119 protein-coding genes and 6 pseudogenes (2 of these 125 only partly in view) are annotated in these 111,400 nt (G+C 68.4%); 68 read left to right on the top strand and 57 right to left on the bottom strand.

Going from position 1 to position 111,400, the window contains the following annotated elements:
* The 7 genes from DI005_RS07675 to DI005_RS07645 all read right to left on the bottom strand — a co-directional run.
* A protein-coding gene (locus tag DI005_RS07675) for a type II secretion system F family protein (RefSeq protein WP_112277132.1) crosses the window boundary here: on the bottom strand, window positions 1-349 show its 5' portion. 545 nt of this gene lie to the left of the window's left edge; only the first 349 of its 894 coding nucleotides appear in the window; the start codon lies at window positions 347-349; the stop codon falls past the left edge of the window.
* Window positions 346-1,269, bottom strand: a complete 924-nt coding sequence (locus tag DI005_RS07670) for a type II secretion system F family protein (protein WP_110341582.1) — start codon at window positions 1,267-1,269, stop codon at window positions 346-348. Before DI005_RS07670 ends, DI005_RS07675 begins: the two co-directional genes overlap by 4 nt.
* Complete coding sequence (locus DI005_RS07665) at window positions 1,266-2,714, bottom strand: CpaF family protein (protein WP_110341331.1); 1,449 nt, start codon at window positions 2,712-2,714, stop codon at window positions 1,266-1,268. Before DI005_RS07665 ends, DI005_RS07670 begins: the two co-directional genes overlap by 4 nt.
* The gene (locus DI005_RS07660) at window positions 2,711-3,550 is read right to left on the bottom strand and encodes a chromosome partitioning protein (protein WP_110341329.1); all 840 of its coding nucleotides are present in this window, start codon (window positions 3,548-3,550) and stop codon (window positions 2,711-2,713) included. Before DI005_RS07660 ends, DI005_RS07665 begins: the two co-directional genes overlap by 4 nt.
* The gene (locus DI005_RS07655; protein WP_112277131.1) at window positions 3,550-4,263 is read right to left on the bottom strand and encodes an SAF domain-containing protein; all 714 of its coding nucleotides are present in this window, start codon (window positions 4,261-4,263) and stop codon (window positions 3,550-3,552) included. The genes DI005_RS07660 and DI005_RS07655 overlap by 1 nt, the downstream gene beginning before the upstream one ends.
* Window positions 4,264-4,382: 119 nt before the next feature.
* Window positions 4,383-5,384, bottom strand: coding sequence for a hypothetical protein (locus tag DI005_RS07650; protein WP_199542615.1), 1,002 nt, complete (start codon window positions 5,382-5,384; stop codon window positions 4,383-4,385).
* Window positions 5,385-5,419: 35 nt separating this feature from the next.
* On the bottom strand, window positions 5,420-5,776 hold the full coding sequence (locus tag DI005_RS07645) for a hypothetical protein (RefSeq protein WP_233520032.1): 357 nt from the start codon (window positions 5,774-5,776) through the stop codon (window positions 5,420-5,422).
* Between the two features lie 517 nt (window positions 5,777-6,293).
* Between DI005_RS07645 and DI005_RS07640 the strand changes: the two genes are divergently transcribed.
* Window positions 6,294-6,938 carry a prepilin peptidase gene (locus tag DI005_RS07640; RefSeq protein WP_110341324.1) on the top strand — a complete coding sequence of 215 codons (645 nt, stop codon included), beginning with the start codon at window positions 6,294-6,296 and terminating at the stop codon, window positions 6,936-6,938.
* 66 nt (window positions 6,939-7,004) lie between these two features.
* On the opposite strand, the gene DI005_RS07635 is transcribed toward DI005_RS07640, so the two are convergent.
* From DI005_RS07635 to DI005_RS39445, 3 genes and pseudogenes are all read right to left on the bottom strand, one after another.
* On the bottom strand, window positions 7,005-7,487 hold the full coding sequence (locus DI005_RS07635) for an NUDIX hydrolase (RefSeq protein WP_110341322.1): 483 nt from the start codon (window positions 7,485-7,487) through the stop codon (window positions 7,005-7,007).
* Window positions 7,484-8,437 carry a hypothetical protein gene (locus tag DI005_RS07630; RefSeq protein ID WP_233520040.1) on the bottom strand — a complete coding sequence of 318 codons (954 nt, stop codon included), beginning with the start codon at window positions 8,435-8,437 and terminating at the stop codon, window positions 7,484-7,486. Before DI005_RS07630 ends, DI005_RS07635 begins: the two co-directional genes overlap by 4 nt.
* A 78-nt stretch (window positions 8,438-8,515) precedes the next feature.
* A pseudogene (locus DI005_RS39445) lies at window positions 8,516-8,695 on the bottom strand (helix-turn-helix transcriptional regulator); the annotation flags it as partial.
* Window positions 8,696-9,700: 1,005 nt separating this feature from the next.
* On the opposite strand from DI005_RS39445, the gene DI005_RS37900 reads away from it, so the two are divergent.
* The 12 genes from DI005_RS37900 to DI005_RS07570 all read left to right on the top strand — a co-directional run bounded on the left by DI005_RS37900 (window position 9,701) and on the right by DI005_RS07570 (window position 18,560).
* Window positions 9,701-9,952: a hypothetical protein gene (locus DI005_RS37900; RefSeq protein WP_146240081.1), complete on the top strand. Its 252-nt coding sequence runs from the start codon at window positions 9,701-9,703 to the stop codon at window positions 9,950-9,952.
* 215 nt (window positions 9,953-10,167) lie between these two features.
* On the top strand, window positions 10,168-10,656 hold the full coding sequence (locus DI005_RS07620) for a hypothetical protein (protein WP_110341316.1): 489 nt from the start codon (window positions 10,168-10,170) through the stop codon (window positions 10,654-10,656).
* 2 nt (window positions 10,657-10,658) lie between these two features.
* Entirely contained in the window at window positions 10,659-11,363 is a 705-nt protein-coding gene (gene queC / locus DI005_RS07615; RefSeq protein ID WP_110341314.1) for a 7-cyano-7-deazaguanine synthase QueC, read from the top strand.
* A 207-nt stretch (window positions 11,364-11,570) separates the two neighbouring features.
* On the top strand, window positions 11,571-12,344 hold the full coding sequence (locus tag DI005_RS07610) for a reverse transcriptase domain-containing protein (protein ID WP_233520031.1): 774 nt from the start codon (window positions 11,571-11,573) through the stop codon (window positions 12,342-12,344).
* Between the two features lie 5 nt (window positions 12,345-12,349).
* Window positions 12,350-12,907, top strand: a complete 558-nt coding sequence (locus DI005_RS07605; RefSeq protein WP_110341310.1) for an SUMF1/EgtB/PvdO family nonheme iron enzyme — start codon at window positions 12,350-12,352, stop codon at window positions 12,905-12,907.
* On the top strand, window positions 12,904-13,365 hold the full coding sequence (locus DI005_RS07600; protein WP_110341308.1) for a DUF6884 domain-containing protein: 462 nt from the start codon (window positions 12,904-12,906) through the stop codon (window positions 13,363-13,365). The genes DI005_RS07605 and DI005_RS07600 overlap by 4 nt, the downstream gene beginning before the upstream one ends.
* Entirely contained in the window at window positions 13,362-14,411 is a 1,050-nt protein-coding gene (locus DI005_RS07595; protein ID WP_110341306.1) for a glycosyltransferase, read from the top strand. Before DI005_RS07600 ends, DI005_RS07595 begins: the two co-directional genes overlap by 4 nt.
* On the top strand, window positions 14,408-15,385 hold the full coding sequence (locus tag DI005_RS07590) for a radical SAM protein (protein ID WP_233520030.1): 978 nt from the start codon (window positions 14,408-14,410) through the stop codon (window positions 15,383-15,385). The genes DI005_RS07595 and DI005_RS07590 overlap by 4 nt, the downstream gene beginning before the upstream one ends.
* Window positions 15,382-15,945, top strand: a complete 564-nt coding sequence (locus DI005_RS07585; protein WP_110341302.1) for a phosphoribosyltransferase — start codon at window positions 15,382-15,384, stop codon at window positions 15,943-15,945. The genes DI005_RS07590 and DI005_RS07585 overlap by 4 nt, the downstream gene beginning before the upstream one ends.
* Window positions 15,938-17,077 carry a glycosyltransferase family 4 protein gene (locus tag DI005_RS07580; RefSeq protein WP_110341300.1) on the top strand — a complete coding sequence of 380 codons (1,140 nt, stop codon included), beginning with the start codon at window positions 15,938-15,940 and terminating at the stop codon, window positions 17,075-17,077. The genes DI005_RS07585 and DI005_RS07580 overlap by 8 nt, the downstream gene beginning before the upstream one ends.
* Window positions 17,077-17,931, top strand: coding sequence for a 5'-3' exonuclease H3TH domain-containing protein (locus DI005_RS07575; protein WP_110341298.1), 855 nt, complete (start codon window positions 17,077-17,079; stop codon window positions 17,929-17,931). The genes DI005_RS07580 and DI005_RS07575 overlap by 1 nt, the downstream gene beginning before the upstream one ends.
* Window positions 17,925-18,560, top strand: a complete 636-nt coding sequence (locus tag DI005_RS07570) for a PIG-L deacetylase family protein (RefSeq protein WP_233520029.1) — start codon at window positions 17,925-17,927, stop codon at window positions 18,558-18,560. Before DI005_RS07575 ends, DI005_RS07570 begins: the two co-directional genes overlap by 7 nt.
* Window positions 18,561-18,612: 52 nt before the next feature.
* Here DI005_RS07570 and DI005_RS07565 read toward each other — a convergent pair whose 3' ends face one another.
* From DI005_RS07565 to DI005_RS07535, 8 genes and pseudogenes are all read right to left on the bottom strand, one after another.
* Window positions 18,613-19,431: a phosphotransferase gene (locus DI005_RS07565; protein ID WP_168214097.1), complete on the bottom strand. Its 819-nt coding sequence runs from the start codon at window positions 19,429-19,431 to the stop codon at window positions 18,613-18,615.
* A gap of 107 nt (window positions 19,432-19,538) precedes the next feature.
* Entirely contained in the window at window positions 19,539-20,351 is an 813-nt protein-coding gene (locus tag DI005_RS07560) for a phosphotransferase enzyme family protein (RefSeq protein WP_233520028.1), read from the bottom strand.
* Between the two features lie 88 nt (window positions 20,352-20,439).
* Window positions 20,440-21,315 carry a hypothetical protein gene (locus DI005_RS07555; protein WP_233520039.1) on the bottom strand — a complete coding sequence of 292 codons (876 nt, stop codon included), beginning with the start codon at window positions 21,313-21,315 and terminating at the stop codon, window positions 20,440-20,442.
* Between the two features lie 258 nt (window positions 21,316-21,573).
* Window positions 21,574-21,756 (bottom strand): annotated as a pseudogene (locus tag DI005_RS39440) (helix-turn-helix domain-containing protein); the annotation flags it as partial.
* Between the two features lie 80 nt (window positions 21,757-21,836).
* Complete coding sequence (locus DI005_RS07550) at window positions 21,837-22,196, bottom strand: hypothetical protein (protein WP_110341576.1); 360 nt, start codon at window positions 22,194-22,196, stop codon at window positions 21,837-21,839.
* A 14-nt stretch (window positions 22,197-22,210) separates the two neighbouring features.
* Window positions 22,211-23,542 carry a helix-turn-helix transcriptional regulator gene (locus DI005_RS07545; RefSeq protein WP_233520027.1) on the bottom strand — a complete coding sequence of 444 codons (1,332 nt, stop codon included), beginning with the start codon at window positions 23,540-23,542 and terminating at the stop codon, window positions 22,211-22,213.
* Between the two features lie 466 nt (window positions 23,543-24,008).
* Complete coding sequence (locus DI005_RS07540) at window positions 24,009-24,737, bottom strand: GntR family transcriptional regulator (protein WP_110341290.1); 729 nt, start codon at window positions 24,735-24,737, stop codon at window positions 24,009-24,011.
* 30 nt (window positions 24,738-24,767) lie between these two features.
* The gene (locus tag DI005_RS07535) at window positions 24,768-25,301 is read right to left on the bottom strand and encodes a GntR family transcriptional regulator (RefSeq protein WP_110341288.1); all 534 of its coding nucleotides are present in this window, start codon (window positions 25,299-25,301) and stop codon (window positions 24,768-24,770) included.
* Window positions 25,302-25,575: 274 nt separating this feature from the next.
* Here DI005_RS07535 and DI005_RS07530 point away from each other — a divergent pair, with 274 nt between their 5' ends.
* The 9 genes from DI005_RS07530 to DI005_RS07490 all read left to right on the top strand — a co-directional run bounded on the left by DI005_RS07530 (window position 25,576) and on the right by DI005_RS07490 (window position 32,753).
* Window positions 25,576-26,265, top strand: a complete 690-nt coding sequence (locus DI005_RS07530; RefSeq protein ID WP_110341286.1) for a 6-carboxytetrahydropterin synthase — start codon at window positions 25,576-25,578, stop codon at window positions 26,263-26,265.
* Window positions 26,241-26,966: a 7-carboxy-7-deazaguanine synthase QueE gene (locus tag DI005_RS07525; protein WP_369973563.1), complete on the top strand. Its 726-nt coding sequence runs from the start codon at window positions 26,241-26,243 to the stop codon at window positions 26,964-26,966. The genes DI005_RS07530 and DI005_RS07525 overlap by 25 nt, the downstream gene beginning before the upstream one ends.
* A gap of 157 nt (window positions 26,967-27,123) precedes the next feature.
* Complete coding sequence (folE, locus tag DI005_RS07520) at window positions 27,124-27,750, top strand: GTP cyclohydrolase I (protein ID WP_199542610.1); 627 nt, start codon at window positions 27,124-27,126, stop codon at window positions 27,748-27,750.
* Window positions 27,750-28,565, top strand: coding sequence for a hypothetical protein (locus tag DI005_RS07515; RefSeq protein ID WP_110341284.1), 816 nt, complete (start codon window positions 27,750-27,752; stop codon window positions 28,563-28,565). The genes folE and DI005_RS07515 overlap by 1 nt, the downstream gene beginning before the upstream one ends.
* Window positions 28,565-29,632, top strand: coding sequence for a hypothetical protein (locus tag DI005_RS07510; protein WP_199542608.1), 1,068 nt, complete (start codon window positions 28,565-28,567; stop codon window positions 29,630-29,632). The genes DI005_RS07515 and DI005_RS07510 overlap by 1 nt, the downstream gene beginning before the upstream one ends.
* Before the next feature lie 4 nt (window positions 29,633-29,636).
* A complete protein-coding gene (locus DI005_RS07505; protein WP_199542606.1) occupies window positions 29,637-30,347 on the top strand; it encodes an AAA family ATPase in 711 nt (236 codons plus the stop codon).
* 31 nt (window positions 30,348-30,378) lie between these two features.
* A complete protein-coding gene (locus tag DI005_RS07500) occupies window positions 30,379-31,299 on the top strand; it encodes a DUF2797 domain-containing protein (RefSeq protein WP_098085328.1) in 921 nt (306 codons plus the stop codon).
* 66 nt (window positions 31,300-31,365) lie between these two features.
* The gene (locus DI005_RS07495; RefSeq protein ID WP_098085325.1) at window positions 31,366-32,205 is read left to right on the top strand and encodes a trans-aconitate 2-methyltransferase; all 840 of its coding nucleotides are present in this window, start codon (window positions 31,366-31,368) and stop codon (window positions 32,203-32,205) included.
* Window positions 32,202-32,753: an NUDIX hydrolase gene (locus tag DI005_RS07490; RefSeq protein WP_098085322.1), complete on the top strand. Its 552-nt coding sequence runs from the start codon at window positions 32,202-32,204 to the stop codon at window positions 32,751-32,753. Before DI005_RS07495 ends, DI005_RS07490 begins: the two co-directional genes overlap by 4 nt.
* Window positions 32,754-32,773: 20 nt before the next feature.
* On the opposite strand, the gene DI005_RS07485 is transcribed toward DI005_RS07490, so the two are convergent.
* Complete coding sequence (locus tag DI005_RS07485) at window positions 32,774-33,289, bottom strand: NUDIX domain-containing protein (RefSeq protein ID WP_269467510.1); 516 nt, start codon at window positions 33,287-33,289, stop codon at window positions 32,774-32,776.
* 398 nt (window positions 33,290-33,687) lie between these two features.
* Between DI005_RS07485 and DI005_RS07480 the strand changes: the two genes are divergently transcribed.
* Window positions 33,688-34,287: a methyltransferase domain-containing protein gene (locus DI005_RS07480; RefSeq protein WP_098085319.1), complete on the top strand. Its 600-nt coding sequence runs from the start codon at window positions 33,688-33,690 to the stop codon at window positions 34,285-34,287.
* Window positions 34,288-34,357: 70 nt separating this feature from the next.
* Here the strand turns inward: DI005_RS07480 and DI005_RS07475 are convergent, their stop codons facing one another.
* The 9 genes from DI005_RS07475 to DI005_RS07435 form a co-directional block, all read right to left on the bottom strand.
* The gene (locus tag DI005_RS07475; protein ID WP_199542603.1) at window positions 34,358-35,389 is read right to left on the bottom strand and encodes a S1C family serine protease; all 1,032 of its coding nucleotides are present in this window, start codon (window positions 35,387-35,389) and stop codon (window positions 34,358-34,360) included.
* Window positions 35,386-36,339 carry a M48 family metalloprotease gene (locus DI005_RS07470; protein WP_098085316.1) on the bottom strand — a complete coding sequence of 318 codons (954 nt, stop codon included), beginning with the start codon at window positions 36,337-36,339 and terminating at the stop codon, window positions 35,386-35,388. The genes DI005_RS07475 and DI005_RS07470 overlap by 4 nt, the downstream gene beginning before the upstream one ends.
* Window positions 36,340-36,375: 36 nt before the next feature.
* Window positions 36,376-39,045 carry an ATP-dependent chaperone ClpB gene (gene clpB / locus DI005_RS07465; RefSeq protein WP_098085313.1) on the bottom strand — a complete coding sequence of 890 codons (2,670 nt, stop codon included), beginning with the start codon at window positions 39,043-39,045 and terminating at the stop codon, window positions 36,376-36,378.
* A 3-nt stretch (window positions 39,046-39,048) separates the two neighbouring features.
* On the bottom strand, window positions 39,049-39,375 hold the full coding sequence (locus DI005_RS07460; RefSeq protein ID WP_216642006.1) for a chaperone modulator CbpM: 327 nt from the start codon (window positions 39,373-39,375) through the stop codon (window positions 39,049-39,051).
* Window positions 39,376-39,401: 26 nt separating this feature from the next.
* The gene (locus tag DI005_RS07455; protein WP_098085307.1) at window positions 39,402-40,394 is read right to left on the bottom strand and encodes a DnaJ C-terminal domain-containing protein; all 993 of its coding nucleotides are present in this window, start codon (window positions 40,392-40,394) and stop codon (window positions 39,402-39,404) included.
* A 6-nt stretch (window positions 40,395-40,400) separates the two neighbouring features.
* On the bottom strand, window positions 40,401-41,051 hold the full coding sequence (locus DI005_RS07450) for a nucleotide exchange factor GrpE (protein WP_098085305.1): 651 nt from the start codon (window positions 41,049-41,051) through the stop codon (window positions 40,401-40,403).
* 14 nt (window positions 41,052-41,065) lie between these two features.
* A complete protein-coding gene (gene dnaK / locus DI005_RS07445; protein WP_098085302.1) occupies window positions 41,066-42,949 on the bottom strand; it encodes a molecular chaperone DnaK in 1,884 nt (627 codons plus the stop codon).
* A 23-nt stretch (window positions 42,950-42,972) separates the two neighbouring features.
* A complete protein-coding gene (locus tag DI005_RS07440) occupies window positions 42,973-43,446 on the bottom strand; it encodes a general stress protein (RefSeq protein WP_110341276.1) in 474 nt (157 codons plus the stop codon).
* A 205-nt stretch (window positions 43,447-43,651) separates the two neighbouring features.
* Complete coding sequence (locus tag DI005_RS07435) at window positions 43,652-44,290, bottom strand: STAS domain-containing protein (RefSeq protein ID WP_158559783.1); 639 nt, start codon at window positions 44,288-44,290, stop codon at window positions 43,652-43,654.
* 266 nt (window positions 44,291-44,556) lie between these two features.
* Here DI005_RS07435 and DI005_RS07430 point away from each other — a divergent pair, with 266 nt between their 5' ends.
* Entirely contained in the window at window positions 44,557-45,012 is a 456-nt protein-coding gene (locus DI005_RS07430; protein ID WP_110341272.1) for an Hsp20/alpha crystallin family protein, read from the top strand.
* Between the two features lie 104 nt (window positions 45,013-45,116).
* On the opposite strand, the gene DI005_RS07425 is transcribed toward DI005_RS07430, so the two are convergent.
* Complete coding sequence (locus DI005_RS07425) at window positions 45,117-45,938, bottom strand: GAF and ANTAR domain-containing protein (protein ID WP_110341270.1); 822 nt, start codon at window positions 45,936-45,938, stop codon at window positions 45,117-45,119.
* A 457-nt stretch (window positions 45,939-46,395) separates the two neighbouring features.
* Here DI005_RS07425 and DI005_RS39660 point away from each other — a divergent pair, with 457 nt between their 5' ends.
* The 4 genes from DI005_RS39660 (at window position 46,396) to DI005_RS07405 (ending at window position 48,918) form a co-directional block, all read left to right on the top strand.
* On the top strand, window positions 46,396-47,451 hold the full coding sequence (locus tag DI005_RS39660) for an STAS domain-containing protein (protein ID WP_110341268.1): 1,056 nt from the start codon (window positions 46,396-46,398) through the stop codon (window positions 47,449-47,451).
* A complete protein-coding gene (locus DI005_RS07415; RefSeq protein ID WP_369973562.1) occupies window positions 47,339-47,821 on the top strand; it encodes an ATP-binding protein in 483 nt (160 codons plus the stop codon). The genes DI005_RS39660 and DI005_RS07415 overlap by 113 nt, the downstream gene beginning before the upstream one ends.
* Window positions 47,818-48,207, top strand: coding sequence for an STAS domain-containing protein (locus tag DI005_RS07410; RefSeq protein ID WP_158559782.1), 390 nt, complete (start codon window positions 47,818-47,820; stop codon window positions 48,205-48,207). The genes DI005_RS07415 and DI005_RS07410 overlap by 4 nt, the downstream gene beginning before the upstream one ends.
* Window positions 48,208-48,396: 189 nt before the next feature.
* On the top strand, window positions 48,397-48,918 hold the full coding sequence (locus DI005_RS07405) for a hypothetical protein (RefSeq protein WP_098085288.1): 522 nt from the start codon (window positions 48,397-48,399) through the stop codon (window positions 48,916-48,918).
* A gap of 57 nt (window positions 48,919-48,975) precedes the next feature.
* On the opposite strand, the gene DI005_RS07400 is transcribed toward DI005_RS07405, so the two are convergent.
* Window positions 48,976-49,302, bottom strand: coding sequence for a MerR family transcriptional regulator (locus tag DI005_RS07400; RefSeq protein ID WP_098087040.1), 327 nt, complete (start codon window positions 49,300-49,302; stop codon window positions 48,976-48,978).
* 158 nt (window positions 49,303-49,460) lie between these two features.
* Between DI005_RS07400 and DI005_RS07395 the strand changes: the two genes are divergently transcribed.
* From DI005_RS07395 to DI005_RS07335, 13 genes are all read left to right on the top strand, one after another.
* On the top strand, window positions 49,461-49,856 hold the full coding sequence (locus DI005_RS07395) for a hypothetical protein (RefSeq protein WP_143271349.1): 396 nt from the start codon (window positions 49,461-49,463) through the stop codon (window positions 49,854-49,856).
* A 392-nt stretch (window positions 49,857-50,248) separates the two neighbouring features.
* The gene (locus tag DI005_RS07390; protein ID WP_098085284.1) at window positions 50,249-50,680 is read left to right on the top strand and encodes an Hsp20/alpha crystallin family protein; all 432 of its coding nucleotides are present in this window, start codon (window positions 50,249-50,251) and stop codon (window positions 50,678-50,680) included.
* 100 nt (window positions 50,681-50,780) lie between these two features.
* A complete protein-coding gene (locus DI005_RS07385) occupies window positions 50,781-51,185 on the top strand; it encodes a hypothetical protein (protein ID WP_098085281.1) in 405 nt (134 codons plus the stop codon).
* Between the two features lie 2 nt (window positions 51,186-51,187).
* Entirely contained in the window at window positions 51,188-51,382 is a 195-nt protein-coding gene (locus DI005_RS07380) for a hypothetical protein (protein WP_098085278.1), read from the top strand.
* Between the two features lie 19 nt (window positions 51,383-51,401).
* Window positions 51,402-51,836, top strand: coding sequence for a hypothetical protein (locus tag DI005_RS07375; RefSeq protein WP_146770616.1), 435 nt, complete (start codon window positions 51,402-51,404; stop codon window positions 51,834-51,836).
* A gap of 14 nt (window positions 51,837-51,850) precedes the next feature.
* A complete protein-coding gene (locus DI005_RS07370) occupies window positions 51,851-52,180 on the top strand; it encodes a J domain-containing protein (protein WP_098087039.1) in 330 nt (109 codons plus the stop codon).
* 209 nt (window positions 52,181-52,389) lie between these two features.
* Window positions 52,390-53,118 carry a GAF and ANTAR domain-containing protein gene (locus DI005_RS07365; protein WP_098085274.1) on the top strand — a complete coding sequence of 243 codons (729 nt, stop codon included), beginning with the start codon at window positions 52,390-52,392 and terminating at the stop codon, window positions 53,116-53,118.
* 568 nt (window positions 53,119-53,686) lie between these two features.
* A complete protein-coding gene (locus DI005_RS07360; protein WP_098085272.1) occupies window positions 53,687-54,136 on the top strand; it encodes an Hsp20/alpha crystallin family protein in 450 nt (149 codons plus the stop codon).
* Between the two features lie 266 nt (window positions 54,137-54,402).
* The gene (locus tag DI005_RS07355) at window positions 54,403-54,615 is read left to right on the top strand and encodes a DUF2905 domain-containing protein (RefSeq protein ID WP_098087038.1); all 213 of its coding nucleotides are present in this window, start codon (window positions 54,403-54,405) and stop codon (window positions 54,613-54,615) included.
* Window positions 54,616-54,670: 55 nt separating this feature from the next.
* Window positions 54,671-55,447, top strand: coding sequence for a redoxin domain-containing protein (locus tag DI005_RS07350; protein ID WP_098085268.1), 777 nt, complete (start codon window positions 54,671-54,673; stop codon window positions 55,445-55,447).
* A 21-nt stretch (window positions 55,448-55,468) separates the two neighbouring features.
* Window positions 55,469-55,777 (top strand): glutaredoxin, encoded by a 309-nt coding sequence (locus tag DI005_RS07345; RefSeq protein ID WP_098085266.1) that lies wholly within the window; start codon window positions 55,469-55,471, stop codon window positions 55,775-55,777.
* Window positions 55,747-56,223: a thioredoxin gene (trxA, locus tag DI005_RS07340; protein WP_098085263.1), complete on the top strand. Its 477-nt coding sequence runs from the start codon at window positions 55,747-55,749 to the stop codon at window positions 56,221-56,223. The genes DI005_RS07345 and trxA overlap by 31 nt, the downstream gene beginning before the upstream one ends.
* Window positions 56,220-56,591, top strand: a complete 372-nt coding sequence (locus tag DI005_RS07335; protein WP_098085261.1) for a nuclear transport factor 2 family protein — start codon at window positions 56,220-56,222, stop codon at window positions 56,589-56,591. Before trxA ends, DI005_RS07335 begins: the two co-directional genes overlap by 4 nt.
* Before the next feature lie 79 nt (window positions 56,592-56,670).
* Here the strand turns inward: DI005_RS07335 and DI005_RS07330 are convergent, their stop codons facing one another.
* Window positions 56,671-56,985: a DUF2267 domain-containing protein gene (locus tag DI005_RS07330; protein ID WP_009151846.1), complete on the bottom strand. Its 315-nt coding sequence runs from the start codon at window positions 56,983-56,985 to the stop codon at window positions 56,671-56,673.
* A 99-nt stretch (window positions 56,986-57,084) separates the two neighbouring features.
* On the opposite strand from DI005_RS07330, the gene DI005_RS07325 reads away from it, so the two are divergent.
* The 3 genes from DI005_RS07325 (at window position 57,085) to DI005_RS07315 (ending at window position 61,527) form a co-directional block, all read left to right on the top strand.
* Entirely contained in the window at window positions 57,085-57,690 is a 606-nt protein-coding gene (locus DI005_RS07325; RefSeq protein ID WP_098085258.1) for a hypothetical protein, read from the top strand.
* A gap of 160 nt (window positions 57,691-57,850) precedes the next feature.
* Window positions 57,851-60,574 (top strand): restriction endonuclease, encoded by a 2,724-nt coding sequence (locus DI005_RS07320; protein WP_098085255.1) that lies wholly within the window; start codon window positions 57,851-57,853, stop codon window positions 60,572-60,574.
* Between the two features lie 308 nt (window positions 60,575-60,882).
* The gene (locus tag DI005_RS07315) at window positions 60,883-61,527 is read left to right on the top strand and encodes an HAD family hydrolase (RefSeq protein WP_110341264.1); all 645 of its coding nucleotides are present in this window, start codon (window positions 60,883-60,885) and stop codon (window positions 61,525-61,527) included.
* A gap of 18 nt (window positions 61,528-61,545) precedes the next feature.
* Here the strand turns inward: DI005_RS07315 and DI005_RS07310 are convergent, their stop codons facing one another.
* On the bottom strand, window positions 61,546-62,814 hold the full coding sequence (locus DI005_RS07310; RefSeq protein WP_110341262.1) for a helix-turn-helix transcriptional regulator: 1,269 nt from the start codon (window positions 62,812-62,814) through the stop codon (window positions 61,546-61,548).
* 442 nt (window positions 62,815-63,256) lie between these two features.
* On the opposite strand from DI005_RS07310, the gene DI005_RS07305 reads away from it, so the two are divergent.
* The 4 genes from DI005_RS07305 (at window position 63,257) to DI005_RS07290 (ending at window position 65,519) form a co-directional block, all read left to right on the top strand.
* The gene (locus DI005_RS07305) at window positions 63,257-63,814 is read left to right on the top strand and encodes a 6-carboxytetrahydropterin synthase (RefSeq protein ID WP_112276357.1); all 558 of its coding nucleotides are present in this window, start codon (window positions 63,257-63,259) and stop codon (window positions 63,812-63,814) included.
* Window positions 63,811-64,263 (top strand): NUDIX domain-containing protein, encoded by a 453-nt coding sequence (locus tag DI005_RS07300; protein WP_098085249.1) that lies wholly within the window; start codon window positions 63,811-63,813, stop codon window positions 64,261-64,263. Before DI005_RS07305 ends, DI005_RS07300 begins: the two co-directional genes overlap by 4 nt.
* 73 nt (window positions 64,264-64,336) lie before the next feature.
* On the top strand, window positions 64,337-65,215 hold the full coding sequence (locus tag DI005_RS07295; protein ID WP_098085246.1) for an inositol monophosphatase family protein: 879 nt from the start codon (window positions 64,337-64,339) through the stop codon (window positions 65,213-65,215).
* Between the two features lie 25 nt (window positions 65,216-65,240).
* Entirely contained in the window at window positions 65,241-65,519 is a 279-nt protein-coding gene (locus tag DI005_RS07290; protein WP_127516253.1) for a hypothetical protein, read from the top strand.
* Between the two features lie 1,419 nt (window positions 65,520-66,938).
* On the opposite strand, the gene DI005_RS07285 is transcribed toward DI005_RS07290, so the two are convergent.
* The 5 genes and pseudogenes from DI005_RS07285 to DI005_RS07265 all read right to left on the bottom strand — a co-directional run bounded on the left by DI005_RS07285 (window position 66,939) and on the right by DI005_RS07265 (window position 72,166).
* Entirely contained in the window at window positions 66,939-67,913 is a 975-nt protein-coding gene (locus DI005_RS07285; protein WP_098085241.1) for a hypothetical protein, read from the bottom strand.
* Between the two features lie 587 nt (window positions 67,914-68,500).
* Window positions 68,501-68,900 (bottom strand): annotated as a pseudogene (locus DI005_RS07280) (RNA polymerase-binding protein RbpA).
* 66 nt (window positions 68,901-68,966) lie between these two features.
* Window positions 68,967-69,188, bottom strand: a complete 222-nt coding sequence (locus DI005_RS07275; RefSeq protein WP_112276355.1) for a helix-turn-helix domain-containing protein — start codon at window positions 69,186-69,188, stop codon at window positions 68,967-68,969.
* 21 nt (window positions 69,189-69,209) lie between these two features.
* Window positions 69,210-71,333: a hypothetical protein gene (locus DI005_RS07270; RefSeq protein ID WP_112276353.1), complete on the bottom strand. Its 2,124-nt coding sequence runs from the start codon at window positions 71,331-71,333 to the stop codon at window positions 69,210-69,212.
* Window positions 71,330-72,166 carry an SAM-dependent methyltransferase gene (locus DI005_RS07265; RefSeq protein WP_098085232.1) on the bottom strand — a complete coding sequence of 279 codons (837 nt, stop codon included), beginning with the start codon at window positions 72,164-72,166 and terminating at the stop codon, window positions 71,330-71,332. Before DI005_RS07265 ends, DI005_RS07270 begins: the two co-directional genes overlap by 4 nt.
* Window positions 72,167-72,490: 324 nt before the next feature.
* On the opposite strand from DI005_RS07265, the gene DI005_RS07260 reads away from it, so the two are divergent.
* Complete coding sequence (locus tag DI005_RS07260; RefSeq protein ID WP_127516251.1) at window positions 72,491-73,363, top strand: hypothetical protein; 873 nt, start codon at window positions 72,491-72,493, stop codon at window positions 73,361-73,363.
* 17 nt (window positions 73,364-73,380) lie between these two features.
* Window positions 73,381-74,148, top strand: coding sequence for a hypothetical protein (locus DI005_RS07255; protein WP_098085227.1), 768 nt, complete (start codon window positions 73,381-73,383; stop codon window positions 74,146-74,148).
* An 18-nt stretch (window positions 74,149-74,166) separates the two neighbouring features.
* On the opposite strand, the gene DI005_RS07250 is transcribed toward DI005_RS07255, so the two are convergent.
* On the bottom strand, window positions 74,167-75,435 hold the full coding sequence (locus tag DI005_RS07250; RefSeq protein WP_233520025.1) for a sigma-70 family RNA polymerase sigma factor: 1,269 nt from the start codon (window positions 75,433-75,435) through the stop codon (window positions 74,167-74,169).
* Window positions 75,436-75,917: 482 nt separating this feature from the next.
* Between DI005_RS07250 and DI005_RS07245 the strand changes: the two genes are divergently transcribed.
* Complete coding sequence (locus DI005_RS07245) at window positions 75,918-76,235, top strand: hypothetical protein (RefSeq protein WP_216641980.1); 318 nt, start codon at window positions 75,918-75,920, stop codon at window positions 76,233-76,235.
* Between the two features lie 60 nt (window positions 76,236-76,295).
* Window positions 76,296-78,926: a DEAD/DEAH box helicase family protein gene (locus DI005_RS07240; protein WP_098085224.1), complete on the top strand. Its 2,631-nt coding sequence runs from the start codon at window positions 76,296-76,298 to the stop codon at window positions 78,924-78,926.
* Window positions 78,927-78,943: 17 nt separating this feature from the next.
* On the opposite strand, the gene DI005_RS07235 is transcribed toward DI005_RS07240, so the two are convergent.
* The 3 genes from DI005_RS07235 to DI005_RS07225 form a co-directional block, all read right to left on the bottom strand.
* Window positions 78,944-80,032 (bottom strand): hypothetical protein, encoded by a 1,089-nt coding sequence (locus tag DI005_RS07235; protein WP_098085221.1) that lies wholly within the window; start codon window positions 80,030-80,032, stop codon window positions 78,944-78,946.
* A 116-nt stretch (window positions 80,033-80,148) separates the two neighbouring features.
* Window positions 80,149-80,880 (bottom strand): hypothetical protein, encoded by a 732-nt coding sequence (locus tag DI005_RS38505; RefSeq protein WP_237339200.1) that lies wholly within the window; start codon window positions 80,878-80,880, stop codon window positions 80,149-80,151.
* Between the two features lie 71 nt (window positions 80,881-80,951).
* A complete protein-coding gene (locus DI005_RS07225; protein WP_216641978.1) occupies window positions 80,952-81,413 on the bottom strand; it encodes a hypothetical protein in 462 nt (153 codons plus the stop codon).
* Window positions 81,414-81,594: 181 nt separating this feature from the next.
* On the opposite strand from DI005_RS07225, the gene DI005_RS07220 reads away from it, so the two are divergent.
* Window positions 81,595-81,774 carry a hypothetical protein gene (locus tag DI005_RS07220; RefSeq protein ID WP_147263828.1) on the top strand — a complete coding sequence of 60 codons (180 nt, stop codon included), beginning with the start codon at window positions 81,595-81,597 and terminating at the stop codon, window positions 81,772-81,774.
* Window positions 81,775-81,881: 107 nt separating this feature from the next.
* On the opposite strand, the gene DI005_RS07215 is transcribed toward DI005_RS07220, so the two are convergent.
* Window positions 81,882-82,868, bottom strand: coding sequence for an AraC family transcriptional regulator (locus DI005_RS07215; protein ID WP_112271398.1), 987 nt, complete (start codon window positions 82,866-82,868; stop codon window positions 81,882-81,884).
* A gap of 164 nt (window positions 82,869-83,032) precedes the next feature.
* On the opposite strand from DI005_RS07215, the gene DI005_RS07210 reads away from it, so the two are divergent.
* Entirely contained in the window at window positions 83,033-83,833 is an 801-nt protein-coding gene (locus DI005_RS07210; RefSeq protein WP_113641625.1) for an NAD(P)H-dependent oxidoreductase, read from the top strand.
* A 437-nt stretch (window positions 83,834-84,270) separates the two neighbouring features.
* Window positions 84,271-84,480, top strand: a complete 210-nt coding sequence (locus DI005_RS38890) for a hypothetical protein (protein ID WP_112271402.1) — start codon at window positions 84,271-84,273, stop codon at window positions 84,478-84,480.
* Window positions 84,481-84,770: 290 nt separating this feature from the next.
* On the opposite strand, the gene DI005_RS07200 is transcribed toward DI005_RS38890, so the two are convergent.
* Complete coding sequence (locus DI005_RS07200) at window positions 84,771-85,592, bottom strand: ABC transporter substrate-binding protein (protein WP_233520036.1); 822 nt, start codon at window positions 85,590-85,592, stop codon at window positions 84,771-84,773.
* Window position 85,593: 1 nt separating this feature from the next.
* On the opposite strand from DI005_RS07200, the gene DI005_RS38885 reads away from it, so the two are divergent.
* Window positions 85,594-85,803 (top strand): hypothetical protein, encoded by a 210-nt coding sequence (locus DI005_RS38885; protein WP_233520038.1) that lies wholly within the window; start codon window positions 85,594-85,596, stop codon window positions 85,801-85,803.
* A gap of 4 nt (window positions 85,804-85,807) precedes the next feature.
* Here the strand turns inward: DI005_RS38885 and DI005_RS07195 are convergent, their stop codons facing one another.
* From DI005_RS07195 to DI005_RS07180, 4 genes are all read right to left on the bottom strand, one after another.
* Window positions 85,808-86,641, bottom strand: coding sequence for an ABC transporter ATP-binding protein (locus DI005_RS07195; protein WP_113641624.1), 834 nt, complete (start codon window positions 86,639-86,641; stop codon window positions 85,808-85,810).
* Window positions 86,638-87,669 (bottom strand): iron ABC transporter permease, encoded by a 1,032-nt coding sequence (locus DI005_RS07190; RefSeq protein ID WP_233520024.1) that lies wholly within the window; start codon window positions 87,667-87,669, stop codon window positions 86,638-86,640. The genes DI005_RS07195 and DI005_RS07190 overlap by 4 nt, the downstream gene beginning before the upstream one ends.
* A gap of 146 nt (window positions 87,670-87,815) precedes the next feature.
* The gene (locus DI005_RS07185) at window positions 87,816-89,588 is read right to left on the bottom strand and encodes a prolyl oligopeptidase family serine peptidase (protein ID WP_113641623.1); all 1,773 of its coding nucleotides are present in this window, start codon (window positions 89,586-89,588) and stop codon (window positions 87,816-87,818) included.
* A gap of 3 nt (window positions 89,589-89,591) precedes the next feature.
* Window positions 89,592-90,830: a hypothetical protein gene (locus DI005_RS07180; RefSeq protein WP_199542600.1), complete on the bottom strand. Its 1,239-nt coding sequence runs from the start codon at window positions 90,828-90,830 to the stop codon at window positions 89,592-89,594.
* Window positions 90,831-90,909: 79 nt separating this feature from the next.
* Between DI005_RS07180 and amiA the strand changes: the two genes are divergently transcribed.
* The 7 genes from amiA (at window position 90,910) to DI005_RS07150 (ending at window position 98,926) form a co-directional block, all read left to right on the top strand.
* Window positions 90,910-91,008, top strand: a complete 99-nt coding sequence (amiA, locus tag DI005_RS39435; protein ID WP_245960170.1) for a streptamidine family RiPP — start codon at window positions 90,910-90,912, stop codon at window positions 91,006-91,008.
* Window positions 91,009-91,082: 74 nt separating this feature from the next.
* On the top strand, window positions 91,083-91,955 hold the full coding sequence (locus DI005_RS07175; protein WP_113641621.1) for a hypothetical protein: 873 nt from the start codon (window positions 91,083-91,085) through the stop codon (window positions 91,953-91,955).
* Window positions 91,956-91,990: 35 nt separating this feature from the next.
* The gene (locus tag DI005_RS07170; RefSeq protein ID WP_199542597.1) at window positions 91,991-92,944 is read left to right on the top strand and encodes a CocE/NonD family hydrolase; all 954 of its coding nucleotides are present in this window, start codon (window positions 91,991-91,993) and stop codon (window positions 92,942-92,944) included.
* A 74-nt stretch (window positions 92,945-93,018) separates the two neighbouring features.
* Window positions 93,019-94,380: a YcaO-like family protein gene (locus tag DI005_RS07165; RefSeq protein ID WP_233520023.1), complete on the top strand. Its 1,362-nt coding sequence runs from the start codon at window positions 93,019-93,021 to the stop codon at window positions 94,378-94,380.
* Window positions 94,381-94,554: 174 nt separating this feature from the next.
* Window positions 94,555-95,502 (top strand): hypothetical protein, encoded by a 948-nt coding sequence (locus DI005_RS07160; RefSeq protein WP_113641618.1) that lies wholly within the window; start codon window positions 94,555-94,557, stop codon window positions 95,500-95,502.
* The gene (locus DI005_RS07155) at window positions 95,499-97,154 is read left to right on the top strand and encodes an ABC transporter ATP-binding protein/permease (RefSeq protein WP_113641617.1); all 1,656 of its coding nucleotides are present in this window, start codon (window positions 95,499-95,501) and stop codon (window positions 97,152-97,154) included. The genes DI005_RS07160 and DI005_RS07155 overlap by 4 nt, the downstream gene beginning before the upstream one ends.
* Window positions 97,151-98,926 (top strand): ABC transporter ATP-binding protein, encoded by a 1,776-nt coding sequence (locus DI005_RS07150; protein WP_113641616.1) that lies wholly within the window; start codon window positions 97,151-97,153, stop codon window positions 98,924-98,926. The genes DI005_RS07155 and DI005_RS07150 overlap by 4 nt, the downstream gene beginning before the upstream one ends.
* Here DI005_RS07150 and DI005_RS07145 read toward each other — a convergent pair.
* The 6 genes and pseudogenes from DI005_RS07145 to DI005_RS07120 all read right to left on the bottom strand — a co-directional run.
* A complete protein-coding gene (locus DI005_RS07145; RefSeq protein ID WP_112271415.1) occupies window positions 98,903-99,988 on the bottom strand; it encodes an ABC transporter ATP-binding protein in 1,086 nt (361 codons plus the stop codon). The genes DI005_RS07150 and DI005_RS07145 overlap by 24 nt on opposite strands.
* Before the next feature lie 87 nt (window positions 99,989-100,075).
* Window positions 100,076-100,612, bottom strand: coding sequence for a hypothetical protein (locus DI005_RS07140; protein ID WP_112271417.1), 537 nt, complete (start codon window positions 100,610-100,612; stop codon window positions 100,076-100,078).
* On the bottom strand, window positions 100,609-101,217 hold the full coding sequence (locus tag DI005_RS07135; RefSeq protein ID WP_113641615.1) for a hypothetical protein: 609 nt from the start codon (window positions 101,215-101,217) through the stop codon (window positions 100,609-100,611). The genes DI005_RS07140 and DI005_RS07135 overlap by 4 nt, the downstream gene beginning before the upstream one ends.
* Before the next feature lie 54 nt (window positions 101,218-101,271).
* Entirely contained in the window at window positions 101,272-102,033 is a 762-nt protein-coding gene (locus DI005_RS07130; RefSeq protein ID WP_113641614.1) for an SDR family NAD(P)-dependent oxidoreductase, read from the bottom strand.
* 56 nt (window positions 102,034-102,089) lie between these two features.
* On the bottom strand, window positions 102,090-102,890 hold the full coding sequence (locus tag DI005_RS07125) for an enoyl-CoA hydratase/isomerase family protein (protein ID WP_113641613.1): 801 nt from the start codon (window positions 102,888-102,890) through the stop codon (window positions 102,090-102,092).
* A gap of 50 nt (window positions 102,891-102,940) precedes the next feature.
* Window positions 102,941-103,525, bottom strand: a pseudogene (locus tag DI005_RS07120) (enoyl-CoA hydratase-related protein); the annotation flags it as partial.
* An 8-nt stretch (window positions 103,526-103,533) separates the two neighbouring features.
* On the opposite strand from DI005_RS07120, the pseudogene DI005_RS39655 reads away from it, so the two are divergent.
* The 3 genes and pseudogenes from DI005_RS39655 to DI005_RS07110 form a co-directional block, all read left to right on the top strand.
* Window positions 103,534-103,671, top strand: a pseudogene (locus DI005_RS39655) (hypothetical protein); the annotation flags it as partial.
* 24 nt (window positions 103,672-103,695) lie between these two features.
* Window positions 103,696-104,127, top strand: coding sequence for a hypothetical protein (locus DI005_RS38875; RefSeq protein WP_369973564.1), 432 nt, complete (start codon window positions 103,696-103,698; stop codon window positions 104,125-104,127).
* Window positions 104,124-104,450, top strand: a complete 327-nt coding sequence (locus DI005_RS07110; RefSeq protein ID WP_112271428.1) for a hypothetical protein — start codon at window positions 104,124-104,126, stop codon at window positions 104,448-104,450. The genes DI005_RS38875 and DI005_RS07110 overlap by 4 nt, the downstream gene beginning before the upstream one ends.
* Window positions 104,451-105,285: 835 nt before the next feature.
* On the opposite strand, the gene DI005_RS07105 is transcribed toward DI005_RS07110, so the two are convergent.
* From DI005_RS07105 to DI005_RS07095, 3 genes are read right to left on the bottom strand one after another with little or no spacing between them, the layout of a single operon-like run.
* The gene (locus DI005_RS07105) at window positions 105,286-106,662 is read right to left on the bottom strand and encodes an FAD-binding oxidoreductase (protein ID WP_113641610.1); all 1,377 of its coding nucleotides are present in this window, start codon (window positions 106,660-106,662) and stop codon (window positions 105,286-105,288) included.
* Window positions 106,659-107,993 (bottom strand): MFS transporter, encoded by a 1,335-nt coding sequence (locus tag DI005_RS07100; protein WP_233520022.1) that lies wholly within the window; start codon window positions 107,991-107,993, stop codon window positions 106,659-106,661. The genes DI005_RS07105 and DI005_RS07100 overlap by 4 nt, the downstream gene beginning before the upstream one ends.
* A 33-nt stretch (window positions 107,994-108,026) precedes the next feature.
* Entirely contained in the window at window positions 108,027-109,460 is a 1,434-nt protein-coding gene (locus DI005_RS07095; RefSeq protein ID WP_158559780.1) for a sulfatase-like hydrolase/transferase, read from the bottom strand.
* A gap of 96 nt (window positions 109,461-109,556) precedes the next feature.
* On the opposite strand from DI005_RS07095, the gene DI005_RS07090 reads away from it, so the two are divergent.
* Together DI005_RS07090 and DI005_RS07085 are read left to right on the top strand one after the other, a co-directional pair.
* The gene (locus DI005_RS07090; protein ID WP_112271433.1) at window positions 109,557-110,438 is read left to right on the top strand and encodes a LysR family transcriptional regulator; all 882 of its coding nucleotides are present in this window, start codon (window positions 109,557-109,559) and stop codon (window positions 110,436-110,438) included.
* Window positions 110,439-110,488: 50 nt separating this feature from the next.
* Window positions 110,489-110,689 (top strand): lipopolysaccharide assembly protein LapA domain-containing protein, encoded by a 201-nt coding sequence (locus tag DI005_RS07085; protein WP_228713813.1) that lies wholly within the window; start codon window positions 110,489-110,491, stop codon window positions 110,687-110,689.
* Between the two features lie 263 nt (window positions 110,690-110,952).
* Here the strand turns inward: DI005_RS07085 and DI005_RS07080 are convergent.
* A pseudogene (locus DI005_RS07080) lies at window positions 110,953-111,400 on the bottom strand (GNAT family N-acetyltransferase) (it continues 156 nt past the right edge of the window).

The following is a 111,400-nucleotide window of genomic DNA, read 5'->3' as shown; positions in this document are numbered from 1 at the left end:
CAACGTCGGCTACGACGAGCAGCAGTTGCATCAGGATCGGCAGCAACAGCCCGGTCAGCGCCAGCGTGGCCTTCTCGGCCAGGTGGTGCTCGATGCTCTTGCCGGTGACCGCGAGGTCGTTGCGCAGCTTGCGGTTGGGCAACCCGAGTGCGGCCAACGGCTTGATGAACGGCCGGCCCACGCGCAACGCCCAGCCGTCGGAGTCCGCGGTGAGGATCGGTGGCGGCGCGGGCGTCGCGTGCAACCGGTCGACCAGAGCGCGCAGCGGCGGCCTCGGCGGGAACACGTAGATCACGAGCGCCCACAAGCCGACGCCGAGCCCGGCGCCCCACAACAACGCGCTGATCATGACGACGCCCCCTTCCCGGTGAGCAAGTCATCGACGTCCACGTCGGCGTCGTGGGGCCGGATCGTGGCCAGCTCCGTGAGGAAGCGCTCCGGCTCACGCATCCGCGCAATCCTTGCCAGCCAAGCAAAAGCTGCCGCGAACAGCGCGCCGACGAACAGCAACATGATTTGCCCGAACGCGGAGTCGTAGGGGGCGAGGTAGCCGCGGTTGAGCAGCACCAGCCCGATCGCGAAGGACAGCGTGGTGATCACGATGACGCGCACGCTGGTCCGGGTACGGGCGCGGCCGGCCTCGACGCGCATCCGCATGGACGCCTGCTCGCGTGCCTCGCTGGCGAGTTCGCCGAGCAGGTCGGCCAGCTGCCGGGCCTGGTGCTCCGCGGCCAGCACGAGCGCGGAGATCACCAGGTCCGCGGTGGGGTCGCGCAGCTGGTCGGCGAGGTGGCGCAGCGACGGTGCGAGGCGTTCGCCGCGCTCCAGCCGGACGGCGAGCTCGGTGATCTCCTCGCGGATCGCCTCGGGGCAGGCCGGGGCGGTGGCGAGGATGGCCTGTTCCAGACCGGCCGCGGCCACCAGGGTGTCGCGCAGCATCTCGGTCCACCCGGCGATCGCCTCGATGCGTTCGAGGTGGCGCTTGTGGTCGACGTTCGAGCCGAGGATTCGCGGCAGGCCGACGACGGCGAGCGCGGTCAGGATGGCGGCGACCACCCAGCCGGTGACCGCGCCGACGGCCAAGCCGGCGAGCACGGCCACGACGAGCCAGCCAACCCGCTTGCGGTCATGCCGGGCGGCCAGCCAGGCGCTCAGCCGCGACGGCGTCGCCGGACGGGCGGGTCGGCCGCGCAGTCCGGCGGCGATGAGCAGGACACCGACGGCCACACCGGCACCGAGTAGGCCGAACAGGGCGGCGGTCGTGGTCATGGCGTCCACCACCCTTCGCGCCGCTCGAACAGGTCCGGGTCGTAGCCGGCCTCGACGAGCAGGCCGACGGTGTCGGTGCGCAGCGGCGCGCCCGGTACGGCGCGCAGGTCCGGGCCGGGGCGCCAGACCTCGTTGCTGATGATCTGTGCGCCGTCGGCGCCGACGACTTCCCGGATCGAGGACACCACGCGCTTGCTCGGGTCGTCGCGGGGCTTTTCCAGGTGCACCACGAAGTGCAGCGCCGCGGCGACGAGCAGGTTGGTCGCTTCCATCGGCAACCGCTCGGGGCCTTGCACGGCGTAGGCAGCCAGCTTGGTGAACGCACCCTGACTGCTGGAGGAGTGCAGGGTGCCCATGCTGCCGTCGTTGCCCATGGACATCGCGTTGGTCAGCGGGATGACCTCCGGGCCGCGAACCTCGCCGACGATGACCCGGTCCGGGCTCATCCGAAGGGACTGCCACACCAGGTCCGACAGCGAGATCTCGCCCTGCCCTTCGATGTTCGGTTCGCGGGCCTGCAGCGCCACCACATCCGGGTGCGCCTCGGCGTCCTCGCCGAGGCCGAGCTCGAAGACGTCCTCGATGGTGATCAGCCGCTCCCACGACGGGATGGCCGAGGCCAGGCCGCGCAGCAGGGTGGTCTTGCCGATCGCCGTGCCGCCGGTGACCAGGACGTTGCGCTTGGCCCGCACCAGGGCCTTCAGGAAGCTCTCCAGCGCGACGTCGATGGTGCCGTTCTCGCGCAGCTCGGCCAGCGTGACCTTGGCGAACCGGTGCCGGCGGATCGACACCGACGGGCGCGCGGTGACCGCCATGACCGCCGAGACACGCTCGCCACCGGGCAGCTGGAAGTTCACGATCGGGCTGCCGCGGTCGAAGCGGCGCTCCTCCACCCCGGAGCGGGTCGCCAGGTCGCGGATGAGGTCGATCAGCTCGGTGTCCGAGCCGACCACCGGGGGCAACCGCTTGCGGCGGCCGTCGGCGTACTTGACGAAGACACGGTCGCCGTTGATGTTGATGTTCTCGATGTCGGTGTCGGCCAGCAGCGGTTCCAGACCGGCCAGGCCGAAGACCTCGTCGAGGACCTGGCGGATCAGGCGCTGCTCGACCTCGGGCGCCACGAGCATCCCGCCGGTGGCGGAGTTGCGCAGCTCGGCTTGGGCGTGCGCCTCGGCCGCGTCGGTCAGGATCGCCTCGGCCAGCCGGCGGCGTGCTGGGGCGTCCATCGGCGGGCGGCCGGCAGTCTCATCAGCCCGGATGCGCCTGCTGAGTTGGGTGGACAACTCCTCGCGCAGGTGCTGCCGCAGCCGTTCCACCGCGGCGGCTTCCCCGGCGGGCCGGTGTGGCAGATCCGCCGGTCCAGGCGTGTGCTGGGCAGCCAGGTTCGGGCCGGCGCCGTTGGTCGACGCCGCCAGGCGCGGATCACCGACGTCAGGCCGCGTCATGGCGTCGCCCCGTTACGGGTTTGCGGCCCGAGCGGTTGCAGCGCCGCACCCGAGACCGGCTCACCCGGAACTGCCAGCCGCAGGTGCGGGGCACGGGCGCCGTTGCCGGTCGGCTGGTGCCCGTGCGCATAAAGGTTGAGCGCGATCCTGGCGGCAGCCCGCCCCAGCGCGGACTTGTCGGGCCCACGTCGGCCGGTGCCCTGGCCACCGAGCACCGCGGCGCCCTTGTCGTCGCGCGGCACGCGACCCATCACCGGGATGCGCAGCGCCTGGGAGACCTCCGCGGTCGGGTAGCCGTCGCCGACCAGGACGAAGCACGGGCGTCGTGACCACTGTTGGGCGGCCTGCAGCTTGAGCGCGACGTGCGCGAGCTCGTCGTCATGTGGGCGGGCGACCAGCAGCATCGCGTCCGCGCTGCGGATGATCGGGAAAGCGGGTGAGTCCGGATCGACCCGGCCGCAGTCGGCGATGACCGTGGTCTCCGGCTGGTCTGTGGCCCGACGCAGCGGCGAGGACGGGCCCGAGGCCAGCACCGTCAGGGCGGCGCGAGCTTGTTCGGCACCGACCGGGCCGAGCACCACCCGCAGGCCACCGGGGAGACGCTGCGTGTGCTGGACGAGCAGATTCGGATCGGCACCGCTGCGGCCTCGTGCCGCCGCGGCCAAGCTGACCAGACCCGGTGTGTCGGGCAACCGGAAGCGGGCCATCAGGTCACCGCCGGCAGGGTCGACCTCGACCACGATCGGGTTCTCCTGGCCCGGCCAACGGGCCCCGAGCGCGGTCGCCAGGGTGGTCACACCCGGCGACCCTTTCAGCGAGCAGACGGCGATGAGCATCAGCGGCCTCCTCCCGCGATCGCGACCAGACTGAGTTGCCCCGCCGGAGCCGAGGCCAATGCGCGAGCGTCCGATTCGGACAGTTGCAGCGACACCACCGTGGTCTGCTCGGTCTCGCGCGTGGCAATGCTCGTCACCACCGCGGTCCACGACGACGTCTGCCCGGAACCGGTCGACGTTCCGGTCGTTGTGCCCTGCCCTGGAGTCGTGAGCACCGCGACGGTGGTACCCGGCGACAGGTCGGGCGGGAACTGTCCCGGCTTCAGCCCCACCGCAGCGATTGCCTTGCCCTGCAACGGAATCTGCGGTGCGCCGAGCACCGAACGGGTCACCAGCGAGCCAGCGGGCAGGCTGAACGCAACCGGCTGACCCACCACTGTGGACGCAGCCGATGCGGGCATCACGTCCATGCCGGAGTCCGCGGCCATGCTAACCTGCTTGAGATCCTGCGCCGTCAGAACTTGGCCCACGGCAACAGGACGGGCCAGTGCGAGCACACTTTCCCGGTCACCCAGCTGTATTCCGGCGAACACACCGCCGGCCGCGCACACCAGGACCAGCAGAACACCGAGCAACAGGTAGGGCACGCTGCGTCGCCGGCCGCTGCCGCTCAAACGCGAAGGAGTCTTGCCGTCACGACCGGCCCACGCGTTCGGCGACGCCGGTTTCTGCGCCGTCGTGTCCGTGCTGGTCGAACCTGCGGTAGTGGTCACCACCGACCTCCTTCAGGCATGACGCCATCGCGACGCGTCGACTCGGGTGTTCGACGTGCCTTGTTCGCAACAGGGTGTTTCGTTGTGCACGCCCGCCCTCATGAGGCGGGAGGCTTCGCTCAGCCGGTCGCGATTCCCTGGCTCTCCGCCACGCGGAACGCCACCGAGGCCGAGGTCGTCATGTTCGGGAACGTGCCGCCCTGGCCCGCGCCCGACCACGTCACGGTCCAATTCACCGTGGCGGTCACCGGGAACGCGTCCGCGCGCTGCCCGGCTGAAGACGTCTTGTAGGTGTAGCCGCAATCCGGCGAGGCGCTCTTCGGATCACCACCGGCAGGGAACGGCGAGCCAGGGCCGGTACAGGTCACCGAGCCGCCATCACCCATCGACCACGTCACCGAGGTCGGCCTCGCGACCGCAGTCACCGACACGCCCGGCACCGACGCGGTGGCCGAAACGTCACCCCAACTGCTGCGGTCCAGCCACAACCACGTCGGCAGGCTGACCAACTGGTCGCCAGCCGGGTTCGCCTTGATCTTCGGAGTAGGAAGCCGCAGCTGGTTCCGCGCCTGCGCCGCGAGCTCAGCCGGCGACGGCAACGGCACCGGGCCGGGCTGGCCGTCCGTGATCCACACCGGCGGCCGGTACAGCGCATCCGCGAAGCCGGGCCCGGTGCACTTGTAGACGTACCAAGCGCCGGACGGCGGTTGGGCCTGCGCGAACCGCGGCTGCGCGACCGCGAACTGCGCGGTGGCCGGCGCGCTCTGCGGCCGGTACACCGCGGGCACCGCGGTGACCGCACCCGACTTGGGCGGCACGTGGAAGGCCGCCGGCTGCGCGCCTCCCGGTGGCGGGCCCTGATAGTCACTGCGTTCATAGCCGCACTGGGCCAGATTGTTGTTGCCGCCGATGATCGTGTCGCCGTTGGCGTTGGCCTGCCCCGTGCCGGGATTGGTCTGGCCAGGGTTGCTGGGCTTGCCGTTTCCGTTGCCCTGGTTTCCGGTTCCAGGCCGAGGGTTCTTGCCTGCGCCGAGCTCGCAACCAGGGTTGGGGTACTGGCTGCAGTCGGTGAATCCCCAGCCGCCGTCCGCGAACGCGGGTACCGCGGTCGCCACGAGCACGGCCGCAGACAGGCCGGCAACGACTCCTAAACGTTTCAACACGAGCCCACCGCCTCTACTGCGAAGCGGGTGACCCTCCACGTGCCGTCCTGCTGCTTCTTGACTTCCGCGGTGATCGAGCGTCGCCCGCCCGGTGTGTCGTTGACCAACTGGCCGTTCTTGTACTTCAGCCAGCCGCTGTCATCTCCGCAGTCCGAGATCATGACCGTGGTCGGGTTGTCCGGCGGATCCACCTTGGACACCTGGGGGTTCGTCTTCGGCTCGCCCTTCGTCACGACACCGTTGAGATGGTCCGTGTACAGGCTGCGGTTGATCACCCCGAGCGCGTCGCCGGTCGCGTACTTCGCGAGCTCAGGCGACTGCCAGTCGGCGGTTTCACCGGCCTTGGCCATCTGCCGCCACATGCCCGTGTAGGCAGCCGTCGCCTGCTGACGTGCCGTGTCCGCCGGAGAAGCCGACGACGGCGGAGCGCTGGTCGTCGATGGCGGCGTTGCCGCCCCAGTCGTGCCCCCAGGCGTCGAAGACGAGTTCGAACTACAGGCCGCGAACGTCAGCGCCGCGAGTCCAACTACTGCCAGTCCCACCCTGCGCCGGCCGTTGCGGCCGTGTACGTTGCCCCCGACCACGTGCACCCCCTCGGATCTGCGAAAATTCCTTTCGATCTAGTGTGGTACTCCTCACGTCTACCTGGCGCCCCCTAGGAGACCGCAATGTCCCTATGAAGGGACACAAGTGTCGGAACAGCAAAAACAGGGCAAAATTCACCCGAATGGGCTAATGACAGCGTGTCCAAATGGCGCTGAGTAGTAGGTTCGCTACACCGGAAGGCCGTAATCAGGGGGCTACAGGGGGTAGATCGTTGGCAAACTCCGTCACTCGTGCGAACCGGCGAGCGGCACGAGATCCACGGTGACGCCGGTCAGCATCGCCGGCTGGGGCCTGGTCGGGCTCGCACTTGCCAGCGTCCTGCGTATGGCCGTCCAACGGAGCTCGATCCTCCCAGCGAAGGGCGAGCGGCTGGCGCCACCAACCCTGCTGGAAGTGGTCACCGCCGCCCTGTTCTCGGTCCTCGCCTGGCGCATCGGCGCGGAACCTGACCTGTTCGCCTACTCCTGGCTTGCCGCTGCCGGTGTTCTGCTCGCCGCGGTGGACTGGAACTCCCGCACGCTGCCCACCAAGCTGATCTGGCCCAGCGGAATCATCCTGGCCGCGCTGTTCAGCCTGGCCGCCGTCCTCAACCGCGACGCGTACCCGCTCATCCGCTCCGCGGCCGGCATGCTCGCGCTCCTCGCGTTCTACGGAGCGCTCTATTTCCTTCAGCCTGGCCAACTCGGCGGAGGAGACCTCCGGCTCGGTGCCCTTCTGGGCCTTGCCCTCGGGTGGGCTGGCTGGTCGACGGTTCTGGGCGGCACGCTGTTCGGATGGTTCAGCGCTGCCGTCGCTCTGCTCGTGCTGCGTATCGCTCGGCGATCGGAGCCTGGCCGTGACGTGCCGCTAGGTCCGTTCCTGATCATCGGTGCCTTCGCCGCCTTGCTCATCCAACCGACGAATTGACGTCGTCCACGGTCGGTCTGTCGACCGCCTCTTGGCAACGCCTCTCCCGCGCTGGAGCCGGGCGTGTCACTCGGAATAGTCTGTGGCGCCTGTGGCGAGGGCATCGTGAGCACGGGCCAGTCGTTGCGCCATGTCGGGCCGCAGCATGGCCTTCGCCTCGGCAAGTTCGACGAACGCGAAGTCGCTGATCTCTGGATCGGAGATGCTGATGGTCTCCACCTGCGTGGCAGACAGCGTGCCTCCGTCGAAGATGAACACCAATTGGTCGTCCCACGGCCCGTGAGGTCCGATCCAGTCCAGAACGAGGACGCGGCCAGCGACCACGGTGAGCCCGAGTTCCTCGGTCAGCTCGCGCTCGCCTGCTGCCCTCGGCGGTTCATTGCTTTCCGCCATACCGCCAGGCAGGTCCCAATTCTCCTTGTAGGTCGGATTTACCACCAGGATGCGTCCGGCTTCGTCACGGATCAGCAGGTCGGCGGCCACACGCTTGCGTGCCTGCTTGGCGTTCCCTTCCGCCAGGTAGGCGAAGCGTGCCTCGTCGTCGGTCATACCGGCCACGACGAGACCGCGCCGTTGTGTTCACCCGAGGTGGCGGATAGGCCGGCCAACGCGGCGAGAAACGACGAGACCTGCCTCGACCGCGGCGCGAGGCTGAGCACGCCGCCGAGGGCACGGAGCTGGTGGACAACCCTGGCTGAGCTCAATGAGACGGTCGTGCTGCAAGCTTCGTGGCCGATCGCCGCTGCCTCGTCAACCCGGCCCGCATGCACCAGAACGTTGGCCAGGGTGAGCTGGGCAAAGGTCCGGCTTCGGACCCGATCGCCTGACCGCAGTCGGATGACCTCGCGGGCACGGCGCTCGGCTTCATCGAGTTCCGCCAGTTGCAGGAAGCACAGCGCGGCTTCGCTTGCGAGTGACGCTTCGTCGAACGCGGCGATCCATTGGGCGGGTTGCTCCGCCGTCGCTTCGTCCAGGATGCTCTCGGCGTCCTCCAACGCCTTACTGCACCCGGCGCGGTCACCGATGAGGGCGAGACCACGGGCGCGCATTGTGTGCAGTCGGGCGACGAGACGCGAGGTGCCGTAGGCAGCTGTGGCTTGCCCGAGCCCTTCGACGGCGATGCGGACAGCGTCGTGGGGCTGCCGCAACTCGATGGCCAGATGCGCCATCGAGGCGCAGCTGTTCGCTGCCAGAGCCCGGTCGTCTCCTGCCATTGCCAACCGGAAAGCGCGATCGAAGTACCTTCGCGCGTTTGCGTCGTTCCCGCTGTCATGTGCCATCCATCCGGCAATCTCGGTGACTGACGCGGCGGCTGCGAACAACCGAGGAACCGACACTCCGTGGGAGGGTGACATCAACTGCGGCCCGATCTGCTGCGTTAGGTAGTGCGCAACTGACGGATACAGTGCGCCCCCACCGATTCGGCGGTCGGCGATTTGCAGATCTTGAGCTGTCGTGAAGATGCTGTCGACGACTTCCGCGCCGTCGAGATCGCTCAACCGCGCCGCGTCTCCCGGAGCAACTGCCGAAGCGAGTGCGCGGTCCGGGGCGCTTCCACCCAGCATTGCGGCCAGGCTGGCAGGTGTCAGCTGAAGAGCCTTCGCCAGGGTAGGCCGCATCCACGGCTGAGGTGATTGGACGCCGCGCTCCCAGCGGGCAACCGTAGATCGGTCGACCCCCATCTCTTGTGCGAGCGTCTCCTGTGTGTATCCCAGGGCTTCGCGACGTTCCGCGAGGCTTTGTCGCCGCACAGCCATACCGTCTCCGTCCGCACCGATAGCCCCAGGATCGTCCCGCTGCCGTTTGCCCAGGTCAAGCCCGGGCTTACCTAGCGAGGCCATTGCACCCTAGTCGATCTTCATTGCCCGCGGAGCACCGCGCGATGACCACTGGTCGACCACCCAAAAGGGGCGCCAACTATCACAGGCCGCCCTGTGGTGTCTCGCATTTCTGCGGCCAGTACCCAGAGTATTGCGCGGTTTCACCCGTTCGGCACAACCACGCCCGATCGAGATTTCCGCAGGTCACGACACCTGCCGCCCCGTGCACGCCCCATCGCCGCCGCGCTCGCGCTCTGGTTCGTGTCGGGCGGCGGACGTTTAGCTGCATTGGCGGGTTCGCAGCGGTCCTACCAGCACCGTTGCTGTTAGAGCCCACCGTTCGCCCGGCTTCGCCGAGCGAACGACTAAACGCTCGACGCTATGGGAGTAGCAGAAGTTCGGGACATAAGTAAATCGGGACTCGCTGAGTATCGGAGTAGATGATGAAACTCTCCCAGCGATTCGCGGAGCTTTCGGTTCCGCGATGCCCACAAACAAAGCTCGCTGTGCCGCGTTTCCTCGTGCAGCCGGTGTGGGTACGGAGTTGGGCCACCGCACGAGGCGGTGACGCACGATGAACGACCGCGGACCTTGGGCGGTGACGTGCCGCGATGTCGCCGGCCGCCCTCGGAGCCTGACGGTGCTCGTGCGCGGCTCGGAGGTCGTAGTGGTGGCGCCTGCGGGTGAGGCCGCCTCGCTCGACGCTGCCGAGGCCGAGCAGTTCCGCTCCGCCTTCACCAAGGCCAAGGAGGTGGCCGCCACCCCGGCCCCCGGTGGACTTGGCGCCTCCGAGGGAACCGGCACGGCGAGCACGGTGAAGCAGTACAGCGGCGGTCATCCCCCAGCCGTCGTGGGGCGCCCTGCTTCACCGCCATGTCGCGGCGGAATCACGACCCCGATACCTGGTTCCGCTGCGATCCCCGCCCTGCGAGGTGAGATTGCATGATCCCGCTGGCCCCGGTGATCACCGCGGTCGCCGCCGTGGTGTTGGTCAGTTGCCTGCTGTGCCGCGCCTTCCGGCAGCGCCGCCGTTCCGATGTGACTTCTACTGGCAGGCACCGACTTGCCAAGTTGCCGCCCGTTGGAAGGCACTGGCGCGAACCGCACCAACATCCGTCGCCGGTACTCGTGCACGCGCTGAAGACCGTTGGCACACACGGCCTGGGTTTCATTCGAGAAAGCGAAGCCGTATGAGGTGGCCGACATCAAGGCGTCGCGTTCACTCGGCACTTCCCAGGCAGTTCCGAGCATTGCCTGACGTTGCCTGACCTGAACTGCCTCGCGCCGCCTGTCGTCCAGCGCGATCTCGCGCGGTGTCACCACCGCCTCCTCGATCACGGCGGAGCTGGAGTTTTCCCGTTGAGGCGCTCTGGCTCCGCCGCACCATCCCTTGCATTAAGGAGCACACCATGTCCACCGCCACAGCAGCTGACGTTCAGCAGCGTGAAGCGGCTCACGAAAGTTCGCAGTCGAAGTACACCAAGTTTCTCAGCTGGCCGACCACCATCGAGCCGTCGACCGGCGAAGTCCGGCTGCGTCTGGGTGACACCGTGGACGCGCTGGTCATGCGGGCCGGGCTCGGTGGCCAGGTAAACCATCAACTCGTCCAGGCGATTCTCACGGCCCCGGTCATCGTCGTGCCCGGCATTCCAGGCACAAAGCCCGACGACTGGATCTTCCTGACCCAGCCACGTACGCGCATGCGGGAGTCCACCATCGCCGACCTGATGTCCATACAGGTCGGTTGGTATGAGTCCGATACGACGATCCCGTTGCCCGCCTTCGGTTGCACTGAAGGTGGGCTGCGCTGGCTGGCGTGGCCCGAGGCCGGCCTGGAGTTGCCGACCTGGGGAGTCGTCGTCGGTGCTGTCCGGCGCACCTTGTCGCGGGCATGGTGAGCATGTCGACTACCCAGGCCGAGCACAGGCACCCCGAACACGTCGTCGTGATCGCCTCCGGCGGACTGGATTCGACGGTCCTGGCCTACTGGCTGGCGGCCCGACACTCCCGCCTGACGCTGCTGTCGTTCGACTACGGACAGCGGCATCGCATCGAACTCGATCACGCCGCCGAGATCGCGCGGCTGCTCGACAGTCCACATCGCATCATCGATTTGACCAGCCTTGGCACGTTGTTGACCGGATGCGCGCTGACTGACACCTCTGTGGCGGTACCGGACGGGCACTACACCGATGAGTCGATGGCGGCCACGGTGGTGCCCAACCGCAACGCGATCATGCTCGACATCGCCGTCTCGGTCGCGACCTCCGTCCGCGCCGACGCGGTGGCGTTCGGCGCACACGCCGGAGACCACGCCATCTACCCCGACTGCAGGCCCGAATTCGTCGAGCGGTTCGCCCGCAGCGTGCAGGCCGCCAACGAGGGCCTACTCGTGCCGGACTTCCAGGTGCTCGCACCTTTCCTGACGTTGTCCAAGACCGACGTCGTACGAGTCGGGGAAGCACTGGAGGTGCCGTTCGCGCGAACGTGGTCGTGTTACCGCGGTCAAGACGTCCACTGCGGCACTTGCGGAACCTGTACGGAACGGCGGGAAGCCTTCCGTGGCAACGACATCATCGACCCCACCGTGTACCGGGCCGCGTAGAGGGGCGTGACGACCGTGGACGTAGACGCCTCCGGGGCCGGGCCTGAGCGGGGCCGTCTTTCCTCGGGTCACAGCTCGCGCGTGTTGGGTTGCGAGCCTGACGTCAGTGACCGGGGGAGCGTGCCTGCCGCCCAAGCAGCGCCGACGCTAGCGCACCGCTGTGCCGCGCCGCCACCCCGCGGCCCGCAAGCGCACTCGCTGATGCCGATGCTGGATGAGAAGCACCTGCGAACGGCCTTGAGGCAGTGCGGTCGGCGCACCTCGGCGCCCGGCGTGGACCGGATGACCCTGGCGGAGTTGCGTCGGCGCTCCGGCGAACTGCTGCCTCGGCTGGCAGACCAACTGGCCGATGGCACCTGGCGACCAGGACCGCTGCGGGAGGTGCGGTTCCCGACCTACACGGGTAAATCGATGGTGGTCTGCGTCCCCACGCTGCTCGACCGGCTCGTACACCGCGCACTGCGCAACGCCATCGAACCGATCCTCGAAGCCCGTGTGCTGCGCGACTGGGTGTCGGGTTACCGACCTCGCCGCAACCGCATCACCGCGCTGCGGGCCGCCGCGGCCCACGCCGAGGCCGGTTTCCGCGCAGTGGCTGACGTGGACGTGGCCTCGGTGTCCGAGGGCGTCACAGTCGACCAGGTCGTGGACTGGTGTGCCCACCACGTCCATGACGGCACCTTCCTCGGCCGTATGCGCACCGCGTTGACCGCGATGCCGTATCCAATCGCTGCTGGGTCGGGACTCGCACCGATGCTGATCAACCTGCGGCTGTCGAGGCCGGATGCGCTGCTGGACGGATTGCGGGTGGTGCGGTTCGCCGACAACTACGCGGTCTTCTCCGCCGATGAGGCAGGAGCACGAGACGCCTTCGCGGTCATCAATGCCGCGCTCGCCGAGTTCGGGCTCCGTCCCAACGAGTCCAAGAGCCGAGTGCGGCTACGCGCGAACGTCGAAGACCTCTTTCTGATCGGGGGCTGACTGAGGTGAACGTCGAGTGGATCGAGGTGCCCGGTGGGACTTGCGCGTTCGGCGATGACGCCCGACCTGCCGAGATCGGCACCTTGCTGTGGACACGCACCCCGATCACCTACGCCCAACTGAGCGGCGGACGCACCAGTACACGCAGCCTGCACCCGGTCACCGGCCTCAAACACGACCAGGCCGTTCAGGTCGCGCACGCTCTGGGCGGCAGGCTGCCGACCTCGGCGGAATGGGAGTGGATGGCGGCCGGGCCCACGGGCCGACATTGGCCATGGGGCGATCAGGAGTGGACTCCGGAGCTGGCGAACCTGAATGGCTCAGGGCTGGACGCCACGAGTCCGGTCGACACCCACCCCGCCGGCGCGACCCCTGAAGGGCTGTTGGACGTAGCGGGCAACGTGTGGGAGTGGACCGCTCGCTCGACGATGGGCAACGGGGCGGTCCTGCGTGGCGGGTCCTACGCCTCGCTTCCGCTGTACGCGCGGTCAACGTTCCTCAACGCCGCGCCCGCCGAGCTGGCCTCGGAGGGCATCGGGCTTCGGGTGGTGCGCCGACCATGACGTTCGCCGCCGCCATCGAGCCTGAGCAGGGCCTGGTCATCGTCTCTTGCAGCCGCGAGAAGCTCGTTACCACCGATCCGACTCCGGCGCTGGAGCTGTACCAGGGCGCGCTGGTGCCTCACTTGCGCGAACACCTGGCCCCCAACTACCAGGTGCGGATCAGGATCCTGTCCGCGGAACACGGCCTGCTGCACCCCGAGGACCTGGTCGGCACGTACGACCACAAGCTTCGTAGCCGCGGCGAGGCCGAAGCCCTCCGGGCTCGGGTGACCTCGCGCCTCGCCAACGACCTGCGTGGCAAGACGCTGCGGCAGGTGCTCGTGGTGTTGGAGCCGCTCTACGTGATCGCCGCCGAATGCCTGTTCGATCACGTTCCGCCGCTGGAGTTGGCGGTGTTGCCGGAACCGACCGATTGGTTGGGCGCAAGGCGAGTGCTGTCCCGTTGGGGCTGGCTATGATCGACAACTCCGTACCGCTGCGGGAGGAGTTGCTGCGGCACGGCAACAACCACAGCTCCAGCACTCATGCTTGGGAGGCTCTCGCCGACGGGATCGGCTGGCACCAGCCCACTCCGTCGGACTGTTGGCTGGCGCGCTCGCGCACCGTCTCGGTGGTCATCCCCGCCCACGAGGTCGGTTACAGCCTGCCCACCGTGCTCGACGCTCTGGACGCCCAGCATCGCCAGGACGAGTTCGAGGTCATCGTCGTCGACGATGCCAGTGCTGACGACACCGCCCAGGTCGCCGCGCGGCACCGGGTGGTCGACCGGTTGGTGCGGCTGCCGGAGCGGATGGGCGCGGCCACCGCCCGCAATGTCGGTACCGCGCTCGCCCGAGGTCAGACGGTGCTCTACCTCGACGGCGACATGGTGGTTCCCCCACACGTGCTCACCGACATCGCTGCTCGCGCCACCGATACCAGCGTGCTGGTCGGGTTCCGCCACAACCTGCGCCACGAGGTCCACTCCCACGACGCGGCCATCCTGGCGCGCATCCCGAATCTCGCGGCCGATCACCGGGTCGTGTGGCGGCCACCGCCGAACACCACGCTGCCCTACAGCGGGATCACGCTGCCCGAGCCGCTCGACGGCCGCCCGCTCGACGACACCCACGACTTCATCGACCTCGGGTACGGGCAGTCCTACTACGACTGGGACCTGCCCCGCATGGTCGTCACCGCGCTGGTCGCCGTACCGCGCGCCGCCGTGCTGGACGTCGGCGGGTTCGACGCGGAGTTCGGCCGCCTTGGGTGGGGCATGGAGGACACCTACCTCGGCGCCTGCCTGATCGCCGCCGGGCTGCTGGTCATCCCGCTGCGCCAGGTCGTCGGCTTTCACCTCGATCCACCCGACGCAGCCGAGCAGTGGCAACACAAGCTCGCCGGCTGGCCGCGCACCCTCGCCCGCTACCGCGATCTGCTGGAGCTGCCCGCTCCGCGAGGACGCTCCGAAACCTTCATCGCCGCCATGTCCGAGCTGCTCACCCACTGCGAGGTACGCCCATGACTACGACAACGACGACCATCGGACGTGCCTCGGGGCGCCGGATGGTCGGCTGCGGCACGCGCGGCGGCAGCGGTGTCGCCTACGACCCGCTCACCGGCATGACCCACCGAACCGGCCAGCCGATCCTCACCGGACGCACCGCCCTGGCCCACGAGAGCATCACCGCACTACCGGAAGTCCACCCCGGCGAACTGGGCGACGTAATGCCGGTGAGCGTGTGCTGGTCGCCCATCGTGCGCTGCAACCTGGCCTGCCCGCAGTGCCTGGACGACAAGACCGTCGCGGAGCTCGGCCGCGGCGAACGTGCCGACGTCGCGGCCAGGATCGCTTCTTCCGGGGTGCTCGGCGTGGACGTCTCCGGCGGCGAACCGCTGTTGATCCGCGACCTGCCCACCCTGCTCGATGTGCTGGTCGACGGCGGCTGCGCGGTCAGCGTCACCACCAACGGCACCCACCTGCCTCGCCGCGCCGAAGCCCTCGCCCGCCGGGTCGACGCGATCCGGGTCAGCCTCGACGGCCCCAACCCCGAGCGTCACGATCGCTGGCGCGGCGAGGGCAGCTTCGCCAAGGCCGTCTCCGGCATCCGCGCCGCCCTCGCCCATGGCATCCCGACCCAGATCCAAGCCGTGCTCATGCGCTCCACCGCCGCCGGACTACCCGCGCTGGTCGAGCTGGCCGACCGGCTCGGCGTCCACGGCCTGACCGTCCTGCAGTACCTGCCCTTCGGCGAAGGCGCGTCGCTCGCCACCGCCGAACAAGTGCCGGACGAGGAGGCCCACGACCTGATCGGCGCGCTCGGCACGCCCCCGGTCCCGGTGCGATTGCGCACCCGCGCCGACGCCGCCGGGTTCACCGTCGTGCGCGCCGACGGGCAGGTCTGGCGCAACACGCCGGATACCACCGCCATCGCCGCCCTGCACCCGCTGACCGGGCCGGTCAGCCTGGCCGTGACCGGACGGGACGGTTCGGCATGACCCGCACCGCACTGCGCGTGTTCGAGCACCAGCGCATCTGGCGGGTCACCCCCGAGGCCCTGAGCGACGCCTGCCTGCTGCTGTTCGCCGCCATCAGCCGCGACCACCCGAAGGTCGACCACGTCATCGGTATCGCCAACGGCGGCGTCGCCCCCGCCCGCATCCTCGCCGGCCGCCTCGGTGCGAAACCCCGAACCGTGCAGGCCCAGCACAACGCCGACGACGGCCTGTACCGCCAGGCCACCGGCAAGGTCACCGTGGACGTCGACGCCTTTCGCCGGAGCATCGGCCGCAGCAAGCTCCACGGCGCCATCCTCGTTGTCGACGACATCTGCGGCAGCGGCGCCACTCTGCACAAAGTCCGCAACGTCCTCACCCCGGTCCTCGCGCCGGACGCTCACGTGATCACCGCGACGTTGTGCTTGAACACCGGGGCCGAGACCTGCCCGGACTACTCGGTGTGGACGGTGTCGGACTGGGTCAGCTTTCCCTGGGAGAAACGCCCCGCCCAGCCGACCACCGACATACCCATCCCCGCGCAGGTGACCAGCCATGCCTGACGCCACCAAGCCGGTCACCGTCGCATTCGTTCTGGCTTCCTACGCCCCCGACGCGCCGGCCGGGATGGAACGCGCGACCGCCGCCCTCGCCCGCGGACTGCGCCAGCTCGGACACCGGGCCCTGATCATCACCGCAATCGAGCCCGACTCGACCGAGGACGAGGTCGACGAGGACCTGGTCGTGCTCGGCTCGGTCGGGGTCACCTTCCCTGCCAGCGACGACGAACTGCGCGAGGCAATCAGCACCCACGGCCAAGACAAAATCATCGCCGCTGACCTCCGCGCTCTCTACCGCCGCCATCACGTGGACATCGCCGTGTACGTCGACGCCTTGTGGGGACTCGGACGCCTCGCCCCAGCTTGCGACGGAGTGCGCACAGTGCTGGCGATGCACGTCGTCGGCCACGACCAGGACCTCGTACCGGCCTTGGAACGCACCGACCTGGTGATCGTGCCGTCGACCACGGTCCTCGGCCATGCCCACGACCGGGACTACGACAGCACCTGCTGGCAGATCGTGCCCAACGCCCTGCTCGGCAACCACAGCGCACCCGATGCCAGCCAGCGCGAGGCGCTGCGGCGGAGCGGGCCAGTGCGGGTGCTGGCCCGGCTCGGGCCGGAGAAGAACGTCCGCGCTCTGCTCGACGCCGGCCGCCTCGTCGACCGCGGCGTCGAGGTCGTCCTCGCCGAGGCCGGGTTCGAGCACGCCGCCGGCGCACAGGCCGCCGAGTATCGTCGCTGCGCCCACTCGGCCGCCTACCTGTTCAGGGGCAGCGTCCGCGACGACGGCCTGCCCTGGGACCAGGTCCAGCCGTGGCTCGCCAACGCCGCCGTGGTCATCGTGCCCTCGACCAAGGAGACCTTCGGCCTCGTCGCCTTGGAGGCCATGAGCGTCGGCACCCCGGTCGTCGCCTTCGACGTGGACAACCTGCCCACCCTCATTGGCACCGGGGAAGGAGCGGGCGGGATCGTGGTGCCTCGCGCCCACGGCGAGTTCGGGCTGTGGGGTGCCGCCGAAGTCCTCCTCGACGATCCGGTACGCTACGCAGCGCTATCACGGGCTGCGTACTACCGCTCGCGGGACTATCTGCCCACCACAGTCGCCCATGACTTCCTCAAGGCGGTGCGGTGATGAATGACGTCCCTCTTCTGCTGGTCGACGGCCACAACCTGCTCTGGCGCGGAGCCTTCGGCTTCCCGGCCGCGATCTTCTCCCGCGACAAGACACGCGAGCTGACTGCCGAGTTCGCCTTCTTCGCACTACTGCGCGTAGCGATCCGCGAGGAGTTCACCTCCCCGCCGGAGGTGATCGTGGTGTTCGACGGCCAGAACGGCGCGGCCGAACGTCAAGCCACCGACAGCGACTACAAGGCGAACCGCGTCCTCGACGAAGCCGCACTCAAACCCATCCGCGCCATCCCACACGTCCAGGAAGCGCTGACCGCCTACGAGCTGGCCTGGATCGAGATCGACACGGCCGAGGCCGACGACGTGATCGCATCCCTCGTCGCTCGCGTCCGCCGCGACGACCCCGAGCGCCGAGTGTGGATCATGTCCGGCGACCGTGACTTCTACCAGCTCATCGACGAGCACGTCCGGGTGGTCAACACCGCCATGAAGCGAGGCCGCCGCCACATCGAGCCCGGCACTGTGTTCGACCGCTACCAGGTTCAGCCGACCCAGTGGGCGGACTTCCGGGCCCTCACGGGCGACCCGGCGGACAACATCCCCGGCGTGCGCGGGGTCGGCGCGGGCACTGCAGCCAAGCTTCTGGCCGGTGGCCTCACTCTCGACCAGCTGGCCGACGCGGGACGGCTCATCGGCACCAAGGGCAAGGCCGTCCTCGAAGCCTGGGACCAGGTCCTCGGCTGGCGCGACCTGATCAGAATGCGCACCGACGTCACCCTGCCCCTGCTACCCGCCGGCCGCAGCAGCCGGAGCCTGCCCAAGCCTGCCGACGTCATCGACAAGCTCGGGCTGTGGTGATTCCACTGGTCGCGTTCATCCCGCCCGCCTCGGTGTTGACCGTGATGGCCCATCCCGACGACGCCGAACTCTGGGCCGGCGGCACTCTCGCCCTCTGCGTCGCCGCCGGGGCCGACGTCACCATCGCCGTCCCACGTCACCCCGAGCCCCGCGCCAGCGAGGCCGCCGCCGGGGCCGCCGCACTCGGCGCCGGGCTTCATCAGATCAACCAGGCCACCGCGGGGACCGTGCGCGAGCTGCTGCTGGATACAGGCCCCGAGGTTGTCCTCACCCACCCGGTGCGCGATGTACACCCTGACCACCGGCGCATCGCCGAAGCAGTGTTGGAAGCCCTTCCCGAGGTCGTCATCGCCACGGGACACCCCCGCCGGGTCTACACCACCGACACCTACAACAGCCTCACCCTCGACGGCCCCGTTCCCGCGCACACCACCGTCGACATCACGACTACCTGGGTCACCAAGCAACGCGCCCTGGCCGCACACGCGTCCCAGCCCATCACCGAGCACTTCGGACCAATGGCCGAGATCCTGGCCCGGCTGTGGGGCGCACGCATCGGCGTCGACCACGCCGAGAACTTCGTCCCGCTTCCTGTCCTCGGACGTCTTCCCGCCGCGCTGACCCTGTGACGCCGTCGGACGATGGTGTCAGTCTGCACGTAAGGACGCCCTCGCTTAGAAACTACGAGAACAGCGCGCACACACGATCGAGTTGGGCGAGGAACTCGGGCTCACGTTCGTCGCGTCGTCGCCAGAGGACGGCCAGCCATCGCAGGGCGATTGTGCGTCGGGCGGCAGCGAACCTTGACCGGTTCTGCCGGTTCACGCCGAAGTCGTCCTCTAGGGTCCGCCAGGTGCTGTCGGGAACTTGCCGAGCGCTGATGTGCTCGATGTGGTCTGCAGCGTCCACCGCCCGATCGCTCCAGCCGCTGAACTCGAAGTCGACGACGTGGAGCCCTTCGTTCTCAGACAGCCAGTTCAGCAAGTTGGCGTCGCCGCGCGAGAACACGGCTGGCGTGGGGCGACGCAAAAGGCCGACATCCCCGCTAGCCTCCCAGCGGTCGAGCAAGGTCCGCATTTTCCCTGTATGTGCGTCGTCGGCGGCGGCCAACTGCTGTGGCCAGATGTCGGTCAACCGCGCGATGTAGTGGGTGATCGAATCGACTCGTGGCCAGGAGGCCAACGGCTCAGCCATCGGCAGTGCTTGCATGGCTCCGGTGGCGGCGGCAATCCACGGCAGCACCAGCTCGGGATTCGTCAGCTCGGGTATCGGTCGGCCGGGAACGAAGCTCATGCCGAGTGCGGGTTGGTCTGGATGATCGTCCCGCCATAGTGGCTGCGGAGCGAGACCAAGTCCAGCAACATGGTTCAATCCGTGCCATTCCCGAGCCACGCGGTTCTTGTCGGTCTTGCGGTAGAGCTTCAGGCAGACTTCGCCCCATTGGAAGACATCGCTGTTGCGACCGCCGCTCAAGGGGCACAGCCGCCACTCGTGGAGCACGGCTTCGAGTGGCAGCTGTCGACCGCGCGCCGCTCGGAGGTCGGCCAAGAGTTTGTGAGGCACGACGCGGCTGGCGGCCGAGAGTGATGTCAACGTGTACTCCGGTCTCAGAAGGCGGACCACGACCACGGCCGTTCGATCTCGCCTCTCAGGCACGCCACCCGATGGCGTACCTGTTCCGCGGCTTCTGGGCTGGTTGTGGCTTTGCCGAGGACGAAGGCAGTCCACCGGAGTTCTCTGATCGTCGCCAGGGTGCGGTAGCCGGGCCAGGCGGTCATGTCGTAATCGCCGTAAGCGTCCACAAAAGCCTGGTAGTCCACCTCCGTGATCCGGGCGAAGTCGGTGTAATCGACCGCCAAGGAGACCAGGTCCCACTCAGGAGGCCCGATCCCGACATGGTCGAGATCCAGCAGCACGGGGGCGCCGCCTGCCCTGGGGACAACAACGTTGCCCTGCCAGGCATCGCCATGGATGACGCGCCGAGGCAGTTCCGGAACCAGCACCAAGTACTCACTGTGCAGCTGCCCTGCGAGATCTCGAAGCCAGGCCCGGTCATCCTCGGGCAGGATGGTTCCGCCGTCGATTGACTCGCGTAGCCCTTCGAAGGGGTCAACAACGGGGAACGAAGGCGATTCCGGCACCTCTAGGGCGTGAAGGCGCCCCAGTACCGCGCCGAGTTCGGCCGGCGTGGCGTGGCGGTGGTCAGGAAGCTGTACCCACCATGTGACGGGCCGATTCCCAACAACCGTGGGCTGGTCGATGTCGTCGACGGCACGCACGACGGGGATCCCGGCATCAGCCAGCCAACGCGACGCCTGGATTTGACGGGCGGCCACGAGCTGCGAGCCCGGAGGGCCCACACGAGCGACGACCCTACCGGCCACCTGGTAGATGACGTTCGTACCGTCGCGGATCAACATCGCTTCCGCGGTTGATACGCCGGCCTTCCTGCCCGCTGCCGTTAGCACGTCACGTGGATCTCGCGACAGGACCAAGTTCGTGTCCACATCAGACATTGGTCATGGCCGATGTCGCGAAGTCCGAGAGCTCGGCCACTTCTGGTATTGACAGGTGAGGTTCACACGCTCGTACCAGTTTGGACAGTTCCTCGCTCATCCGCCGCGAGTGCAACATCGGCGCATCGGCGATGGCTTGCCGTCCAATGTCGACGGCCTCCCACGGGTCGCCGATCGTCATGTTCAAAGTCGCCAACCGCGTCCTGGAGAATGCCCGTGAGCGAGGGTAAGCGTCGCTGTGCAAGCGGATCGCCGTTTCGAGGCGTCCGGCGGCGTCACCCGGCCGCTTGTCGGTCATAGCGAGTGGAGTGAGTGCTCGCGCGCTGCTGCCCGCATGTTCAGCCTCGTCGTAGTAGATCAGCCAGGGCGGGTCCGTCTCCGCTTGACGCCCGACGAAATGCTCGTCGGCGCGGTCGACCTCAGCTCGCGCTTCGTCGTGGCGGCCCAGCATCGCCAGCAATCGAGCGCGGACGACGCCGATCATCGCCCTCGCGGTGGCGGTCAGCCGGTCAGCCCGGACTTGGGCGAACTCGATCAACGACAGGGCGTCGTCCAAGTTGCCCAAATAGATGGCTTGGCGCGCCATGTCGGCGAGCGTCGCGGCGCGTAGTTCCCACGACCCGCCCTGTTCTGCGCACCATAGGCCGAAACGGAAGCATCGTGCTGCGGCGTCCTGGTTTCCGACGTCGAACGCTGAGAAGGCCACAACCCCCGCCAGGTTCCCGACGGCCTCGAACATCCCTGCTTCGACGCTGGTGCCGGCCTGAGAGCTCAGCAGGCGGCTGGCCCACCGCAGGTGGGCGAGTCCTGCCTCACCGGCCATGCCGCCGCCGTAGAGGTTCTCGCTGGCGGCCAGCGTGCGCGTCATCAGCCTTACCTGCTCGACCTCGGCCCACCCGACACGCCGAGGAGGCTGCACGTCCAAGGTCAACGGCTTGAGGAACTCGGCTGGGCTGGCTCCCACGTCAACATGTGCAGTCGGGTCGTATCCGGCCACGCCAGTGGAAGCGGAGCCTGGCAGCGCCAGGGAGGTTCCGTGGGATTGCCCTGGGACTTCTTGTCCGGTGCTCAACTGTGACGGACTTGTCGGGGCGTCAGCCGAGACCGGTCCGAGCAGGGCGTCCAATTCATCGAGGGAAACATCAAGCGCTGTCGCGATGCGGGGCCTGCGCCATGGCTGAGGAGTCAGGGCACCGCGCTCCCACCGGCCAACGGTCGAGAACTCCACACCGACGGCAGCAGCGAGGCTCTCCTGGGTGAAGCCCATCGCCTCGCGTCGAGCTGCGAACGCTTCACGCCTGTTTCCCACGCGTTTACCTCACTCCACCCGCTCACACGTCCGCTACGCCTGGGCTTAAAGACGATGCTTGCCTTGCCCCGGCATAGGGGTTACACGTCCTGTTCGATGCGCTCGAAGATGTCGATGTCCGTCGCCCTCTGCCAGTCCGGCAAGTCGTCCCAGTCCGCGACGTAGGACGCCTTCGGCTCGGGGAAGTGCTTGAAGATCTGGCCAATCCAGCACAGCGCGACGAAACGGCCTTTCTGGTCTCGGGTGAGCTTGGCGGTGGCGCCATCGGTAGCCTTGATGAAGGCGAAGACCTGGTCGTATACAGCGGTCGCGGCGTCGCGCTCCCAGTCCGGGGTCTGGTCCCACGGCGTGATGTATCCGGGCTTGGGCTCGCCGGGGTAGTGCTTGGTGACTCCAGCGATCCACGCCTCGCGGAACACGCGGCCTCGGTCATCCTGCATCCTGTTGTCCTCCATCAAGCGGCATGGCTGCCGATAAGGCTGTTGATCTCAGCATCGAGTTGTTGGATCTGCTGGTTGGTGAGCAAGGGTGCCAAGTGCGGCTGTAGGCCACGCAGCTTGCGCACGACGACTCCAGAGCCCGTCTGGCGAGCGGTGGCCAGGACGGCGGAGGCGTAGTTGACGATCTGGTCGGGATCGCGCCGGTGCACGCCGATCATCGCCAGATCAGTGAGGACGCCTGCTTTTCGCCGAGCGGTCAGGTTGCCGGCCAGTGCGTCGGTCAAAGCGGCCTCGGCGAGATCAGGGCGACCAAGGGTGACGTAACAGGTGCCGCGTTCCTCGGCGAGACGGGAGCCGTCGAACCGGAGCCAGCCGCCGTTGTGCACCGGCTCCTGCAGGTGCTGGACCTCGGCGGCGGTGTCGAGTGCACGCTGACAGGCATCGAGGTCTCCGAGTCCGGCAAAAGTCTCGGCCTGTACGACGGCGATCCAATGCCGAGTCGAGAGACCGGGGTTGCCGCGGCGGGCCAGGTCTGCAGCCAGTTCCAGGATCGGGGCGGCTTCGTTGAACCGGCGTTCGTAGACGGCGATGAAGGCGTGTCTGGTCAGCGCGCAGGCCCAGAGGTCAGGGGTATTGGCTTCTTTGCTCGCTGTCGCGGCGAGGGTGTAGCAGTGGGCGGCGTCGGTGTAGCGATCACCGTCGAAGAAGATCTCGCCCGCCAACTGGAAGAGATCGGCGGACAACTCGCAGAGTCGCTGCCGGGTAGCCGGTGACTGTGGTCGACGCAAGCCTTCGGACAGTACGTCGAGCTGGGCGCGGACCAGGGGAAGTACCTGGCTCTTGGTCGATGCGAAGGCATATACACGCCACAGATGGCTGTTGAGCTGCTCAAACTCAGCGACTGCCGTCGAGTCCACGGCACCAGTTCGAGCCGCCGCAGCGAGCCTTTCCGCGTCGCAGACAGCCGACTCGGCCGCTGGCAACGCCAGCAAGGCGCCGGTCATGCTGAACAGGCGTAGCAGGTCGCGACGGTTCATGTCGTCTGTCTCCGCGAGGTCTGGCTGAACAGGGAGGACATCCGCTCCCGCGATCTGGGCTAGGGCGACGGCCGAGGTGCCGTTCGGCCCGGACGGTGTCGGTGCGAGCAACGTGCCCAGCTCTTCGAGGGTGAGACCGAGTGCCTTCGCGATGCGGGGCCGCCGGTACGGCTGCGGCGTCAGATCACCGCGTTCCCACCGGCCGACGGTGGAGAACTCCACACCGACGGCTGCTGCGAGGCTCTCCTGGGTGTAGCCCATCAGCTCACGCCGCGCGGCGAACGCCTCTCGCCGGTCGCCCATGAACATCACCTCGCTCCGTCGGTCCAATGCCACGATAACCAGCTACCGGTCAAGCCTGATCACCCGCTCGGCGAGCAGCACCCGTTCGGACTACTGCCGTAAAAATGGCGTTTGCGCAGGTCAAGTCGGGTGCCGCCTCATTGCCGCCTCATTGGCGCCGCGTCTCCGCTCTGGCCGTCGTTGATCATCCCCACTTGACTGGGGTCGCTGCGGTCTGGGCGAGTTTCCGTCTTCGGCGGCAGCCCGAGTACCTAGAAGCACGTTCACCAGAACGCACCGCTGGGGATGCCGGGCGACGAGACCACCCTCCACGTCTATGGGGAGTTCCCGTTCCCGCGGACGTGCTGGCGGGGACGCTCGACGCACCGCATTGAGGTCTCGGACCAAGTCGTAATTCGAGGGCGTGACCGATGAGGAGATCGTCACCAATGCAGTTGTCGTGTCTGAAATCGAAACCCTTGGCATCGTGGCTCTAGCCCAACTCGGTCTCTACGGTCTGGCGGTACAACAGCTCATACAGGTGTGCGCCCTTGATGAGGACCGAGGCTTCGACGGGGCGCTCGTTGTCGCTGTAGATGACACGCAACTGCCGGATCACCGGCGTCCCATCTGGAAGGTCCAGTGTCTCGGCTTCCTCCACCGTCGGGGATCGTGCCGAAATCCGGTCGACGAAGGTCCGCTGAGGAAACCCGAGGTCGGCGAGGGCTTGGGGCGCGCCGCCGCGGATCTTCGCGGCCTTGGCCAGGCTGCTGTTGTCGGCGATCTCGGAGGGGTAGTAGGACGCGGACAACTCCACGGGCTGGTCGTCGTGGAGGAGGATTCTGGTGCGGAGGATCGCGGTAGCGCCCGGCGTCAGCTGCAATCCGGCGACGATGTCCGCCGGTGGAACGACGTTGTCGACCTTGAGCAACTGGTAGCGGAACCGGCCTGGTTCGGGCGTGATGTAGGCGGAGGCGTCGATGACGAACGGCTGCCGGTCGCGGACGTAGACGCCTTTGCCGACACGGCTGTCGAGGAAGCCTTCGTCCTTCAGGGCCTTCAGCGCGTGCTGGATGGTGGCGTTCGCTGCGCCGTACCGCTCCACGAGTTGCGCGGTGGACGGCAGTTGCGTACCAGGGCTCAGCTCGCCACGCATGATGAGATCGCGCAGTTCCGCTGCGATTTGCTGGTGCCGGGGCCGGCTGTCACGGGCGCGAGGCAAAGTCGGCTCCTGGAGACGTCGTTAGAGCGATCATGGCGTCAGCTCGTATCGCAGCCGTCGTCCGTCGGCCACCATCGTCATCAGGCTGGCTTCGACAGGCCGTTCGTCTCCGGTGAGGAGCACACGGGCGAGCAGCAGCACGCAGGACGGGTCGTTCAGTTCCAGCGTGGTCCGTTCGTGCGGCGTGGCAAGCCGCGCGCTGACGTCTTCACGTACGCGGCGTGGCCGATGTCCGAGGTCAGCCAGGAGAGCGACGGCTCCGCCAGGGATCTTGCGGGGCTCGGCCAGCCGGGTGCCCCGAGCGATGTTCACCGGGTAGTACGAGTCGACGAGCTCGACTGGGTGGTCGTTGAACAGCATGAGGCGGCGCCGCACGACCACCGGCTCGCCTGCAGCCAGGCCGAGCATGTCCGCCACCATCGCGGAGGCGGACACCTCCTCCACACCCAGCAGCTTCTGGGTTCCCGTACCTCCGTGCTCTGCCGCCTCGGCGCTCCAGGCGTCGCCGCGGTGGCCGCTCACGTACGGCATCGACACGCTCGTCCACGGGCCGGCATCGGTCATCGCTCGCCCTCCTTGCGTCTCCTGGTGGGGGGTGCTCCCACCGTTGACCTTAGTCGTAAGGCAGCAAGGCTGCCCTCGACAGCGAGACCTCAACCTTATTACCTTTCTGATATCGCAGTAAGGTTCACCGGTAGCGAAGGTACTACAGATCGTCACGGCTCGGTTCGGCCCCCGGACTTTCCGTCGCTGCGTCGTTCGTGCCGGTACGAGCAGTTCCGCCGCCAGCGCACATCGGTCCGAGTGCTGTTCGGCATGACCGACGAAGGAGGGCTACATGAAGGCCGCTGAGGAGAAGTGTGTGGCGGACGGCCAGATCACCATCTCGCAGTCGTTCGGTTTCAGCGCCAGCCATGAGCTGAGACTGTTGCCGGCCAGTCACAAGTGCAGCCGCAACCACGGCCACAACTACACGGTGACCGCATCGGCGCTCGTGCACAATGACGGCCCCGGTGACCTGACGCCTCTTGGGGACTATCTGGCCGCGACGTTTGACCACCGATTGCTCAACGAGCAGGTCACCTTCCACCCGACGAGCGAGCTTCTCGCTTCTCACCTTGCCGAGTGGTTCCGGGACAACGTTGAGTCCGCGGTGCCGATCACGCTCGTCGCGATGGTTGTTTCGGAGACCGCGACCACGTCGGCACGCTGTGACGGTGTCACCGGCGAGGTCACGATCTCGAAGACCTTCAAGACCGGCCACGGTGACGTCACGCTGGTGCTGGGGGCGGACGGGCTGGACGAGGTTGGGTTCATCACCGATTTCGGCGACCTGAAGCCGTTCGGGGCTTACCTCCAGGCCCCTGCCGCCGACGCGGGGCTACGTGCCGCCGGCCCTGCGCTGGTCGCCCACCTGGCTGGCTGGTTCGTCGACAACGTCGAGCCGGAGATCCGCGGTCGACTCGTATCCGTACGGGTCGACTCGGGGACCACCACTGGCCTGTGGGAACGAGGCGATGCCTCGTGAACACGCTGACCTTGGCTCCCGAACGGGTAGAGGGTTCTGCAATTCTCACGGAGAAGTTCGAGTCGTTCCAGGGCGAAGGCCCCTGGACAGGGCAGCGCTGCGTGTTCGTCAGATTCTCCCGCTGTAACCTCCGGTGCGGCTACTGCGACACCCCGGAGAGCTGGGACTGGAGCAGGTACAACCCGGTCGAGGTCAGCGACCGAGTCCCCGTCGCCGAGCTGGTGTCGTGGGTGCGCGAGCGCGGCGTGGACATGATGGTGATCACCGGCGGGGAGCCGATGTTGCAGCAGCCCGCCATGACCGCCCTCGCCCGCGGCCTGGCCGACATCCGGGTGCAGGTCGAAACCAACGGCACGGTCGCACCCACACCGGAACTCACCTCCTTGGTCGATCTCTGGGTGGTGAGTCCGAAACTCGCGAACTCTGGCATGACCTACTCCACCCGCATCAAGCCCGAAGCCCTCTCGGCGTTGGTCGCGACAGACCGCGCAGTGTTCAAGTTCGTTGTCACCGAGCCCGACCGCGACCTCGACGAGATCGCCCAGCTCGTCGAGGAACACCACCTGGCTCCGGTGTGGGTGATGCCGGAAGGCACCACCCAGGAGAAGGTTCTGGCCGGCATGGACGCGCTCTACGGCCGGGCCACTGAACGCGGATGGAACGTCTCCACCCGCCTGCACATCCTGACCGGAGCGCGGTGACACCGACTCCCAGACCGAGCACTGGATCGCGGTGCTCGCGGTCACTGTCGCTGCGCCCGGCATGTCGTCCCCGCACCTGCGGGCCGTGGCGCTATCAGGAGCCGCCGCCGCTGACGTCCTTGACCCATTCACCACTCCCGGAAGCGAGGCGAAGTCCGTGACCAACACCCTCGACAGGCTTGCTCCCAGCGAAAGCCAGGACCTGGTGTCGCCGGGCCCGGTCGACACTGAGCGCGTTGCCGATCTTGTCGGCCAGCTCCTCGCCGCGATCGGCGAGGACCCTGGACGGGAGGGTCTGTCGGACACGCCGGCCAGGGTCGCCGCGTGGTGGCGCGGGTTCTTCTCCCCGGAGCCGTCGGCCGCCCCGACCTGCTTCCCCGAGCAACATCTGAGCGGCCAGTTGGTGGTGATCGGCGGCATGAGCGTCTGGTCGCTGTGTGAGCACCACCTGCTACCCATGAACCTGGACGTCGCCATCGGTTACGTACCGGACGGCGAAGTAATGGGCCTGTCGAAGTTCGGTCGAATCGCACAGCAATACGCGGGCCGCCTTCAGGTGCAGGAGCGCTTCACCCGGCAGGTAGCCGACGAGATCGCCGTCGTGATCGGCAGTACCGACGTGGCCGTCGCGGTTCGTGGCACGCATCTGTGCATGAGCGCGCGGGGCGTGCGGATGGAGGCAGCTCGTACCACCACACTGCAGGCCCGCGGCCGATTCGAGAGTGATCCTGTGCTCTCCCAACAGTTCCTCGCCCTCGCCACGGACAGGTGGAGGGTCGCCTGATGGCCAAGAGCATCGCCTTCTCCGCGATCGCCCCGCCCGACTACCTGAACGTCTTCGTCGCGCAGGAGCCCGCCAGCGTCCACCACGTGGCGGCCCAGCGTGTTCTGACCGACGCTGCCTACCGCGCGTTCTTCCACCGCGAGGCGCAGCGGGGTGCGGAGATCATTGTCGACAACGGGGTCTTCGATCTCGGCCACGCCCTGCCGGCCGCCGACCTGATCGCGGCGGCCCACATCGTGGACGCCCGCGAGATCATCCTCCCGGACGTCATGCGCGACGGGCTCGCCACCATCAAGGCCAGCGACGAAGCCGCTCGCGAGATCCTCGACCTCAGCGACGAGTTCCGCCTGTGCGTCGTGCTGCACGCGGCAGACGATCAAGAGTGGCTGCGCTGCTACGACTACTTCGCTTCCAACGAATACGTCGGAGCGATCGCGCTGCCCGCATCACGACGTCCCGCGCCCGAAGACCAGCTCTGCCGCACCCGCTGGGCGGCCACCCGGTACCTGGAAGACCACGGCATGGTCGAGGACCGGATCGTCTATCGGCTGCTCGGCCTCGGCCGCACCGGGCACCTGGAACTCGTCGAACAGCGCGAGCACGAATGGATCGCCTCGGTCGACGGCGCCGCCCCGGTCATCCTCGGCGCGATGGGCATCGAGATGCTGCCCGACGGTCCCTACGAGAAACCCCCGACCCCTCGAATCGAGAATCTGGGTCGGATCCCCGAAGAGCGGTTCGACTTGATCCGGCGGAACATCGCCGTCGTCCGCGAAGCGGCGGGTAGTAGCGTGCGGATCCCGGAGGCGGCCTGATGAGCCTCCTCGCCAACACAATCCCGACCGCGGGAGCCAGCTCGGCGTTGCAGACGTCCCCCATCGCGGTGGACGGGCACACGATGGCCCCGGACCGCCTTCTGCGCTACCTACAGATCAAGGTCCACCACCTCATCCAGGACCACGACTGGGACAGCATCCACGTCGTCGGCGGCTACGACCGCGAAGCCGTGATCTCCACGCACGAGAAGACCGGCAAGCTGTTCAACTTCGAGCGCCCCACCGCCGAGGTCCACGGCCGTGACCTCATCGTCAAGGCGTTCCCCGGTGCCGACTACGTCCACCACTACGCCCTGATCATCGCCACGTACCTGTCCATGACAGGAAAACCGGCCGACACGGTCACCTACGAGTTGCCCGACCCGATGTTGTCCCGCGAGGCGGTGGCGAAGCTCGGCCTCGAACTCGATGGCGACCTCGTGATCGTCGGCTGGGGCCTGGCGCACCTCGCTCCTGCCGACGGAGCGTGGACCTACGGGCACGGCTACGCCTGGCAACGCGCTCAGATCCACGGCCGACGAGTGGTCTACCTCGGGTTCCTCCACAGCATCTGGGGCGACGTCGCCGGACGCGTGGTCACGCGCCTGGCCGAGCTCGGTGCCCGCGACGTCGTCTACGTCGGCAAAGTCGGTGCGCTGAACCCCGACATCGAGCCCAACACGCGGCTGGCTACCGGAAACACAAGCCTCGTCGGCGGCAGCCTCGTGGCGTGGCCTGACTTCTTCGGCGACTTCGCCACCGCCCAACCAGGCGTGCACACCGGCATCCACGTCACGTCACCCTCGATCCTGCTGGAGAACAGGGACTGGCTGACCGAGCACGCCGAGCACGCATTCGTCGATCCCGAGATCGGCCCTATGGGAGTTGCAGCACGCGACGCCGGGATCGATTTCGGCTACCTGCATGTCATTTCCAACAACCTTGCTCGCCACTACCCCGCGGACTTGTCCAACGAGCGTCACAGCGACGTTGTCCGGCGGCGCACCGTCCTAATTAGACAGATTCAAGACATCGTCGCCAACCGACTGGCCGCCCGGCCGATCTGATCCCTTGGAGCGCACCAACATGACGAACGCAGCACCACTTTTCAACCCTGCGCGCGGGCGCGAGATCACGGTCGTCGGCATCGACGGCGCGGGCAAGTCCACCCTCGCCACCCGCCTGCACCAAGCGCTCAACGAGGCCGGCCACGAAACGATCCTGATCGGCAAGCACAGCACCGAAGTCCCGATGGACGCCGAGTTGTCCGCCTACGTCGACAGGCTCAACGCATTGGTCTATCGCCGCGACGCGCGCGTCGCCCAGGCGTGCGGCGATCACTACTGGCTGCTGGCGCTGGCCGCCTGGTACACCCTCCAGGACAAACTCGTCATCCAGCCCGCCCTCGCCGCCGGAACCCACGTGATCCTCGACAACGCCCACCACAAGATCCTCGCTCGCTACGCGGTGAATCCCGACGTCTCCACCAGCCTGGCCGAGCAGGTCTTCGCCCACCTCACCGAACCCGACCTGGTGTTCTTCCTGCGCATCAGCGCCCGCGACGCGCTCGCCCGCAAGGGCGAATTCAGCTCCCTGGAAACCGGCCACTCCGGCGGCGCGGACGAGGACTTCATCCGCTACCAGGACACCGTTCTCGCGAAGCTGCGCGAGCACGAGCAGCGCGGCGGATGGCTGTCGATGGACGTGACCGACATGGACCGCGACGCGGTCTTCAAGACCGCTGCCGAAGCGCTCGCCGACCGCCTCCAGCTCGCCATCTGACCCCGCCAACAGTCATCACGAGGAACGCACCATGCCAGCGACCCGACCAACCGGCGGCGAGTACGTGTGCCACGGCATCACCTGGGCGACAGGAAATCCCCGGCTGCTGCTGGCCCCGCTGCCCGACGGGCCGCTGGTCTACGCCGAGATCATGAACCAGCGACTCGGTTTTGCGGTCGGTACCGGCCGGTGGTGCACCGGCCGGTACCAGTTCGCCGACACGGTGCGCGTCGAGGCCCTCGCGTGTCCCGACCGCGCGCCGACCGAGCAGGGCGACCAGTGCGCTCGGTGCTTGCGCCAGGACGAGTTCCGCTTCGCCCACCAGTTCCACCAGGACGGCAACGTCCCCGCGGCCCTGCGCCAGTACATGGACCAGCCGCACTGGCTCTACCTCGCCACCTTCGCCGACGGCGCCACCAAGGTCGGCACTGCAGCCGAACCACGCAGGCAATCCCGCCTCGACGAACAAGGCGCCCTGATCGCGACCTATCTGACCAAGAGCGCCGACGGCCGCGCCGTACGCCACCTCGAAGACGCCATCACCCGCGGCCTGCAGGTGCCCCAGACCATCCGGGCCTCGACCAAGCTCAAGGCGCTGGCCAATCTGACCGACCTGTCCACCGCGAGCGCGACCCACGACCGTCACGTCTCCCGCGCCGCGGACGCGCTCGCAGCGATGAACACTCCGGCAATGCTGGAGACGTGGACTCCTCCTGCCGAAGGCGACCGAATGCGCGTCGCCGACGGCGTACGGATGCTGTACCCACACGATCTGCGCGACGGTGAGCACGGCTTCACCGTCGTCTCGTGCGTCGGCACCCAGGTGCTGGCCGCCCTGGACGGTGACGACGAAGTGGACTACGTGCTCGACCTCGGCACCCTCAAGGGTCGCCGCATCACGCTCGGCCCGTTCACCTCGCCCGCCGCCGCCTTCCAGAACTCCCTCTTCTAACCGACCCCGGCTCGTCGCGTCCGTCCGCAACGAGCCTGGCCTGCGCCCTGAAGCGAGGTACCCGCGATGGCACCACTGGACGCCCTTCTCGGCTGGGACGAGGACACCACTGCCGAGGCGTACGCCGCCTTCACCCGTGCCTTCCCCATGTATTCGGCCACCAGCCGGGACCTTGCTCGCCGCGCCGATCTCACCGACAGCCGGCTGGTGGTCGACCTCTGCGGCGGAGCCGGCGCGACCGCGGAGGCAATCCTCGAACTCGTGCCGATCGACGCCCAGGTCGTCTCCCTGGACAACGCCGCTGCCATGCAGCGCGTTGGCCGACGCACCCTGGCCGACCCACGCCTGAGCTGGGTCACCGCACCAGCCGAAGATCTGGTCGGCCACGTTCCCGGCGCGGCAGACGCGGTGGTGTGCAACTCCGCGATCTGGAAGACCGACGTGCCACAGGTGTTCGCCGCCGTCCACCAGGTCCTACGACCCGGCGGCCGGTTCGTGTTCAACGTCGGCGGCGGCTTTGCCGGCGTCCGCCACCCCGACGAGACCAATGTGCGCACCGGCCCCTCGCTGAACACCTTGATCCGTCAGGTCGCGGCCCGTGACCACGGCTACGCCCCGCCTCCAGCCGCCGAGCCAGCTCCGAAGCTGCCACTGGACACGATTGCCGACCACCTGTCGGTCGCCGGACTGACCGTGCTCGACACCGAGGTCGTCGCCCAGCGCAGCACGATGGCCGAGAAGAAGGCGTGGTTGTCGATTCCGGTCTTCGCTCGACCCGACGGGGACTTCACCCACGCTCAGCGGATGGACATCCTCGACAAGGCGTACTCGCTGACCACGCCCGACACGCCTACCGTGACGAGCTGGCTCGTGGTTGTCGCACAGCGACCCAGGGAACTACGTTGACCGCCCCGCCACCGACCAGTAGCCACGGCAGCAGGATCAAGTACTGCGACCACGCGGCCGTCGGCGTGCTCATCTCCTCACCGGACGGGCTGCTGGTCTTCGAACGCGCGAGGCCCCCTGCGGGGATCGCGCCGGTCGCTGGTCATGTCGACCAGCACGGAGGCCCCGAGCAAGCCGCCCGCATTGAGGTCGCCGAGGAAGTCGGCCTGACCGTCACCTCACTTCACCTGCTGCTGACCGCATGGCGGCCCAACCACTGCCGCCGACCGACCAGCGACCGCGTGGGCCATCAGTGGTGGATCTATCGGGCCCAGACCTCTGGCCCGATCCGACCCTCTGCCCAAGAGGTGCGCGCACCCCGATGGCTGCACCAAGACCAGCTCCAGCAGCACGCGCACCGCACCGCGGCCTACGCCGAAGGGCAGCTGAGCGAGGAGCAGTTCACCGCGAAGCCCGGCTTGGAGCCGGTGTGGGTTCGATTCCTGCACGAGCTCCAACTGGTGACGCTGCCCGACGACATCCTGAGTCTGATCGACAAGGTCCTCTGACCGTGCACCGGCGACGGGTCTCAGCGCGCCCCCACCACGTTCCCCGCTGCCAATCGGCGTACGTACGCGCGGATACGTTCGCGGTCCTCGGGGAACACGCTCTCCCACGTCTCGTCCAGGTCAACCCACCTCGATGGCTGCCCAGTCTCCCCGCCGAGCGGCACGTCGCGGTCGACGACGGCGCCGTAGGACAGGCTCAGCGTCGGCGCCCAGTCGGCGCGGAAGGAGCGGACAGCCACCGCGGCCGGCATAGGCAGCAGCTCGCCCGCTACGCCGGCCTCCTCCACGAGTTCACGAGCTGCGGCTGCCCGCGGCGTCTCGCCTGGCTCGACCTTGCCGCCAGGCGGCACCCATCCGCGCACGCGGTGCCGTACCAGCAAGACGTGGCTGTACGTCGGGTCGGTGACCCAGACCTCGGCCGCGAGCGGCTTCAGCAGCGACTGGTGGGCGTGGAGCCACGTCTGGGCGTCATCGAACTCCATCGCGGCAAGGCGAGCGTCCGCGACCGCCGCTTCCACGGTCAACTGGTCAATCACCTGACCCAGCCTAAGCCGACGTCGCAGCCGACCCGGACATTGCAGGGGGACAAGGCCCGCCGTGTCCTGGCCTGTGAAGGAACGACCCGGAGGTTGGATGCCCCGAATGGTGGAATCGTCAGCGACGAGTCGCGATATTCATGCAGGTCAAGCTTGGTGACGCCTCAACCGCGCCTCCACGGCACTGCCCGAACGCGCTTGATGACATGGCCCATTCGCAGTTGACTACCTCGGGCTGCGCCGAGAGGGAGGTGCTGCCTTAGCGGCGCGCTCTGTCGAGAGCATTTCTGCCCGAACAACCCAGGGTGTCCGCCCTGTCTCATATCTGGATGCGTCGTAACCGGGCCATGCTGACCATGGCCGTCCACATAGTTGATCGTTGAACTAGAAGGGAAGCGATGGGCACCGATACCACCACCGTGTCGCCGGGGTCGCTGCGCGCGGAGATGGTCGCCAAGGTCCGCAAGTCGGGATACGCGCAGCTCAGTGAGGTCGCGCGGGTCCTGCTGGACACACCACGTCATGAGTTCGTGCCCGACGCCCCACTGGCCACTGCCTACGACCCGTGGCAGGCGGTGATCACCCACCGGTTCCAGGATGGCCGGTCGTTGTCCTGCGCGTCGGCGCCGTGGCTGGTCGCGGCGATGCTCGACCAGCTTCACGTCCAACCCGGCAACCGCATCCTGGAAATCGGCGCGGGAACTGGCTACAACGCCTGCCTGCTTGCCCAGTTGACCGGCCGCGCGGACCTGGTGACCACGATCGACATCGACCCGGACGTCACCGCGAAAGCCAAGCGGGCCCTGACCGCCACCGGCTACGGCGACGTGCATGTGATCACCGGCGATGGTGGGCTCGGCTATCCCGACCACGCCCCGTACGACCGCATGATCGCCACCGTCTCGCCGTGGGACATTCCCGCGCAGTGGTGGCAACAGCTCGCGCCCGGAGGACGGCTGGTCGCCCCGCTGCGCTTCCCTGTCAAGTCAGCGTGTTGAACCGTTTCGTCGGGCGGTGGTGGCGTTCCCAGCCGCCGCTCGGACCGATTAACGTGGGTGCTGAGGGTGCTCAGCCGGTGCGCGAGCCGATGGTCAGGGTGACGGATTGGGATGTGTCTGCGCGGATGAGGGTGGCCGGCACCTTCTGTCCTGGCTGGGTGTGTCGGAGGGCAGCCAGGAGGTCCTCGACGCTGCGGATTGGTGTGCCGGCGAATTCGGTGATGACGTCGCCGGTGCGGATGCCGCTGGCGGCGGCGGGACCGCTTTGGTCGATGCCGAGGACGAGTGCGCCGTGGTCGGTGTGTACGCCGAGTTTTTGTTGGATGTCGGGGGTGAGCCGGCCGAGTGAGATCCCGAGGTAGGGGTGGGTCGCGGTGCCCTTGGTGAGCAGCTGGTCGGCGATGTCGGTGACGGTGGCTGAGGGGATGGCGAACCCGAGAGACACCGCCCCTGCGGCGGGTGGGATGTATGCCTCGTTGATGCCCACGACCCGGCCTTGCGTGTCGAGCAGTGCACCGCCGGAGTTGCCGGGGGAGATCGAGGCGTCGGTTTGAATGAGGTCCACAAGGGACTGGGTTTGGCCGGCGGATCCGGGGATCTCGCGGTGCAGCCCGGAGATGATGCCGGCGGTGACCGAGTTCTCGAAGCCCAGGGGGCTGCCGATGGCCAGGGCTCGTTCACCGGGCCGGGGCAGGTCGTTGCGGTACTGCGGCACGGGCAGGTTCTTGCGGTCGGTGCGCACGACGGCGAGGTCGGTGATGGTGTCGGTGGCCAGGACGGTGCCGGGTGAGCGGGCGCCGTCGGCGTAGGCGATGGTGACCTCTCGCTGGGTTCCCACGACGTGCTGGTTGGTGACCACGACGTCCGGGCGCAGGACGACCCCGCTGCCCAGGTCCTGGCCTGCCTGGACGGTGACCACGCTGGGGCTGACCCGGTCGACCACGTCGGCGTACCCGGCCCCTGGCCCCGCGGGGGCCGGGGTGGTGGTGGCGTTCGGCTGGGCGGGATTGCTCGATCCGGTCGTGCAGGCTGACAGCGCAATGGCCGCCGCCGCGACTGCACCGCAGATCCGCGCCGTTCGAGGGCTAACTGTGCTGTTCATCGCGCGAGGCTCCTCATCGTGGGGGCCAGTGCACCCGCCCAACTCGACCGGGGCGCGGGGCGCGCTGGACCCGACGGGCCGGCCGCTACCTGGCTGGCTAGCTGCCGCAGGCGGCGGATGCGCTCGGCGGTCGGCGGGTGGGTGCTGAACAGCGCCGCCACCCCGTCGTCGCTGAGCGGGTGAGCGATCATGAGGTGGGCGTAGGCGGCGTGTGGAGCGTCGGCGGGCAGCGGCAGCCGCCGTGTCCACTGGTCGATCTTCTGCAGGGCGCTTGCTAGAGCGAGCGGGTCGCCGGAGAGATCCGCGCCGTCGACATCGGCTTGGTATTCGCGGCTGCGGCTGATGGCGAGCTGGATCAGCCCGGCCGCGACGGGGGCGAGGATCAGCATCAGCAGCGCGGCCACCGGGTGGGGTCCGTCGTCGTCCTCGGTGGACGAGCCGATGGGCAGGAACAGGGCGAGGTTGGCCAGGCTGGTGAGGATCCCGGCCAGGGCGGCGGCGACGCTGGAGGTGAGGATGTCCCGGTTGTACACGTGGGACAGTTCGTGGCCCAGGACCGCGCGCAGCTCGCGTGGGGTGAGCAGACGCAGGATGCCGTCGGTAACGCAGACCGCGGCGTGGCGGGGACTGCGGCCGGTGGCGAACGCGTTGGGCTGGGCGATGGGGCTGACATACAGCCGCGGCATCGGCTGGCCGGCACTGGTGGCCAGCTCGCGCACCATCGCATGCAGCTCGGGTGCCTGCGCTTCGTTGACCGGGCGGGCGGCCATGGCGTGCAACGCGATCGTGTCGGAGTAGAAGTAGGCGGCCCCGTTCATCACCAGCGACAGCACGGTGGCCACGATGAGTCCGGTGCTGCCGCCGAGCGCGTAGCCGATGGTGAGGATGAGCGCGGTGAGCACACCGAGCAGCAGCGCGGTCTTGAGCGCGTTGGTGTAGCGCCGCACCATGAGGATTCACCTCCCGTTGTCGTCTGGTGTTGTGGGTTATGACCCGGTGCCGGCGGCTACTCGGTCGGCCGGGTCCTGGCTCGGGCCGGTGTTGGGGTTGTCGAAGCTGACCGTCAGCCCACCGTCGGATAGTCCGATGTGGATGGTGGCGCCGTCGTGCACGTCGCCGCCGAGCAGGGCGCGGCCGATGCGGGTTTCGACCTCGCGGGCGATGAACCGGCGCAGCGGTCGGGCGCCGTAGACCGGATCGAACCCTTGCTGGGCGATGAAATGCCGCGCCGGGTCGGACAGATGGAGGGTCATCCGGCGTTCGGCGAGCCGGCCGCGCAGCTCGTCGGTCATCAGCTCGACGATGCGCTCGATCTCGGCCTCGGTCAGCGGTTTGAACAGCACGATGTCGTCGATCCGGTTGAGGAACTCGGGCCGGAAGTGCCCGCGCAACGCCGCCATCACCCGCTCCCGCGCCTCCGGTTTGATCTCCCCGCCCGCCGTCGCGCCCTCCAGCAGATATTCCGAGCCGATGTTGGAGGTCATGATGATGACCGTGTTGCGGAAGTCGACGGTGCGGCCCTGGGCGTCGGTGAGCCGGCCGTCGTCGAGGACCTGCAGCAGCGTGTTGAACACGTCGGTGTGGGCCTTCTCGATCTCGTCGAACAACACGACCGAGTACGGCTTGCGGCGCACCGCTTCGGTGAGCTGGCCGCCCTCCTCGTAGCCGACGTAGCCGGGTGGGGCGCCGACCAGGCGGGAGACGGTGTGGCGTTCCTGGTACTCGCTCATGTCCAGGCGCACCATGTTGTCGGCGGTGTCGAATAGCGCCGCTGCAAGGGTTTTGGCGAGTTCGGTCTTGCCGACGCCGGTGGGGCCGAGGAAGACGAACGACCCGATCGGGCGGCGCGGGTCCTTGATGCCGGACCGGGCGCGGATGATCGCGTCCGCGACCAGTTGCACGGCCTCGTCCTGGCCGACCACTCGCTGGTGCAGGATTTCGTCCAGCCGCAAGAGTTTGTCGCGTTCGCCTTCTTGCAGGCGGGACACGGGGATGCCTGTCCAGCGCGACACGATCGCCGCGATTTCGTCCGCGGTGACGACTTCACGCAACAACCGCTGCCTGCCCTGCTTGGCCGTCAGCTGCTGTTCCTCGGCGTCCAGGCGGCGTTCCAGCTCGGGCAGCCTGCCGTGACGCAGTTCGGCGGCACGGTTGAGGTCGTAGTCGCGTTCGGCCAGCTCGGCGTCATGGCGCACCTGGTCGATCTCCTGCCGCAGCGACTGCACCTTGCGCAGCGCGGCACGTTCGGCCTCCCACTGCGCCCGCATGGCGTCGGCTTCGGCGCGCAGGTCGGCCAACTCCTTGCGCAACTCCGTGAGCCGGGACTGGCTGGCCGGGTCGGTTTCCTTCGCCAGCGCCGCTTCCTCGATCTCCAGGCGCATCACCCGCCGGGTCAGCTCGTCGAGTTCGGCCGGCATCGAGTCGATTTCGGTGCGCAGCATCGCGCAAGCCTCGTCGACCAGGTCGATGGCCTTGTCCGGCAGGAACCGGTCGGAAATGTAGCGGTGGCTCAAGGTCACGGCGGCGACCAGGGCGCTGTCCTGGATCTTCACGCCGTGGAAGATCTCCAGCCGCTCCCGCAACCCACGCAGGATCGAGATCGCGTCGGCCTCGTCCGGTTCGTCCACGAGCACGGGCTGGAAGCGGCGTTCCAGGGCGGCGTCTTTCTCGATGTGCTTGCGGTACTCGTCGACCGTGGTGGCGCCGATCATGTGCAGCTCGCCGCGGGCCAGCATCGGTTTGAGCATGTTCCCGGCGTCCATCGCCCCTTCCGCGGCGCCGGCACCGACGACGGTGTGCAGTTCGTCGACGAACAGCAGGATCCGGCCCTCGGCGGCTTTCACCTCGTTGAGCACGGCCTTGAGCCGCTCCTCGAACTCGCCGCGGTACTTCGCGCCGGCGACCAGAGAGCCCATGTCGAGGGCGAAGACGGTCTTGTCGCGCAACCCTTCGGGCACGTCGCCGCGGTGGATGCGTTGCGCGAGGCCCTCGACGATGGCGGTCTTGCCGACGCCGGGGTCGCCGATGAGGACCGGGTTGTTCTTGGTCTTGCGGGACAGGATCTGCACCACGCGGCGGATCTCAGCATCACGCCCGATGACCGGGTCGAGCTTGCCTGCGGCGGCGTCGGCGACGAGGTCGCGGCCGTACTTGTCCAGCGCTTCGTAGGCGACCTCGGGCATCGCGGAGGTGACCCGCTGGTTGCCGCGGATCGCGGTCAGCGCCTGCAGGAACCGGTCGCGGGTCAGGCCGTGCTCGTGCAGCAGCCGGCCCGCGGCGGTGGTGGTCCCTTCCTCGATCAGCGCGATCACCAGGTGTTCGACGGAGACGTACTCGTCTTTGAGCCGCTTGGCCTCGCGCTCGGCGGTGTCGAGCAGCCGGACCAGCCGCTGGGTGAGGAAGATCTGCCCCGGTGCGGCGCCGGGCCCGGACACCTTGGGACGGCGTCCCAGTTCGGTCTCCAGCGCGGTGCGCAGCGTGTCCGGGTCCGCCTGGGCCTGGGCCAGCAGCCGCGGCACGAGTCCGTCCGGGTCGTCCAGCAGCGCCAGCAGCAGGTGCTCACCGTCGACCTCGGTGTGGCCGAAGCGCACCGCCTTCGTCTGGGCGTCGTGCAGTGCCTGCCGGGATTTCTGGGTCAAAGGGTCGGTCTTGTCCACGGGTCACCTCCACGGTTGTCGTTGACTACGGCGCAGCGCGCGTTCCAGCTGGTCGACCCGGTCCAGCAGATCCAGCACCAGCCCCAGAGCGGCGTAGTTGACCGAGAACGCGGCGCGCAGTCGCTGCATGCGGGCCAGCCTCGCCAGCTGGTCCGGGGCGAACCACAGCGCCCCGGCCCGGTCTCGCTCTGGGTCGAGCAACCCGAGCGCGACGAACCGGGTCACCAGGTCCGGGTGGGTGCCGGTGGCGCGGGCGAAGGATTCCAGGTCCAGCCACCCACGCCGGTTGTGGTCGGGATCGCGCTGGTAGCGGATCAACGCATAGCTCATCGGGGCACCTGGGATCGAACTGTCGGTCATGACCGCCTCCTCGCCGACGTGCCGCGGGGGTCGAAGGTCGAGGCTGTGGCCAGTTCGGCGAACAGCCGGCGCTCGGCGTCGGTAAGCCGGTCGGGTACCACGATCCGCGCCTCGGCGTAGAGGTCACCGGCCTGGCCGCGCGGGTGGGGCATGCCCTGTCCGCGCAGCCGCAACCGCCGGCCGCTGGAGGTACCCGCCGGGACCTTCACCTTGGTCTGCCCGCCGGGGGTGTCCACCGCGACCGTCGCGCCCAATGCGGCTTCCCATGGCGCCAACGGCAGATCGACGGTCAGGTCTCGTCCGTCGACGCGGTAGCGCGGGTGCGGTGTCAGCCGCACCACCAGATACAGGTCGCCCGCTGCCGCGGCGTTGCCGATGCCCTGGCCGCCTTGCCCGGCCAGCCGGATCCGCTGCCCGTCGGTCACCCCGGCGGGAATGGTCACCCGCAGCGTGCGCGGCCCGTCGGGGCCGGGCAGGGTCAGCGAACGCTGCCCGCCCCGGTATGCCTCCTCGACAGTCAATTCGAGTTCGGCCTCCTGGTCCGCGCCCCGCACGGACTGCCCGCGGGCGCGGGCGGTGCGCTGGCCGAAGATGCTGCCGAACAGGTCCTCGACATCGAACTCGCCGCCGAACCCGGCACTGAACGGCGACCCGCCGAACCCTCCGCCGGGCCCGGTGTTCACCCAGACCCGCTCACCACCGGAACCGGACCGCGCGCCGGTGCCGGCGCGGGCGCGCTGCCAGGTCTCGGGGTCGACGCCCTCGGGCACCTGCCGGAAGTCCGGCCCGAACGCGTCGTAGCGGCGCCGCGTCTCCGGATCGGAGAGCACCTGGTACGCCTCGGAGACCTCCTTGAACCGATCCTCGGCCCCCGGTTGCTTGTTCACGTCCGGGTGGTACTTGCGCGCCAGCGTGCGGTAGGCGCGCTGGATCTCCTCCTGACTGGCGGTGCGCGACACCCCCAGCGCCTCGTAGAAGTCACGAGCCACCGAGCGTCACCCCCTGTCCCGCTCGTCTCGGGATCCGTCATCGGCGGCGCGGGCGGCGACCACGACCGTCGCCGGACGTAGTTGCCGGTCGGCGTCACCGTAGCCGGGGCGCAGTACCTCGACCACGGTGCCGGGCTTGGCCTCGGTGTCCGCGCGGGTGGACACGGCCTCGTGCCGGGTCGGGTCGAACGCCACGCCGTGGTCGTCGCGGCGTGGGTAGCCCAGTCCGGCCAGCACCGTCAGGGCCTGGTCGCGGACCGCGCGGATGCCCTGCACGATCGAGCCGGGGTCGGCGTCGGCGTGGGTCAGGGCGAGGTCGAGGTTGTCCACGACCGGCAGCCAGGCCGCGGCCACCCGGCCGCGCTCGTCAAGGCGTTGCCGTTCGCTGTCTCGGGCTACCCGCTTGCGCAGGTTGTCCAGCTCCGCGGCGGTACGCCGCCACCGGTCTTCCAGCTCGGCCACTTGTGCCCGCAGCCGAGCCACCTCGTCCTCGGGCTCGGCCTGGTCGGCCGGGGCGGCCGGGTCGGTTTCGGGAGCGGGCGGCTCGGCCCGCTCCCGCACGAACCGCTCCTCCCGCGGCTGCTGCTCGCCGACCGTCGCTCGGCCGCCGGGGTCGAGGTGCTCGCCGGGGCCGGAGCGGATGCGGTCCTCGGCCATGGCGTGCCCTCCTCTCACTCGCTGGTGAACTCGGCGTCGATCACGTCATCACCGCCGCCGTCCCGCCGGGCGCCGCCACCGGCCTGATTGCCGGCGGTGCCTCCGGCCGCGGTATCCAGGCCGTAGAACAGCTGCTGCAGCTCCGAAGTCAGCTCCCGCAGCCGCTCGATACCGACGGTGTCGTCCTTGACGGCCTGGTGAGCGTCGCCGATGAGTAGCTCCGCGCGGGCCTTCTCGTGCGCGGGCGCGGCGTCACCCAACTCACCGAGGCGCTTCTCGACCTGGTAGGCGATGGTGTCCAGGGTGTTGCGGGCGTCGACGCGCTCGCGGATCTTGGCGTCCTCGCCGCGGTGCCGTTCGGCGTCGGCGACCATCCGCTCGACCTCACTCTGGTCGAGGTTGGAGCTTTCGCTGATGGTGATGGTCTGTTCGGCGCCGGTGTCCTTGTCCTTGGCGGAGACGTTGAGGATGCCGTTGGCGTCGAGGTCGAAGGTGACCTCGACCTGCGGCACCCCACGCGGGGCGGGCCGGATGTTCTCCAACCGGAACCGGCCCAGCACCCGGTTGTCCGCCGCGCGTTCCCGCTCACCCTGCAGCACCACCACATCCACGGCGTTCTGGTTGTCCTCCGCGGTGGAGAACACCTCGCTACGCCGCGCCGGAATGGTGGTGTTGCGCTCGATCACCTTGGTCATCACCCCGCCCAGGGTCTCCACACCGAGCGACAGCGGAGTGACGTCGAGCAGCAGGACGTCGGACATCTCGCCCTTGATCACCGCGGACTGCAGCGCCGCGCCAAGCGCGACGACCTCGTCCGGGTTGACCGTCATGTTCGGGTCCTTGCCGCCGGTCAACCGGCGCACCAGCTGCTGCACCGCCGGGATCCGGGTCGAACCGCCGACCAGGATCACCTCGTCGATGTCGTTCGCGGTCACCTTCGCATCCGCCATCGCCTGCTGCACCGGGCCCATGCAGCGCTCCACCAAGTCCGCGGTGAGCTGGTCGAACTTCGACCGCATCAGCGTGGTGTTCAGGTGCTTCGGCCCGCCGGCGTCGGCGGTGATGAACGGCAGGTTGATCGTGGTCTGGGACACCGAGGACAGCTCGACCTTCGCCTTCTCCGCCGCCTCGTACAGCCGCTGCAGCGCCTGCGGATCCTTGCGCAGGTCGATGCCGTAGTCCTTGCGGAACTCCTCGGCCAGCCAGTCCACGATCCGCCGGTCGAAATCGTCACCGCCCAGGTGCGTGTCGCCGGCGGTGGCGCGGACCTCCACGACCCCGTCGCCGACGTCGAGCAGGCTGACATCGAAGGTGCCGCCGCCCAGGTCGAACACCAGCACGGTCTCGTTCTTCTTCTTGTCCAGCCCGTAGGCCAGCGCCGCCGCGGTCGGCTCGTTGATGATCCGCAGCACGTTCAGCCCGGCGATCTTGCCGGCGTCCTTGGTCGCCTGCCGCTGGGCGTCGTTGAAGTACGCCGGCACCGTGATCACCGCTTCGGTGACCTTCTCGCCCAGGTACTTCGACGCGTCGTCGACCAGCTTGCGCAGCACCGCCGCAGAGATCTCCTCCGGCGCGACCTGCTTGCTACGCACATCGAACCGTGCCGCGCCGTTCGGGCCGGACACCACCTCATAGGACACCGTGTCCCGTTCGGTGGCCACCTCCTCGAACCGACGGCCGATGAACCGCTTCGCCGACGCGATGGTGCCTTTCGGGTTCAGGATCGCCTGGCGGCGCGCGAGCTGCCCGACCAGCCGCTCGCCCTGGTCGGTGTACGCCACGACCGACGGGGTGGTGCGGCTGCCCTCGCTGTTCGGGATCACGGTCGGCTGGCCGCCCTCCACGGTGGCGATCACCGAGTTGGTGGTTCCCAGGTCGATACCGACTGCCTTAGCCATGAGAAGCGCCTCCCCTCACGTGATCAGGACTGGCTGGTCTGCAGCAGTTCGCGGGCGCGTTCGGCGTGCGCGGGGTCGACCAGCACCTCGTAGCGGTCGGCGATCAGCTGGCTGGCCGAGAGGAAGTCCCGGCGGCCACCGGAGAGCGCGTGCCAGATCAGGGCCGCCACGGCGCCGACCACCGCGCCCCACAGCAGCGCCCACAAGATCACCGCGAACCACGCGACCGCGTTGGTGGTGAACAGCGCCAGGAACACGCCGAACAGCAGCCCGATCCACAGCCCGTTGAGGGCGCCCAGCCCGGCTGCCTTCGGATATGTCAGCCGGCCCAGCACGTCTTCCACCAGGCGCAGGCCCACGCCGCTGATGGTGGTGTGCTCGACCGGGAAACCCTTGTCGGACAACGAGTCCACCGCGCGTTCCGCGTCGGCGTAGTTGTCGAACCCCGCCACGACCTCCCGGTTACGGGAGCTGGTCACCTGAGCCAATCGAGCCATTGCTTCCGCCTCCCTGCTGTTGTGAACTCGCCTTCGATGGGTCTCTCCGCCCCACGAGCGCTACTACACGCATGCCGCGCGTAGCGGGAGAGAAATCACCGGCCAACCACCCGCATACCCGCCGCGGCTCGCACCAACCGGGCTTGCGGTCACCGCCGCGGACAGGTCGACGGGGTCGCCCTGTCGGCTGGTGCGGATGCTGCACCTAGCGGGATGCCACGGGACTGCGGTGCCGGTGTCGGTCGCCGTGCCTGCTGCGCGCCGTGCGGCTGGGGTTGCTGCCGTGCGCCGCACCGCCGGGATGGAGCACCCGCTCACCAGGCAGTCGGCGTGGCGCGCGGTGCGCACCGTCCGGTGTGGGCCAGGGCGCGGTGGGAGCGCTGGTCCGGGGCGGTCGATGCGGGGCCGGCACCAGCTGGGCGTCGGCGAGCAGGTCGAGCTGGTTCAACGTCGCCGCGACGTGCCCGGCTGCCTCGGTGATCACCACCGGAACCCTGAGCACGTCACGGAGCAGGCGCAGCAGCAGCCCGAAGCCGGTGAAGTCCAGGCGTCGGACCCGGTGCAGGTCGATCACGACCTGCCGGGCGCCGCCGGTGCGCAGCCGGGCCAGCCACCGCGGCAGGTGCCGGGCCAGGCGCTCGGCCTGCTCCGCGCTCGGACGCAGAATCCATACGCCGTCGCCGGAGTCGGCCAGCACGCGCCCGGCGGGCACCCCGCTGGCACTGGTCCCACGGTCACGCGTGCACGCCTGCGGCATGAGCCGGTTCGTGCCGGTGCGCGCTGGCCGGGCGCCGTGCCCGGTGCTCGGCGCGGGCGTCGATACGAACGTCGGTGCACTCGCCATCCCGAACACCACCTCCCATCCTGGCGTCCGCGAGCAGAGCGGGATGAGTTGGCCGTCGTTCACCCAACAAGACGTGCACGACTCCATCCCGTGTTCCCGACACCACCCGTGTTTGTGACTCAGATCACATAAATCTTGAGTCGGATAGGCTCAACTTCGGGAACAAGAGGTGGCTCATGTTCGTCGTGGTGGATGTCCGGCCGCCGGGGCGACAGGTTCTGGCGGACGCGGTAACGACACGTGATCGAGTTGTGGAGGTGAGAGCCATGACGCTGCCTGCTGTGCGATCGTCGAGCTCGCTGCGGCACTGGGACCCGTTCCGGGAGTTCGAGGACCTCTACAGTCAGATGGGCCGCTGGATGGACTCGGTGGCCGGTCGCCTCGACGAGGGCGTGCGGGCCTGGTCGCCGCTGGCCGACGTGACTGAGACCGAGGACGCCTACCTGGTCGAGGTCGAGCTGCCCGGGATCAAGCGCGACGACATCACCATCGACGTGGTCGGCACCGAGCTGGCCATCAACGGTGAGGTCAAGGAGAAGGAGCGGCAGGGCTGGTTTAGGCACCGCACCCGCCGCACCGGCCAGTTCGCCTACCGGGTGACCCTGCCGCAGGACGTGAACGCCGACAAGATCGAGGCCACCCTCGACGAGGGCGTGCTGACCGTCCGTGTGCCCAAGACCGAGGCGGCCAAGCCGCGCCGCATCGCGATCAGCGGCAAGTGACCATCCCCAGGCAGTCCACCGGCAATGCCCGCGCCACCTGCCCCGCCTAGCACAGCCGCGGGTCGGTGGCGCGGGCGTTGCTGTGGCTGTGAGAAACCGGGCTGCTAGCTCGTCGCGGCTCCCGCGGTGGTGGCGTCAAGCCGGAACTTGGTCAGGGCGCTGTCGAAGGTGTCCTGTTCGTGGGCGGAGACCAGCATCTCGGCGACGTCCCGGAGTTTGGTGTTGGTGTTCTGCGAGGCTCCCTTGAGCAAGTGGAACCCGCCTTGGGCGTCGCAGCCGAAGTGGCGCATCAGCAGGCCCTGGGCCTGTCCGATCGTCTGCCGGGTCTCCAGCGCCACCTTGAGGTGGTCCACCAGGCGGCGGCTGTCGTGGAACAGTTGCGCGTTGTCGAACACCACGCCGGCGTGCACCGTCAGCAGCAGCGCGACGTCGTGGACGGTCTCGTCGAATCGGTGCGGCTCGTCGGAGAACACCGTCAGCACCGCCGACCCGCCCGATCCGCCGCAGCGGCGGGTCGGCACCGGCAACACCAGGACACTGCGATAGCCGTGCTCGGCCAGACGCGCGCTGAACCGCGGCCACCGCTGATCGGTGTGCGTGTCGTCCACCCGGCGAGGTTCGCGATACCGCAACGCTTCCACGAGCGGGCCGTCACCGGTCAGCATGTCCTGCGTGGGCGCCGCTGCACCCGGCGTCGCGCAGGCCGCCACCACGTCCGCTTGCTCGGCCCGCGCGCCGGTCATGGTGACGGTGACCGCCGCGCAGCCCGGCACGGTGCGCAGCACCCGCTCGGCAAAGCGTCCCAGCGCGCCCGTCACGTCGTCGTCCTCGACCAGCCGCGACACCTCGGCCAGCTCCTGGGAGATGGTCAGCAGCTCGGTTTCGCCGGTCATGCGCACAAACCCCTTTGTCGCGGCAACGGCCACGGTCGCGCGGACTCAACCCCGGCCTGCCGCGGGAGCGCCGGAGGCGACCTTCATCGCATCCGATGCTGCGCTGCTGAACACCGACCGTCGATGACCGTACCGAAGTATCGAGGTCGCCCCCGACGACCCCAAGTCTTGGCACCGCCCGCGCCGACCGCAACCCTGTCCAGCGCGCCGCCTCCCCGACAGTGCTTCGCCCTCTGGAAACCGGGCAGCGCCGTCACTAGCATGTCGGTCAGCTCGCGGTTGTGCAGTCAGCCGGGACGTGCTGCAAACCCACTCAGGTGGAGCAGGACAACCAGGCCCATCCGCACCTGCGACGGCTCGCGCACCGCACGACTTCGGCGCGGGCCACGGCCGGCGTCCCCTCCGCCGCATCGCGAGACGGAGGTCTGGCCGTGTTCCCTGCCCACCCGCTGCCGCCGCGACGTTCCAGTCGACCTCCCTGGGGCGTGTCATGACCGACCGCCTCATTCGGCCGCCCGGCGCCGGTGAGCCCGACCACCCGGACCACGCGCACGCCAGCCACGGCACGTGTCCCGCGTTCCGGGTCGCGCTGAGCAGCCCCACACCCAGCGCGCTGCTCGCCGAGGTTCACGGCGAGCTGGATCTCCTCACCGCGCCCCAACTGCGGAGCCGACTCACCCACGCCCTAACCGGCTCCCGGCACACCGTGCTCGTCACGGACCTCACCGACGTGCGGTTCCTGGGCGCCGCTGGCATCACCGCGCTCCTGCAGGCCCGCGAGCACGCCCACCAGCGCCGGATCGCGTTCCGGGTCGTCGCCACCCACCGGCCGGTGCTCCTGCCGCTGACCCTGCTCGACCTGACCACCACGTTCGACGTCCACCCCAGCCGTGCCCAGGCCCTGGCCGCACCGTCATACCTCGCAGGCAACGGCCGCGTCCGGCGCGAACAACCACCGACCCGGACGGCGGCGAGCCAGGTTCAGAAGGCCACGGCCCCTGACACGACCAGGCGGCACGCGCAACCCGAACTCCACCAGGCGCGCGACGACACAACATCCATAGACCGTGGTGAGGGGATGCAACCTCATCGCCATCAGGCTGTCCGGCGAGTGCGAGCCCACTCCAGCGCGCAACCGACTCGCGGATCGCCTCGTCACCTGGCAGCGTTGCCGGGCACGCCGCTGGGTTGCGATGGAAACACCGCCCACGCCGTGCCTGGGCGCCGCTGGGTCAGTGAGCTGGTCGAGTGGAAGTCGGCCCAGGGAACGACACGGCACCTAGCGTGGACACCGCTCAGGTTTGCTGTGGTGAACCGTCGGGTATCTCCGGGGATGACTCTTCGCCGTGGAGAGTGTTCTCGGACGAAGGTGGTGTGGTGCCATGTCCACCCAGGCGTGGGAGACGGCAGGCAGCACCTCGACAGCGCCCGGCGTGAGCTGCGACCTCGATACGACACCGACCAAGCACGTGCGTCGGCTGGTCCGCGGCTTGGTGGCCGACCACGGCGGCGTGGTCGTCGAGGACGCCGTTCTGGTGGCCGATGAGCTGGTCAGCAACGCGCACCGACATGGTGCGCCCCGGCGCACCTGCCGCGCCACGCTGATCCATCATGGTCGGCGGCTGCGGATCGAGGTCGACGACACCGCGAGCGGGCTGCCCCGGATCCGTCCGCCGGATCACTCGGGGGGACGCGGCCTGCTGCTGGTCGACCGGCTGGCGTCGGCCTGGGGCGTGCAGCACCGCGCCGGTGGCAAGACGGTGTGGGCCGAGCTGGCCCTGGACGGCGCAGGACATAACGGTGCGTCCCGGCATCTGGCGGTGGCACGCGCGCGAGGCACCGAACCCCGTAGTGGCGGCTCGCTCACCTCGGCATCCTGGCCCGCCCTCACCGACACCTCCCACGTGCCGACGTGACCCCTCCCAGCGAGCAACCGCCGCCGGTGGAGTTGAGCATCCGCTCGCACCGAGAGGCCGACGACGGCACCCTGGTGATCGAGGTGACCGGCGAGGTCGACCTGGACACCGCGCCGCACCTGGCCGCGGCGATCATCGAGTGCCTCGATCGGGAGGCCAGCCGCGGCCCCTGCATCCTGGATCTGACCGCGGTCACGTTCCTGGACTCCGCCGGACTGACCGTGCTGCTGCAGGCCACCCGGCACGCGGGACGGCGGCACGCATCGCTGCCGGTCGTGGTCGACGCGAACCGTCCCGTCATCAGGCCCATCGAGGTCACCGGCCTCGACGACGTCCTGGCGCTCTACCACACGGTCGACGAGGCGCTGCAGGCTCCCAGACCCTAAGCCGCCCCCTGGGTTGCTGAGAGAGCGTCGGCGGCCACCGACCTCCGGCTGATGCATCCGAGCGATGCGCGGCGACCGGTGGTGCACGATCGCGCCGACCCTGGGGTGGAGCGGTCACGGTTCACTCGTTCGGGTTGAGTCCGCCGTCGGGCCGCGGCCATTGTGGTCCGCCGACCGTAGGGTGGCCGCGTGCGCGCCATCACCCGCAGCAACCAGGTCGCTGGCGGTGCGCACGGCACACCCCCACCACGGGATCACCTCATCATCGGGTGCGCGGGCGCCGAGCAGGTGCCAGGCCCGACCGTGCGCTACGCCGTGATCACACCCGAGGGCCTGTTGATGGTGCGCGAGGCGGTCGGCGACACGGGGCCAGACGAGTGGGGTGAGCCCTACCAGCACGAACTGTGGACCGCGGTACGCGACCAGGTCGATCCCGACGGCGGCGCCGTCAACGGCGTGCCGCTGGCCGGCGGGATGCGCGCCAAAGTGGCCGACGCGGCCGATCACCTGCCGCGAGTCCACCCGCCCAATCCGGTCGGCTCGGCCGTGCTGATCTCGCTGAGCTGCGCGCCGCGGGTCTGGCGCGGCAGCATCGCGATCATGGGCGAGGAGACCGACGAGGGCATCACGACCTCGCTCACCGCCGACCAGCTCGACACGCTGGCCGGGGCACACCGGCGGGCCCTCTCCTTCTACGCGCGCTGCCGTTGATCCCCGCACCGGCGCGGACTGAGCCGATGCGGAGCCGTGACTGAACGTGCCGGGCGATCAGGGTTGCGTCGCGGTGTCCAGCCGGCTGCGCAACTCGGCGATCTGGGCGTGTGCGGCGGCGAGTTCGTCTTCCAGCGCGATAATCCGGGCGCTCGCGACGATCCCGTGGCCGTCGTCGAGCAGACCCCGGATGCGCGCGGCGAGGTGCAGCTGGCGGCGGCTGTAGCGGCGGTGCCCACCACCGGAACGCTGCGGACGCACCAGCCCAGCGGTGTCCAGGCTGCGCAGGAACGCCTGCTGCACACCGAGCATCATCGCGGCCTGCCCGGTGGTGTACGCCGGATAGTCGACATCATCGAGATCGCGCAGATCAGTACTGGTCACGAGCGGGCCTCCCACGGACACCACGGGTCGACCTGACCCTCACCCGACACTCTCCGAACCACGGTACCTCCAGTGGCGCCTTGACATAATCTACAGTACTCACTATAAGAAAAGTATCGGTCAGAACCTGGTGGACACACAGCTGGGGAGTGATCGAGATGGATGGCACGAGCATCGCCCGCACGGCGGGAAGCGACCTCGCGTGGCCCCTGGAGGTCGGGCCGGCTCGCTTCGCCGACCTGATCTGCGCGGAGCCCGCGTGGGTGCGCGCGGAGTTCGACGCGATCGTCGCCGCCAACTTCGGCTCCTCCGCGACGCGGCCTCTCCCGCCGCACGACCGGCCACCAGGACCAGCGCCCACCCGTCGCCACCGCGGCGACGAGGCGTCGTCGCGCCGCGACCCGCTGTCCCACGCTGTCAGCGGTGATCTCGCGCGGACCGCGCGGCGAGTCGGAGCTCGCGAACGGTCTCCTCCGCCGCCGCTGTGCGACGCCGCGCCGACCGCGCGGACCCTCTTCCCGGATCGCAGCACCAGCGAACACGTAAGGAGGTGATAACGGCACGACCGTACCGGGGCACCATCACGTGAACCTGCCCGTGGCAGCCGGCTCTCGTCGTTGGCTGGCACACCGGTGAGCAATGCCAGCACCGCGTCTCGTGACGCACCTACCGACCCGCCACGGCCAGCACCGGTCACGGTCGTCGCTGGGGACAGCGTCCAGCCTTCCTCGATCATGTGAATCCGCGAGGCCCGCCACTGCATCGCCAGGGCGGGCTTCGGCGCGTCCGGGCACCCCCAGGTTCCCTCGCCGTCGTCGCCGAAGTTGTGGTCACGGGAACAGAAAAGCTGAGCGGACCGTTAGCAAGAATGAGCGGCGGGGATGCAGCCCCGTCCGATCGGAACTGACCTGATCGACAACCTGATGGTGTGGAAGGAGACTGTGACATGTTGATGCGTACCGACCCGTTCCGCGAGCTCGACCGGCTGACCCAGCAGTTCTTCGGCGCCAACGGAACCGCGGCCCGTCCCGCGGCGATGCCGATGGACGCCTACCGCACCGGGGACGAGTACGTGGTCGCATTCGACCTGCCCGGCGTCAGCCCGGACTCGATCGAGGTGAACGTCGAGCAGAACGTGCTGACCGTCAAGGCCGAACGCCCCGGCCAGACCAAGGAGCACGTGGAGTACCAGGTCGCCGAGCGGCCCCGCGGCGTGTTCAGCCGGCAGCTGTTCCTGGGCGAGGCTCTGGACGCCGAGCACATCCAGGCCGGCTATGAGGCCGGTGTGCTGACGCTGCGAATCCCGGTGGCTGAGAAGGCCAAGCCCCGCAAGATCGCCATCAGCGCCGGCAGCGACCGCAAGCAGGTCAACGCCTGACCCGCACGCCCTCGCCGGCCCCGCCGACGCGCCCCGTCGGCGGGGTGTTTCCGGGGCCGTGCCGGGGGAAGCCGACGAGGTGCGGGAAAGGAGGGAACCGATGACCGACACCAGGCATGACGGCGCGGCGCCGATCGACGCAGCGCGGACCGAGGTCGCGCGCGTCGGCGGGACGCGGATCGACGGGGCGCTGGCCGATGCCCGGCGGCGGCTCGCCGACACCGCCACCGCCCTGCGCACCGGTTTCCCTGGCGCGGCCGAGGTGTCCGCGGTCATCACCGGCACGCACGAGGTCACCACCACCCTGGCCGACCTGGTGCAGACCCTGATGGACCGCACCCCGGCCCTCGCCGAGCGGCACGGCCCGCAGGTCAGCAACGAGATCCACGCCGATCTGCGGGCACTGCACGGCTGCCTGACCACCGGCGCACTGCTGCTCGCCCCCGCCCTGGACGACCTGGCCGGTACCAACCGCGACGGGAAGACGCCGCAAGGGGAGGAATGACGATGAGCCTGGACAAGCCCTGGAACGACGTGGCCGACCAGCTGCGCCCCGCCCGACCCGACCTGGAGGACGAGTCCGGCGCGGACCCGCTCACCGAGCCGATCGACGTGGTCGAGGCCGACCCGGCCGACGTGGCCGATCAGCGGCGCGTCGTGCCGCTGCCCGACGAGCCCGCCGACGACCAGTCCTGGCCGTGATCGACGGGAGCAACGTGCGATGCCCCGTTCCCGCACTCTTTCAGGATCACCGCCCGGCGCGTCGCTGGCCGTCGCGCTGACGAGGGTGACCGAGGCCGTGCAGCACGCGGTAGGCCGCGTGACAGCCGGCCACGGGCCCGGCCCTGCCGGCCTGCGCGAGGAGACCTGGCAGCTGATCTATCTGCTCGGCGCGTTGGGTGACCTGGCCGCAGCGCTGGCACCGCAGGTCGGCGGCTATCCCGAGCGGTATCGGCTGCGTGCCGACGACGACGTCGACCCCGCCGAGCACGTCGCCCGCACCTGCCGGGAACTGGCCGCGCTGCGCCACGCGCTGGACGAGGCGGAAGGTGCCGCCCGCGAGGTCTACACCGCCGTCAGCCACCTGCACACCGTGCCCGAGAACACCGTGCCCGAGGACACCACGGGAACGGCGAGCAGGACCGACCATCCCTGACGGAGCGGATGACCATGTCACCGTCACCGGTACCCGACCCGTACGAAGTACTCGGCGTCTCGCGGGAGGCGACGCCGAGCGAGATCGCCGCGGCCTACCGGGCACTGGTGCGCCACCTGCACCCCGACGCCGCGCACGCACCCACCGATCCGGCCCGCCTGACCGAGGTGCTCGCCGCCTACGCCGAGTTGCGCGATCCACGCCGACGCGCGACCGACGACCGCGACCATCCCGCCCCGTCACCATGTCGAGAGCCCATCTCCATTCCCGTGCGGATCCACCGCCCCGGTGCGCGCAGCCAACCCGACCTGCGAGTCGGCCCCGTCCGCCGCCACCTCCACTGACCGCGCGACTGACCGCCTCCGCACCGACTTTCACCGGGTCCGCGACTTGATGCCCGGCAGGCGTGTCACCACCGGTTCCCGCAGGTCATGTGGCATCGACTGCGCTGGCGCACCGGATGCACCCCCAGGGTTCATGGGTAACGGGCGGCCTGACGGGATACCCGAGGTAGTCAGGCGTTGCGGCGCCCGGCAGCCGACGAGAGGCAATCATGGACCGCGCACGGGACGAGATGTGGCCACAGGTGCTGGACGAGGTCACCGGCGCGCTGGAAAGCCTGACTGCGGCGTTGGGCAGCGTGGACGACTTCACCGTCTTGCTGCAGCAGGTGTGCGCCCAGGTCACCAAGGCCATACCGGGCGTGGACGAAGCGACCGTGACCCTGCTCGACGATGGCAACGCCCGGACCGCGGCCACGACCAGCGACGTCGTCGCCGGCCTCGACGGTGACCAGTACGCCCTCGGACACGGACCCTGCCTCGACGCCGCGCGATCAGGCGCGCTGGTGCGCGTGTCGATCGCCCAGGCCCGTGACCGCTGGCCGGACTTCGCCCGCGACGCCACCGAGGCAGGATTCGCAAGCTTCCTGTCCGCGCCGATCGTCATCGACGACGGGCACGCCGGCGCGGTGAACTGCTACAGCACCCACGCTCACGGCTTCGCCGAACTGGACGAGAAACTGCTCGACCTCTACACCAGCGCCGTCACGGCGGCCCTGCGCGTCTACCACCGCTACCAACACGCCCGCCGCACCGCCGCGCACTTGCGGACCGCGCTGGAGAGCCGGGCGGTGATCGACCAGGCCAAAGGCATCCTCATGGCGGTCAGGCGGATCGACGCCGACCAGGCATTCACCCTGCTGGTCGAGCAATCCCAGCGCGACAACATCAAGCTGCGTGACCTCGCCACCCGGTTCGTCGCGCACGTCACCAGCGCGTGATCCCCGACGAGGCGGTGATCGTCGTCAGCCAGCACTCCGGTTGTCCACCGACCGCTTCGGCGAGCAGCTGCTGGGTGGTGCGCAGCGCGGCAGCCAGTCGCGTGCGCCGGTCCCTCCAAGTCGTCGACGCGACGCTGGGTAGATCTCCACCCCACCTATGCTCTCGCACTCACCGCACAACCCACCCCGCATGTCTGACCACCGCCTGGCCACCTGTCCACGCAGGCGCACACCGTCACACCTGCCCAGGCTCGGCAGGACAGCAAGTGCGCGCCGCCGGTCAACCGTGCGGCCCTGCCAAATCAGGACGGTCCGCGGTGCTGATGTGCTCTTGCGTCTGATTCCCGAGTCGACAGGCCGTTCCAGCACTGCCGTCACACCATCCTTGAACTGCACCTTCATACTTCAATCCATTTAGCAATAGATCGACGCGTGAACTACATCACATAGGGAACATAGGTCAGGAGTAGTGCGTTGCTAGGGATGTCAGCGACGTGATGGTGCTGACGCGACGCGGTTGTCCGCGACGCGAGCACACGGACACGACGAAGGGAAGGAGGAGAACGCCATGCTGATGCGTACTGATCCGTTCCAGGCGCTGGACCGGTTGAGCCAGCAGTGGTTCGGCAGTGGTTTCGGCGGCGGCCTGTCGCGGTCGGCGGTCATGCCGATGGATGCCTACCGCTCCGGCGATGAGTTCGTGGTGCACTTCGACCTGCCCGGCGTGAGCCCAGAGTCCATCGATGTCGATGTGCAGAACAATGTGCTGACGGTCAAGGCGCAGCGCACCACGGTCATCGACGAGAACGGCGAGAAGGTCGAGACGATCATCAGTGAGCGGCCGACCGGCACGTTCAGCCGGCAGCTGTTCCTGGGTGACACCCTCGACACCGGCAACATCCAGGCCAGCTACGACGCCGGGGTCCTGACCCTGCGCATCCCGGTCGCCGAGGAGGCCAAGCCGCGCAAGATCGCCATCACCAGCGGCACCGGGGAACGCCAGGCGATCAACGCCTGACCCCTGGTCGCCGCTCCGCGGTGATAATTCGGCGCTCACCTCAGTGCACGTGGTGACGCGGTCATCGACGCCTGGGCGCCCCTGACCCTTTCCGGCGGCCTGGGCGCGAGCCGCCCGGCGTCCTGTCGACGCGGCAGCACGGGTGAAGTGCCGACCGTCCCGTCTCTTACGAGCCGGTCGTCGTGCGCGGTATTTGGCCGCGCACGACGACTGGCTCTGTTCTGTTGGTGGGGAACATCGGGAAGCGGTGGGAGGAGAGATCCACGATGGGCACGAATATCGGGCCGTACGTGGTGGCGGCGGGACTGGTGCTCGCCGTTGTCGGCGTGCTCGCGTGGACCGGTGGGCTGTCGTGGTTCGATCGTCTCCCGGGCGACATCCGCCTCATCGGCGAGAACGTCCGCGTCTACATGCCACTCACGTCCATGCTGTTGGTGTCCGTCGTGCTGTCTCTGGCCATGACGCTGCTTCGCCGATGAGGCTCGCGCCGACCGGCGCCGCGCCACCCGAATCTTTGTCAGGGAGGTGAGGATCATGATTCCCGCTCGTGGCTGGGATCGGCTGCACGAACTGGAGCAGCGGTTCGCCGACCTCGGTGACCGTCTGGACGCGGACTCCCCGGTGACCGAGGCACTGTCGGTGCTGCACGCGATCACCCAGGAAATCGTGCAGCACGTCCCCGTGACGGGGGAGACACAGGCCGTGGGGCACCAGGCGCCCGACGGCATCACCACGCAGGGCGTGACGCTGGAAGACGTCGCGAACTTGCACCGCAGCGCGCCCCCGATGCAGGGCGCCCGCGAGTCCACTGGCCTGGCGGTAGGCACCCGAGCACCCGATTTCACGTTGCCAGACGCGAAGAACCGGCCGGTGAGCCTCGCCGATTTCCGCGGGCACCCGGTCCTGCTCGTGTTCTACCCGCTGGACTGGAGCCATGGGTGCAGTCGACAGTTGGAGCTCTACCAGCAGGAGCTGCCGGAGTTCGCCAGCCGGGGTGTGACCGTGCTTGGCATCTCCGCGGACTCCCTCTACAGCCACGGCGCCTGGGCGGCCGTGCGCGGCATCACCTTCCCGCTGCTCGCGGACTTCCACCCCAAGGGTGAGGTCGCCCGCCGCTACCAGGTCTGGCGCGAGTCCGACGGGTTCAGCGAACGCGCGCTCTACCTCGTCGACGCCGACGGGGTCATCCGCTACGCGCACGTCTCGCCACAGGTGGACCACATCCCGGACATCTACGAACTGTTCGACGCGCTCGACCAGGTCGCCCAGCAACCCGCGTCGCGCGAACCCCACGACCTGACGAACCTGTGACCTGTCGAGGAGGTGACGACAATGACGATCCCGATGGTCGCCCCGATCAACCGCGCCGCCCGCACCGTCGGCACGGTCGCGCCCGCCGCGGTCGTCGTGTACGGAAACCGCTGGTGTGGCATCACCCAGATGGTGCGCCGCCTGCTGGACCGCGCCGGCGTGCCCTACCAGTACGTCGACCTGGACCTCAACCCCCAAGCCAGGCAACGACTGCGCTGGCTGGCCGGCGGAGACATCCGCAACCCCGTCGTCTACATCGGCGGCCAGTGGCTGGAACAACCCACCATCCAGGAGCTGCAATGGGCACTGACACGACACGGACTGCTGTAACCGGGGCGATCACACCGTGCCCTCGGTGCGGGCGCCGCAACCGGACTCCGGTTGCGGCAGCCGGCCATCCCCGCTGCGGGGCGTGCAAGACCGACCTGCCCTGGCTGGTCGACGCCGACGACACCAACTTCGAACCCGCCGTCCAGCACGGCACACTGCCCGTCCTCGTGGACATCTGGGCGCCCTGGTGCGGCCCCTGCCGCACGATGGCCCCGGTCATCGATCAACTCGCCCGCGACCAGGCCGGACGGCTCAAAGTCGTCAAGGTCAACGCCGACCACGCGCCCCGCACCGCCCAGCGACTCCAGGTCCGCGGTATCCCCACCCTCATCCTGATGAGCAACGGCACCGAACGCGGCCGGATGGTCGGCGCTCAACCCGCGCACGCCCTCCAGAACTGGCTCACTCAACAGGGGGCCATCGCCGGGACAGGAGGACCAAAATGATCTCGACCACCGGCGACGAGGTGATCGACCTCGAAGAACAGGGCTGGCAGGCCCTGTCGTCCACCCCAGAGACGGCGCGACGGTTCTACGAGCACATCCTCGACCACACCGCGGTCATGCTCCTACCCGGTGGCCTCGTGCTAGACAACCGGACGGCGATCCTGGACTCGCTGTCCGGCCCACCCTGGTCCGCCTACCAGCTGCGCGACCCACAAGTGCTCCACCCCACCAACGACACCGCGATCGTGACCTACGAAGCGACCGCCCACCGAGACGACGCACCCACCTACACCGCCCTGACGAGCAGCGTCTACGTGCGCCGCACCGACGGCTGGAAGCTGACCTTCCACCAGCAGACACCCCGATAGCACCCGCAGGAGGCAGCGCGTGCCGACAGCGTTCCCAGGCAACAGCGGGCACACCGGCCGCTGAGCTGGGTCCTCCGGCTCAGTTCAGCGGCCCGATGCTGCCCGCATCGACCAACTCCCGCACATCGGCCGGCAATGCCTCGCACACCTTGTCGACCACGCCGCCGGTCGTGGCTTCGCGGAACACCTCGAACACCACCCGTGCCCGGTACACCGCCGCCGGCTCGTCGGCGCGGTCCCGCTGGACGACTCGCATGACGAACTCGCCACGGTCGAACCGCACGCCGCTGCCCGCGCCGCCCATCGTGACCGTGCGCCGCAGGTGCTCGCTAATCTCCTGTGGCAGCTGCACCGCATCCCGCGACACCCAGAACACGCCAACCCGCCACGCCACCATCCCTCCCGAAGTGGATCAACACCCACCTTCAATAGGGAACTGCGGTGGCGCGGCCAGGGACGCAGCGTCGCCTTCACCTACACCGATGGCCGTCTGGTGTCCGATTCGCTCCACCTGTGCGGCTTCGTGTACCTGGTCGGCGACGACGAGGGCGAACTCAGCGGCGCGATCACCACCGACGAACTGGTCACGCTCCACTGGGACCGCGATCAGGCCGTGGACCTCGATGCGCTGCGTGGGGTGCTCGACCAGCCGCGTGTCACCGCCTGGTCCGGAACGACGCTCGGCAGGAACGAGTCGCATGACGGGCTCTGGCTCCGCCTGACCGTGACCGACCCTCGCGTGTGCCGGATCAAGGTTCACGCCGACGTCCCACCCGAGGTGTGCGACCCCGTAAGGGGATGGTGGCGCATGGCGCTGGTCGACGGCGACACGCTGGTCTACCTCACTGCCCGGCGACTGGAATCCGGCGACGAGGTGTGCTGGGAACTGGGCGCGATCGGTCATGGCCCGGCCGCCGCCGAGGTAACCGAGTACCTCTGCGAGGAGATCCGATCCTGGGCGCCCGAACGGAACCGGCACACGCCATCGCTCATCGTCTATCCGGCTGGTACTCCGGACAGCGAACTGGCCGGCTCCGCCATCGACAAGACCCACAGCAGGTTCGTCCTCACCTACGGCGACCTGACCAGGGTGACCTAACGCTGGCCTCAGCTGTGACCGGCGCTTCAGTTGGCCCAATTGAGCGCGGCTGTTGGCCAGTCGGAGCTCAAGCCGGGCTGGGTGCTCCGGGCTGCAACGTCCGCGCGGGAGCCAAACACGTGAACTCCCAGCTGACAGCACCAGCGCGTACCCTGCATCCGTGGATCAGATCACCGTTGACACGGCCGCCGTCGTTGTTCTCGCGGAGGGCTCATCGACGAGCGAGATATCTAACAGGCGCGGTCACCTCTTCGAGATGTTTATCGCAAAGCTTCTTGCGACGCAGGGATACGGCGATCCCCACCCTGAAAATCTAAACTTCACCAGCGAAGGTATCGAGCTGGACGTCCAGGCCCGTCACACCGTTACCAACGAGCAGCTGATTTGTGAGTGCAAAGCCTACAGCTCCAATGTGCGGGTCCCCTTGTTGACATCCTTTCTAGGGAAGTTCGCTCTAGCCCGAGCCGATGATGACCGGATTCACGGACTCTTCATTGCGCTCCCTCGTTTGACTCCCGAAGCGAAGGAGAAAGCCGACGCAGCTCAAGCAAAGTTGCCCGGCTTTCGATACCTCGGCTCTTATGAGATTTGCCAACTACTGCAGGCGGCAAATGTTCTGCCAAGTTGGGACGAAGGGCCAGAGATTCGATCAGACCCGACCGTCATCGTTACCGAGCATGGCGTCGTCCTGGCCGCCTGTGAACTTGACTCTCAAACTCGCCGAGCGTCCAGGTGGGTGACATGGACGCGGACGCAAGATGTTCCGGCTCCTGTTGTTCGCCTAATCGAGCGACATCTATCAAAGGGCCTTCCGGTTGTTCGCGCAGGCCATGAAGCGGGAGCGGTGCCGATTCGCGTCCCATCCTTGCCCAAAATTGTCGAGGTCCAGGGCAGCACGTCTGATTTCGAGTACCAACTTCCAGCGGCACCCGAATTCTTCATCGGCCGGAAAATCCTCGCGCAGTCGCTACTTGAAAAGCTCAGGGATCGCGACACGGCTGGTTCAATAGTAATTAATGCCAAATCCGGCTGGGGTAAGAGTTCGCTAGTTCTGCATCTGCAGAAGGGGATCGAGAAGGCAGGCGGCGTCGGCATCGTTATCGACTCAAGAACGGCGGAGCGATCCGAATTCGTTCCCGCCGCAATGGAACGCATTATTCGGAAGGCGGTCGAGAGAAAGGTTCTTGAGTTGCCGCCCCAGGCTGCGTTCAGCAGTCTGCAGAGCATCGTGGAGACTCTCAAGCGTGCCACCTGGACATCTCCCGCCCGGCCAATCTTTCTCGCTTTTGATCAATTTGAGAATGTTTTTCGAGACTCGGATCTTACCCGAGAGTTCCGCGATCTCGCATTTCTGATCCGCGAAATAAATGCGCCGTTGACGATCAGCTTTTCCTGGAAGACTGACGTGGTTGCATGGACCGAGGGGTACCCATTTGGGCTGCGAAATGATATACGTGACGCATCCCTAGTTTCCATCCTTGAACCGTTCGGGCCACGCGAGGTCGAGGCCCTTCTGCGACGACTTGAGAAGTCGCTCGGCAGTAAGCTCAATCGCGATCTGCGACAAAGGCTTCGCGAGTACAATTCACAGGGCCTCCCGTGGCTCTTCAAGAAGTTCGGCGCCCATATACTCGCCGAGGTTGATCGCGGCGTCACGCAAGACGATCTCGCTAAGCAGGCACTGAACGCCCGCGGCCTGTTCGAAAGTGACCTTGCCCGGTTGAGCCCAAGTGAGCAAGCCGTTCTCCGAACCGTTGCTCAGGCGGCACCAGTCGCGATATCCGATCTTGACTACGATGTGGCCACTGGCGCCGTTCTGGATAGCCTGCTTCATCAACGTTTGGTAGTGCAGGTCGGTCATACTATCGACGTCTACTGGGATACCTTCCGTGACTATCTTAATAACGGCAGCGTGGCGATCGAGGACTCATACGTCGTCCGCTACGCCCCTCTCGGGGCCGGCCGCCTGTTGCGCGTGGTTGTTGCCGAAGGTGGTAGCGTTTCAGTCCCAGATGCAGCTGCGAGGTTGGATACGACAGCAACAGTTGTCTTTAACTACTCTCGTGAGCTTCGGCAATTCGGCGTGCTGAGTGCAGAGTCGAACCGCGTCACGCTTGAGCCGGACCTGCTCGATTCCCCCGATAGGGAAGAAGCTATTAGGGCGCGCGTTTCTCAGGCACTGCGTAGACATAAGATGTACAAGCTTGCTGCCGATATGCTCACCCGCGAGGACATCGTCTCAATTCCACAGTTTGCAGCTGTTCTTGCTGCCGAATTCAGGGCCGTGGCGGCGAAAAGTGATAGTTGGGTTACATATGCTCGCTCTTTCTGTCAATGGATGGAATATGCCGGTCTAGTGCGGCTTCTAGCAAACGGCATGACAAGGATGACGGAAAGCGATAGCGAACCCCTTGGTCGACTCTTGAGCGGAGCAGTACCTGTCCGGGTGCGGAGCCCTTTCCCTGGCGCAAACCCTGGGCCCGCCCTGCAGCTCCTGCTGCATCTCTCTGATCCAGCCGGGCACACCCGCCCTTCCAAGAACGGATTTGCGACCGCAGTCCGCGACCTAACCGCACTCGGCTTGGTGGATACCGATGAGGGCGAGCGTATCGTTCTGTCGGGCAACAGCGTGTTTTCGCACGGCGCGGTGGAGCCGGGACGACTCCGCGAGATCGTAGAACGGCAGCGGGGCATGCGCGAGGCGTTTGCTGCGCTGGAGTCAAATCCCGGCCTTTCTCCACTATCGCTTGGCATTGCACACAGGGACGCACTCGGCGCCGAATGGGCAGAATCGACGATGCTTTCGGCTGGAAAGTTTATTCGTGCATGGGCCAGAGCGTGCGGAATCTCTACACAGCTACGCACGACTGACCGACAAGACTGATCGCTTCTTGGCCGAACCCGACCATGAGCATCACGTTAAGTAGCCGCGAAGCGCGCTCACGGCTACGGTCGCCACAAGTGATCGAGTCCTGGCCGACAGCTGAGCACCGGACTGGCCAACTGACGCGCTCTCTCACACCAATCGCCGTTAGGTCGAGGCTCGGCCTGCTCGCTGTTCGGGCTGCGTCGACGTGGTCAACCGGGAAGCGGACAAACCGGCGGTCGCCGCGGACACGGATGTCAGTGAGTTGGGCGGCCGAAGGGCCCTCGCTGTCGCGCGGTGTCTGCACGTGACGTAGGAGTAGGAGCATGGTGACCGCGGTTGTGTTCGACGTGGGCGAGACGTTGCTGGACGACTCGCGGGAGTGGGGTGCGTGGGCCGACTGGATCGGCGTCTCGCGCCATACCTTCTCGACAGTGCTGGGCGCGGTCACCGCCGCTGGCCGGGACAATGCCGAGACGTTCCAGTACTTCAAGCCGGGCTTCGACCTTGCACGGGAACGACGGCTGCGCGAGGAGGCCGGCCAGGGTGAGCACATCGAGGACAGCGACCTTTACAGCGATGTGCGGCCCGGCCTGGTCGCGCTGCGAGAACGCGGCTTGTGGGTCGGGGTGGCCGGGAACCAGACCGCTCGCGCAGCCGAGCTGTTGCGTGCACTGGAGCTGCCGGTGGACCGGATCGCGACCTCGGGCGAATGGGGTGTCGCCAAGCCGTCGCCCGAGTTCTTCGCCCGCGTGGCGGAGATGGTGCCCGACGAACCGGGCGAGACGGTATACGTGGGTGACCACCGGGACAACGACGTAGTTGCCGCGAAGGCAGCTGGGTTCCGCACGGCACTGATCCGGCGGGGCCCGTGGGGCTATCTGTGGGCTGACGACCCGTTGGTCCGTCGCGACGCGGATTGGGTGATCGACTCCCTTCACGACCTGCCGGATCTGCTATCCCCGCGCTGAGCGGCTGTGGCAGGCGGATCAGCGAGCACGGGCCCAAGCGGCGAGGTCGAGCAAGCCGGCGCTGGGCGCGCTGTGGGTGCGCAGGAGGGACGAGAGGGACTGGCGGACCTGCGGGTGGGTGCGGGTGTGCTCGGGCGCGGCCTGGCGGGCCGCCTGAAGGCACAGGTGAGCGTCTTCGTGGCGACCGAGGGTGAGCTGGGCGCGGGCCAGATCGATGAAGTAGTGGGAACGACGCTCGGCGGGAAGTTCGTCGGGCGGGCGCCAGGACGCCGCGCGTTCGATACCCAATGGATCTCGAAGTTCGACCGCGACCGCGAGTTCGTGGATGCGCAGCGAGGCCGGGCCGAACGCGGTGCCCACGTAGATGCCCTCGGGCACACTGCCCGCGGCGCGGCGAGCCTCACGCAGGTGGTCGGCGGCGAGGTCGGCCTTGCCCGCCCGACCAGCCACGACTGCCGCGCGCATGTGCAGGGCACCGAACGCGGCCAAGGAGGAGGTCGTGCCGAGATCGGGCACGTGGTCAGCGGCGAGTTCGAGAGCGCGGGCGGCGGTATCCAGGTCGCCGGTGGCGAAGAAGGTTTCGGTTCGCACGTATGCAACGGCGGCCAGCAGCAGCGGGTCCTCGGCGATCTGGGCGGCCGAGCGCATCAGGTCGATCAGCCGGGCTGACAGATCCAGGTAGCCGAACTTGAACGCCACGCCGTCAGCAGCCCGCAACGCCAAGGTCAGCAGGGCGGCGGCGTGGCGCTGGCCTGCAGCGTCGCCCAGTTGACCGGCACGGGCGAGTTCGGCGATGAGGTCGGGCAGGCGGCGGGCGAGGTTGCCGTAGCGGGACTGCAGCCGGTCGTCGCTGGCGCGGATGATCTCGCCGTGCAGGTCGTCCGGAGACCTGGTTGGTCCGTCGTCGGGCAGGTCCAGTCGGTCAAGCGCGCGGCGCAGGCGCGGGATGGCGGCGTGGATGACGTCGGCATCGGGTGCCGGTGCGTCCTCGTGAACGGTCCGCTCGGCAGGGAGCGTCACCAGGCTCGACGAAGGTGAGATCAGGACCGTGGTGATGTCGGCAGCAGGTTGCCGAAGGCTACGTCGTAGCAGGTCGTCGAGTACGTCGAGCGAGATCTGCAGGGCGGTGGCGAGGCCGCGCCGCTGCCAAGGCTGAGGTGACTGGACCCCACGTTCCCAACGTCCGATGGTGGTCCGTTCGACCTTCAGGGTGACGGCGAGGGACTCCTGGGTATAACCAGCGGCCTCGCGGGCAGCTGCGAGCGGGGTGAGAGGCCGTGCTGCCATCGCGTCGTCCCTCCTGCCAGACCCTCCATAGCGCACAGTACTCGCCGGTTTTCGCAGCGTAGGGAAGGTGTCGCCTCATCGCTGCCTCATGGCCGCTCCGTTCTCGACCACGGCTGACGATCCGGCTGACCGCCAAACGCAGTTGCCCGCCCATCTGGGTGAAGCCCCTCGCTCCAGCAGACCACTAGCGCCCTGGTCAGCGCCTGGGCCGCCCCGTTGACGCCTCGTTCTCGCCGCACGGCCGCTCTGGTGATCGGCAAGGGCGGCGTCGTTGACTGGGATTCGGCCTGCGGTGGGCGACCTCCGACCGCCCATCGCAGGCCATACCGGTCTCGGCCACTCCTCTCGGTACGGAAAGTGAGCTTGTTGCAGTGGATATGCGCGAGGTGCAACCAGCACGCTCACCCGCGCCGGTTGACCAGTCGAGCCTGGTGCCCCGCTGATGTCGCACAAGATCACCATCGAGCACTCGTTCGCGTCCGGGCATCGCTTACCGCACCTGGGCGGCAAATGTGTAAGCCTGCACGGCCACTCCTGGTCGGTCGCGGTGACAGTGAGCGCCGCGGAGCTAAGCCCCGAGGTGACCGTCGTGGAGTTCGGCGCGCTGAAGGTCGGGGTACGGCGCTGGATCGACGAGCACCTCGACCACGCCACGATGCTCGGCGTCCGCGATCGGCTGATCGCGCCGCTGGTCGCCGAAGGCAACCGGGTGTTCCGCTTCGGGGCCGAGCAACCGGCCGACCATGCCGAAGAATTCGGATACGGGCTGCCGTGGCCCACGGTGGAGGCAGTGGCGGTACTGCTGGGCCGAGTCGCCGAGAGCACGCTGATCGGACTTGCACGCGCCGACGGTGCGCGGGTCGAGCGGGTCCTGGTCCGCGAGACCCAGTTGAACACTGCCGTCTACGAACCCCGGTTGTGCGATGAGCACCACCACGTTGGCCTCTTTGAGGCGTCACCTCGGTTATCGTCCTGTCCGTCGATCGTGAGAGCACCATGATGACCTCCACCACCACTCCAGCTCTCGGTCCGCTTGTCGGGGCATACGGCCTCGTCGGGCACGAGGAGCGTCTCCTGCTCGTCCGAGACCGGGACGCCAGCGCCTTCCGGCTACCCGGCGGTCGAGTACAACCAGGTGAATCCGTTGAGGACGCCCTGCGGCGCTCCGTGCGGGAACAGACCGACGTCGACCTCGCCTACCTCGACTTCTGTGCCACCGTGGAACTGCGCGATCACACCTCACCGAACGGGCCTGCCCTCTACGAACTGGCCCTGCTGTTCGACGTGACTCTCGCTGGCCCCGAAGCCGCCCGGTCCAGCGAACACGAACTGCGGTGGCTCACCCAAGCGGACCTCCACCAAGTCGAGCTGCGCCCCGCGGTCATCGCGGAACGACTGCGAAGCGACGCGCTGACTGTCGAACACCCGTGGTGGCCGCACTACTCCTGACCCTCACCGTCCACGGCCCGGTCCATTTGGCGCAGCTACGTGAGCCGGGCGCGCCCGAAGAACCGAAGGAACCATGCTGTCGGCACCCGACCTCACCGCTGCCCTGCCCGCGGCACAGGCCGCGATCGATCTTGCGGTCGAGCATGTCCTCAGCCACCGTCCTCGCTCGATCCGGTACAAGGGCGACCGCGACCCTGTGTCCGAAGTGGACGAGGACGTCGAACACGTGGTCCGCCAACGGTTGATTGCCGATGGACGCACCGAAATCGGGTTCCTCGGAGAGGAAACCGGCTCGGTTGGCAACCAGGAGACGTACTGGGTTCTCGATCCCATCGACGGCACGATCAACCACCACCACGGCAGTCCCTTGTGCGCGATCGCGCTCGGGCTCGTGCACAACCACCGCCCCATCCTCGGCGTCACAGCGCTTCCCTTTCTCGGACACCGCTACTGGGCGACCGACGGGCAGGGCGCTTACCGCGACGGAGAACCAATCGCCGCCTCGGGCACTGAGTCGCTCGATCGAGCCCTGATCGGGTTCAGCGACTATGGCAGCGGCCAGGACACTGCGCTACGAGACGTGCTCTGCTCCACTGTGGACCGGGAACTCACGGCACGAGCACAAGGGCTTCGCCGTTACGGCTCGTCCGCACTTGACCTCGTCTGGGTCGCCGACGGCACCCTTGATGCCTGCGTCCTGCTCGGCAACCGGACGTGGGACACCGCGGCCGGGGCCGTCATCGCCCGAGAGGCCGGAGCCCTCGTCCTGGATGCCGACGCCAGCCCACACACCACTCGTTCCCGGTGCGCGATTGCCACCACGCCAGGACTTCGCGAGGAGTTGCTGCCCTTCCTGCACGTCCTGCGTGGCACCCGTTTTTGGCCCGATGGCGACCGACACGAACCCGTCATGAGTCCGACCAGTTTGCCGCAGAGCAGTGAACCACAGTGAGGAGCCGGACACGAAGGCGGACGCGATGGTGATCCTGCCGAGTCCTCGCTGCTCGCCGGAAACCCCCGAACTGCCGTTCGATGCTGTCCACGGTAAAGCCGCGTGCCGCCATGCCGACAACGGACCACTCACCGAGTACCTCCCCAGCCTTGGACAACTGCCCGCCACGGGGCCGTCCGCGGTTCCGCTCGACCTCGACGAGGAACGAGCCGCCGCGCGGCGGGCCGCGCTGGAGGGACCGCGGCCCGACGACGAGCACCTGGCGCTTCTCGACCGCGTGCTGCAAGCACTGCGCCGCCTGTGACCAGCGCCGCCGCGACCTTGGCTGGAGTCCGTTTCATGCACCCGGCAACCGATGGCCTCAAGATTCCCGACCCGATCCCGGACGCTTCGATCTTCCAGCCCGCGCCGTGGGTCGCTCCGTCTTCCGAGCAGCTTCCCTTCCTCCGCCGGCGGCTTCACGAGCACTACGCCAACATCGCGGCCGAGGGCGCCCAGCAAGGACGTACAGGCCAGGTCGCCCGAGCCGCCGCGGCGGAGAGCGAGGGCCGGGAAGTGCGTCGATACGCCCGCGATGAAGCCGACCGCCTCCAGAACGCGAGCCTGACGTGGGTCGACCACGAGGCGATCGAGATGGCCGTGACCTACTCGTCCACCCCGTCCACCGAACCCGCCCGCTCGGACCGAATGCCCAGCATGACCGGCTTCATGCTGTTCGAGAGCTGCATCGGCGGCGCCCTCTATGACGCCGCGCGTGCGCAAGACCTGCCAGGCTCAGGATGGATACCAGCCCCCTGGCTCTACGACGTCTCCGGTTACGTCGAGGCCCCAATCGTCGCCATTAGCTGGTCACACCTGCCACCGCCGCACGAGGACCGGGTCCAACTGTCGTTCTACACCCCAAATCGGCCGCCCCACTGGACCGGCCTGCCCCCGGACACGTTCGTCGCCCAGTGGGCAGCGACAAAGACCCGCTACAGCGCGGGCTACTTCGCCGACCATGTCCGCTCGGTCTCGGCCCGGATGAGCCCGATGCCGGTACTCGCTACCTTCACCGCGACCCTTCAATTCGGTGAACTGCTCCCCGAACCCGACGCGAACCACTGCGCCGGGTGGGTCCAGACCGTCTACGGCCTATGGCAATTGCTCGACCACAAAGTCAAGAAACCGCTGACCCAGACCGATGTGATTGCAGCTCCGCGATCAGTGACCCGAGGCGACGCCCGAGCCGGCATCATCGCGACGAGCGCCGTGAACGTCGTCCGGGTACACCCGCGGTTCAGGACTGAAGACCTGCCTCCCCACGACGGAGACGACAACGCCGACCACGACACGTCGGACGAAAGCCGCAGCTCGCCTCACTATCGCCACCGGTACTGGCGCGGCCCGTATCGCGCAAACATGTGTATGAACACCTGGGGGCATAGCGAAGGAAACTGCGAACACAAAGAGGTGTCCGTGGGTCGGCATTTGTGTCGTCTGCCACGGCCGTGGGACCACCACGTGGCCAGTCATGGGACCACCGACAGCGGTGCAGAACTGGAACAGGTTATCGCGATGGCGATTGGCGGACGCTGTGTTCCCGGATGGCCGGTCAGCGGCTATGAGCGGACGTTCAGGCGGCCCGGAATCTGGCTGCTGATCTTGATAGTGCGGGCCAGCGGCCGAACTTCACCTGTGAACACAGTCAGTGCTGGGCGGCAGCAGCAACCGCGGTGGATTCTCAGACCGTGCGGCGCTCTTGCCGGTCGAGTTCGGCCAGCGTGCGTAGCGGATTCACGATCAGATCGAACAGACAGCTCGTCCGACGAGCCCATTGCATCGGGTTGTTGCCCTCGTCGAACGCAGCGGCGGACGCGAACTGGTCCTGGAGGTTCACCGGCAGCTTGCCGGCCAGAGCCGCACCGAGCTCGCGACGCAGGAGAGCTTGCGGAGACGACGGCCGAATGAATCGACTAAGCCTGTCGGTGGCCGGGACAGGGGTGTCGGAGGTGCCATCGAGAGCCGTGGCGGCTTCTCGCACCCAATCGTCGTCGCAGGCGTCAGGGAGCGGTACGGCGACCTGCTGGACGCTGGCGATCGCGCTCCGTCCCAGGGCGAGTGAGAGTCCGCCGGGGTCCTCGTGATAGTTGAGGTAGCGGGCGACGTCCACGCCTGGAGGGCAGACCTCGTCGAGAACTACGTCACCCATGAAGTCGCTGGGGTCTATGAGCCAGCCCTCCCGCACAACGACGGACGGCACCAGAAGAACGCGGTACAGGTAGAACTGGCTGCCGCGGTCAGCTTGGTCGCGCATCCGCCTCAGCATGTTGTGGACCGCGGACTCGTATGTGCCGACATGGAGGGCTTTCCCGCGCTGGCGCGCGGCCCACGCGGCGACCCGCTTCGCGCCGCCCATCACTCTTCGTGTCTCGGGCGTGAGATCGGCCGCCGGGTCGAAGTCCCTCGTCGGCCAGTCCGGCACCGTGGTCGTGTGGTACCAGGCGAACTGTGCGATCTTGTCGGCGTCGAGCGCAAGATCGTCGGGATTGACCGTCACCCGGGGAGCGTTTTCGTGTTCGCACGTCGTTCCGCACCCAGGGCACACCTCTCTACCTTGCTCCCAGCGGTCGATCCAATCGAGTCCGACCAGCCACTCGTGGGCGCAGATCCCGCACAGCATGCGGCGGTCGCGCGAGAAATCGATCGGCCGTTCCATGGCTCCATTATCCGGAGGGAGGTCGATGGCGGCGGATCGAGCCGTTGTTACCGCAGGTGCAGCGCTGGCGTCCGTGTCGGGTCGGGCCACTCTCGGCCGTCTCATCGCCGACCCATCCATAGAGACACTGCCGTGTTGATCGCGTCGCTCAGTGGCCTGTGCCAGCGGCATCAAGGTCACTGCGCAAACAATCGGAATCGGTCATCCACCGTTCGACCGCACATCGGCATTACAGGACATTCGGTCGCCATCGCCATGATCGCTCCGCGACGCAGATCTGGAACACGTTTCTCTCGGTAGATTACCGCTGTCGCTGGTCCCATGACTGGCAACGTGGTTGTCCCACGACGGTGGCAGACGACAATTTGCGCGGGCCGGTCGGCGCGCCATTCCGCGAGCGTGTCACGGAACTGCGCGGCTCACCGGCTCGTAACTCCGGCACCGGCCAGCCCAAGCCGTAGACCGCGACCTGCACGTCGATGATGAGGCGAGGCGCCCTCGGGCTCGATACGTCGCATGCTCCGAGGTAGTCGGCTCGAAACATCAGATCAGAGCTGGCCTGCCTGTTACGCCTTCTCGGCCGGCGGTCATGGCTCGAATCGGAAACCGTAGGTTCGGTCGCCGATGGGCACGCGACCGTAAGGCGATCGGCGCTGCAGGAGGATGCCCGCCAGCGCCTGGTCGACGAGGTCTTCAAGATCGACGATGCTGCGTCGTTCCAAGAGCATGACGTAGTGCGTTGCGTGGGGGCTTTCCCTTGGGAGGTTGCCAGTCGGAGTCTTCATTGATGCGGAGGCAATGTTCGACGCCGTGTCGCGGGCACCTCCAGACGGCGGGTATCTCGGCGTCTGTCGAGAACGGCACAGTGAACTCGTGTCCTCTTCGGCACGCGAAGCGGACTTGAATCCGCGGCGCCGGCCGCGCATCGCGATCCGGTTCGCCAGTGGGCGTTCCCAGGCGGTAGCCCCGCAAGACGCGTCTGGGCATCATGATCTCCGCTCGCGTATCGGATGGCTGGTGTCGCGAGCCGTTCTCGTGCCCGCTGTCGCTTGGCTATGGGGTTTTGGTTTTGGTCCGGGTAGCGCCGCCGCGTCCACGCAGCACCACGCCGGACTCGGTCAGGATTCGGTGCACGAAGCCGTACGAGCGGTCGGTGGCCTCGGCCAGTGCACGGATGCTGGCGCCCTTTTCGTACTTCTTCTTCAGGTCAGCAGCCATCTTGATGCGGGCCTCGCCGGTGATCCGCTTTCCCTTGACCGTGGTGTGTGCTGCCATGTCGTTCGCTCCTCTTCGCATTCAGGCGGTCGGTTGGTCGGAGTCGAGGGCGTCGCGCCGGGCGATGACGGTGGCCTTGCTCTTGTCGGCGCCGGGGCCGGCGGCGGTGTAGTAGTCGATGGCCTGGCTGTAGCAGCGGTGGGCCTCGGCGGTGTCGCCGAGCGCGGCGTGGACCTCGCCGAGCACAGTGCATAGGTCGGCCAGGTAGCCGACCGAGCCGTAGTCGCGCACGGCCTGCTCGATCTCGGCCAGCTCCGACACTGCCTCGGCGGCTTGCCCGTTCAGGGTCAGGGCCCGCGCCAAGTGCAGGACGGTGCGGGCGTGGCCGATGTCATCGCCGATGCCGGTGAACATGCTCGCCGCCAGCCGCAGGTGGTGGAGTGCGAGCTGGGCGTCGGCGATCTTGGGGTGCAGGGCGGTTTCGCCGAGGCGTCGGTGTCGCAGCGCGATGCTGCGGGCGTCGTTCATCCCCTCGGCGACTTCCAGGGCATGTTCGAGGTCCGGGAGGGCGGCGTGCGGGTCGTCGGCCTTGAGGTGGGCGCGGGCGCGGGTGGACAGCGCGCCGGAGTGCAGCCACGGGTCACCGACTTCGGCGGCCAGCTCGACGGCGATCGTGCAGATGGCGACTGCGGCCTCGTGGTGGCCGAGGTTGGTCTCGCCGAAGCCCTGGCGGGTGCGGCAGACGACCTCCAGGATGTGCCCGGCGTCGGCGGCGGCATTAGCCCCGAGGAACTGCGAGCTCACCAACTCACCGGCGGTGTAGTTGGGTCGCAGCGGGTTCCACAGGACCTCGCCGAACTGGTACACCAGCTCCGTCCAGCCCTGGTCGGCGGCGTCCTGTTGAGCGGCGAGAAGGTTGGCGCGTTCGGTCTCGGCCCAGTCCAGGGCGGCCTTCGCGTCGGCGAACATGCCGGTGTCCAGATCGGTGTAGACGGGGCTGAACCGGCGAGGGAAAGGATTGATGATCTTGTCGGCCGCCGCCCCGCGCCGCAGGTACCACTCGATCATCCGGCGGCGCACCGCCAGCCGCTTGGCCTGGTCATCCTGGCCTGCCAGGGCTCGCACGTGCTCACGCAGGACGTCGTGCAGCCGGTAGCGCTCGTCCCCGGACTCGGTGACGAGGTTCGCCTCCACCAGCCGCCCGAGCCCGCGGCCGACGTCGGTGACCGGCACGTCGAGCCCGGCGGCGAGCGGCTCGGCTGTGAACTCGACGCCGGGATGCTCGGCCAGACCGCGGTAGAGCCGGGCGGTGGTGGCGTCTAGGTCCTCGTAACTCATCTGCAGCACTCCTTCAACGGACAGCTCGTGCGGGTCCAAAGCGCCAGTGGACGCCTCGGCGAGGTGGGTCAGCCGGGTGATCAGGCGCGCCGGGTCGCGCCGGGGGTAGGCGGCGAGATGGGCTCCGGCGATGGTTAGGGCCAGCGGATGCCCGTGACAGCGGATGGCCAGCGCGTGCAGCAGCTCCTCGCCGATGGGCTGTCGATCCTCGTCGAGGAGGCCGGTCAGGAGCGCGGCGCCGGTGGCGGCGGGGAAGCAGTCGAGGTCGAGGTGGCGGAAGCCCGCGATGGCCAGCTCGGCGAGCCGATTGCGGCTGGTGACCAGGATCGTGCCGCGCGCCGTGGCAGGTACCAGGGGCTGCACCTGCTCGGCGGAACGGGCGTTGTCGACCAGCATGGCCACCGCCTTGTCCGAGGTGACCGTTCGGTACAGCGCGACCAGCTCGGCCACCTCGCCCGGCAGGTCGTCGGCGGCGACGCCGAGCGCGCGGAGCCATCCGGCGAGGACCTGCGCGGTGGCCGGTGGCGGGTGGCCGCTCCAGCCGTTGAGGTCCACGTGCAGCACGCCGTCGGGGTGGCGCTCGTGGTGTCCGTCGAGCCAGCGCACCGCCAAGCCGGTCTTGCCGACCCCGCCCAGGCCGGTCACCACCACGCGGGTCGGGCCCGCCGTGGTGAGCAGACGGTCCAGCCGCTCCAATTCATCTGCGCGGTCGACCCAGGTGTGCGCGGGCGGCGGAAGCTGCCGGGGAACCGGCACTCGGTGCTCGGGAGCGTGCAGGACGATGGTGTCGGCGGTTACCGTGCGGGCTTGCAGCACCTGGCCGTGGACCGATCCGGACACGGTGTTGATGTGCTCGGCCTTGTTCATGCGCGCTCCGCGGGCTCGGGACGGCGGTCGGCGAGCACGGCGTTGCCCCACAGGCACTCGCGTACGGGCAGGGTGAGCCCGTCCGGTCGCCACAAGCCGATCGGCGCCACGCCGTCCGGGTGTGGTTGCCACGGTCCCAGCAGGTCGGCGAACTGCCGCCGGCTTCGGTGGACGAGCGTGATCCCGGCCCTGGCGAGACAGTCCTCGATCGCACCGGCCGATTCCAGCCCGAGGACGATGCCGTCGGCGTGTGAGGCGGCCAACAGCGAGCCGGGTGCCAGCCGCTCGTGGTACCTGGCCAATGCGGCGGCCGGATCCTCGGCGTCGGGCAGGCAATGCAACACCGACCCGGCCACCACGCCCACCGGGCGAGTCAGATCGAGCAGCCGAGTGGTCACGGCATGGTCGAGCACCTCGTCAACGTGCCGCAGGTCGGCCTCGATCACCCCGGTGCTCGGATCGTCCGCATGGACGATCAGACCGAGACCGGCGATGGCTATGGGGTCGCGATCGACGTAGACGACGCGGACGTCAGGACGTTCAGCCTGGGCGAGATGGTGCACGGGGTGGGCGCTGAACATGCCCGCACCCAGGTCGAGGAACTGCTCGATTCCGGCCGTGAGCATGTGAAGGACTGCGCGGCGGACGAAGGCGCGGCTCTCGCGGACGAATACGTCATACCCAGGCACCAGCGTGGTGATCTTGTCGGCCACGGCGCGGTCGGACGCGAAGTTGTGCCCACCACCGAGCAGGTAGTCGTAGATCCGGAACAGCGACGGCGCGTCGGGGTCTACCTGTTGTTCAAGACCTGACGCGCTCTCATGCGTCGCCATCACCGTGACGTTCTCCCACCCCGTCTCGCCATCACGAGCCGACTCACCGTGCGTCTGGTCGACCCACCTGCCGTGACCTGCGGCGCACCAGCACCAGTCGAACCGGCTGGGTCGATTCGTGTGGGCGATTAGACGGCTGTATCAAGATCTGAACCAGAGCGGCGGCGAGGCGCTGGTGAGGCGCCAATGAGGCGACACCACACGTGAGCTCGACAGCAGCGGCGGCATGGTTCACCCGGTTGAGTGGGAGGGCGGATAGGTAGGCTTCGAACGTGCTGGCCCTGACGGGACCGCTTCGACGAACGGCGCTTGGAGGGCCTGCTCATGGGCGAGCTCGGTGTGATCCGGAGTTACGCCTACTGGTCGGATCGCCGTATCCGGGACATCGCGTCGGCAAACGGCATCGCCCTCGAACGGCGCGTGAGTTGGAAGGCCAAGACGGCGTCGATTCCCTTGATCGGTGGGCTCGAATTTGCGCAGGAGGCGCGCACGCTCGACCGTGCTGAGGTCGCACGTCGAATCGAAACGGCGATCGGAGACCTCGCAGTCGAGGACTTCGTCACCCCGCCGCCGGCGGTGTTCGCCAAGGGCGTCGGCCGTGTCGAGTTCGCCCAGTTCACGGGCGGTATTGAGAAGCGACAAGGCGTCGTGATGTACGTCAGCACTCGCAGCAGCACTGGCGTCCGCGTCGATGTGTGCCTGTTCGGCAGCCTTGAGAACACCGCCGACTACGTCGGCGGCTCCGACAAGCCACCGGAAGGATGGTCGTCCTCCGCAGCTCGGGCGATTGCTCTGTACATCCGGAGCCGCGGCACGATCAACAATTCACAGTGGGACGACCCAGAGTCCATCGCGGTCGAAGCCCTGAAGATCGCGACCGAGCAGGGCGTGACCGGAACCTGGGACGAACACGAGGACAAGCCCTGGACGCGGGGCTTCACGCTCGGCCACGCGACTGAATCCGAGTGGTTCGCGCAGATCTACAGCGACGTCGTGCTCGACAAAGACCGGTGGACCTTTGACCGCGACGGCGGCATCAGCCCAGACGTCGAACGCATCCTCATCGGCGCTCCACTGTGGGTACGGACTCCGGGCGCACACGCCGTCACCCGCTACCGGGACCTACGTCGAGGGAGCGGCGGGGAACATGACGGTCGGCTCCTGCCTGGCCTGGATGGCCAACGCCTACGTCGTTGACGGGACACAATGATCGAGTGAGCGACGACTGGGAGCTGCGCTGGGCATCGGGAGCCCGGCGGTTCTACGTCGCCGAGATCGTGCGGCAGGCGAGTTACGCCTTGGCCGCGGTGCAACAGGCTCTCATTCTCAGCCGGGATCCGCAGCGGCGTTCCGAGGCGTGGCCTGCGGTCCAGTCGTTCCTCACCGCGTCCGCCATCATCAGCAAGCTGTTGTGGCCCGTCAGGGCCGATGGAGCGGATCCCAAGTCCCGTTGGCGTCGCTTCCGCGCCGACCGACTGCGGACAGAGCTGATGATCAGCGACACCTCGGCCCTCCGGGACAGGAAGGTCCGGGACTCCGCCGATCACTTCGACGAACGCATCGACGACCTTGTCCGCGACCAGCGCATCCCACAGTCGTGGACAGACCTGGCGGATGCGGAGTTCGTGCGGCAGCCAGCCCCGTTCCGCGCCATCGACCCTGACACTGGCGAGGTGCTCGCAGGCCATGATCGAATGGCTCTGGGGCCAGTCATCGCGGAGCTGAATGCGGTTCTGCGGCGGTGCGAAGACATCGAGCCCGGATTAACCAGCGCTCCAGACATCGCCATGCTGCTAGCCACGCTGAGGTGGCCGCCGCTGCCGTCCCTGTTCGCCCCCACCGAACGCCCTGACGAACCGGTCATTGCCGGGGCTACGTTTGGAACGACCGGGCCTCAGTCCCTGGAAGAGCTCATCGCACTGGTTGCCGACCAACTCTCCGACCACCCGGAGCCGAACCGACCACACGGCGCAGACGGATAGTTACTACGACCGGCTGGCTCAGTTCTCGTCGAAGTGCGCCTCGGCGGCCCGGCGGATCTGCGCTAGGCGCTTCGAGACGGCGCTGTGGTTGGCGTACCCGAGCACGTCCGCGATCTCGGTCTTCCTGGTCACGCCGCTGTTGAGCAGCACGACGATCTGCCGGTTCCGGGCGTCCAGCAGTGTGAGGAAGTCGTTGGTGACCAGGTTGTCCAGCACCTCGCTCTCCGGCCCTTGGACCGGGATGGTGTCGGTCAACTCGACGAACTTCACCGTGACCTTGCGTCGTTTGCCGTGCAGCTTGCGTTCGAAGTCTTCGCGTGCGTACGACCAGTGGCTGGAGAAGTCGTCCTCGATGCGGTGGGAGCGGACGGCGTCCAGGATGCCGCGGAGCTGGCCGGTCCGGTCGGCGGCTTCCACGGTCTCGACCACGGCGTCGTGGGCGTCGTCCTCGCCGAACCACACGGGCCCGCCCATCCGCGGGTTGCCGGCGATGGCCCCGGCGAGCACGCTGCCGTCCTCCAGGAGGACCGGGCCGGGCGTCTTGCCCTTGTCGACCTCGGGGAAGTCCCGCAGCCGGTCTTGGATCGTGGCGGTGACCGCGGGCACCCAGAAGTCGAGGTTGTGGGCCAGCAGCCGGATCGGGTCGTCGGCTGAGAACGCCTTCATCTTCGACCCCGACATCAGGTGCGGCCAGACCGTCCACGCCCAGGCGCGGGCGAGCCGGGCTTCGAAATCGGTCGGCAGGAAGTCGTCGATGCCGGCCCAGTCGGCCATGAACGGCCACTGGCCGCCACGCAACAGCGGGAGTCCGAACATGTCCAGGATGCGCTTGGGCAGCAGGTGGAACAGCGGCGCGTACTCGAAGTACCGCGCCCGCGTCCGGGGCACGAATGTGACATTGACGTCGCCGAGATCGGCGATCTTCGCCATCGGCTTCGGCAGGTCGTCCAAGTCGAAGAAGCGCCGCCGGAACTGGGCCACTTCCCACAGCATGTTCCACTGCGCGAGTGCGACGAAGTCCCGGTCCGAGGTGTGGGACATCGGGAGCGTCGCGTACTCCGGCGGAGCCGGTTCGCGCGGGCGGACGACGCCGCCGAAGATGAATCCGGCTGAGATGTTCCGCAGGGATGGGAACTCCTCCGGAGTGGCCTCGGCCTCGGGGAGGAACACGTCATCGCGCCGCCACGCCAGCACCTCGGCCGCAGTCGGCTCGCGATCCTCGCTCACCTCATCCTCCGCCGTTCGCTGCTCCGTGCGCTGACCGGTCCGCTCGTCGATCTGGGTCATACCTACATCACGACAGTCTCCGCGGGATTCGTTCCGAGCGCCGCGAGAGTCACCGGACGTCACCGCACTCCTCGCCTCCGACGCAACCGCCGAGGACGCTCCTAGACCTCAACCGGACACCGTCCGACACACTCGAACGTATGTTCGAAGAGATGGTACGTTGCTGGTCATGGACCCGCGGCTACTCCGAACTGCTCAACCGGACGGCAGGCTGGCATACGGGCGCGACAGCTCCGGCAGGCCCGTGGCGCTCCTGCCGGCCAGGTGCAAGCTCGGCTTGCACACGCTCCCTCCATCCGAGTATCGGGCGGTTGTGCACGATGGCGAGGTCCATATCAGCTGTCCGGCTTGCGCTGCCGAGGGTGCTGATCATTGCTGGCGGCTGACTACCAATGGCCCGACTCCCGACCGCGCTGAACTGGACGAGGAGACCTATCGCGACCTCGTCCTCCGTCGAGCGAGGACAACACCGTCGTTGGCGGGTGGCCAACGTGATCAATAGCCCGTTCACCACCTGGGAAGGCGACGACGTTCACGGCCGAAGGCCCGTGCTCACCAGCGTCTGGGTCCTGCTGGACGACCTGTTCCCTCGCCCGCCCGATGCCCCTCGACACGTCATCGTGACTGGCCTGGATCTGACGGGCAAGGTGCAAGGCCGGCTCCACGGACGCTTTCCCAGCGTCGATGGCAACTGGCTCGGAGTGGTCAACTACGAGATCAGCTACGCCGATGGCCGCCGAGAGAAGCTGCACCTGGTCGACCAGTTGCTGCCGTTCTCGGTGCTGCGAGAACCGAAATAGCTCGATCGAGCATGCGCCCCGCGCCGTAGAGTTCATGCCCTACGGATGGAGGAGTGAGCGGTGGCGGAACCGGCGGCAGTACCCGACTTCGACGAACGGCTTGCCGGATTCCAGTCGACCACGTTCAAGGAGCTTCGGCCTGGTCAGAGGCAGGTACTGGCCGCCTACGCGGCTCACCACCTCACGACACCGGACGTGGCGATCGAAATGCCGACCGGTGAGGGGAAGACCCTGTTGGCGCTGTTGATCGCCGACTACGCCCTCGACCAGGGAATGTCGGTTGCTTACCTGACCGGCACCCGCCAGCTGGCAGAGCGGGTTGAGGACGAAGCCACCAAGTTGGGCCTGGAGGTCGTCCGGTTCGCCGCGAAGGACTACGGCGGCGCCAAGCTCGACGACTACCACCAGGCCCAGGCGGTGGGCGTGATGAACTATTGGGTCTACTTCAACAGCAGGCCCGTTCCGAAACCCGCCGACCTGGTCATCTTCGACGACGCCCATCTAGCGGAACAGCCGCTCAGCGGGCTACAGACCCTGCGCATCCCCGACAAGCCTGGCCCTGCTCGCGTCCTGTATCGAACGATCTGTGATCTTGTCGTCGCGCACACCGACGCATACGCCGGACTGCAGGCGATGCGCGATGGCACCGCTCGGCCGGGCACCCCGCCCGAGCTGCTGTCGTTCAGCGACTGGGCGGCGATCGCCACAGCGTCGCGGGACGCGATCGAGGCGTCGCCGCTGGTCGCCGACCTCGCGCTCAAGGACGAGTCGGACGAGATCAAGGCAGAGGTCAAGAAGCTCCGGGACGAGATCAAGTGGGTGTGGCCGAAGGTCCGTGAGCACCTCACCCACTGCGGCGTGCTTGTCGGGCCGTCCGGAATCGAGATCCGCCCCTACCACCCGCCGACGGCGCTGAACGCGGGGTACAGCCAGGCCAAGCAGCGGATCTATCTCTCGGCGACCCTCGGTTCGATGGACGACCTGCAACGCCGCATCGGCGGCGGCCGGGTCACCCGGCTGGAGACCGAGCAGCCGCTGCTTTCCGGCAGCACCGGCGAGCGCATGTTCGCGTTGAACCCCTCGTCCGAGCAGGCACTCGACCTCGGCGTGCTCAGCTGGGCACTCGAACAAGTCCAGGCAGCCGGTGGGAAGGCGGCCTGGCTGTGCGCCAGCCACAGCGAAGCGGACACACTGCAAGCGATCCTCGGTGGGCTCGGCCATCCCGTCTACCGCCTCCGGGCCGGCGACGACACCGCAGTCGACGGCTGGAGCCGCGCTCCCCAGGGGCAGTTGATCACTGCGGGCCGCTATGACGGGCTCGACTTCCCCGGCGACATCTGCAAGCTGGTGATCATCACCACGGTCCCGCAGGCCAGCAGCGAGTTCGAGCGGTTCGTGGTCGCCTACCTCGGTGACGCGACCTTCATGCGGCACCGTGTCGGACAACGAGTCACCCAGGCTCTCGGCCGGGCCAATCGCACCGCGACCGACCGCTCGCTGTACCTGGGACTCGACCCGACGTTCGCCCAGATCCTCGCCGACCCAGCGGTTCGCGCGTCCATTCCCGAAGGCACACAGCCGATCGTTCGCGCCGCGCTCGAACTCTACGACCAGGGCTCGGTCGCCACGACCGACGCCTGCCGGGCGTTCTGGCAGGTGGCCCAACCGTCCGGCCCCACCGAACCCGTCAAGCAGGCAACGCCGCGGCGACGGCCACGCCCAGGACGTAGCACCGGCGGCAGCGGTGAGGTCGCTAGCGCCGACGCTGAGGTGTCGGCGGCCACCGACCTGTGGATCGGCGACCACGGCCGCGCTGCTGAGCGAGCACGCGAAGCCGCGGACCTGCTCGCATCCGCCGGAGAGACCGAGCACGCCGCGTTCTGGCGCTACGTCCAAGCCCACGCACTGTTCGACCGCGGACGGAACGAGGACCTCGCCGCCGCGCGCACCGCCCTCGAAGACGCCACCACCAACGGGCCTCGCACCGCGTGGTTCCGCCGGTTGGGCCGCACGGTCGCCGACCTCAAGGGACACGAGCGCACCGCTGACGACACCGACCGCCTCTTCCTCGTGTGGGATGAATGGCGTCGTGAAGCCGGAGGCCGGCTCGACCGCGCACTCTCCGACGGGCGCACCCTGCTCGCCGGCAGCCACGATCAGCAATGCGACGGCCTCAAGGTGCTCGCACGTCTGGTCGGAGCCAGTGGAGAACGACCGCCCAAGACCGAACAAAGCGCCACCGACTGCCGGTGGACCTGGTCAACCGTCAAGCGCGGCGAACGTCGCGTTTGGGAGGTCAAGACCGGCGAACCGCACCCGGTGTCCCGCGGAGACGTCAACCAGCTGCTCGGCCAGATCGAAGTCGAGACCAAGCGCGCAGCCAAGACACGGGTCTACGGCTGCTTGCTCACCCCGGCCACCACCGTCCAGAGCGACGCCGCCGAGGCAGCCCGCGACAGGATCACCCTCATCAATCACGACGCCGCCGTCCGGCTCTACAACCTGCTGGCCGACCGCCTTCAGCAGTACGCAGCGCTCTGCGGCGACGGCAACGCCGAAGCCCGCGGCGAGGCTCGCACGAAGATCGAGGCCACACTGCCGCCTGACGGCTGGCTGGGCAAACTGCTCTCCCCAACCCTCGGGAAGATCATCACCGTGGACGACGTGGCGAGCTTGTTCCCCTCGCGCTGACCCGGCCTTCACCGCCGTCATCCTGAGTTCGACCGGGCCACGGCCGCAGGCGGCAACTGTTCGCGATCATCGGAATGGACAACCGCAAGGTGCCGTTGTGGGTGCATCCTGCCGTCTCCTGCAGGTGTGGCGAGGTGCTGGATCGCTGGTTCGGGATCGTGAATGACCACGATCCCGGCGACAGCGTCGGTAACCCACGTTGGCGGGGTCCGGCCAGCGAGCAGGTCTTGGACATAGGCCGGAGGTCGGTGACGTAGCCCGCCGAGGACGTGCGCCAGGTAGGGCACGCCGAAGTGGCCGCGATCACTCGGTAGGTGAGTGAACACTGCGTCTTCAACGCCGTCGTCTGCGTCTTCCGACAGCGCCGCTGAGAACTGTCCCATGCGGATGGAGTGCACGGCTTCCAGCATGGTCTTGGCGACCCGCCGGGCGCCGAGCTGCGGACGGCGCATGAACTCGGCGATGTCCGGGTGAACAGCCGCTAGGGGAGGCAACGGTGGCTGTGAGCGGCCGGGGTCAGCGACGTCCTCAAGTGGCAACGACCAGTGAAACGCCTCGACCGCGACGTTGTCACGCACCCGCGGCATCAGGTAGTGCGGGATGATGCTGGGCACGATCGACACCCCGGCCCGCTCCCGGTCGCGGCAGTTGGCGCCATCGTGATGCGTCAGTCCGCAGGCGAGGCCCGCACGGTATGCGGGCGTACCGCAGTACAGGACGTGAGCAGCCGGGACGCTGAACGTCATGGATGAGACGAGGAGCTTGTCGATCTGCGCGGGCTCGGTCTTCCTGCGGCGGTAGCCGAAGTCGACGTGCCAGCCGGTACCGCGGCGCTTCAGGATCTTGGCCTGGGTCAGCAGTCCGAAGCTGGTCCCGGTCGTGTCGATCCACCACCACAACCAGTCGGCGCCCACGGCGCTCTCTTGCCGCTTGGTGAACTTCCAGTACCGGACATCGGGAAATGCTTCCGTCAGCAGGATGTCCGTCGCGGTTTCCTCTGCCCACATGTCCTCGGCCTGGAGCACCTTCGACATGTGCTGGTCGACGGCGAGACGCCCGCGCTGGAACGCCTGGTACGGATCAGGCCGCCCATCGCCGCTGATCATCCTGCTCTCCAACCAATCACCCGGAGCGGGGCAGGCGCCTGGCCCCGCTCGTGCTCACCGAACGATCCTTCCACGGCCGGGGCAACCGGCCACGCTGGCGAGCACCGCCGCTCACGTCACGCCGCCAAGGCCGTCGGCACACCCCTCGCCGCATCCCCAGCGCCCGCGTCGACCGGACCCCCTGCGACCTCGGCTTGGTACTCCTCGCGGACAGCCTTGACAAGCCGCCGCGCCCGAGTCGCGCCAATCCCAAGCCGTACACGAAGCGTGTCCGCGGAGATCGGCTTCTGGTGAGCAGCACGGTGCGCCGCGTCTTCTCGCCGTGCCTGCGCCAAGAGCGCTTCCGGTGTCCGCCCAACGACTGGTCGCTCGCCACCTTGCTGCGGGACGTCCTCGTCGAGTTCGGGCCCCGTCTCCGGCGCACCGTCATCCGAGTCCACAGGGACAGCCGGCTCAGGCCGATCGCCTTCGCGTGCGGCTGGCACATGACTCGTTGCGCCGATCGCCTGCAATAGGCCAGGGCCGACCTCCGACCAGCCGATCAGGAGGAGTGGCCCTACCGCGTCGAAGGCCGCCTTACCAAACTCGCCTGCGACCAGAGGCTCTGCCACGTTCAACGCGAGCGTGACCACGCTTGCGAAGATCAGCAGCCGACGAGCAGGCCGCAGCACCTCCGGGGATGCACCGGCGAGCGCCAGGTGCCGTGTGCCGAGCAGCAGCCCGAGGATCGAAAGATCAACAGCGGGAGCCACCAGTGGCGCGACCCAGGCGGGCACGCCGAGCCGGAGCGCAAGGTTGAGGACGTTGCCGAAGCCGAAGAGAAAAGTGAGGCCAACGACGATGCCCATGATCACGGTGACGGCTTGAACCACAGCAGCCCTCTCCGAGCCTGATCGCGTCGACACAACTGCACGCCTGGTCATCGAGCACCACCTGCTTCGACGCGCGGACGCCCGTGGGTGTCTCGGGTGGGGATGCCGCGTTCACGCAGCTTATTCAGCACGGTGGTGTGGTTGACGCCGAAGTGGTCGCCGACTCGCGCCAGGGACCAGCCGAGCTTGTAGAGGTGGATGGCGTCGTCGACCTGCTCAGGCGAGAGGCCGCGGCGGCGCATCGGCACGCCGTGCCGGTGGAGGATGTTGCTGACCGTCCGCCGCTCGATGCCGAACCGGTCACCGAGTTCGTACACCGTCGCGCCGGACCGGTAGTCAGTGATCAACTGCTCGACTTGATCGGCACGGAGTTGCCGGGCCCGGCGAGGTCGGTCGCGCTTGATCACGGTCGGCTCGGGGGTATCGAGGCTGGGAAGCTTCTCGCGGAGCTCTTCCAGCGCCCTGACCTGGTCTTTTATGTTCGAGTAAGGTCCCCTAACCTCCACCATGCGGCGAACGCCGCTGCTAGCTTCGGCTTCGCCGTTGCCCGTTGTGCTGATCTGGGGGGCCGAGCCCCCGACCCTCCTCGCGGTGCGGTGGTCGCTTTCCGACTGCTCCTTGCGTTGGGTGGCGTTCCCGGCCTGCTAACCGACCAGCGGTTCGTTCGCGCCTCCCGCCGTCGGGGTGGTCGTGTTCTGTAGCGTTAGGCCCACCACCCCGCCACAACCGCCCCGGCTGCCCAAGGTGCGTGCCCGCACCCCTGAGGAGGTCGCGGTCGAGTTGGCCGCGGTGCTGGGCACGGACCGGGTCGACAAGGCCTTCGGGCTGGCGGCGATCGCCGGCCGGTTCGTCGAGGAAGATCTGGCTTAGATCTGCGGCCCTCTCTCCGACCGCCAACCGGTCGATGACGTGGTCCGCGGCGCCCAGCCTGCCGTGGCGATTGCCATATGTACCAACAGTGTCGGCGGTGCTTCCGATCAGGTAGCACGCGGTGTCTGTGACCGCCTGTATGAGGCTCGTCTCGCGGACATGGCGCGTTGTTGGCTGGGCCGGATGCCGTATTCGCGCCTGAACGCTGTGCTGAGGGCGTAGGCGTTGGTGTATCCCACCTGCCGGGCGATCGAGTCGACGGTGTCGTCGCTGCGCTGCAGCAGGTCGGCCGCCAGGCACAGGCGCCATTTGGTGAGGTAAGTGATGGGCGGCTCATCCATCAGGTCGGTGAATCTGCGGGCGAACGTCGCCCGCGACACCTTCGCCTGGCGCGCCAGGGTCTCGATGGTCCAGGGCCGAGCTGGTTGGTCGTGGATCGCTCTGAGGGCGGCGCCTACGATCGGGTCCGCCGTGGCCCGATACCACTGGGGTGCGCACACTTCGGGGAGGGCGAACCAGTCACGCAGGGTTCCGATCAGCATGAGGTCCAGGAGTCGGTCGAGGACGGCCTGCTGTCCTGGCTCGTCCCGCGTGATCTCGGCCTCGAGAAGTTCGAGCGGCACCGACTGCTGCCGCTGGCGGGGAACCACAAGGACACGAGGCAGGGCGTTCAGGAGACGGTCGGCGATCCGGCCTGCAGTGGTGTAGGAGCCGGTGAGCAGCGCGTGCTCGGCATCGAGGTGCGTGCCGCAGGTTCGTACGCCTAGGGAGATGCTTTCCTCGGAAATGACGTTACCCGCCGCGTCGGTGCAGGTGCCGGCTTCGGTGAGGACGTAGAAGGGTTCAGACCCCGCATCGGGGTCGCTGGTGACGCTGAACGGCGTCGGCCCGGTGACGATGGCGAGGTCGCGGTTCCGCAGGCGGACAGGCGAGGTGTCGTCGGGAACGATCCACCCCTCTCCGCGCAGCATGGTCACGAGGGTCATCGAGGCGCGGTCGGTGAAGCTGATCGACCAAGGCGGGGTGATCAGATTCTGGCCGAGCAACGCTCCCGCAGAACGGATGTGGTCGAGCACGTCGGTGAGGGTGTCCACGCCGCGAGCTTAGACGATCAGGTATCGAATTGAGATTCTTAGCGATTCTGCGTCTCACTGTCCGGGGCTGGAATGGAAGCAGGACCGCGCCCGCTGGCCTTCACGGCGCTTGGTGCCACCCGTGCCATGACGGCGATCTCGAACTACGCCCCAGAAGGTGACGCATGACCATCACCCACCCGCCAAAGCCTGGCAATGCCCTGTGGATCTACGCACACCCGCGCCGTGGATCGCTCAACGACCACCTTTTTCAGGCAGGGACCGAGGCGCTGTCGCAACGATACGAAGTTGCGACCTCGGATCTGTACGCCCAGAGTTTCGACCCAGTGCTGACCGAGCGTGACCTGGGGGATCTAGCCAGACGGCCGGGGAACCTCGTCGAGTTGACCGGCGAAGCCTACGCCCGCGGGGACATCCCCTCCGATGTACGCCACGAGCAGGCCAAGCTCGCAGCGGCGGAGCTGCTCGTCCTACAGTTCCCGCTCTGGTGGTACGGCCCGCCGGCAATCCTCAAGGGCTGGTTCGACCGGGTGCTGATGAACGGATTCGCCCACGGTGACCTCGACCCCGAGCTCGGCGTACCTCGCCGCTATGGTGACGGCGGTTTGGGCGGACGCAAGGCCCTGATCGTCGTGACCGCTGGTGAAGACGAGCGCTCCATCGGGCCACGCGGGATCAGTGGCGATATTGATTCCCTGCTCTTCCCCCTCACCCACGGCACCCTGTGGTACGTCGGGATCGAGGTGCTGGATCTGCAGGTGATTCATGACGCCGACGCGTTGGACACCGCAGGCGCCGATCGCCAGACCAAACGCCTGCTGGACAGACTGAACAACATCGACACCGAGCCCGCCCGACGGTTCCGACGCCTGCGCGACGGCGACTACCGCGGCACACGCGCGCTGCGGGAAGACCTGCTGCCTGGCCGCACAGACCTGGGTATCCATCTCGCTCATGACGGCTGAACCAGCGACTCGAAGGGGAACCGACAGCGCGGGAGCTTGCCGCTCTGATCACCCCGAACAGACCGACACGCCTGCGCCGGCGCGATCCATAATCCACTGTGGACCAACTGGTGGCAGACACCAGTGCCGGTGACAAGCTGCCAAAGGCGGTCGAGACAGCCGCGGGAGACGATCTCGATTGCGATCAACGCCAGGACGAGGATAGTCCCTCATCAGAAGGCCCGACCTCCTTGCCCCGGCGATCGCCGTACTGGCGATGGGGCCGCTCGTGATGATCTGTATGCGACTGGCGACCTGTGACCATGCGGACACCCGCCGTCGATGCGACGAGGCGAACGAGGGCATCAACGCCGCCGTGGTCGGGTTCGTCCAAGGTATGCCGGTGGTCCGCACCTTCGACGACGGCACGACCTCGTTTCCGCCGCTTCGCCGAACGGGTGCAGGAGTTCACGGCCGCGACCTCTGCGTGGCAGGACAGCAGCCGCGGGGCGATGATCCTGTCCCGGCTGGCTATGGGTCCGATGCCGACACTTGTGCTCGTGCTGGCTGCCGGGACCTGGCTCACGGCGGCGGGTGTCATGTCCCCGGCGCAGCTGCTCGGTGCACTGATCCTGGGCACGCTCCCGGTCGAACGATCCTGCCGCTGATGCATTTGTCGCACCACATCAACGAGTCCAAGGCGGGCGCCGCGCGGATCGTCGAGCTACTGGACATCCCGGCGCTCACCGAACTGGTGCGCCCGGGCGGCCACGCGACGGCGGGTCTGGTTGAGCCGGGACACGCCGCATCAGCGTGTCCCGGCTACCGGTGGGGCCCACACACCTCCGACTGTCTACAGTGGACGAACGTCACATCGTGCTGTACGGTGGGTGCTGGCAACTTTGCTGGTGGAACGTTCCCAGGCGCGAGTGCGGGCGTCGGTTGTTGGATATTGGCCCTACTTGAACGCGTCGGGGTAAAGACGGGCCGCGATGGTTTCCACGGCGTCGATGTTTCCGAGCGTTCCGGGGTACAGGTCGCTTTGCGGCACGGCGATGAGGAGGTCGTTCTTCACCGCTGGGATGTCGGGAAACGTGGTGCGCAGGTAGGTGCGGGTTTGTTCTTCCTGCTGGGGGCTCGCGGTGCCGAACACGATGGCTTCTGGGTTGCGGCTGATGATCTCTTCAGGGTTGATCTCGGCCGCGAAGAAGTCGGCGAATTCGGGGGCGTTCGGGTCGAACACGTTCTCCCCGCCGGCCTTGCTGATGATGTCCGCTTCGACGCCGGCTCCGATGGCGCCGAGGGAGTTTCCCTCGACGTAGACCTGTGCGACGGTCAGGCGTGGGTGGTCGGCGATTGCGGTCTCCACGGCCGCAAGCCGATCTTGGGCGTCTCGTGCGAGGTCTGCGGCGGCGTCGGGGACGCGGAGAATGTCGCCGAGGTTGGTGACGTCGGTGAGGACGTCGGTGACCTCGGCGGTGTTGCGCCGGTCAGCGCAGCCACCGGTGGCGACATACGCTTGAGCACCGTTCTGGGCCAGTTGGTCGATGCTTGCGAAGCCCTGCTCGGCGGTGAACTCGTACTCCGTGGGCGAGACCACGAGGTCGGGCTCGGCGGCGAGCAGGTCTTCGCGTGCTGGTGGCGCGTCGGTGCTGAGCACGGGGATGTCGGCTGCCTGCCCCGCGACATCGTCGGGAAGGGGCGAGGTGTCGGTCTGGGCTTGCCCGACGAGGGAATCCTGGACACCGAGGCGCAGGAGCAGCTCGGTCTGTGACGGCATCATGCCCACGACACGGGCCGGTGCGGTGTCGAAGGACAGCTCCCGTCCGCAGTTCGTGATCGTCACCGTCTCGCCTGAGCCGCCGGTGGAGGCGGTGTCGCTGGTGACACCGGTTCCGCACGCAGTCAGGGCCAGTGGCGCCACGGCGAGCAGCGAGAGTGTCGTCGTCAGCGTCCGGCGGCGCGAACGCCGCGACGAGGGGGGCCGGTGAGTGGTCATCGGGTAGTTGTCCCTTCCTGAACGGAGTCCAATGGGTGGACCTGGGCGCGCCCGGCGGGCTGCGGGCTGCGGGAGTCGAAGAGGAAATGCGGCTGCCGGGTGTCCGGATGACTGACGACGGTGGATTCGACCCGGAAGACCGAGCGGATGAGGTCGGTGTCGAGGATGTGCTCGGGCGTGCCGTGGGCGACGAGGTGTCCGTCGTGGAGCACGCCGATGGCGTCGCAGGAGCGTGCCGCGAGGTTCAGATCGTGCAGGGCGATCAGCACGGTACGGTCGGAAGCCCGGATCAGGTCGAGCAGTTCGAGCTGGTGGGCGATGTCGAGATGGTTCGTTGGTTCGTCGAGGACAAGTACCGGCGTGTCCTGGGCGAGTGCCCTGGCGAAGAGCACGCGCTGGCGTTCCCCGCCCGACAGCGCGGAGAAGGACCGGTTGACCAGGTGGCCGGCGCCGACACGGGCGAGGGCGTCGCAGGCGAGGGCGATGTCGGACTCGGAGTCCCGGCCGAAGCCTCGCCCGTGCGGGATGCGTCCGAGGAGCACGAGTTCGAGAACGGGGATCTCGAATTCCTCGCTGTGTTCTTGCGCCATCACCGCGACACGTTGCGCGAGCTGCCGACGGGTGAGGGCGGTCATGGGGGTCTCGTCGTAGCGGACCGTTCCTGCGGAGGGCGCGTCGATGCCCGAGACGGCACGAAGCAGCGTGGACTTGCCGCTGCCGTTGGGGCCGAGCAGCCCGAGGACGGTACCGGAGGGCACCGCGATGCTCACGTCGGTGACGATGCGGCGCCCGCCGCGGTGGGCATCGAGGTTCTCGATGGTGACTCTCATCGGCCCACCCCCACGCTGTCGGCGCGGTCACGCCGCAGCAGCCACAGGAAGAAGGGGGCACCGACCAGTGCGGTGAGTACCCCGAGCGGGATCTCGGAAGGGGCGGAGAGGGTGCGGGCAAGCAGGTCGCAGGTGGTCAGGAAGACCGCCCCGGCGAGGAGGGCGACGGGCAGCATCTTGCGGTGATCGGAACCGACGATGATGCGCGCGATGTGCGGGATGATGAGCCCGACGAATCCGATGCCGCCGGACACGGCGACCACGGAGCCGGTCAGCAGCGCAGCGGCGACGAGGATGCCGCTGCGCAGCCGGTTGACGTTGATACCCAGCGAGCTGGCGGCCTCATCGCCGACCAGGAGCGCGTTGAGCGCCCTGGCGCGCAGCGCGGTGAAGAGCCCCACGGCGAACAGGGCGATGGCGGGCAGGATCAGGTGGTGCATCGTCGCCGCCGAGACCGATCCCAGCAGGAAGAACATGATGCTGTAGACGTTCTGCGCATCGGTCGAGATGGTCAGGTAGCTGGTGATCGCGCTGAACAGCGAGCCGAGGGCGACACCGGCAAGGATCAACCGTTGCGGTGCGATCCGACCGCCTTTGCGCGCCAGGACGTAGACGGCCGCGGTGGCGATCACCGCGCCGATGAACGCCGATGCCCCGATCCCCAGTGAGCTGAGCCCGATCCCGAGCACGATGAAGGACACGGCTCCGACTCCGGCTCCCGCGGAGACGCCGAGGATGTAGGGCTCGGCCAGTGAGTTGTGGACCACGGCCTGCATGAGGGCGCCCGCCAGCGCCAGCGCGGCCCCGGTCAGCGCGGCGAGCACGCTGCGCGGTAGCCGGAACTGCCACACCGCATTGTCCTGCACGCTGCTCAGTGAGCCATCGGACATCCACGGCATACCGGGAACGAGATGTCCGACGATGATCTTGAGACTGTCGACGAGCGGCACGCCGATGGTGCCGATGCTCGCCGAGACCACGATCACGGCCAGGAGCGACAACGTCAGCGTGGGTACGAGGATCCGCACGGCGAGGGCTCCACGGCGACGCAGCCGCCGCGGCGGTTCGGGCGGGTTCGGGCCCGTCGCGGCGGGGCTCCCTTCGGCGCCTGGCCGGGAACGCGTCGGCTCCGGCCGGAGAGAGCCCGGGTCCGGGCTCCGGTGGTTGACCGATGTCATGTGCGGTGTGCTCTCTCTTCGGTCGGCGACGTCGTCGGCCGTGCTGGCCCGGTGGTGATGGCGGCGAAGCTCAGCACCGTCGCGCCGAGGTGATGGAGGCTGTCGAGATGGTTGCTGCCGTGGCCGGTTCGGTCGGCACGCCACACGGCGGCGTCGCCGCCCCTGTCCCGCAGGGCGTCGACGACCGCTTGGGTGGCATCGGCGTTGACGCGGGAGTCGTCCGCGAGCACTACGCCGAGGAATCTCGGAAGCCGGATCCCGGCAGGCAGAGTTTGGGCGCGGTGCAACGGTGAGATGCGGCGCAGTTCGTCGATGCCTCCGGGGCTGTCCGGATCGCCGAACTCGTTGATCCAGTGGTGCCCGAGCGGATGGGCGTCGAGGTTGAGCAGGTCGAGCGGTGCCGCGGTGCTGATGACCCCGGCGCACAGGTCCGGGAAGCCGAGTGCGCAACTGGATACCAGCACTCCGCCGTGGGAAGCGCCGACCAGTACGAGCTGGTCGGGGCGGGTGTAGCCGGCCTCGACGAGGCCGCGGGCGACGCAGGCAAGGTCGTCGATACCGCGGTGTTTGTTCCTCCCGCGGCCGGCATCGCGCCAGGCCCTGCCGCGCTCGCCGCCGCCCCGAACGTGTGCGATGGCGTACCGGCCACCGTGTTCGATCCAGGCGGGGATGGTCGGTTCGAACACCGGGAGGCTCGGCACCCCGAATCCGCCGTAGCAGGTCAGGATCAGCGGAGTCGGCCCGTCGATGTCGACGGGAGAGGTGATCGCCACCGATATGTTCTCGCCGTCGTCGGCGGTGACCGTGTGCCATTGGGTGCGGGCGACCGTGGCGTTCTCGCGGCTGCTGGTCTCGGCGGTGTCCGCGAGCAGCTCGAGGGCTGGGACGACGCGTGGGGGCAGGGCCGGTGCTTCGATGAGAACGTGAACCCGGCCGTCGTCGGCACTTACCCCGCTCGCCACGGCCGGAGCTCCTCGGTAGCTGACGAGGCGCTCGTCGATGATGTGTCCGTCGGCGAGCCGGAGGAGGACGCTGTGGCCGTCCCGGACGGCGCCAATGTGCACGTGCCGGCCTGCGACCGCGAGGGACGTGATCTGCAGGGCAGGATCCTGCCAGGACCATTTCTCGGTCCCGCCGCGCGGGTCGAGGAAATGAAGCGTGGTGCCGTCGTCGATGAGGACGTCGTCGCCGATGCCGACGACCCGGACGACTGCCGGGAACGAGGCGAAGTGTCTGCCAGTGGCACGGTCGACCATGCGGGTGGGTGTGCCCGGTCGGCTTTCGCAGAGGAGCCCGCGCGGGCCTGCCGGGAACAACCGCACGCGCGCCTCAGCGGTCAGTTCCGTGGTCGTGACCCGCTGGGCGGTCACATCGACGCTGACGAGGCGTTGGGGTTCTCGGGCGACGAGGTCGACCGTGCGCGAGTGCGCGTCCCACACCATGGGCTCGTAGCGACAGCGGACACCCGGATACGGGTGGACCTGACCGGATGCGACGTCCACGATCGCCAGGTCCGCGTTCTCGTCGGCGTGCTCGGCGAGCTGGATCGCGATGTGCCGGCGATCCGGGGCCGCGGCCATGCGCAGAATGTGCCCGTCCGGTTCGATGACGGCCTCACCGGTGTCGGCGCGATAGATGCCGCGACGCTGCCGCCCGGGTAGGCGGCTGAGTGTGAAACCGCCGTCGGGCAGGCCAGGCCGGCCGTGCCGCTCCCAGCGGGACAAGGCGGCATCCAGCGCAGGGTCGATCGGGACGATCACCTCAGTCACGGTTCATCGACCGACCGGGTCGACGGCGCCGCCGTGCCAGTACAGATGCCCGCCCTCGTCGAGCGGTGTGGGCACGCTGAGGGTGTCGATTCCGTCGTCGCCGATCAGGTGCAGCTGACTGTCTCCGCCGCGGGTGACGGCCACCATCGAACCGGTGGGGTCGAGGGCGATCGCCCTGCGCTGGGCCGGGGAGTCGCCGACCGGATCCCACGGAAGGTGTCCGGCGGCCGGTGGACGGGACAGTGCTGGCAGTGAAACCGTGCGGAGGCGGTGCAGATCCGTGCCGGAGCGGTCGACGATCGTCACTTCGTCGCCGTCGGGATGGATCGTGGCCACCGCTGCCCGCCCTCCGCCGAGCGCGAACCGGAACGCCAGCCCCGGGGGGAGTTCCGTACTGCGCGTGTGGCCGGTGGAGAGATCGACGTCCACGAGATGGTTCGTCCAGGCGGTCCACTGACCAGGGGAGGTGGGACCGCCGCGGACGACGCCGACCGCTCGGCCCGTGGCTGGATCGAAGCGCAGGTAGAACGCTCGCCCCGGAACCGGCCACGGGGTGCGGCCGATCATGCGGGGCACACCCTGATCGATGACGAACCGTTCCAGGCCTCGGCTGGTTGCCGTCGCCGCGATCCCCGTCCGGTGATCGACGGCATCACCATGCCCGTCAGCGGCGAGGTCCGTTGTGGCCCGCCCACGCAGTTCTGGCACGTGCGAACCTACGCCGAGGCCGTCGCGGAGCGGGATCGCTTCGATGGCTCCGGGTTCTCGGTGCCGTAGCACGATCGCCGGTTCGCCGTCGCGCTGGTCGGGCACGACAAGGACGCCGGGTTCGCCGACACGGGTACGAAAGCGCACCGACTCGTTCTGATCGACATCGACGACGGTGACGACATCGCTCCACACGTCCGCGTTCGCGCCCATCCCTGTCGTGATCACGACGTACCGGCCGGTGACATCGCAGGCGAGATGTTCGCCGGGGATCGCGACCGGGATCCGCAGGCGCTCGTCGCCCGTGTGCACCACGAGCGCGCCGCCGCGGTCGTCGACGAAAGCCCACCCGCGAGACCGGCCCGCCCGTTCGGGCAACGACAACACACCCGCGTGTTCGGCCAGCACGCCGCAGCCGAGCGGGTTCACGGCAGCGCCGCGAACGGCGTACACGCGCCCTGCCCGGTAGTCGGCGACCACGAGCCGCGGAGTATCCATGCTCCCAAACCTATTAGATATGAAAATCGTTATCAACTAGGGTCGACGGTGTTCGCCTCGCGAACTCGTGTCGGCCTTCCCGCCGGCACGGCCCATCCATCGAGAGGAGTCCGCAATGGACACGCAGATCGTTGCTGAGATCGAGGAGCCCGAGCAGCTGGCGCACCTGTCGGCCACGCACTCGAACGCTCTCGTCGAGAACCCGTTCGACTGACCACGCAGCGAGAACACACTCCCGGTCGGGCAGCCCTTCGGGGTTGCCCGGCCGGGCCCTTCGAAAGGCCGCCGATGCCCACCGAATCTCGTGTCGCTCACGTGCCCGCCACCGGCGCGCACGTGCTGATCGACTCCGACGGCGCCGCGATGGTGCGCACGTCCGCGGGCCGGTTCCTGCGCCTGCAGGCGCCGCCGCCGGGGCTGTGGGACGTCCTCACCGGGGACTCGGCCGGTGACGAGGCGACCGCGGCCTACCTCGCCGCGCTCCAGGAGGAGATGGCCTCACGGGAAGCCGCCGACGCTCAGCACCGGTGGCCGGCCTCCAAGCGCACGGTGGGACTGCTCGGATCCGGTGCCGTCATCGACGAGTTGGCCCAGGCACTGGGTGAATGGGAGGTGAGCACACAGCGGTACGCCACGAGCGCGCAATTGCTGGCGACTGGGCACCCGGGGCCGGACGGTGAACCGGTGAACGGTGGGGGCGGGCCCGTAGCGTGCGATCTGGTGATCGCCTATGCGGACTCTGGTGCGGAGCGGGCCGACTGGGGCCGGCTGGATGTCCTGCCGGGCGAGGGGGTGGCGTGGCTGCGCGCCTATCGGGAAGGCGAGAACTGTTTCGTCGATCCGATCGGCGTGACCGCCGAGGACCCGGGAAGCGAGCAGGTGCGGCGCCGGCGTTTGGCGGCCAGCCTCGTGCCCGGACAGTTGGCCGCCTGGCAGCGGGCGGCCCCCGCCGACGGCAGGCCGATACCGTCCAGCGCGCGCACCTTCCTGGTCGGCCGCATCCTCGCCGTTGCCTTGGCGTGGGCGCAGGAGACCGCGCTGCTGGAGGAGTACCGGCAGACGCTGTGGACGTTCGTACCGGCGACCGGCACGGTCAGCGAACACCCTGTCCTGGGCTACGCCCCGCCGTATGTGCCCGATGAGCCGGTGATCCGACGGTGATGACACCCGTGCAGCCACGCGAGCATGTGTGCCGCATGCGCGACGGCACCGAGCTTCGAGGGCAGTTCTGGGAGTGCACGGCCCCGGCCGGCTTGGTCGTGATCCGAACCCCCTACGACGCGCGGCAGCACGCGGCGACGGCGAGATCCTGGTCGGCGCGCGGCTACCACTGCCTGATCCAGGACGTCCGCGGACGGTACCGGTCCGGCGGCGACTGGGCCCCCTACCAGCACGAGGAGGACGATGGGGGCCAGGTGCTCGCCCAGCTGGGCCGCGAGCACCCTCGACTGCCGATCGTGCTGTTCGGCGCGTCCTATGCCGCGCACGCGGCCCTGGAAGCCGCTCGCGGCGCGGCACACGCCGGCAGCGGCACCGTCGCGGCGGTGATCGTGCTCGTCCCGGCGCTGGGACTCGCCGAGACCGCGTGGGACAGCTCAGGTACTCCGCAGATCTGGCATCGGATCGGATGGTGGCACGAACACGGCCGCACCCGCTACGCTCAGAACCCGCTGTCCACGGCCGAACTCGCCAGGCGCACAGCGCAAGCCGGCAACGCCGGTGTTGTCGATGCCGCGAAGAACTGGGGCTGGACACCACACGCGCTAGCACAATGGCAGCGGCTTTGGCAGGCCGAACGGATCGACCTGGCCGCACGCTACCCCCTCGATGTCCCGCTGCTGGTGATCAGCGGCGAGGACGACTTCTTCGACAACGACGCCCGTCGCCTGGCGCGCACCTGGACCGCGGCGAGTCACTTCGTCACCGGGCCCTGGGGACACGGGCTGGCCGGAGACATCGCCGACCCCGAGCTGCGGAGCCGTTTCCGCGCCGCCGGCGGCCTGGGCGGCATCATCGAGGCGTGGCTGGCGGCCCACGACCTGCCCGGCACCGCGGCGGCGTGGACCGAGCCCCTGCGGTGCGTGCCTCACTCTCGCTCGACGCTCGATCCCGCCGAGATGGCGTGGCGTCACGAAAGGACCGCACCATGACCCCCGTCGACATCGGCCGACCGCGTGAGCACGCCGCGGGTGAGTTCCCGACGCCAGCACCGCACCGCCAGCGCGTGCTGCCCGTCGAGGCGCTGGTAGACCCGGTGTGCGGCGTCATCCGCTCTGTCCGCCAGGTGCCACACCCCGCCGGTGCGCCCACCGCCTACCTCGCCTTGACCGCGGCCGTCTCGGACGCCCGCCGGCTGGGCGAATGGCCGGCTGACCGCGTGTCCTTGGGCACCTCCTTCGGCGACGTGGAACAGGCCCGCATCGCGGCAGTCGCCGAAGGCGTCGAACGGTACTGCGGCAACTGGCTCCCCGCCGAGCTTCCCGCCGGGGAACTACGCATCGCGACCAGGGCCCAGCTGCTCGACGATGCGCTCACTCCCATCCCACTGAGTGCGCTGCCGGTGTTCGCCCCGTGGCAATACGACCGGGAGAACTTCCCCTACGAGCGACTCACCGAGCACACGCCCACACTGTGGGCCCGCTGCACCGACGAGCACGACGCAGACGTGTGGGTCCCTGCCTCACTGGTCTACCTGAACTGGCGGCAATCCCGATTCCGGCAGCTGCCCCGCATCCATCACCTCAACTACGCGGGCATCGCCACCGGACAAGGCACGCAGGACGCCCGCGACCGCGGCGTACTGGAGATCATCGAACGCGACGCGCTCGAAGTGTGGTGGCACCTCGATGGACCCACGATCGGCATCGACCCCGCCAGTGTGCCCGGCCTCGCGGACGATCTCGACGGCAGCAGCCTGACCGTGTCGCTGGTGGCCATGCCCTCGGAGTTCGCTCCCGCCGTAGCCGCTCTCGTGCACGATCGGGACCGTGGCTTGTACGCGGCGGGATTCTCCGCCGCCCTCGACCCGGCACAAGCCGCCCGCAAAGCCGTCCTGGAAGCCGTGCACACCTGGATCTACACCCAAGGCTGCACGAGCGCCGACGGGTGGGTGTTCCGTGCCGTCGAACAGGGTCTGCTGGCCCGGGGCCTGTACCTCGATTTCCGCGAGGACGCACGTTATCTCGACGCCGCGGGTCAGCACTGCGAGCACATCATCGACCTCGGCGCGCATGTCCAACTCTGGCTCGATCCCCGCGTCCACGCCGAGGCGCGCCGGTTTGCCGCTCCGGCCGGCGGGATACGCCCGATCACCGACCTGCCGGCGGTGACCATGGACGAGGTCTACCAACGTCTGCGCGCACGCGGACATGGCATCCTCACCCGAGACCTGACCACCAGCGACATCCGCCGCACCTCGTTGCGCGTCGTCCGGACCATCATCACCGGTCTTGTCCCCAACGCGCCGGCAGCCTTCGCCTACCTCGGCATGTCCCGCTTCGAGCAGGCCGCCCTCGACCGGGGATGGCGCACCTCATGGGATGGCAGCCCGGCAGACCTCACCTTCATTCCGCCCCCGCATATGTAGGCCCCGCCAATGACCCCCGTGACCACAGGCACCCCCACAGACAGCACCCAGCGGCATGCGGCACCGGCGATGTGGAGTCTCCCGGCGCCCCTGGCACGCGCCCTCACTCCGGAGAGTCCCGGGCCACCGGTGGCACCCGGACCCCGGGTCAACCCATGGCAGGGGGCCGGAGCGGTGCCCGTCGCCATCCCTGAGCGTCTGCGGAGCCTGTTCGATGGTTTGTGGCGCAGCCCCGGTTACCACCACCTGCCCGACGGTACCGTCACCAGCATCCGGCAACGGCCGGTGCCGTCGGCCGGAGCCGCCTACCCGGTGCACACCCATCTCGTCGTCGGCAGCGCGGGCCTCGACGGTCTGGACCCAGGCCGCTACCTCTACGACCACGAGAACGGGCATCTCCTGCGCCGGGTCGCGGCCCGCGAACCTGCCACCGGATGGGACATCGAGCGCGCCCGTCCGGCCACCGCGCAGACCACACTGGTGCTGACCGTACAGCCCGGCCGCAGTTTCGGACGGTATCGCCACCGCGCGTGGCCGCTCTGGATCGCCGATGTCGCCTATGCGCAGACGGCGGTGGAGTTTCTCATCACCCAGCACCTGAAGACCTCGACCGGTCCTGGGCCGCTGCTGCGGGCACTGCTCGGTGTTCCGCGCGCGGCCTGCGCTCAGCCGTGGCTGAGCCGAGGGCTCGTTCCCGAGATCCCGCTGGCGGCGGTCGAACTTCCTCCATCGTGGACAGTCGACGCCGACCGCAGCCATGCGTTGGCCACCCGGCGCTCTCCGGCGCTCAGCGAGTTCGAACAGGCCACCGGCCGTCGCCCTGAGCCGCGTGCCGTGGAGGTCGCGCGCCTGTCCGGGCAGGGCTGGGTTCTCGGGGCGGACCGGGTCGAGACGTGGTCGGTGCCCGCGCAGGCCCCGGCTCAGGACATCGCCGGGGCCGTGTGGCAGGCGCATCGTCGCGCCGCGTCACTGTGCTACGACGGAACGCTGTCGGGCCGGTGGCGGAGCCGGCCGATCTCCGGAATCGCCGCCGGCCATGGGCGCTGGATCACGCATGCCCTCGCGATGCTGCCGGCGTCCGGGCACCGTCACACGAACGATGCCCAGGAGGCCTGCGCATGATGATCGTGCGCGAGCTGTGGCGCGAAGCGGCCCGGTTCCCTGCCGCACTGGCGTGGAGCATCGCCCTACTGGTGCTCGTCTTCGCCACCCATGTCGGCCAGGCTGTGGCGATCGCGTGGTCCATGTCGGCGGTCCTGGACGGGCAGGCGCAGGACGTGCTCGTGGCGCTGGGAGCCATCGTCGGGATCGCGCTGGCCCGCCTGGTGCTCTCGCTGGTTCAAACCTCGGCGGCGGCGCGGCTGGGCGGACAGGTGCGGAAAACGATCCGCCGCCGGGCGATGCGGGCCGCGCTGGTTCCCGACCGCCTGCACGACACGACCGTCCGGGACGGATCGATGCGGGCAAGCCTCGGCGATGGGATCGATGGCACCGACGCGTACGTATCGAAGTACATCCCGGTCATCGCTCAGCTCTTCGTCACCTGTCCACTGGTGATCATCGCCGTGATGGTGCTGTCACCATGGGCGGGCCTGTGCGTGGCTGCCGGGGTCGTGCTCGCCCTGGCCGGGCCGATGGCGTGGAAGCGGATGATGGCCCGGCGCGGACTCGATCATTGGGGCAGCTACGAAGCTGTCAGCGCCGACCTGCTCGAAAGCCTGCGGGGCATGTCCACACTACGCACGCTTGGGGACGTCTCCGGCACCCGACGGCGCTTGCACGCACGCTCCGAAGCATTGCGACGAGCCACCGAACGAGTCATGCGGGTGTCGCTGGCCGAGACGGGGGTGACGGACTTCGCGATCCAAGCCGGAGTCGTCGCCGCAGCGGGCGCCGCGATCGTCCACGCCGTCACCGGGCAACCGCCTGCCGTCGAGGTCTACCTGATCTTGTTGCTCGTCTCCGAAGCGTTCCGTCCGATCCGGGAGCTCTCCCGCCACTGGCATGCGGGGTTCCTCGGGCTGACCGCGATCCCCGGCCTGGCCAGGATCGGTGCCTTCGCCGGGGCGGCAGACACGGCACAGCCCACCCCGGCGGCGGGTGCGGGCGGCGCGGTCTCACCCGAGCAGGCCAGGCAGTTGCGGGTGAGGGCGCTGAGCTTCCGTTACGCCGACTCGGACGGCCCGGTACTCGACGGTCTCGATCTGACCGCGCGCAGGGGCACGCTGAGCGCCATCGTCGGCCCCTCGGGGGCAGGTAAATCGACCCTGTTCGACCTCCTACTCGGGTTTCTCACCCCGGATGCCGGAACGATCGACCTGGACGGTCGGCCACTGCGGGGCGATGACATCGCGGTGGTTTCCCAACGGCCGGTGCTCTTTGCCGGGACCATCCGCGACAACCTCGCCGTCACCGGGACCGTAGCGGAATCCGAGCTCATCGCCGCCTGCCGTGCCGCCGGCATCCTCGAGGAGATCCAGGCGTTTCCCCGCGGCTTCGACACCGAGGTCACCGAAGCAGGGTCGAGCCTGTCCGGCGGGCAACGCCAACGACTCGCCCTGGCCCGCGCGCTGCTGGCGCACCGGCCGGTTTTGCTCGTGGACGAACCGACGAGCGCCCTGGATCCCGTCCGCGCCGCCGACGTGATCGAGACACTGCACCGGGTCGCCGCCGAGCGCATCGTGATCATGATCAGCCACCGACCCGAAACACTCACCGGGGTGGACAACGTGCTGCGGCTGAACTCCGGTCAGCTGGACAGGAGCACCCGGTGACCACGATCCCTTCACCGCGCACCTTCCGTGCGCTGCTGCCGGTGCTCCGCCCCGAATGGCGGGGCATGCTCGGGAGCTATCTCATCGGCACCGCCAGTGCCATGGCGCTGGCGGCCTTGTCGGTCCTGACCGCGTGGGCCGTAGGTCACGCGGTCGTCGAGCGCGCCCTGCCCGGGTTGGGATGGTGGATCGTACTGACCGGCCTCGTCGTGGTGCGGACAGTGCTGACCTGGCGGGAAATGGATGTCTCCCACGCCCTGGCCTACCGCGTGCTGGCACGACTGCGGATGGCGCTCTTCGACGCCTACGCACGCAGTGTCCCAGGCCGGCGCCGTGAGCATTCCGGACATGCCGCGAGTGTGGCGATGGACGACATCGAGAAGCTGGAGTTCTTCTACGCCCACACGATCGCCCAACTCGGGGCCTCCATCACCGTGTTCCTCACCTGCCTGGCCACCGCGTTCGCACTACTGCCCGAAGCGGGCATCGTCCTGCTCGCGGGTAGCGTCCTCGTCGCCACCAGCGCGTTCTACGGAGCCGGAGCCATCCGGCGGCTGGGCGCGGCCGAACAACACGAACGCTCCTCATTGTCAGTACGGATCGTCGACGCGCTCGGCGCCCTGCGTGAAGTTCTGGCCTACGGTCTCACCTCGCGCATCATCGCCGACACCATCGACGCCACCACCCGGATCACCACGATCGCCCGGCGACGCGAACTGCTGACGCAACTGGTCACCGCCATTCGCGAGTTCATCGTCACCGCTGTCGTCATCGGCGTGATCGCTACCAGCGCTTTCGCCGCCGGGGTGCTCTCCGGCACTGCCGAGCCGCGACTGTCCCCGGCGCTGCTGCCAGCCCTGGTCGCGCTCGCCCTCGCGGGAGTCCTCGCCACCACCGACGCGACGACCACCCTCACCCAGCTGCACCCACTGGTGGCCAGTGCCCAGCGTGTCGCTGACGGCATCAACCGGCCCCCGGTCGTCACCGCGCCGACCTCGCCGCGGCCGCTCCCCGACGGGCCGCTGGGCCTGCGGTTCCGTGACGTGTCCTTCTCCTACGACGACCGGCCACCAACACTGTCGTCCTGGTCAGCGGACATCGCTGCCGGCGAGCACGTGGGCTTGACCGGACCCTCGGGTTCCGGCAAGAGCACCCTCATCGCCCTCGCCGCACGACTGTGGGACCCGTCGTCGGGCAGCATCGAACTCGTCGACCGCGACGGCGCGACCCTGCCGATCAACCAGATCGACGACACAGCCCTCCGAGGGGCGGTCGCCCTGGTTGATCAGGACGCTACCTTGTTCCACGGAACCGTCCGCGACAATCTCCTCCGCGGCACCACACCGTTACCCGACGACGAGCTGACAGTGATACTCCGCCGGGTAGGTACCGCCGAGTCGATAGGTCTCGACGACGACCTCGGCCAAAGCGGGCTCCGGCTCTCCGGCGGACAGCAAGCCCGCCTCTGCCTCGCCCGCGCCCTCGTCCGCCAGCCCCGGATCCTGCTCGTGGACGAGGTCACTGCCAGCCTCGACCCCGACACCGAACACGCGATCTCAAACGTCATCGCCGACTTCACCGGCACCGCCCTCATCGCCTCGCACCGTGCCGAGACCCTCAGCAGACTCGACCGCAGCATCGACATCGGCGCCGGACACACCCACCACGCCACCACTGATGCCGCAGCCACCAGGGACCATGACCCACCGGATCCCAAGAAGCCAGGACCCGAAAGGTCCCCGGGGCCGTCACCGTCGGCCATGCCGCACTGAGTGGGTCGATGGCCGCGGGCCGCGCGGCCGTTGCCCGGCTACGGTGCCCTCATCGTGTTGGTGAGTTCCGGCATGTCGGCGGTCTTCTCCGGACAACGACGCGAGGACGGCTTCTTGCGCCGTCTCCGGCAGCGTATGGAGCAGCTGCATGACGCGGTCCAGTCGTCTGCGGCCACCAGCACGGTCGGGCAGGCCCGGAGTGGGTCGCATCTGTGGTGGTACACCGGTGACCTCCTCGACGCCACCCGAGCCGTGACCGGCTTCGAACAGCGCCTTCTCGGCGGCCAGGGTCGCACTGTCCTTTTCCTCGGACATGCCGATCGGCCCGTCCATCCGTCCGTTGAGGAACTGCCTCACCACCGGCTCCTCGGATGTCAGGAGCAGTTCCCTCGGCCCGAACATGACCAGCTCCTTGCGGAAGAGCATGCCGATGTTGTCCGGCACCGTGCGCGCGAGGTTGATGTTGTGCGTGACGATCAGGAAGGTCGCGTCGATCTGCGCGTTCACGTCGAGGAACAGTTGTGAGATGTAGGTGGTGCGTACCGGGTCGAGGCCGGAGTCGGGCTCGTCCACGAGAATGATCTGCGGGTCGAGCACCAGCGCGCGAGCCAGGCCGGCGCGCTTGCGCATCCCACCGGAGATCTCGCCGGGCAGCTTGCGGTCCGCGCCGGTGAGGCCGGTCATGTCCAGCTTCTCCAGCACAATCCGCCGTATCTCGGTCTCGGACTTGCGAGTGTGTTCACGCAGAGGAAAGGCCACGTTGTCGAACAGGTTCATGGAACCGAACAGCGCGCCGTCCTGGAACAGCACACCGAACAGCTTGCGCGCCTCGTACAGCTGGCGTTCCGAGCAGGTCACGATGTCGACGCCGTTGACGATGCATCGGCCTCGCTCTGGTTTGAGCAGCCCGATCATCGACTTGAGGAACACGGACTTGCCCGTGCCGGATGGCCCGAGCAGGGCCGACACCTCGCCGGCGGGCAAGGTCAGCGTCACATCACGCCAGATGTTCTGGTTTCCGAAGGACTTCGTCAGTCCTTCGACGACCACTTCGGCTCCCACACGAATCTCCTGATGTGCTCGGCAATGGGCGGCTGGGTGACTGCCGGGCCTCGGCCTGCCCGGCTGCTTGCTGTCGTGGGCGGGGCGCTACAACGGGGCGAGCTCCGCGATCAGCCAACGGCCGTCTACGTCGCGCATCTCGACGCGCGCGGCCGCGCTGGTGATGACCGGGGTTTCCTGCCCGGCTTGCTCGCTCTCCTGCGCGAGTAGCACGAGCACGACCACCGCGTCCTGGTCGCCCTCCATGACAGACGCGCTCGTGACGGTCGTGGTCACGCTGGCTCGTTTGTCACGCACCACCGAGCCGAGCACGTCGTCCATCAGTGCGTCGAAGTCGTCGGCGAAGCTCCCGGTCACCAGCGCCGCCGCCTCCCGGCGATCGGCGTCAAGGCTGCGATGGTCGTACGACAGCACATCCGCGACCGCCGCCTTGGCGGCCTGCCGCGCCTGTGTCCGGCTTTCGTCGAGCGCCGCCAGGGAGTTGGTTCGCGACGCCAGAACGCCGCCTGCCACGGTGAACCCGGTTGCCAGCAGGACAAGGACGGCGACGGCGACGCGCTTCCAGCTCAGCGTGGTTCGCTGGACGAGTCCGGCCATCGAGCCGAGCAGTTTCGGTGTGATCACGGCACGAACTCCAACCCTCGCACCAACCACCGTCCATCGTGCTGGGTCATACCGAATCGGAGCCGGTAATGGCGACGGTCCTCCTGTTCGGACGCGTTGTTGCTCACCGACGCCTCGGCTATCACGACGACAGTGGCGCCGCCCTCGCTGCGCTCCTCGATGCCGGCGGCGAGGACCCGGCCCCGCGATTCGACTCGGTGGGTGGTCAGTGTCGTGGCGAAAGCACCGGACTGGTCGTCGATCTGCTGCCGGAACTCCCCGGTGGCGAGGTCGCGCAGGCGGGCCAGGCTCTCCTCGTGCCGACGGTAACTCAGCCCCGTCAATGCCGTTGCCGCCTCGCTCGCCGCCGCGATCGCGTCACGGGCCGACGACTCGCGGCCGGCGGCGGCACGCTCCTCCGACCACAGCCGGCCGGCGACCGCCGCGGCCGCGATGGTCACGAGGACCAGCAGGATCAGTGCCGCGTATCGCACGGCCGAGGGGAGTCCCCGCGCGGGGCGCGGCGACTCCGCTTCCGGCTCGGTGGGATCGGTGCTGTCAGCCGTGGGTTCAGCGGCAACGGCGGCGTCGGACACCGCCTTCTCGTCCGCATCGGGTAGGGCCACGTTGCCCCTTCCTGGTGTCGTTCGGCTTTCGCCAGGATCACTGACGCAGAGGCATCAGCGGTACGACATTCGGACCGCCGCGTCGAGCCGGATGCATTCGGCGTTGAGATAGCCGTTGCCGATGATGCTGTGCACGAGGTCGGCGAACTCCTCCGGCCGCCCGAGCCGTCTCGGCTCGGGGATCTCGGCTGTCAAGCCGTCCCGCACAGCCTTGGGCAGACTGGCCGACATCGGCGTGTCGAACAGACCGGGCGCGATGGTGTTGATCCGGATGCCCTTACCGGCGACCTCTCTCGCCACCGGCAGAGCGAGCCCGATCAACCCGGCTTTGCTCGCGCTGTAGGCGGCCTGCCCCGGTTGCCCCTCGAACGCGGCACCCGACGAGGTGTTGATCACCACGCCGCGCTCGCCGTTCTCCGGCTCGTTGCGCAGCATCGCGGCGATCGCGACACGCATGACGTTGAAGGTGCCGCACAGGTTGATGTCGACGACACGCTGGAACTCCTGCAGGGAGGCGGGTTTGCCTTTCGAGACCACCTTGGCGGCATCGACGACACCAGCGGTGTTGACGTTGATGTGCACCGCGCCGAACTCCGCGCACACCCGTTCGACGGCCTCCTCCACCGCCGTCGCGTCGGTGATGTCGGCGGGGACGGCCAGACCGCGGGGCAGGGCCTCCGCGACCGCCCGGACTCCGGGCTCGTCGCGGTCCATGACGGCGACCATCGCGCCGGCTTTGGCCAGGTCGGCGCACACCGCGCGGCCCAGACCTGACGCGGCCCCCGCGACGAGGGCGACCTTGTTCGTAAGCTCCACGTTGGTGCCTTTCGATAGCTTTGACAGCTTTGACGCTGGTGAGCAGGCGGGCCGGGTCACCGCAGGAAACTGGGCTCTCGCTGTTCGCTGAAGGCACGCAGGCCCTCGGAGAAGTCGGGACAGCGGGCGGCGTAGTCGCGGCAGGCGTCGAGCTCCAGCTGCAACGCCGCAGCCATGGGCAGATCGGCCCCGTGCTCCATGACCCGCTTCATTTCCGCGAGGCCCTGGCCGCTGTGCCTGCCGATCCGCTCGGTGAGCGCGGCGACCGCCGGTTCCAGTTGGCCGGTGGGCACGACCTGGTTGACGAGCCCGGCTTCCCGCAGCTTCTCTGCGGACCACGGCTCGGCGGTGAACAGCAACTGCTTGGCGCGATTCATGCCGATCTTGCGGACGAGCCGGACCGCGCCACCGGCGGCGGGGAACAGGCCGTACCGTGCATGGCCGTCGCAGAACGTCGCGTCCTCGGTGGCAACCACGAGGTCACAGGCCTGTACCAGCTCGAACCCGCCGGCGATCACACCGCCCTGGACAGCGGCGATGACGGGCTTCGGGTGCCGTGCGATCTCCATGCACACTTCGCCGACCGAGACGAGGAAAGCACTGAGCGCTCCGTCCTCGTCCAGCCGGCCGAGCACCATCTTCAGGTCCGCGCCGGCGCACAACATCGGGCCCTCGCCCGCGAGCACGACCGACCGCGCCGCGGGATCGTGCTCGGCCCGTGCGAGCGATTCCCGTAACCCTTCGACGACCTCGGTCGACAGCGCGTTGCGGGCCTCGGGCCGGTTCAGCACGATCCATGCTGCGGACTCGCGCAGCTCGTAGCGAACGACGTGGTGCCCGTCTCCGGCATGGGACATCGAGGTGCTCTCGCTTTCTGCTGAATCGGATGGCCTGGCGGCCGCGTTGGTCACGACGACTCGCCGCTGGGCCGCACACCGGGCGACCGGACCGCTCGGCTGCGGACCTCCTCGCGGACCATGGGGATGCCGGCGGGGTCGACGAGACCGCCGTGCAGCTCACGGTTGTGTGAGTGCGCGAGGTGATGAAGCCCGAACGCCGCCTCCACGGCCGAGCGCTGCCCCTGGAGGTCGAGCGCGTAGTTCACCGCACGCTTGGCCAACCGGATCCCGAAAGTGGGCCGTTCGGCGATCCGTTCGGCCAGCGAGAGCGTCTCCACTGCGAGTTCCTCGCGCGGGACGACCCGGTTGACCATGCCGAGGGCATGCGCGTCGAGGGCATCGATGGATTCGCCGGTGAACAGCATCTCCTTGGCACGCCGGTGCCCCATTTCCCACGGCTGCACGAAGTATTCGCCGATCCCGCAACCGAAGGCGCTCACCGGGTCGGTGAAGACGGTGTCGTCGGCGGCCACCACCAGATCGCACGGCCACATCAACAGCAGGCCGCCGCCCACAACCCGGCCGTGTACCTGCGCGATCGTCGGCCGGGGAATGTCACGCCACCGCAAGCACAAACCGAGGAAGAGCTCTTCTTCGGTCGCGTACCAGCCCTCCGCGCCCGTGCGGCAAGCCGTATCCGCCGTACAGGGTCAGCATCGTGGACGAGTACGACCAGCCCGTTCCCCCAGGGGTCACCGGGGAGATCGTGGTGTCGGCCGACGAGCCGTGGTCGACGTTCTCCGGGTACTGGAACCAGCCGGAGATGTCGTTGGAGGTCATGCGCAACTTCCGATTCCACACCGGCGACGCCGGGTACTTCGACGAGGACGGCTATCTGTGGTTCTCCGACCGGATCAAGGACATGATCCGGCGCCGTGGCGAGAACGTCGCGGCACAGACCGTGGAGGACGTCGTCAACGCCATCGACGAGGTGGCGGAATCGGCGGCCTATCCGGTGCCGTCCGAGTTCGGGGACGACGAGATCGCCATCTCGGTGGTCCTTCGGGCGGGCCGCGAGATCTCGGCCGCGGCCATCGTCGCCCACTGCAGGGAGCAACTACCCCGGTTCGCGGTGCCTCGCTATGTCCGGATCGCCGAGTCCCTGCCCAAGACGGAGACAGGAAAGATCCAGAAGTACAAGCTCAAGAAACTCGGTACCAACGGCGCCGACGATTTCCCGGAGGAACGCCGATGAAGTTCATGGTCCGGCAGAAGCTCGGTCCGGATGAGGACGTCACCGAGGGGCACCTCCAGCCACTGGCTCGCCTCGTCGCCGACTCGATGCTGGACGAGCCGAAGGGGCCGGTGGTCTGGCTCGGTGGCTGCGGCACGGTGGACACCAAGCAGTACTACATGCTCTTCGAGGCGCCCGACTACGCAACTCTCGAGGCGGTCGTCAAGGTGCTGCCCGGCCTGCAGAGCGTCGAGCGGGTCATGGCGGTGGACAAGCACACGCTCGCGCGTGGCCTGCTGCTCGGCATGGCCAAGGACTACGACGAGCGAATCAAGGACGCGTAGCACCCGGACGACGGAGGCGCGAGCCTGCTTGTCCGGTGCTCGTCGACTCGTGCCTCGGCAACTGAGTTCGCGATCGTCCCTGGTCAGGGCGCCGTCGACGAACCCGTCGACGGCGCCCTGGCATTGTTGCCCGGCTTCTCACCAGTTTCGGTGGAGCAAACTGGCGCACGGGTGCGTGTCCGACTGCGTCAAACGGCGCCTAACCACTTTGTACGGTAGCGCTTGTCTAGCGGTTCTATGTTTCCGCAGGTACAGGAATTGCCGGGTTTTCACTGGCAGTGAGGGGGACAGGGGTTCGAGTCCCCTTGGCTCCACGTTTCCGAGGAAGTCGTTGTTCGACGGCGGCGACGTGGGAGTAGGTCCGTGTTGGACACGGAGCCGGCCGCGACAATGACTCGTCGCGGCAGCGTTGATCGAAGCCGACTCATTCTGCGGGTCAACCGTCGTGACGTGCTGACTGCCAGCTGACAAGCCGGAGCCCCCTGTTTTCGTCAGTTGCCAGACGCTGGTGAATCGGCTGGGGGCGGCTCTGCGTACGAAGCCGATCTGTGCGTCCATGTCGATGTGGCCGGTCATGAAGCCTATGTCGTCGAATAGCCGGACCAGGATGTCCTTGCGAGTCGCGATCGCGCGAGGCGTGGAACCACAGGAGATCCGCGGAGAAAAGGGTTTCCATCGCCGGGACGTCCGAGCTGATCATGGCTGAGACGCGCGCGGCATCCGCGCGTAGGACGTCGTCACGGTCAGGGCACGGGGCATCAGTGCGTCTCCTGCTTGATCGGTGGCAGCACCTCGGCGGCGCCGTTGGCGCAACAAGACCACAGAACCGCCGTGCTCATGGCCGTGCCAGTACCTTTCCGGGGTTGAGCAGGTAGTGCGGGTCGAACGCCTCTTTGACGCGGCGTTGCAGTTCCGCCGCGACGGGGTCGAGCTCCTGTTCCAGCAGGCCCACCTTGAGCAGCCCGACACCGTGCTCGCCGGTCACCGTGCCGCCGAGGCCGAGCGCGTGGGTGGCGATCTCCTCGAAGGCGTGGTGGGCCGAGGCGAGCGTGGTGGGGTCGTTCGGGTCGACGATGACCGTGGGGTGCAGGTTCCCGTCACCGGCGTGTCCGACGACGCCGATGGTCAGGCCGCGCGCGGCCGCGACCGACTCGACGTGGTCGATCACCCGCGCCAGCGCGGACAGGGGCACGGCTACGTCGTCGACCAGTGGGGAGCCGAGCGCTTCGAGCGCGGGGTAGGCCAGCCGCCGGGCCTGCACGAGCTGCTCGGACTCGGCCTCGTCTTCGGCGGCGACGACGTCGATCGCTCCGGCCGCGTGGCACGCGCCGGCGATCGTCCGGAGTTCGGCCGTGGCGTGCGGGCCCGTGTCGGACTGGGCGATCAGCAGGGCACCGGCGTCGCCGAGGCCCATGCGCGCGTGCTTGTCGATGGCCCGCAGTACCGTGCGGTCGAGTAGCTCGAACAGGCTCGGCACGACTCCTGCCGCCCGCACGGCGGTGACGGCCCGGCCCGCGGACGCGGCGTCGGGGAACGTCGCGGCCAGGGTGAGTGGGGTGTCGGTCTCCGGCTCCAGCGCGACCGTGGCCTCGGTGATCACCCCGAGGGTTCCCTCCGAGCCGATGAACAGCTCGGCGAGGCTCAGCCCGGCCACCCCCTTGATCGTCTTCCGGCCGACGGCGGCGGCCCGGCCGTCGGCCAGCACCACCCGCAGTGCGCGGACGAAGCGGCGGGTCACGCCGTACTTCACGCAGCACAGCCCGCCGGCGTCGGTAGCGATGTTGCCACCGACGGTGGAGGACTCCCAGCTCGACGGGTCGGGCCGGTAGGTAAGCCCGTACTCGGCCGCGGCCAGGCGCAGCTCCTGGTTCGTGACCCCGGGCTGGACGACGGCGAGGCGGTCGGTGGGCTCAATCGAGAGCACCCGGTTCATCCGCCGGGTGCTGACCACGATGCCGCCCGCCACCGCGTTCGCCGCCCCGGAAAGCCCGGTGAGCGCTCCCTGTGGCACGAGCGGCACCCGGAGCTCGGCCGCGATCCGGACCGTGGTCCGCACCTGGTCCTCGTCGACGGGCAGGACGGCCGCGAGCGGGAGGTGCGACTCGCACAGCGCGGCGGAGTCGCGGCGGTAGCCCGCCAGCAGGTCCGGATCGGTGACCACTGCATTGGGAGGCAACGCACGGGAAAGGGCGTCGATGATCGGGACGGTCACGACCTGCCGACCCCCTCGTGGGAGCGCTCGTGGGCCGTCACCGTGCGGCCGGCGCGGCGGCGCAGGTAGACCAGGCTGCCCAGCGTCAGCGCCGAGCCGAGCGTCAGGTACAGCGACACGCTCCAGTACGCACCACCGGATGCCTCCATCAGCAGGCTCGCGACGAACGGAGCCAACCCGCCGCCCAGCACGGCACCGAGCGAGTAGCCGAGGGAGACACCGCTGTAGGCGACCTTGGTCGGGAACAGCTCGGCGAGGAACGCGGCCATCGGGCCGAACAGGGCCGACGCTCCGGCGAAACCGACGACCATCGCGACGGTGACGGTGGTCGGGTCGCGGGTGTCCAGCAGTGCGAACAGCGGGAACGGGTAGAGCACACAGAACGCGGCGCCCGCGAGCATCACCGGCAGCCTGCCGAGGGAGTCGGACAGCCGGGCGAAGACGAGGATCCCGAGGATCATCGCGCCGGAGCCGAGCAGCGTGCTGGTGAGCATCACCTGACGGTCGAGCCCCAGGTATCGAGTGCCGTAGGAGAGGCTGTAGGTCAGCAGCACCCAGATGAAGGCGTTGAAGCCGAGGTTGACGCCGACCGCGGACAGCACGAGGCGCCAGTTCTCGCGGAGCACATCCGCCATGGGCGAGCGCGACTTCTCGCCGGTGTCCTTGAGCTTCTGGAACTCGGGGGACTCCGCGACCGTGCTGCGGATGACCATGCCGATGCCCAGCAGGACAAAGCTGATGAGGAATGGGATGCGCCAGCCCCAGTCCAGGAACGAGTCGCCGGTCAGGGCCATCGTGGCGGAAAGGGCACCGGCGGCCAGGAGCGCGCCCCCCGGGCTGCCCAGGAAGGCCCACGAGCCGTACCAGCCCCTGCGGTTCGGCGGTGCGTGCTCGACGGCCATCAGGACCGCGCCGCCCTGCTCACCGCCGTGGAAGAGACCCTGCAGCAGCCGCAGCAGCACCAGCAGCACCGGCGCCCAGATCCCGGCCGAGGCGTGGGAGGGTAGCGCGCCGATCAGCGTCGTGCAGCCGCCCGCGCCCATCAGTGCGATGACGAGCAGCTTCTTACGGCCAAGCTTGTCGCCGAAGTGGCCGAATACGATCGCGCCGAGGGGGCGGGCCAGGAATCCGACGGCGAGGGTGGCGAACGAGAAGACCGTGCCGAGCGACGCGGGCACCCCGGCGAAGAACACGCTGCTGAAGACCAGCGCGGAGGCGACGCCGTAGATCTGGAAGTCGTAGGCCTCGACGGTCGTGCCGACCGCGCTTCCCAAGGCGGCCTTGCGGACCATGCGCCGGGTGCCCGGCGCGGGGTCGTGCGCGAGAGTCATGAGAACACCTTTGTTCGTCGGGCTGAGGGTAGGTCAGGCTCCGGTGGGGGAGTGGGTCATGAGGGGTTTGGCGAGTACGGCCTCGATGCCGCCGTACTCGGCGATCCGGCGCCGCTGGTCGGCGCGGACCTCGGCGTCGACGGCGACGGGGTCGCAGATGGCGAGCAGTTCCTTGCGGCCCCGCTCCAGCGCGTCCGCGGCGGCCGGGTCGGCGGCGCGGTCGTGCAGCTCGTCGGGGTCGGCGGCGAGGTCGAAGAGCCGCTCGGGGAACCCGACGTGGTACTCGTACTTCCAGCTCCCGTAACGGACCATGAAACCGCCGCTCGCGGAGTTGGCCGAGTGGAACTCGGAGAACACGGTCCGCCTGGGGTCGGTGCCGCGGCGGGCGAGTTCGAGCAGGGAGCGCCCGGGCAGGTCGGCGTCGGCCTTGGCGGAGGCGATACCGAGGGCGTCGAGCACGGTGGGGAAGACGTCCACAAGGGACACCGGTGTCCCGCACCGCTCGCCCTCGGCCACGCCGGGGCCGGCGAGGATCATCGGGATCCGGACGGACCGCTCGTTCATCGTGCCCTTGAACCACGTCCCGTCGGTGCCCATCAGCTCGCCGTGGTCGGAGACATAGAGCACGATCGTGTTCTCCGCCTGGCCGGTCGCCACCAGCGCACGGAGCACCATGCCGAGCTGGGCGTCCATGAAGCTCACCAGCCCGAAGTAGTGCCGCAGCGAGCGCCGGGTCTCCTCGGCCGTGAGCGGGAGGTCGAGCCCGCAGCTGCGCCGGTAGAAGTCGACCGCGGGATGCCGGTCCCAGTCTGCCGGGTCGCTGCGGAGCGGCTCTGGCGGCTTGATGTCGGCGTAGAGGTCGAGGTACTCGCCGGGCACCGTGAACGGGTAGTGCGGGGTGACCAGCGAGACCTTCGCCGCCCACGCGCGGTCGCGGGGGGCCTCGTCGGTCAGCCACGCCACGGCGGCCTCGGCCACGGAGCGGTCCTGGCGGGTGTAGTCGGACTCGCCGCGCGCGGTCCCCACGACGGCGCCGCGAAGTTGCGGGGCAGGCGGTTGCGCGTCGCGCAGGCAATGGAAGAGGTCGCCGGTGCCGCCACGGACGTGTAGCGGCAGCCGCTGGTCGGAGAACCCGGTGTCGTCGGCGACGCCGCGGTAGTGCAGCTTGCCGATCGTGACGAGCGGGATCCCGGCCGCCTCGACGCGATGCCCCCAGCTCGCGGCCTCGGTACCGGTGTACGGGGAGGCGTTGTCGTAGTTGCCGGTCTGGTGCACGTACCGTCCGGTCGCCATCGCGGCACGGGACGGCACACAGATCGGCGAGTTGCAGTAGGCCGCGTCGAAGGTCGTCCCACGGGCCGCGAGCGAGTCGAGCGTCGGCGTGCGCACCACCGTGTCGCCGTAGGCGCCGGAGGCGTGCGGGACGTGCTGGTCCGACATCACTATCAGCAGGTTCGGCTTCACCACGCAGCGAACGGTACGAACGCGGACCCATAGAGTCCAATTGTTCGTTTCTGTCGAACCCATAGCTTTTGTCGATGTTCGCTGCTTACCATCATTGCCGTGGAGAGACGGCAGCTCGAGTACTTCCTCGCGGTCGTGGAGCACGGCGGCGCGACCCGGGCTTCGGCCCACCTCCACGTCTCGCAGCCGACGATCTCGGCGGCCCTGCGCAAGCTGGAGAAGGAGCTGGGCGGGGCATTGTTCGAACGGGCCGCGGGCGGGCTGGTGCTCACTGGCGCCGGAAAGGCACTGCTGGAACCGGCGGGACAGGTGATCCGCGACTTCGCGGTCGCGGCCGACAGCGTCCGCGACGTCCTGGGGTTGCAGGGAGGCTCGCTGGACCTCGTCGCGGTCCCGGCGGTCAGCGCGGGATGGCTGCCGCCCGTGGTGGCGGCTTTCCGCAGGGCTCATCCGAAGGTGGCGATCACCGTGCGTTCCGAACTGGACAACACCCGGATCGCCGACGACGTCCGGCGCGGCCGGTTCGACCTCGGCCTCGCAGTCTCCGCGGTCGCGGACCCGGGACTGGTCACACACGAGGTGGGCCACCAGGACCTGCAGGCGATCTTCCCGCCCGGCGCCGGGGGAGCGGGCGAGCCCGTTGGGCTCGACGAGCTGCTCACCTTCGACATGGTCACCGTGCCGCCGGAGCGGTCCGCCGCCCGCCAGTGGTTCGAGGCCGAGCTCCGCAGGCGTGGGCGCAGGACGCCGAGACCGGTCGAGGTCGCCTCGATCGACGGTGTCCTGCCGATGGTCCGCGAGGGTGTCGGCTACGCGCTCTGGTGGTCGCCGATCTCCCCGTCGCTGGTCGGCCCCTGCGTTCTGCGGCCGGTCCGGCCGAGGTACCGCAGGCCAATCCTGGTCGTGTTGCGCGGCGGCCCCCTGCCACCCGCGACGCAGGCGTTCGTGCGCGCGGCCGGCCTCGAGCAGGCGCGGGCGTAGCGTCAGGCACGCTCCCCGGCGGGCGGGTCGGCGTCATCGTCTTCGCCGCGGTGCTGGTGCTCCTGCTGATCGTCATCCTGCAGAACACCCAAACGGTGCAGATCTCCTACTTCGGTGCAAGCGGAAACGTCTCGCTCGCCGTGGCGGTGCTGCTGGCCGCAGTGGCCGGCGTGCTGCTGACCGCGATCGCGGGATCGCTGCGGATCTGGCAACTTCGCCGCCACCTACACCGATCAGCCCGCCGAACGTAGTACTTCAGCCGAGCCAGCACCGTTCTACCGCGGCACAACAGCTTGGTCAGCTCAGCTCACCGATTACCGGGCCACGGCGGCAAAACTCGGCTCCGGCGCGCAGCTCCAAAGGGGCGCGCGTCTACTGGGAATCGAACTGTGGGCGTACGTCCAGCGGTGGCAAGGCGGAGTCGATGCCGCGAAGGCCTTCCCATCGGACATGGTCCGGTGGGAAGGCCTTCGCGCACAGGAGAAGAACGTCGTTCGGTCTCCGAGTTTCCCGGTCAGTCCGCCTTGAAGGCGGGGGCAATCTGGGCAGAGGCGGCCGCCCGGTCGAGATCGGCCGACCGGAGGCGGAAGACCTGTAGTGCGAGATTGAAGTATTTGCCGGTCTCGCCGACCCACTGCATGCCGTTGCGGCGGACGGTGGCGGCGGCGCGCGTGTTTCCCGGCCGGACCACGGCGAAGATCTCATCGACGTCGTGCCGGAAGGCCCAGTCGGTCAAGGCATAGGTGGTCTCGCACGCGTAGCCCTGACCCCAGGTGTCCGGGTGGAGCTGCCAGCCGATCTCGAGATCCTCCCGACCCGGCGGCAGGGGCAGCAGAATCGCTCCGCCGATGACCCGCCCGTCGCTACGTTGCTGAATCGCCCAGCGCCCCGCGGGCAACGCCGACCGGGCGGTCGGCGATCCATTGCTGCAACAGCAACCGCATGGCCGCCAGATCGGGCAC

The sequence above is a fragment of the Prauserella sp. PE36 genome, from assembly GCF_003311655.1.
Classification (GTDB): Bacteria; Actinomycetota; Actinomycetes; order Mycobacteriales; family Pseudonocardiaceae; genus Prauserella_A; species Prauserella_A endophytica.
The sequence above is the reverse complement of the archived record's forward strand: the minus strand, read 5'-3'. Positions and strand labels throughout refer to the sequence as shown.

Excerpts from the sequence above, each read along its gene's own strand:
- DI005_RS07210 (WP_113641625.1), top strand. The coding sequence starts at position 83,033 with ATGACCATCACCCACCCGCCAAAGCCTGGCAATGCCCTGTGGATCTAC.
- DI005_RS07575 (WP_110341298.1), top strand. The coding sequence starts at position 17,077 with ATGAATGACGTCCCTCTTCTGCTGGTCGACGGCCACAACCTGCTCTGG.
- DI005_RS07495 (WP_098085325.1), top strand. The coding sequence starts at position 31,366 with ATGGCACCACTGGACGCCCTTCTCGGCTGGGACGAGGACACCACTGCC.
- DI005_RS07620 (WP_110341316.1), top strand. The coding sequence starts at position 10,168 with ATGTCCACCGCCACAGCAGCTGACGTTCAGCAGCGTGAAGCGGCTCAC.
- DI005_RS07155 (WP_113641617.1), top strand. The coding sequence starts at position 95,499 with ATGATGATCGTGCGCGAGCTGTGGCGCGAAGCGGCCCGGTTCCCTGCC.
- DI005_RS07660 (WP_110341329.1), bottom strand. The coding sequence starts at position 3,550 with ATGCTCATCGCCGTCTGCTCGCTGAAAGGGTCGCCGGGTGTGACCACC.
- DI005_RS07440 (WP_110341276.1), bottom strand. The coding sequence starts at position 43,446 with ATGGCTCGATTGGCTCAGGTGACCAGCTCCCGTAACCGGGAGGTCGTG.
- DI005_RS07475 (WP_199542603.1), bottom strand. The coding sequence starts at position 35,389 with ATGAACAGCACAGTTAGCCCTCGAACGGCGCGGATCTGCGGTGCAGTC.
- DI005_RS07310 (WP_110341262.1), bottom strand. The coding sequence starts at position 62,814 with ATGGCAGCACGGCCTCTCACCCCGCTCGCAGCTGCCCGCGAGGCCGCT.
- DI005_RS07580 (WP_110341300.1), top strand. The coding sequence starts at position 15,938 with ATGCCTGACGCCACCAAGCCGGTCACCGTCGCATTCGTTCTGGCTTCC.
- DI005_RS07560 (WP_233520028.1), bottom strand. The coding sequence starts at position 20,351 with ATGTTGATCCGCGACGGTACGAACGTCATCTACCAGGTGGCCGGTAGG.
- DI005_RS38875 (WP_369973564.1), top strand. The coding sequence starts at position 103,696 with ATGTCGTTGGAGGTCATGCGCAACTTCCGATTCCACACCGGCGACGCC.
- DI005_RS07360 (WP_098085272.1), top strand. The coding sequence starts at position 53,687 with ATGCTGATGCGTACTGATCCGTTCCAGGCGCTGGACCGGTTGAGCCAG.
- DI005_RS38505 (WP_237339200.1), bottom strand. The coding sequence starts at position 80,880 with ATGGGCATCGTCGTTGGCCTCACTTTTCTCTTCGGCTTCGGCAACGTC.
- DI005_RS07355 (WP_098087038.1), top strand. The coding sequence starts at position 54,403 with ATGGGCACGAATATCGGGCCGTACGTGGTGGCGGCGGGACTGGTGCTC.
- DI005_RS07345 (WP_098085266.1), top strand. The coding sequence starts at position 55,469 with ATGACGATCCCGATGGTCGCCCCGATCAACCGCGCCGCCCGCACCGTC.
- DI005_RS07635 (WP_110341322.1), bottom strand. The coding sequence starts at position 7,487 with ATGACCGACGACGAGGCACGCTTCGCCTACCTGGCGGAAGGGAACGCC.
- DI005_RS07300 (WP_098085249.1), top strand. The coding sequence starts at position 63,811 with ATGATGACCTCCACCACCACTCCAGCTCTCGGTCCGCTTGTCGGGGCA.
- DI005_RS07390 (WP_098085284.1), top strand. The coding sequence starts at position 50,249 with ATGTTGATGCGTACCGACCCGTTCCGCGAGCTCGACCGGCTGACCCAG.
- DI005_RS07235 (WP_098085221.1), bottom strand. The coding sequence starts at position 80,032 with ATGATCAGCGGCGATGGGCGGCCTGATCCGTACCAGGCGTTCCAGCGC.
- DI005_RS07285 (WP_098085241.1), bottom strand. The coding sequence starts at position 67,913 with ATGGAACGGCCGATCGATTTCTCGCGCGACCGCCGCATGCTGTGCGGG.
- DI005_RS07315 (WP_110341264.1), top strand. The coding sequence starts at position 60,883 with ATGGTGACCGCGGTTGTGTTCGACGTGGGCGAGACGTTGCTGGACGAC.
- DI005_RS07195 (WP_113641624.1), bottom strand. The coding sequence starts at position 86,641 with ATGAGAGTCACCATCGAGAACCTCGATGCCCACCGCGGCGGGCGCCGC.
- DI005_RS39660 (WP_110341268.1), top strand. The coding sequence starts at position 46,396 with ATGACCGACCGCCTCATTCGGCCGCCCGGCGCCGGTGAGCCCGACCAC.
- DI005_RS07590 (WP_233520030.1), top strand. The coding sequence starts at position 14,408 with ATGACTACGACAACGACGACCATCGGACGTGCCTCGGGGCGCCGGATG.
- DI005_RS07370 (WP_098087039.1), top strand. The coding sequence starts at position 51,851 with ATGTCACCGTCACCGGTACCCGACCCGTACGAAGTACTCGGCGTCTCG.
- DI005_RS38885 (WP_233520038.1), top strand. The coding sequence starts at position 85,594 with ATGCCCACGACACGGGCCGGTGCGGTGTCGAAGGACAGCTCCCGTCCG.
- DI005_RS07530 (WP_110341286.1), top strand. The coding sequence starts at position 25,576 with ATGAAGGCCGCTGAGGAGAAGTGTGTGGCGGACGGCCAGATCACCATC.
- DI005_RS07545 (WP_233520027.1), bottom strand. The coding sequence starts at position 23,542 with ATGTTCATGGGCGACCGGCGAGAGGCGTTCGCCGCGCGGCGTGAGCTG.
- DI005_RS07450 (WP_098085305.1), bottom strand. The coding sequence starts at position 41,051 with ATGGCCGAGGACCGCATCCGCTCCGGCCCCGGCGAGCACCTCGACCCC.
- DI005_RS07535 (WP_110341288.1), bottom strand. The coding sequence starts at position 25,301 with ATGACCGATGCCGGCCCGTGGACGAGCGTGTCGATGCCGTACGTGAGC.
- DI005_RS07550 (WP_110341576.1), bottom strand. The coding sequence starts at position 22,196 with ATGCAGGATGACCGAGGCCGCGTGTTCCGCGAGGCGTGGATCGCTGGA.
- DI005_RS07395 (WP_143271349.1), top strand. The coding sequence starts at position 49,461 with ATGGATGGCACGAGCATCGCCCGCACGGCGGGAAGCGACCTCGCGTGG.
- trxA (WP_098085263.1), top strand. The coding sequence starts at position 55,747 with ATGGGCACTGACACGACACGGACTGCTGTAACCGGGGCGATCACACCG.
- DI005_RS07275 (WP_112276355.1), bottom strand. The coding sequence starts at position 69,188 with ATGGCAGCACACACCACGGTCAAGGGAAAGCGGATCACCGGCGAGGCC.
- DI005_RS07125 (WP_113641613.1), bottom strand. The coding sequence starts at position 102,890 with ATGTCCCATGCCGGAGACGGGCACCACGTCGTTCGCTACGAGCTGCGC.
- DI005_RS07470 (WP_098085316.1), bottom strand. The coding sequence starts at position 36,339 with ATGGTGCGGCGCTACACCAACGCGCTCAAGACCGCGCTGCTGCTCGGT.
- DI005_RS07500 (WP_098085328.1), top strand. The coding sequence starts at position 30,379 with ATGCCAGCGACCCGACCAACCGGCGGCGAGTACGTGTGCCACGGCATC.
- DI005_RS07270 (WP_112276353.1), bottom strand. The coding sequence starts at position 71,333 with ATGAACAAGGCCGAGCACATCAACACCGTGTCCGGATCGGTCCACGGC.
- DI005_RS07295 (WP_098085246.1), top strand. The coding sequence starts at position 64,337 with ATGCTGTCGGCACCCGACCTCACCGCTGCCCTGCCCGCGGCACAGGCC.
- DI005_RS07200 (WP_233520036.1), bottom strand. The coding sequence starts at position 85,592 with ATGCCGTCACAGACCGAGCTGCTCCTGCGCCTCGGTGTCCAGGATTCC.
- DI005_RS07350 (WP_098085268.1), top strand. The coding sequence starts at position 54,671 with ATGATTCCCGCTCGTGGCTGGGATCGGCTGCACGAACTGGAGCAGCGG.
- DI005_RS07250 (WP_233520025.1), bottom strand. The coding sequence starts at position 75,435 with ATGACCCAGATCGACGAGCGGACCGGTCAGCGCACGGAGCAGCGAACG.
- DI005_RS07100 (WP_233520022.1), bottom strand. The coding sequence starts at position 107,993 with ATGACTCTCGCGCACGACCCCGCGCCGGGCACCCGGCGCATGGTCCGC.
- DI005_RS07175 (WP_113641621.1), top strand. The coding sequence starts at position 91,083 with ATGCCCACCGAATCTCGTGTCGCTCACGTGCCCGCCACCGGCGCGCAC.
- DI005_RS07600 (WP_110341308.1), top strand. The coding sequence starts at position 12,904 with ATGACGTTCGCCGCCGCCATCGAGCCTGAGCAGGGCCTGGTCATCGTC.
- amiA (WP_245960170.1), top strand. The coding sequence starts at position 90,910 with ATGGACACGCAGATCGTTGCTGAGATCGAGGAGCCCGAGCAGCTGGCG.
- DI005_RS07305 (WP_112276357.1), top strand. The coding sequence starts at position 63,257 with ATGTCGCACAAGATCACCATCGAGCACTCGTTCGCGTCCGGGCATCGC.
- DI005_RS07610 (WP_233520031.1), top strand. The coding sequence starts at position 11,571 with ATGCTGGATGAGAAGCACCTGCGAACGGCCTTGAGGCAGTGCGGTCGG.
- DI005_RS07515 (WP_110341284.1), top strand. The coding sequence starts at position 27,750 with ATGGCCAAGAGCATCGCCTTCTCCGCGATCGCCCCGCCCGACTACCTG.
- DI005_RS07365 (WP_098085274.1), top strand. The coding sequence starts at position 52,390 with ATGGACCGCGCACGGGACGAGATGTGGCCACAGGTGCTGGACGAGGTC.
- DI005_RS07595 (WP_110341306.1), top strand. The coding sequence starts at position 13,362 with ATGATCGACAACTCCGTACCGCTGCGGGAGGAGTTGCTGCGGCACGGC.
- DI005_RS07265 (WP_098085232.1), bottom strand. The coding sequence starts at position 72,166 with ATGGCGACGCATGAGAGCGCGTCAGGTCTTGAACAACAGGTAGACCCC.
- DI005_RS07260 (WP_127516251.1), top strand. The coding sequence starts at position 72,491 with ATGGGCGAGCTCGGTGTGATCCGGAGTTACGCCTACTGGTCGGATCGC.
- DI005_RS07645 (WP_233520032.1), bottom strand. The coding sequence starts at position 5,776 with ATGGCCAAGGCCGGTGAAACCGCCGACTGGCAGTCGCCTGAGCTCGCG.
- DI005_RS07385 (WP_098085281.1), top strand. The coding sequence starts at position 50,781 with ATGACCGACACCAGGCATGACGGCGCGGCGCCGATCGACGCAGCGCGG.
- DI005_RS07435 (WP_158559783.1), bottom strand. The coding sequence starts at position 44,290 with ATGGCGAGTGCACCGACGTTCGTATCGACGCCCGCGCCGAGCACCGGG.
- DI005_RS07380 (WP_098085278.1), top strand. The coding sequence starts at position 51,188 with ATGAGCCTGGACAAGCCCTGGAACGACGTGGCCGACCAGCTGCGCCCC.
- dnaK (WP_098085302.1), bottom strand. The coding sequence starts at position 42,949 with ATGGCTAAGGCAGTCGGTATCGACCTGGGAACCACCAACTCGGTGATC.
- DI005_RS07335 (WP_098085261.1), top strand. The coding sequence starts at position 56,220 with ATGATCTCGACCACCGGCGACGAGGTGATCGACCTCGAAGAACAGGGC.
- DI005_RS07170 (WP_199542597.1), top strand. The coding sequence starts at position 91,991 with ATGCGCGACGGCACCGAGCTTCGAGGGCAGTTCTGGGAGTGCACGGCC.
- DI005_RS07670 (WP_110341582.1), bottom strand. The coding sequence starts at position 1,269 with ATGACCACGACCGCCGCCCTGTTCGGCCTACTCGGTGCCGGTGTGGCC.
- DI005_RS07510 (WP_199542608.1), top strand. The coding sequence starts at position 28,565 with ATGAGCCTCCTCGCCAACACAATCCCGACCGCGGGAGCCAGCTCGGCG.
- queC (WP_110341314.1), top strand. The coding sequence starts at position 10,659 with ATGTCGACTACCCAGGCCGAGCACAGGCACCCCGAACACGTCGTCGTG.
- DI005_RS07665 (WP_110341331.1), bottom strand. The coding sequence starts at position 2,714 with ATGACGCGGCCTGACGTCGGTGATCCGCGCCTGGCGGCGTCGACCAAC.
- DI005_RS07375 (WP_146770616.1), top strand. The coding sequence starts at position 51,402 with ATGCCCCGTTCCCGCACTCTTTCAGGATCACCGCCCGGCGCGTCGCTG.
- DI005_RS37900 (WP_146240081.1), top strand. The coding sequence starts at position 9,701 with ATGATCCCGCTGGCCCCGGTGATCACCGCGGTCGCCGCCGTGGTGTTG.
- DI005_RS07480 (WP_098085319.1), top strand. The coding sequence starts at position 33,688 with ATGGGCACCGATACCACCACCGTGTCGCCGGGGTCGCTGCGCGCGGAG.
- DI005_RS07460 (WP_216642006.1), bottom strand. The coding sequence starts at position 39,375 with ATGAGCTATGCGTTGATCCGCTACCAGCGCGATCCCGACCACAACCGG.
- DI005_RS07290 (WP_127516253.1), top strand. The coding sequence starts at position 65,241 with ATGGTGATCCTGCCGAGTCCTCGCTGCTCGCCGGAAACCCCCGAACTG.
- DI005_RS07555 (WP_233520039.1), bottom strand. The coding sequence starts at position 21,315 with ATGACGCGCACGCTGGCCGCCAGCGAGAACCTCTACGGCGGCGGCATG.
- DI005_RS07110 (WP_112271428.1), top strand. The coding sequence starts at position 104,124 with ATGAAGTTCATGGTCCGGCAGAAGCTCGGTCCGGATGAGGACGTCACC.
- DI005_RS07430 (WP_110341272.1), top strand. The coding sequence starts at position 44,557 with ATGACGCTGCCTGCTGTGCGATCGTCGAGCTCGCTGCGGCACTGGGAC.
- DI005_RS07585 (WP_110341302.1), top strand. The coding sequence starts at position 15,382 with ATGACCCGCACCGCACTGCGCGTGTTCGAGCACCAGCGCATCTGGCGG.
- DI005_RS07225 (WP_216641978.1), bottom strand. The coding sequence starts at position 81,413 with ATGGTGGAGGTTAGGGGACCTTACTCGAACATAAAAGACCAGGTCAGG.